The 115343-nt window shown below is 69.5% G+C and carries 86 protein-coding genes, 1 pseudogene and 1 riboswitch (2 of these 88 cut by a window edge); of the genes and pseudogenes, 39 read left to right on the forward strand and 48 right to left on the reverse strand.

The window, feature by feature from the left end; genetic code table 11:
- Positions 1–79, reverse strand: the 5' end (the start) of a protein-coding gene (locus JI739_RS14940; RefSeq protein ID WP_201684721.1) for an NAD(P)H-dependent flavin oxidoreductase. It extends 971 nt beyond the left edge of the window; 79 of the gene's 1050 nt are visible here — the first part of the coding sequence; it begins with the start codon at positions 77–79; its stop codon lies off the left edge, out of view.
- 60 nt (positions 80–139) lie between these two features.
- Between JI739_RS14940 and JI739_RS14945 the strand changes: the two genes are divergently transcribed.
- Positions 140–457 (forward strand): hypothetical protein, encoded by a 318-nt coding sequence (locus JI739_RS14945; protein ID WP_201684722.1) that lies wholly within the window; start codon positions 140–142, stop codon positions 455–457.
- On the opposite strand, the gene JI739_RS14950 is transcribed toward JI739_RS14945, so the two are convergent.
- On the reverse strand, positions 458–1366 hold the full coding sequence (locus JI739_RS14950) for a LysR family transcriptional regulator (protein WP_201684723.1): 909 nt from the start codon (positions 1364–1366) through the stop codon (positions 458–460). It abuts the gene before it with no gap.
- A 109-nt stretch (positions 1367–1475) separates the two neighbouring features.
- On the opposite strand from JI739_RS14950, the gene JI739_RS14955 reads away from it, so the two are divergent.
- Together JI739_RS14955 and JI739_RS14960 are read left to right on the forward strand one after the other, a co-directional pair.
- A complete protein-coding gene (locus JI739_RS14955) occupies positions 1476–2465 on the forward strand; it encodes a Bug family tripartite tricarboxylate transporter substrate binding protein (RefSeq protein WP_201684724.1) in 990 nt (329 codons plus the stop codon).
- Between the two features lie 7 nt (positions 2466–2472).
- Positions 2473–4062, forward strand: a complete 1590-nt coding sequence (locus JI739_RS14960; RefSeq protein ID WP_201684725.1) for a sulfatase family protein — start codon at positions 2473–2475, stop codon at positions 4060–4062.
- A 91-nt stretch (positions 4063–4153) separates the two neighbouring features.
- Here the strand turns inward: JI739_RS14960 and JI739_RS14965 are convergent, their stop codons facing one another.
- Positions 4154–4852: a Crp/Fnr family transcriptional regulator gene (locus JI739_RS14965; protein ID WP_201684726.1), complete on the reverse strand. Its 699-nt coding sequence runs from the start codon at positions 4850–4852 to the stop codon at positions 4154–4156.
- Between JI739_RS14965 and JI739_RS14970 the strand changes: the two genes are divergently transcribed.
- Positions 4831–6525, forward strand: coding sequence for an adenylate/guanylate cyclase domain-containing protein (locus tag JI739_RS14970; protein ID WP_201684727.1), 1695 nt, complete (start codon positions 4831–4833; stop codon positions 6523–6525). The two genes, JI739_RS14965 and JI739_RS14970, sit on opposite strands and share 22 nt — an antisense overlap.
- On the opposite strand, the gene JI739_RS14975 is transcribed toward JI739_RS14970, so the two are convergent.
- A complete protein-coding gene (locus tag JI739_RS14975) occupies positions 6494–7345 on the reverse strand; it encodes a hypothetical protein (protein ID WP_201684728.1) in 852 nt (283 codons plus the stop codon). The genes JI739_RS14970 and JI739_RS14975 overlap by 32 nt on opposite strands.
- Positions 7346–7363: 18 nt before the next feature.
- A complete protein-coding gene (locus tag JI739_RS14980) occupies positions 7364–7960 on the reverse strand; it encodes a YceI family protein (RefSeq protein WP_201684729.1) in 597 nt (198 codons plus the stop codon).
- Positions 7961–8105: 145 nt separating this feature from the next.
- Between JI739_RS14980 and JI739_RS14985 the strand changes: the two genes are divergently transcribed.
- From JI739_RS14985 to gorA, 4 genes are read left to right on the forward strand one after another with little or no spacing between them, the layout of a single operon-like run.
- A complete protein-coding gene (locus JI739_RS14985) occupies positions 8106–9998 on the forward strand; it encodes a TOL_0244 family TonB-dependent receptor (RefSeq protein WP_201684730.1) in 1893 nt (630 codons plus the stop codon).
- 19 nt (positions 9999–10017) lie between these two features.
- The gene (locus JI739_RS14990) at positions 10018–10578 is read left to right on the forward strand and encodes a TOL_0243 family YfiR-like periplasmic protein (protein ID WP_201684731.1); all 561 of its coding nucleotides are present in this window, start codon (positions 10018–10020) and stop codon (positions 10576–10578) included.
- Positions 10575–12026 carry a sensor histidine kinase, YfiR-like protein-associated gene (locus JI739_RS14995; RefSeq protein ID WP_201684732.1) on the forward strand — a complete coding sequence of 484 codons (1452 nt, stop codon included), beginning with the start codon at positions 10575–10577 and terminating at the stop codon, positions 12024–12026. The genes JI739_RS14990 and JI739_RS14995 overlap by 4 nt, the downstream gene beginning before the upstream one ends.
- Before the next feature lie 37 nt (positions 12027–12063).
- Positions 12064–13476 (forward strand): glutathione-disulfide reductase, encoded by a 1413-nt coding sequence (gorA, locus tag JI739_RS15000; protein WP_201684733.1) that lies wholly within the window; start codon positions 12064–12066, stop codon positions 13474–13476.
- Between the two features lie 61 nt (positions 13477–13537).
- Here the strand turns inward: gorA and JI739_RS15005 are convergent, their stop codons facing one another.
- Together JI739_RS15005 and glmS are read right to left on the reverse strand one after the other, a co-directional pair.
- On the reverse strand, positions 13538–14665 hold the full coding sequence (locus tag JI739_RS15005) for a Fic family protein (RefSeq protein WP_201684734.1): 1128 nt from the start codon (positions 14663–14665) through the stop codon (positions 13538–13540).
- A 303-nt stretch (positions 14666–14968) separates the two neighbouring features.
- The gene (gene glmS / locus JI739_RS15010; protein ID WP_201684735.1) at positions 14969–16843 is read right to left on the reverse strand and encodes a glutamine--fructose-6-phosphate transaminase (isomerizing); all 1875 of its coding nucleotides are present in this window, start codon (positions 16841–16843) and stop codon (positions 14969–14971) included.
- A gap of 117 nt (positions 16844–16960) precedes the next feature.
- Here glmS and JI739_RS15015 point away from each other — a divergent pair, with 117 nt between their 5' ends.
- Positions 16961–17464, forward strand: a complete 504-nt coding sequence (locus JI739_RS15015) for an Lrp/AsnC family transcriptional regulator (RefSeq protein ID WP_201684736.1) — start codon at positions 16961–16963, stop codon at positions 17462–17464.
- A 5-nt stretch (positions 17465–17469) separates the two neighbouring features.
- Here JI739_RS15015 and glmU read toward each other — a convergent pair whose 3' ends face one another.
- Complete coding sequence (gene glmU / locus JI739_RS15020; RefSeq protein WP_201684737.1) at positions 17470–18867, reverse strand: bifunctional UDP-N-acetylglucosamine diphosphorylase/glucosamine-1-phosphate N-acetyltransferase GlmU; 1398 nt, start codon at positions 18865–18867, stop codon at positions 17470–17472.
- A gap of 61 nt (positions 18868–18928) precedes the next feature.
- On the opposite strand from glmU, the gene JI739_RS15025 reads away from it, so the two are divergent.
- Together JI739_RS15025 and JI739_RS15030 are read left to right on the forward strand one after the other, a co-directional pair.
- A complete protein-coding gene (locus tag JI739_RS15025) occupies positions 18929–19762 on the forward strand; it encodes a DUF6279 family lipoprotein (RefSeq protein WP_236589662.1) in 834 nt (277 codons plus the stop codon).
- Positions 19759–20910 (forward strand): MFS transporter, encoded by a 1152-nt coding sequence (locus JI739_RS15030; protein WP_201684739.1) that lies wholly within the window; start codon positions 19759–19761, stop codon positions 20908–20910. The genes JI739_RS15025 and JI739_RS15030 overlap by 4 nt, the downstream gene beginning before the upstream one ends.
- Positions 20911–21074: 164 nt before the next feature.
- On the opposite strand, the gene JI739_RS15035 is transcribed toward JI739_RS15030, so the two are convergent.
- The 5 genes from JI739_RS15035 to JI739_RS15055 all read right to left on the reverse strand — a co-directional run bounded on the left by JI739_RS15035 (position 21075) and on the right by JI739_RS15055 (position 29948).
- Positions 21075–22064, reverse strand: a complete 990-nt coding sequence (locus JI739_RS15035) for an MBL fold metallo-hydrolase (RefSeq protein ID WP_201684740.1) — start codon at positions 22062–22064, stop codon at positions 21075–21077.
- Positions 22065–22265: 201 nt separating this feature from the next.
- Positions 22266–23936 carry a phosphoethanolamine transferase gene (locus JI739_RS15040; RefSeq protein ID WP_201684741.1) on the reverse strand — a complete coding sequence of 557 codons (1671 nt, stop codon included), beginning with the start codon at positions 23934–23936 and terminating at the stop codon, positions 22266–22268.
- Between the two features lie 271 nt (positions 23937–24207).
- On the reverse strand, positions 24208–27360 hold the full coding sequence (locus JI739_RS15045) for an efflux RND transporter permease subunit (RefSeq protein ID WP_201684742.1): 3153 nt from the start codon (positions 27358–27360) through the stop codon (positions 24208–24210).
- The gene (locus JI739_RS15050) at positions 27357–28568 is read right to left on the reverse strand and encodes an efflux RND transporter periplasmic adaptor subunit (protein WP_201684743.1); all 1212 of its coding nucleotides are present in this window, start codon (positions 28566–28568) and stop codon (positions 27357–27359) included. Before JI739_RS15050 ends, JI739_RS15045 begins: the two co-directional genes overlap by 4 nt.
- 24 nt (positions 28569–28592) lie before the next feature.
- Entirely contained in the window at positions 28593–29948 is a 1356-nt protein-coding gene (locus tag JI739_RS15055) for a TolC family protein (protein ID WP_236589664.1), read from the reverse strand.
- 70 nt (positions 29949–30018) lie between these two features.
- On the opposite strand from JI739_RS15055, the gene JI739_RS15060 reads away from it, so the two are divergent.
- Together JI739_RS15060 and JI739_RS15065 are read left to right on the forward strand one after the other, a co-directional pair.
- Positions 30019–30672: a response regulator transcription factor gene (locus tag JI739_RS15060; RefSeq protein ID WP_201684744.1), complete on the forward strand. Its 654-nt coding sequence runs from the start codon at positions 30019–30021 to the stop codon at positions 30670–30672.
- Complete coding sequence (locus tag JI739_RS15065; protein ID WP_201684745.1) at positions 30669–31955, forward strand: sensor histidine kinase; 1287 nt, start codon at positions 30669–30671, stop codon at positions 31953–31955. Before JI739_RS15060 ends, JI739_RS15065 begins: the two co-directional genes overlap by 4 nt.
- A gap of 33 nt (positions 31956–31988) precedes the next feature.
- On the opposite strand, the gene JI739_RS15070 is transcribed toward JI739_RS15065, so the two are convergent.
- From JI739_RS15070 to ttcA, 4 genes are read right to left on the reverse strand one after another with little or no spacing between them, the layout of a single operon-like run.
- Positions 31989–33158 carry a DSD1 family PLP-dependent enzyme gene (locus tag JI739_RS15070; RefSeq protein WP_201684746.1) on the reverse strand — a complete coding sequence of 390 codons (1170 nt, stop codon included), beginning with the start codon at positions 33156–33158 and terminating at the stop codon, positions 31989–31991.
- Positions 33142–33783, reverse strand: a complete 642-nt coding sequence (locus JI739_RS15075; RefSeq protein ID WP_201684747.1) for a histidine phosphatase family protein — start codon at positions 33781–33783, stop codon at positions 33142–33144. The genes JI739_RS15070 and JI739_RS15075 overlap by 17 nt, the downstream gene beginning before the upstream one ends.
- A 37-nt stretch (positions 33784–33820) precedes the next feature.
- Positions 33821–34444, reverse strand: coding sequence for a DUF4136 domain-containing protein (locus tag JI739_RS15080; RefSeq protein ID WP_201684748.1), 624 nt, complete (start codon positions 34442–34444; stop codon positions 33821–33823).
- A 44-nt stretch (positions 34445–34488) separates the two neighbouring features.
- On the reverse strand, positions 34489–35406 hold the full coding sequence (gene ttcA / locus JI739_RS15085; RefSeq protein WP_201684749.1) for a tRNA 2-thiocytidine(32) synthetase TtcA: 918 nt from the start codon (positions 35404–35406) through the stop codon (positions 34489–34491).
- Positions 35407–35493: 87 nt separating this feature from the next.
- Between ttcA and JI739_RS15090 the strand changes: the two genes are divergently transcribed.
- The 7 genes from JI739_RS15090 (at position 35494) to JI739_RS15120 (ending at position 44327) form a co-directional block, all read left to right on the forward strand.
- The gene (locus tag JI739_RS15090) at positions 35494–38958 is read left to right on the forward strand and encodes a response regulator (RefSeq protein ID WP_201684750.1); all 3465 of its coding nucleotides are present in this window, start codon (positions 35494–35496) and stop codon (positions 38956–38958) included.
- A gap of 168 nt (positions 38959–39126) precedes the next feature.
- The gene (locus JI739_RS15095; protein WP_201684751.1) at positions 39127–39954 is read left to right on the forward strand and encodes a CheR family methyltransferase; all 828 of its coding nucleotides are present in this window, start codon (positions 39127–39129) and stop codon (positions 39952–39954) included.
- Positions 39951–40544 carry a chemotaxis protein CheB gene (locus JI739_RS15100; RefSeq protein WP_201684752.1) on the forward strand — a complete coding sequence of 198 codons (594 nt, stop codon included), beginning with the start codon at positions 39951–39953 and terminating at the stop codon, positions 40542–40544. The genes JI739_RS15095 and JI739_RS15100 overlap by 4 nt, the downstream gene beginning before the upstream one ends.
- A gap of 17 nt (positions 40545–40561) precedes the next feature.
- Entirely contained in the window at positions 40562–41683 is a 1122-nt protein-coding gene (locus JI739_RS15105; protein ID WP_354003734.1) for a hybrid sensor histidine kinase/response regulator, read from the forward strand.
- Between the two features lie 5 nt (positions 41684–41688).
- A complete protein-coding gene (locus JI739_RS15110; protein WP_201684754.1) occupies positions 41689–42486 on the forward strand; it encodes a sensor histidine kinase in 798 nt (265 codons plus the stop codon).
- Positions 42483–43928 carry an RAD55 family ATPase gene (locus JI739_RS15115; RefSeq protein WP_201684755.1) on the forward strand — a complete coding sequence of 482 codons (1446 nt, stop codon included), beginning with the start codon at positions 42483–42485 and terminating at the stop codon, positions 43926–43928. The genes JI739_RS15110 and JI739_RS15115 overlap by 4 nt, the downstream gene beginning before the upstream one ends.
- Positions 43929–43946: 18 nt before the next feature.
- Positions 43947–44327: a response regulator gene (locus tag JI739_RS15120; RefSeq protein ID WP_201684756.1), complete on the forward strand. Its 381-nt coding sequence runs from the start codon at positions 43947–43949 to the stop codon at positions 44325–44327.
- Positions 44328–44389: 62 nt separating this feature from the next.
- Here JI739_RS15120 and JI739_RS15125 read toward each other — a convergent pair whose 3' ends face one another.
- Together JI739_RS15125 and JI739_RS15130 are read right to left on the reverse strand one after the other, a co-directional pair.
- Entirely contained in the window at positions 44390–44761 is a 372-nt protein-coding gene (locus JI739_RS15125) for a dihydroneopterin aldolase (RefSeq protein WP_201684757.1), read from the reverse strand.
- Entirely contained in the window at positions 44762–45523 is a 762-nt protein-coding gene (locus JI739_RS15130; RefSeq protein WP_201684758.1) for an SDR family oxidoreductase, read from the reverse strand.
- On the opposite strand from JI739_RS15130, the gene JI739_RS15135 reads away from it, so the two are divergent.
- From JI739_RS15135 to JI739_RS15145, 3 genes are read left to right on the forward strand one after another with little or no spacing between them, the layout of a single operon-like run.
- Complete coding sequence (locus JI739_RS15135) at positions 45522–46649, forward strand: class I SAM-dependent methyltransferase (RefSeq protein ID WP_201684759.1); 1128 nt, start codon at positions 45522–45524, stop codon at positions 46647–46649. The genes JI739_RS15130 and JI739_RS15135 overlap by 2 nt on opposite strands.
- A 4-nt stretch (positions 46650–46653) precedes the next feature.
- Positions 46654–46848, forward strand: a complete 195-nt coding sequence (locus tag JI739_RS15140) for a DUF2905 domain-containing protein (RefSeq protein ID WP_201684760.1) — start codon at positions 46654–46656, stop codon at positions 46846–46848.
- 12 nt (positions 46849–46860) lie between these two features.
- Positions 46861–47787 (forward strand): ROK family protein, encoded by a 927-nt coding sequence (locus tag JI739_RS15145; protein ID WP_201684761.1) that lies wholly within the window; start codon positions 46861–46863, stop codon positions 47785–47787.
- 854 nt (positions 47788–48641) lie between these two features.
- Here JI739_RS15145 and JI739_RS24710 read toward each other — a convergent pair.
- The 4 genes from JI739_RS24710 to JI739_RS15165 all read right to left on the reverse strand — a co-directional run bounded on the left by JI739_RS24710 (position 48642) and on the right by JI739_RS15165 (position 62400).
- Positions 48642–58550: a two-partner secretion domain-containing protein gene (locus tag JI739_RS24710; protein WP_201684762.1), complete on the reverse strand. Its 9909-nt coding sequence runs from the start codon at positions 58548–58550 to the stop codon at positions 48642–48644.
- 149 nt (positions 58551–58699) lie between these two features.
- A complete protein-coding gene (locus JI739_RS15155; protein WP_201684763.1) occupies positions 58700–59860 on the reverse strand; it encodes a tRNA nucleotidyltransferase/poly(A) polymerase-related protein in 1161 nt (386 codons plus the stop codon).
- Between the two features lie 41 nt (positions 59861–59901).
- Positions 59902–60402, reverse strand: a complete 501-nt coding sequence (locus JI739_RS15160) for an MgtC/SapB family protein (protein WP_201684764.1) — start codon at positions 60400–60402, stop codon at positions 59902–59904.
- 9 nt (positions 60403–60411) lie between these two features.
- Positions 60412–62400 carry a lytic transglycosylase domain-containing protein gene (locus tag JI739_RS15165; protein ID WP_201684765.1) on the reverse strand — a complete coding sequence of 663 codons (1989 nt, stop codon included), beginning with the start codon at positions 62398–62400 and terminating at the stop codon, positions 60412–60414.
- Between the two features lie 10 nt (positions 62401–62410).
- On the opposite strand from JI739_RS15165, the gene JI739_RS15170 reads away from it, so the two are divergent.
- Entirely contained in the window at positions 62411–63025 is a 615-nt protein-coding gene (locus tag JI739_RS15170) for a 5-formyltetrahydrofolate cyclo-ligase (RefSeq protein WP_201684766.1), read from the forward strand.
- 30 nt (positions 63026–63055) lie between these two features.
- Here the strand turns inward: JI739_RS15170 and JI739_RS15175 are convergent, their stop codons facing one another.
- The 6 genes from JI739_RS15175 to ruvA all read right to left on the reverse strand — a co-directional run bounded on the left by JI739_RS15175 (position 63056) and on the right by ruvA (position 69494).
- Positions 63056–63742, reverse strand: coding sequence for an ABC transporter ATP-binding protein (locus JI739_RS15175; RefSeq protein WP_201684767.1), 687 nt, complete (start codon positions 63740–63742; stop codon positions 63056–63058).
- Entirely contained in the window at positions 63739–64965 is a 1227-nt protein-coding gene (locus tag JI739_RS15180; protein WP_201684768.1) for an ABC transporter permease, read from the reverse strand. The genes JI739_RS15175 and JI739_RS15180 overlap by 4 nt, the downstream gene beginning before the upstream one ends.
- 3 nt (positions 64966–64968) lie before the next feature.
- A complete protein-coding gene (locus tag JI739_RS15185) occupies positions 64969–66252 on the reverse strand; it encodes an efflux RND transporter periplasmic adaptor subunit (RefSeq protein WP_201684769.1) in 1284 nt (427 codons plus the stop codon).
- Between the two features lie 7 nt (positions 66253–66259).
- Complete coding sequence (gene ruvB, locus JI739_RS15190) at positions 66260–67318, reverse strand: Holliday junction branch migration DNA helicase RuvB (RefSeq protein ID WP_201684770.1); 1059 nt, start codon at positions 67316–67318, stop codon at positions 66260–66262.
- A gap of 3 nt (positions 67319–67321) precedes the next feature.
- Positions 67322–68830, reverse strand: coding sequence for a trypsin-like peptidase domain-containing protein (locus tag JI739_RS15195; protein WP_201684771.1), 1509 nt, complete (start codon positions 68828–68830; stop codon positions 67322–67324).
- A gap of 88 nt (positions 68831–68918) precedes the next feature.
- Complete coding sequence (gene ruvA / locus JI739_RS15200; protein ID WP_201684772.1) at positions 68919–69494, reverse strand: Holliday junction branch migration protein RuvA; 576 nt, start codon at positions 69492–69494, stop codon at positions 68919–68921.
- Between the two features lie 26 nt (positions 69495–69520).
- On the opposite strand from ruvA, the gene JI739_RS15205 reads away from it, so the two are divergent.
- The gene (locus JI739_RS15205) at positions 69521–70480 is read left to right on the forward strand and encodes a PhoH family protein (protein ID WP_201684773.1); all 960 of its coding nucleotides are present in this window, start codon (positions 69521–69523) and stop codon (positions 70478–70480) included.
- Complete coding sequence (gene ybeY, locus JI739_RS15210; RefSeq protein WP_201684774.1) at positions 70477–70929, forward strand: rRNA maturation RNase YbeY; 453 nt, start codon at positions 70477–70479, stop codon at positions 70927–70929. Before JI739_RS15205 ends, ybeY begins: the two co-directional genes overlap by 4 nt.
- Here ybeY and dtd read toward each other — a convergent pair.
- Genes dtd through tyrS form a run of 3 tightly spaced genes read right to left on the reverse strand, consistent with a single transcriptional unit; the run spans position 70923 to position 73547 of the window.
- Entirely contained in the window at positions 70923–71363 is a 441-nt protein-coding gene (gene dtd / locus JI739_RS15215) for a D-aminoacyl-tRNA deacylase (RefSeq protein WP_201684775.1), read from the reverse strand. The two genes, ybeY and dtd, sit on opposite strands and share 7 nt — an antisense overlap.
- On the reverse strand, positions 71363–72301 hold the full coding sequence (locus tag JI739_RS15220; RefSeq protein WP_201684776.1) for a cation diffusion facilitator family transporter: 939 nt from the start codon (positions 72299–72301) through the stop codon (positions 71363–71365). Before JI739_RS15220 ends, dtd begins: the two co-directional genes overlap by 1 nt.
- A gap of 10 nt (positions 72302–72311) precedes the next feature.
- A complete protein-coding gene (gene tyrS / locus JI739_RS15225) occupies positions 72312–73547 on the reverse strand; it encodes a tyrosine--tRNA ligase (RefSeq protein WP_201684777.1) in 1236 nt (411 codons plus the stop codon).
- Between the two features lie 177 nt (positions 73548–73724).
- Between tyrS and JI739_RS15230 the strand changes: the two genes are divergently transcribed.
- Complete coding sequence (locus JI739_RS15230; protein WP_236589667.1) at positions 73725–75086, forward strand: M23 family metallopeptidase; 1362 nt, start codon at positions 73725–73727, stop codon at positions 75084–75086.
- 21 nt (positions 75087–75107) lie between these two features.
- Entirely contained in the window at positions 75108–76217 is a 1110-nt protein-coding gene (locus JI739_RS15235) for an anhydro-N-acetylmuramic acid kinase (RefSeq protein ID WP_201684778.1), read from the forward strand.
- Between the two features lie 12 nt (positions 76218–76229).
- On the opposite strand, the gene erpA is transcribed toward JI739_RS15235, so the two are convergent.
- The 4 genes from erpA to rplM all read right to left on the reverse strand — a co-directional run bounded on the left by erpA (position 76230) and on the right by rplM (position 78049).
- On the reverse strand, positions 76230–76595 hold the full coding sequence (gene erpA, locus JI739_RS15240) for an iron-sulfur cluster insertion protein ErpA (RefSeq protein ID WP_201684779.1): 366 nt from the start codon (positions 76593–76595) through the stop codon (positions 76230–76232).
- A 57-nt stretch (positions 76596–76652) separates the two neighbouring features.
- Entirely contained in the window at positions 76653–77048 is a 396-nt protein-coding gene (locus JI739_RS15245) for a bactofilin family protein (protein ID WP_201684780.1), read from the reverse strand.
- A 131-nt stretch (positions 77049–77179) separates the two neighbouring features.
- A complete protein-coding gene (rpsI, locus tag JI739_RS15250) occupies positions 77180–77572 on the reverse strand; it encodes a 30S ribosomal protein S9 (protein WP_201684781.1) in 393 nt (130 codons plus the stop codon).
- Between the two features lie 9 nt (positions 77573–77581).
- Positions 77582–78049, reverse strand: a complete 468-nt coding sequence (gene rplM / locus JI739_RS15255; protein ID WP_201684782.1) for a 50S ribosomal protein L13 — start codon at positions 78047–78049, stop codon at positions 77582–77584.
- Between the two features lie 174 nt (positions 78050–78223).
- Here rplM and JI739_RS15260 point away from each other — a divergent pair, with 174 nt between their 5' ends.
- Both JI739_RS15260 and JI739_RS15265 read left to right on the forward strand, forming a co-directional pair.
- Positions 78224–79114 carry a 23S rRNA (adenine(2030)-N(6))-methyltransferase RlmJ gene (locus tag JI739_RS15260; protein ID WP_201684783.1) on the forward strand — a complete coding sequence of 297 codons (891 nt, stop codon included), beginning with the start codon at positions 78224–78226 and terminating at the stop codon, positions 79112–79114.
- A 118-nt stretch (positions 79115–79232) separates the two neighbouring features.
- Positions 79233–81146 (forward strand): MFS transporter, encoded by a 1914-nt coding sequence (locus JI739_RS15265; protein WP_201684784.1) that lies wholly within the window; start codon positions 79233–79235, stop codon positions 81144–81146.
- A gap of 16 nt (positions 81147–81162) precedes the next feature.
- On the opposite strand, the gene JI739_RS15270 is transcribed toward JI739_RS15265, so the two are convergent.
- Genes JI739_RS15270 through ahcY form a run of 4 tightly spaced genes read right to left on the reverse strand, consistent with a single transcriptional unit; the run spans position 81163 to position 84655 of the window.
- Entirely contained in the window at positions 81163–81624 is a 462-nt protein-coding gene (locus tag JI739_RS15270; RefSeq protein ID WP_201684785.1) for a septal ring lytic transglycosylase RlpA family protein, read from the reverse strand.
- Positions 81624–82481 carry a methylenetetrahydrofolate reductase [NAD(P)H] gene (gene metF / locus JI739_RS15275; RefSeq protein WP_201684856.1) on the reverse strand — a complete coding sequence of 286 codons (858 nt, stop codon included), beginning with the start codon at positions 82479–82481 and terminating at the stop codon, positions 81624–81626. Before metF ends, JI739_RS15270 begins: the two co-directional genes overlap by 1 nt.
- On the reverse strand, positions 82462–83211 hold the full coding sequence (locus JI739_RS15280) for a TlyA family RNA methyltransferase (RefSeq protein ID WP_201684786.1): 750 nt from the start codon (positions 83209–83211) through the stop codon (positions 82462–82464). Before JI739_RS15280 ends, metF begins: the two co-directional genes overlap by 20 nt.
- A gap of 7 nt (positions 83212–83218) precedes the next feature.
- A complete protein-coding gene (gene ahcY / locus JI739_RS15285) occupies positions 83219–84655 on the reverse strand; it encodes an adenosylhomocysteinase (RefSeq protein WP_201684787.1) in 1437 nt (478 codons plus the stop codon).
- A gap of 65 nt (positions 84656–84720) precedes the next feature.
- A riboswitch (S-adenosyl-L-homocysteine riboswitch) is annotated at positions 84721–84790 on the reverse strand.
- A gap of 55 nt (positions 84791–84845) precedes the next feature.
- On the opposite strand from ahcY, the gene JI739_RS15290 reads away from it, so the two are divergent.
- On the forward strand, positions 84846–85922 hold the full coding sequence (locus JI739_RS15290; protein ID WP_201684788.1) for an ATP-dependent DNA ligase: 1077 nt from the start codon (positions 84846–84848) through the stop codon (positions 85920–85922).
- Here JI739_RS15290 and ligD read toward each other — a convergent pair.
- The 5 genes and pseudogenes from ligD to JI739_RS15315 all read right to left on the reverse strand — a co-directional run bounded on the left by ligD (position 85912) and on the right by JI739_RS15315 (position 91651).
- The gene (gene ligD, locus JI739_RS15295; RefSeq protein ID WP_201684789.1) at positions 85912–86937 is read right to left on the reverse strand and encodes a non-homologous end-joining DNA ligase; all 1026 of its coding nucleotides are present in this window, start codon (positions 86935–86937) and stop codon (positions 85912–85914) included. The genes JI739_RS15290 and ligD overlap by 11 nt on opposite strands.
- Before the next feature lie 9 nt (positions 86938–86946).
- The gene (locus tag JI739_RS24500; RefSeq protein WP_236589748.1) at positions 86947–87501 is read right to left on the reverse strand and encodes a DUF4166 domain-containing protein; all 555 of its coding nucleotides are present in this window, start codon (positions 87499–87501) and stop codon (positions 86947–86949) included.
- A gap of 42 nt (positions 87502–87543) precedes the next feature.
- A pseudogene (locus JI739_RS24505) lies at positions 87544–88635 on the reverse strand (saccharopine dehydrogenase family protein); the annotation flags it as partial.
- A 425-nt stretch (positions 88636–89060) separates the two neighbouring features.
- Positions 89061–89912, reverse strand: a complete 852-nt coding sequence (locus JI739_RS15305; RefSeq protein WP_236589669.1) for a hypothetical protein — start codon at positions 89910–89912, stop codon at positions 89061–89063.
- A gap of 782 nt (positions 89913–90694) precedes the next feature.
- On the reverse strand, positions 90695–91651 hold the full coding sequence (locus JI739_RS15315; protein ID WP_201684793.1) for an IS1595 family transposase: 957 nt from the start codon (positions 91649–91651) through the stop codon (positions 90695–90697).
- A gap of 218 nt (positions 91652–91869) precedes the next feature.
- On the opposite strand from JI739_RS15315, the gene JI739_RS15320 reads away from it, so the two are divergent.
- The 6 genes from JI739_RS15320 to JI739_RS15385 all read left to right on the forward strand — a co-directional run bounded on the left by JI739_RS15320 (position 91870) and on the right by JI739_RS15385 (position 103056).
- Entirely contained in the window at positions 91870–92436 is a 567-nt protein-coding gene (locus tag JI739_RS15320) for a hypothetical protein (protein ID WP_201684794.1), read from the forward strand.
- A 169-nt stretch (positions 92437–92605) separates the two neighbouring features.
- Positions 92606–93160, forward strand: coding sequence for a hypothetical protein (locus JI739_RS15325; RefSeq protein WP_201684795.1), 555 nt, complete (start codon positions 92606–92608; stop codon positions 93158–93160).
- A 10-nt stretch (positions 93161–93170) separates the two neighbouring features.
- Positions 93171–99152 (forward strand): calcium-binding protein, encoded by a 5982-nt coding sequence (locus JI739_RS24510; RefSeq protein ID WP_236589670.1) that lies wholly within the window; start codon positions 93171–93173, stop codon positions 99150–99152.
- 122 nt (positions 99153–99274) lie between these two features.
- Positions 99275–100906: a peptide chain release factor 3 gene (locus JI739_RS15375; RefSeq protein ID WP_201684796.1), complete on the forward strand. Its 1632-nt coding sequence runs from the start codon at positions 99275–99277 to the stop codon at positions 100904–100906.
- A gap of 103 nt (positions 100907–101009) precedes the next feature.
- Entirely contained in the window at positions 101010–102212 is a 1203-nt protein-coding gene (locus JI739_RS15380) for a S41 family peptidase (RefSeq protein ID WP_201684797.1), read from the forward strand.
- A 43-nt stretch (positions 102213–102255) separates the two neighbouring features.
- Positions 102256–103056 carry an HAD family hydrolase gene (locus JI739_RS15385; protein WP_201684798.1) on the forward strand — a complete coding sequence of 267 codons (801 nt, stop codon included), beginning with the start codon at positions 102256–102258 and terminating at the stop codon, positions 103054–103056.
- Here the strand turns inward: JI739_RS15385 and JI739_RS15390 are convergent.
- Together JI739_RS15390 and JI739_RS15395 are read right to left on the reverse strand one after the other, a co-directional pair.
- Positions 103048–103809: a gamma-glutamyl-gamma-aminobutyrate hydrolase family protein gene (locus JI739_RS15390; RefSeq protein WP_201684799.1), complete on the reverse strand. Its 762-nt coding sequence runs from the start codon at positions 103807–103809 to the stop codon at positions 103048–103050. The genes JI739_RS15385 and JI739_RS15390 overlap by 9 nt on opposite strands.
- 52 nt (positions 103810–103861) lie before the next feature.
- On the reverse strand, positions 103862–106375 hold the full coding sequence (locus JI739_RS15395) for a cellulase family glycosylhydrolase (RefSeq protein ID WP_201684800.1): 2514 nt from the start codon (positions 106373–106375) through the stop codon (positions 103862–103864).
- Positions 106376–106531: 156 nt separating this feature from the next.
- Between JI739_RS15395 and JI739_RS15400 the strand changes: the two genes are divergently transcribed.
- Positions 106532–107608 carry a flavodoxin family protein gene (locus JI739_RS15400; RefSeq protein ID WP_201684801.1) on the forward strand — a complete coding sequence of 359 codons (1077 nt, stop codon included), beginning with the start codon at positions 106532–106534 and terminating at the stop codon, positions 107606–107608.
- A 1-nt stretch (position 107609) separates the two neighbouring features.
- Here JI739_RS15400 and uvrA read toward each other — a convergent pair whose 3' ends face one another.
- Entirely contained in the window at positions 107610–113348 is a 5739-nt protein-coding gene (uvrA, locus tag JI739_RS15405) for an excinuclease ABC subunit UvrA (RefSeq protein ID WP_201684802.1), read from the reverse strand.
- Positions 113349–113511: 163 nt separating this feature from the next.
- Here uvrA and JI739_RS15410 point away from each other — a divergent pair, with 163 nt between their 5' ends.
- Positions 113512–115343, forward strand: partial view of an AMP-binding protein gene (locus JI739_RS15410; RefSeq protein WP_201684803.1) — the 5' portion only. The gene runs 4 nt beyond the window's last position; only the first 1832 of its 1836 coding nucleotides appear in the window; it begins with the start codon at positions 113512–113514; the stop codon falls past the right edge of the window.

Below are 115343 nucleotides of genomic sequence, written 5' to 3' on the forward strand. Positions count from 1 at the left end.
GGCGGTGGTCCTGCGCGCCGGCCATGGGAGCCTGGATCAGCGGGGCGGAGAGGCCGAGTCGGTCGAAAAAGGCGGTCATGGCGTGCATCGTAGGACGCTCCGACTTGAAACGGCCGCCCGCGTCCACCATGTGCCGTGCATGAACACCTCATTGAGCGTCAACAAATCCTTGGTCGCTCTGGCCCACATCCTTCAGCGGCTGGAGCACAGCGGCAGGCCGGTGGATGCCGAGCAGTACCGCACCGTGGTCTCGCGGCTCGAGGCCGAACTGAAGGCCGCACCGCCCGACGCGCTGGAGCCGCTGCTGCGCGCCATGCCCTCGGTGGCCGAGCTGTACGAGAACCTGCAGTACGTGCACGCGGGCTTGTGCCGCTCGCCGCTGGAAGCCGGTCTGAATGCCGAGCTGGAGGCGCGGCGCCTGATCGACGTGGCCCGCAGGCCCGCCCGACCCACTTGATCAGTCGATGCGCTGGCCGGCATCCGCCGCGTCGAGCGCCGCCAGCAGTCGGTCGAGTCCCGCCGCCGTGGCGGCCGCGTGCCGGAACAGGCAAACCTCGTAGTGCGGCAATCCCTCGGCCACCGGAATGGCGACGAGCCCGATGGCGGCCGCGTCCGGCACCAGGGCCGGGTGCGAGATCACGCCCAACAGGTCGCTGGTCGCGATCAGGCGCAGCAGGATGGCGTAGTCGCCGCACTGCACGGCAATGCGTGGCGGCGGCCACCGCCTGACCCGGAACGCTTCTTCCACCACGTTGCCGGGCGCGCCGGCTGAACTGGCGACCGCCCAATGGGCGCCTGCGATCTCCCCGAGGTGCCGTGCGCCGGCCAGCGGATGCCCGATGCGGGCGTACACCATGGGCCGGCTCACGTACATCACCTGGCGACGGATTCCGCTGGACCTGAAGCCGCGCGGCCGCGGCGCGATGACGAAGTCCAGCTCGCGCATCAGCAGCGCCTGCAGCATCCGGTCGGCCGCGCCGGTGGTGATCGTCAGCAGCGGGGGCGCGGGGAACGTCGCGACTGCGGCGACCAGGGCGGGGCCGTAAAGCAGGCCGGCCGCCGGCGCCATTCCGCCACGGATGGCGGGTACCGGCGGCGATGCAGGCCGATGGGCCTGGCGGGCCGAGCGCCTGACTTCGCTCCAGGCGTCCTGCACGCGGGCGCCGGCCTGGGCCATGGCCAACGCGCGCGCCGTCGGCACGCATCGGCGCCCTTCCCGCTCGAACAGGGGATGCCCCACCTCCCGCGCCAGCGCCGCCAAGGCCTGCGAGATGGCCGGTTGGGACACGCCGGCCTCCTGCGCGGCCTGGCCGAAGCTGCCGGCCCGCAGGACCAGCCGCAGGTACTCGAGCTGGCGGTCATTCATAAGGACGGATTATCGATTGGGGCGCCGCCGGCTTGATGCCCGTGGCGGGGTTGCGAAGAATCAGGCGACACGTCCAACGCTCGCGTCCCTCGATCAACCGGAGACACCCATGTCCATTCGCCCCACCCGCCGCCTGCTGCTCGGCCTGGTCCTGTCCGCCTTCGCCGCCGTACCCGCCACGGCCACCGCGCAGTCCTACCCTGCCAAGCCCGTGAAGATGATGGTCGGCTTCGCGCCCGGCGGCCCGACCGACATCCTGGCGCGGCTGGTGGCCACCGCCATGAGCAAGAGCCTGGGCCAGAACGTGATCGTCGAGAACCGCGCCGGAGCGGCCGGCGCCCTGGCCGCCCAGGCGCTGGCGAAGGCCGAACCCGACGGCTACACCATCCTGTTCGCCGGCGACGGGCAGCTCACGCTGCTGCCGCAGCTCTCGCCGAACGCCGGCTACCAGACCCTGCAGGACATGGCGCCGCTGCGCACCGTGGCCGGCCAGTCCAACGTGCTGATGGCCCACAAGTCCAGCGGCATCGTCGACATGCCGTCGCTGCTGCGCCAGGCCAGGGCCACGCCGCGCACGGTCAGCTACGGCTCGGCGGGCAACGGAACGCCCAGCCACCTGGTCGGCGCGTTGTTCGAGTCCACCGCCGGCATCGAGCTGCTGCATGTGCCCTACAAGGGCGCCGGGCCGGCGATGACCGACCTGCTGGGTGGCACGCTGAAGATCATGTTCGTGGGCATGCCGGTGGCCGTGCAGAACGCCACGCGCGAGCAGCTGGCCCCGATCGCGGTGACGGGGAACAAGCGCTCGCCGCGCCTGCCGCAGGTGCCCACGTTCGGCGAACTCGGCTTCCAGGGGCTGGGCGACGAGGTCGACGTCTGGTGGGCCGTCACGGCGCCGGCAGGCACTCCGCCGCAGGTGCGCAGCCGGCTCGACGCCGCCATCCAGGCGGCCCTGGCCGACGCGACGCTGCGCGAGAGCTTCAACGCCCAGGGCGTCGAGCTGCTGGACCGCGACGCGCAGGCCACGCGCGCGCGCATCGAGAGCGACCAGGCCCGCTGGGGCCGCCTGATCCAGTCCGGCAAGGTGCCGGCGCAGTGACACGGCCATGACGCGTCCGAATTTCCTGGTCTTCCTGACCGACCAGCACCGCGCCGACCACCTCGGCTGCTATGGCAACCCGGTGGTGCGCACGCCGCAGATCGATGAGCTGGCACGCAGCGGCTCGCGCTTCGAGCGCACCTACGTCGCCAACCCGGTGTGCATGCCCAACCGCGGATCGATGATGACCGGCCGCATGCCCTCAGCCCATGGCGCCCGCGGCAACGGCGTGCCGCTGCCGCTGGAGAGCGTGACCTTCGCGGACGTGCTGGCGGGCTCGGGCTGGCGCACCGCCATGATCGGCAAGAGCCACCTGCAGAACATGGAGAACACGCCACCCGCGCTGCCGCCGCAGGCGCCGAGCGGGTTGAAGGCGGTCCCCGGCCTGGACCAGGCCCGCCGCACCCGCATCGACCAGCCCGAGTACCGCCAGGAACTGCGTTCGAGCTGGGCCGACCCGGCCCACCAGCTGCGGCTGCCTTACTACGGTTTCCAAGAGGTGATCCTGTGCAACCACCACGCCGACGAATGCTTCGGCGACTATTCGCGCTGGCTGGCGCGGCACCATCCACAGGTGGCCGACCGGCTGGGCCGCGAGCACGGCTCGCGCGATCCCGCCAAGACCGCGCCCCAGGCGTGGCGCACGCAGCTCGACGAGTTCCAGTACCCCACCCACTACATCGCCGAGCAGAGCCAGGAGTGGCTGCGCCGGCATGCGCGCGACCATGCGGGCGAGCCCTTCGCGCTGCTGTGTTCGTTCCCCGATCCCCACCACCCCTGGACACCGCCCGGCCGCTACTGGGACATGTACGACCCGGACGCGGTGCAGGCCCCGCGCACCGCCCGGTCCGTCGACGGCCAGCCACCGCACGTGGCCTGGCTCTGGCGGGAGCGCCTGGCGGGCCAGGCCCGGCTCGAGTCGCCGCGCTTCTTCGCCGCCAACGAGCGCGAGATCCGCGACATCATCGCGCTCACCTACGGAATGATCACCAACATCGACGACCGCATCGGCGGGGTGATGCAGACGCTGCGTGAGTGCGGCATGGACCGGGACACCGTGGTCATCTTCACCTCCGACCACGGCGACCTGATGGGCGACCACGGGATCATGCTCAAGGGCCCGCTGCACTACCAGGGGCTGATCCGCGTGCCCTTGATCTGGCGCGACCCCGAAGCGCCGGGCGGCCAGGTGCGCGAGGACCTGGCCAGCAGCATGGACCTGGGTCCGTCCATCCTGCGCCGCGCCGGCCTGGCGGCCCCGGATGGCACCCAGGGCGAGGGCCTGTTCGAGCCGTCGGGCGCCACGCGCCCCTCGGGCCGCACCGGCGTGCTGGTCGAGGAGAGCCAGCAGCGGGCCTACCTGGGGTTCGACACCCCCGTGCAGGTGCGCACCCTGGTGACCCGCCGCCACCGCCTGAGCCTGTTCCAGGAAGGCAAGTGGGGCGAGCTGTACGACCTGGAAGACGACCCGCTGGAAGAGCGCAACCTCTGGGACGATCCCGCCCACGCGAGACTGCAGTCGGAACTGCTACAGGAACTGGCGCAGACCATGATCCGGCACGCGGATAGGTGCCCGCGGCCGACGAGTCTGGCTTGAAGCCACAGGCCCCAGGCCAGGGGCTGGGGGCCAGGGACCAGGGGAACAGCCGAACTGCGCCCTTCTCGCCGCAGGCGCCGTTCCCTGACCCCTAGCCCCTGGCCTCCATCGAGCGGCTCTCCAGCCGCTCGATGTCCACCACCTTCATTCCTTTCCCGTCCTTCACCAGCAAACCGGCGCGCACCAGCGCCGACAGCTCGCGCGTGACCTGCTCGCGGTAGGTGCTGACCGCACTGGCCAGGTCGGCGTGGGGCGGGGCCGGGTCGATGCGCCAGCTGCCGTCGGCCTGGCGGCGCGCCAGGCGCAGCAGCTCGCGGCAGATGCGCTGCTGCACACCCAGGGTGCTCAGGTCGAGCACCCGGTCGGTGAGGGAGCGCACCAGCGCCGACAGGCGCAGCAGCACGCGCTCGTTCACCGTCCACTCGGCTTGCAGCAGCTCGCGAAAGCGCGGCTGCGGCAACGACGCGATGAGGCCGGGCTCCAGGCCCACCACGTGCGCCGAGCGCGGCAGGCCGTCCAGGGCCGAGACCTCGCCGTAGCACTCGCCCGCCCGCAGGTCGCGGAAACTGGTCTCGCGCCCGGCGGACGAATAGCTGGTCACGCGCACGCGACCGGCCACGATCAGGTGCAGGTCGTGGTCGGCCGACTCGCGCGTGACCAGCGTCTGCCCCGCCTCATAATGCCGCCACGCGCAGTGGCCGGCGAGTTCATCGAGCCGCTGCGGCGGCAGGCCCTTCAGCAGGCCGATCTGGCGCAACTCCCGGCTGAATGCCTCACTTTCTCTCGACATCGCGTCCGTCCCAATCGCTCACGGCCCGCAGGCTGCGCCTGGCATCCGGGCTGGTTCTGTTCACGTTCGTCACCACGCACCTGCTCAACCACGCGCTGGGCCTGGTGTCGCTGGAGGCCGCCGAAGGGGGACGGCGGGTCTTCCTGGCGTTCTGGCGCAGCGTGCCGATGACCGTGCTGTTCTATGGCGCCTTCCTGGTCCACGTGGGGCTGGCCCTGGCGGCGCTGCACGACCGTCGCACCTTGCGCATGCCTGCGCTCGAAGCCACGCGGCTGGTGATCGGCCTGGCCATCCCGGCGCTGCTGGCGGTGCACTTCACCGGCACCCGCGTGGCGCACGAACTGTACGGGATCGAGGACAGCTACACCCGGGTGGCCGGTGCCATCTGGGGCGGCGGCAACGCGCCGCGGCAACTGGCGCTGGTCACGCTCGCCTGGGTGCACGGCTGCCTGGGCATCCATTTCGTGCTGCGCCATCGCGCGGCCTGGCAACGGGCGCTGCCGGCCGTGCTGTCGGTGGCCGTGCTGCTGCCGGTGCTGGCGGCGCTGGGGTTGGCGACCATGGGTCGGGAAGTGGAAGGCCGGCCGCAGGCGCCCCCGCCGCCGATCACCGCCGAAGCCGCGGCGCCGGCCGCCGAGACCCTGCCGGCCATCACCCAAGGCCTGCTGCTGGCGTTCCATGGCTTGCTGGCGGCGGTGCTGCTGGCGCGCTCGGGGCGCACCCTGGCCGAACGCTGGCGCGGGCGATCGCTGCAGTTGCAATACCCCGGCCGGCGCATCGCGGTGCCCCGGGACTGGTCGGTGCTGGAGGCCAGCCGCGCCCACGGCATCGCGCACCTGTCGCTGTGCGGCGGTCGCGGCCGCTGCTCGACCTGCCGCATCCGCGTGGCGGGCGATCCGGCGCATGTGCCGCCGCCGGCCGAGGCCGAACGCCGCACGCTGGCCCGCATCCGGGCACCGGCCGACGTGCGCCTGGCATGCCAGCTGCGCCCGCTGGGCGACCTGGCCGTGACGCCGCTGCTGCCGGCACGCCACGAGCCCGCGATCGACGACGCCGCCGAGCGCGAGGTGGTGGTGCTGTTCGTGGACCTGCGCGGCTGGAGCACGCTCTCGGAGCAGCACCTGCCCCACGACCTGGCCTATGTGCTGGACCAGTTCTTCGAGACCGTGGCCGTCGCCGTGCGCGCCTCGGGCGGGGTGCCCAACCAGTTCATCGGCGACAGCGTGATGGCCCTGTTCGGGCTGGAAAGCGACCTGGGCAGCGCCTGCAGGCAGGCGTTGGCCGCCGCCGCGGCCGTGGACGAGGCCATGCAGCTGCTGCGGGCTCGGCTGCGCCAGGAGTTCGGCCACGCGCTGGACCACGGGATGGGGTTGCACGCGGGGCAGGCCGCCATCGGCGAGGTGGGTTGGCGCGACACCCGCACCTTCAGCGCCGTGGGTGATGCGGTCAACGTCGCCGCCCGGCTACAGGAACTGTGCAAGTCCTACGCGGTGCGGCTGGTCGTGTCGGCCGAGGTGCTGCAGGCGGCCGGTCACGAAGGCCAGGCCGGCCTGCAGCCGCACGACATCGCCGTGCGCGGCCGCGAGGACCGGCTGCGGGTGTACGCGGTCGATTCGCCCGCGCGGCTCGCGGGCGGCACGCCTAATACCCGCCCGCGTCCTGCGCCGCCTTGACGGCCAGGGCCACGGTGGCCACGACCGGGATCAGCGTCAGCACCGCCGCCGCCAGCGGCGCCGCCGCACCGGCCGGCGGGCGGCGGGTGAGCGCCGCCACCAGCGGTTGAGCCAGCAGGGCCGCGGCCAGCAGCGCGATGTACAGCAGCGGAAAACCGGCATACAGGTGCGCCATGGCCAGCAGCGTGGCCACCAGCAGCACCGCCACGCCGCTGGCGGGCCGCGCCAGGGGCCCCGGCTGCGGCCAGCAGCCCAGGACGGCGCAGGCTGCCAGCGACGCGGCCAGGGCGCCGCTCAGGCGGCCGGCCGACTGGCTGGAGTCCAGCATCAGCGCGAGCCCGGCGCCGCCGGCGACCGCGGCCAGCAGCAGCGGCTGGATGCGCGGACCGGGGCTGGCACGCGCCACCAGGCCCCACAGCACCGCCACGGCCAATGCCACCGCGACAACCGCGCCCAGCGCCTTGGCGACGCCGAAGCTCGCGACCGCCGGCACCACCAGCAGCGCCGCCGCCAGCAGGCCGAGTGCGAGCCGCGCGGTGCGCCGCAGAGTCGGCCGGCGCAGCCGCTCCACCGGAACGGTCAGCAGTGCAGCCGCGGCGGCGATCCAGGGCAGTGCATCGGCGGCCGTGCGCGGCCAGGCGGCCCAGGGGCCCTGCAGCGCCGCGAAGTAGGCGACCAGCAGGCCGGCAGCCAGGGCCACGGCCGCCGCATAGGCCGGAGCGCCCCAGGCCCGCAAGGCCAGCATGACGGCCGCGGCCACGCCGAACGGCAGCAGCGCGCTTTGCCAGATCAGCGGCCAGAGGAAGGTGAAGTCGGGCATGGCGGCCGTGCGATGCGGTTACTGCTTGATGGCTTCGATGTTGATGCGCAGGTCGACGTCGTCGGTGGCAGCGGCGGGCGCGCCGTAATTGATGCCGAAGTCGGTGCGCTTGACGGTGGCGGTGGCGACGTAGCCCACGCGCTGCTCGCCGCGCATGCCCTTGCCGGTGCCCACGTGCCGCAGCTTGAAGGTGACCGGCTTGGTGACGCCGCGCATGGTGAGGTTGCCCGCGAGGGTGCCTTCGCCGGCCGGGTTCAGGTTGACCGCGGTGGAGGTGAAGCTCATGACCGGGAACTGCACGGCGCTGAAGAAGTCGGGGCTCTTCAGGTGCTTGTCCAGGCCTTCGTGGTTGCTGTCCACGCTGTCGGTCTTGATCTCCACTTTCACCCGGCTCTTCTCGGGCACGTCCACCACCAGCTCGCCGGCCATGTCGCGGAAGCGCCCCATGAATCGGCTCACGCCACCGAGGTGACCCACCTCGAAGAAGGCGCCCGAGTGCGCGGGATCGATCTTGTAGGTGCCGGCCGGCGCGGGGGCCGGGGCGGAGGCGAAGGCGCCGGTGGCCAGGGCCAGGGCAGCGGCTGCGACGGTGAGCGGGAACAGGCGACGGTTCATGGGTTCGGTGAGGGTTGGGATGATGAAGAAGGCGCGATGGTAATCAGGGTCCCAGGTGTCGGATGTGCGCAAACGCACATGTCAGCCGCTGGCTCGACTTCGCGGCCGGCCACCGCGCAAGGCTGCGCTTGCGTACCATCGCGCGATGCCGCCCACCCGTATGCCGACCACGATGCTGGCGGCGCTGATCCTGATGGCCGCCGTCCACTCGCCTCCCGCTCATGCCCGCAACAGCGCCAGCGTGGCCGACCTGTCGCTGGAGGAGCTCAGCAACATCATGGTGACTTCGGTGTCGGGCCGCCCGCAGACCCTGCGCAGCGCCGCCGCGTCGATCTACGTGATCACCAGCGACGAGATCCGGCGATCGGCCGCCACCACCTTGCCCGAGGCGCTGCGGCTCGCGCCCAACCTGCACGTGGCCCGGCTCAATGCGGGCCAATGGGCCATCAGCGCCCGTGGCTTCAACACCGCCATCGCCAACAAACTGCTGGTCCTGGTCGACGGCCGCACCATCTACTCGCCGCTCTTCGCCGGCGTGTTCTGGGACTTCCACGACCTGCCGCTGGAAGACATCGAGCGGATCGAGGTGATCTCGGGCCCGGGCGGCACGCTGTGGGGCGCCAACGCGGTGAACGGCATCATCAACGTGGTCACCAGCCCCGCGGCGGCCACCCAGGGCCCGATGGTCAGCGTCACCCGCTCGCACCATGGGGGCCAGCAAACCGCTCGACTGGGTTTTCGCAATGGTCCGGGGCACCTGCGCGTGTACGCCATGGCACTGGACCGCGCCGACACCCGCACGGCCACGGGGCTGTCGCTGGCCGACAGTTCCAGCAAGCAGCAGGCGGGCTTCCGCGGCGACTGGGACCTGGGCGTGCACCAGCTCACGCTGCAGGGCGATGCGTTCACGGGTGGAGCCCTGCCCTCCAACAACACCGCGCCCGACATCTCCGGCGGCAACTTCTCGGCACGCCTGGAAAGCCGCCTGCCCGACGGCTCGCCGCTGCGCGTGCAGCTGTCGCTCGACGAGTACCACCGCGACGACACCAACCTGTTTCGCAACCGCTCGCGCAGCACCGACCTGCAGTTCACCCACGAGCTCGCGCGGCAGGGGCGCCATCAGTGGGTCTGGGGCGGCGGCTACAGGTCGGCCACCGACATCAACGACACCACGGCCCTGGTCACCTTCGACCCGGCCGAGCGCACCCTGGCCTGGTGGAACCTGTTCGTCCAGGACCAGGTCCGCCTGGGCGAGCGCGCCGAACTGACCCTGGGGCTGAAGGCCGAACGCAACAGCTACACCGGCCTGGAATGGCTGCCCACGGCGCGCATCGCCTGGCGGCACCTGGGCGGCGCCACCACCTGGGCCGCCGCCTCGCGGGCGGTGCGGGCCCCCTCCCGCATCGACCGCGAGTTCTATTTCCCCGGGGCGCCGCCGTTCGTCATCGCCGGCGGCCCGCGCTTCGATTCGGAGGTGGCCAAGGTCTACGAAGTGGGCCACCGGGGCGACCTGGGGCGCACCTTGAGCTACGACCTCACCTTGTTCCGCCAGCAGTACAGCGGCCTGCGCGCCGGCACCGCCGCCGTGCCGACCACCGTGGAAAACCTGGTCGAGGGCACGGCCGATGGGCTGGAGGCCTGGGCGCACTGGAACCCCCTCTCGGTCTGGCGCCTGTCGGCGGGCTACACCCGGCTGCACAAGAAGCTTCGCTTCAGCGGCCCCGCGCCGGCCAACGCGGCCAATGGCATCGCCGCCCAGGGCAACGACCCGCGGCACCTCTGGAAGCTGCGCTCGCGGCTGGACATCGGCAGCCGGTACGCGTTTGACCTCGCCCTGCGGCACGTCGGCGCCCTGCCCCAGCCGGCCATCCCGTCCTACACCACGGTCGACGCGCGGCTGGGCTGGGCGGTTTCGCCCAGCCTGGAGCTGTCGCTGCTCGCGCAGAACCTGCTCGATCCAGCGCACCCCGAATTCGAGTCGGCCACCGGCAGCCAGGTGCGCAGGCAACTCTGGCTGCGGGCGGTCTGGCAGCCATGAGCATCCGGAAGGCCCGGCGGTGAAGCGGGTGCTGCGGCTGCGGCGCCTGCGGGCGACATGGCTCGCGCTGCTGCTGGCCCTGGCCACGCTCTGGGTCCAGGCACAGGAGCTCGGCACGGCGCGCGAGCCGGCGGTGAAGGCCGCCTACCTGCTGAACTTCACCGCTTTCGTCGAATGGCCGCCGGCGGCCCTGGACGCCCAGGACGCCTTCGTCATCGGTGTCTACGGCGACGACGCGGTGGCGGCCGAGCTGGAGACGCTGGTCGTGGGCCGCCGGGTCCGCGGGCTGCCCGTCGTCGTCCGGCGCGCGCGCGAGGTGCCCACCGGCGAGCGGGTCCACCTGGCCTACCTGGCCGCCCGGCGCGAGTCGCGCGTGAGCGAGATGACCGCGCGCCTGGCCGGGCCGGTGCTGGTGGTCACCCACCTGAACGATGGCCTGGCCGCCGGCGCGGTGCTGAACTTCGTGCTGGACAACGGCCGGCTGCGCTTCGAGGCGTCGCAGCGGCGGGCCGAGCAGCGTGACCTGCGCCTGAGCTCGCGGCTGCTGGCGCTGGCCGTCACGGTGGAGGGGCGCCCATGAAGCTGATCGCCGGCGCCAACTCGATCCGCGAAAAGATCAGCCGCATCGTGCTGGCGGCCACCCTCGCCAGCCTGCTGGTGGCTGGCGCGGCCCTGGCCGCCTTCGACCTGCTGCGCCAGTACCGGCTGGTGCGCAGCGACCTGTTCACCCAGGCCGAGGTGCTGGCGCTGGCGACCCAGGCCGCCCTGGCCTTCAAGGACCCGAAGGCGGCGGCCGAGTACCTCGGTTCGCTCGGCGGCAAGCCGACCATCACCGCCGCCGCGCTGTACGACATCAACGGCTCGCCCGTGGCGGCCTACCTCGAGCGGGGTGCGTCCGACGGCGTGCCGCAGGCGGCACCGCCGGTCGGCTGGCACTTCGACCTCCATCGCGCCGCGGTCACGCGGCCGGTGCTGCGCGAAGGAGATCCCATCGGCGCCATCTACCTGCAGGCCGAGCACGGGCTGCTGCTCTGGCTGCTCGAGTACCTCGCGGCGTTCGGCGCCGTCATGGTCGCGAGCCTCTACGTGGGCCACGTGTTCTCCAACCGCCTGCAGCGCCGCGTGACCGGACCAATCATGGAGATCAGCGCCGTGGCCCGGCGCATCCTGCGCGGCGACACGCACGCCGTGAGGGCCGAGAAGAAGAGCGACGACGAGGTGGGCGAGCTGGTCGAGGCCTTCAACGCGATGCTGACCGAGCTGGGCGCGCGGGCCGATCGCCTGGAGGAGTCCAACCGGGCCAAGGACCGCTTCCTGGCCACGCTGGCGCACGAGCTGCGCAATCCGCTCGCCCCCATCCGCACCGGCCTGGCCATCCTGTCCAAGGACCCCACCAACGGCCCCAGCTCCCTAAGGGCCCGCCACACCATGGAGCGCCAGCTGGCGCACATGATCCACCTGATCGACGACCTGCTGGACATCGCCCGCGTGAACACCGGCAAGTTCCGGCTGGATCGCCAGCCGGCCAGCCTGCTGGCCGTGGTCGAGGCCGCCGTCGAGTCCTGCCGCCCCGGCATCGAGGCCCGCGGGCAGCAGCTGGACCTGGTGCTGCCGCCCGGGAACGCGACGCTCCACATCGACCCCGTGCGCATGACCCAGGCCCTGGGCAACCTGATCGGCAACGCCAGCAAGTACACGCCCGAGGGCGGCCGCATCCGGGTCGAGGCGGCGGTGGACGCGCAAGGTGTGCGCCTCTCGGTGCGCGACAACGGCATCGGCATTCCGCGCGAGTCGCTGGACCAGGTGTTCGACATCTTCACGCAGGTGAAGTCGGCCGAGCCACGTTCGCAAGGCGGCCTGGGGATCGGGCTGTTCCTGGTGCGCAGCGTGGTCGAACTGCATGATGGGCGGGTCACCGCCAGCAGCGAGGGCGCCGGCTGCGGCGCGGAGTTCCGGGTGGAGCTGCCGCCCTCGCTGGTGCTGCAGGCGCCGCCGGCGGCCGAGCTGGATCGCCGCAGCGCGGCTTGATGCGGCCGCGTCTCACGCTCTTGAAAGGACTTTCGACATGGACGCATTCGATTGCGACTTCTTCGTCATCGGCGGCGGCAGCGGCGGCGTGCGCGCCGCGCGCACGGCCGCGCAGCTCGGTGCCCGGGTGGTGCTGGCGGAGGCGGCCGCGCTGGGCGGCACCTGCGTCAACGTCGGCTGCATTCCCAAGAAGCTCTACAGCTATGCCGCCGAGTTCGCCGACGACTTCGCCGATGCGGCGGGTTTCGGCTGGGAGGTGGGCACGCCGCGCCTGGACTGGGACCGCCTGAAGACCCGGCGGGCCGGCGAGATCACCCGGCTGAACAGCGTCTACGAGCACCTGCTTCGCACGGCCGGCGTGCGCATCGAGCGCGGCTGGGCGCAGTTCACCGGGCCGCAGTCGGTGCAGGTGCAATCGGCCGAAGGCAGCCGCACCTTCCGGGCGCGGCACATCCTCATCGCCACCGGCGGCACGCCCTCCGTGCCCGACTTCCCCGGGCGCGAGCTGGTGCTGACCTCGGACCACATGTTCGACCTCGATCCCTTCCCGCGGCGATTGGTGGTGGTGGGCGGCGGCTACATCGCCTGCGAGTTCGCGTCGATCTTCCAGGGGCTGGGGGCGCAAGTGACCCAGCTCTATCGGGGCGAGCAGGTGCTGCGCGGCTTCGACCACGAGGTGCGCGACTTCGTCGCCCACGAGATGCGCAAGCACGGCGTGGACCTGCGCGTGCATGCGCAGCCGCGCGAGGTGCGGCGCGAGGGCGGCGCGCTGGCCGTGGTGCTGGAAGACGGTGGGGTGCTGCACGCCGACGCCGTGCTCTACGCCACCGGCCGCACGCCCAACACCGAGGGCCTGGGGCTGGAGGCCGCCGGGCTGGCGGTCGACGAGCGCGGCGCCATCGCGATCGATGGGCACTACGCCACGGCCGTGCCCGGCGTTTACGCGGTGGGCGACGTCACGGCGCGCCTGCAACTCACGCCGGTCGCACTGGCCGAAGCCATGGCGGTGGTGGACCGCCTGTTCGGATCGGGCCGGCGCAGCGTGGGCTACGAGCTGGTGCCCACCGCCGTGTTCACGCACCCGAACATCGGCACCGTGGGACTGACCGAGGCCCAGGCGCGCGAGCGGCACGGCGAGGTCGCGGTCTTCCGCAGCGAATTCCGCGCGCTCAAGCACACCTTGTCGGGCAGCAGCGAGCGCACGTTGATGAAGCTGGTGGTGGACTGCGCCACCGACCGCGTGCTGGGCCTGCACATGGTGGGCGCCGAGGCCGGCGAGATCGTGCAGGGCTTCGCGGTGGCCATGGTGGCCGGCGCCACCAAGGCCCAGTTCGACGCGACCATCGGCATCCATCCGACGGCGGCCGAAGAGTTCGTGACCCTGCGCGAGCCGGTGGCGCGCGGGGCGGGCAGCGGTGGTGGGCCGGTGGTGGCGAGTGACGCGGGTTGAAGAAGCCCGCTCCGCCGCCGGGCTCGCTGAAGATTTGTCGAGCCTGGATCAGAGCGTCGCCTCACGCCTCCCCGCCTTCATTCAACACCTGCAAATACGCGTCATACACAAACACCCGATTCCTCCTCTGCCCCGCCAACTCCCGCGCGATCCCGATGTCCACCAGCGCCAGCATCGCCTTGCTCGCGGTCGGGAACGTGATCCCCGTGCTCGCGCCGATCTGCCGCAGGCTGCACATGGGCCGGTGCCGCAGCGCATCCAGCACGCGCAGCACGTTCGCCGCATTGCGCCCGCCTGCCTCCTGCACCTTTTGCATGTCGGCCTGGAACAGGGCCACCAGCCGCCGCGCCGTTTCCACCGCACCCTGCGCGGTCTGCTCCACGCCTTCCAGGAAGAAGTCGACCCACGCCTCCCAGGCGCCACTGGCGCGCACGCCGTCCAGCCGCTCGTAGTACGCCGCGCGGTGCTGCTTGAAGTAGAGACTGAGATAGAGCAGCGGCTGCCTCAGAACGCCGCCGTCGTGCAGCAGCAGCGCGATCAGCAGGCGCCCGAGACGGCCGTTGCCGTCGAGAAAGGGGTGGATGGTCTCGAACTGCACGTGCGCCAGCGCCGCCTTCAGCAGCACGGGCAGCCCGCCACCGTCCTGGCTTCCGTGGATGAACGCTTCCAGCGCGCCCATGCAGCCTTCCACCTCGCCCGGCGGCGGCGGCACGAAGTGGGCGTTGCCCGGGCGCGTGCCGCCGATCCAGTTCTGGCTCCGGCGGAACTCGCCCGGCAGCTTGTCGCTGCCGCGGCCACGCTCCATGAGGCGGGCGTGCATCTCGCGCAGAAGCCGGTTGCACAACGGAAAGCCCTCGCGCAACCGCGCCATGCCATGTTCCAGCGCCGCGACGTAGTTGGAGACTTCCACCACGTCGTCGAAGGGCACGCCCGGCTGCTCGTCCAGCTCGAACAGCAACAGGTCCGACAGCGACGATGGGGTGCCTTCGATCTGCGACGACAGCACGGCCTCAAGCAGCGCGATGCTGTCCAGCCGACCGAGGGCCAGCGTGGCCCGCTCCAGCAGGCCCTGGCGCTCGCCAGTCAGCTGCAGGGGCGGCACGGGCGGCAGCGGCAAGGGCACGAAGGCCCGCACAACTTCGCCGCCGACCACGCTGCTGGCGTGCCGACCCGCAGCCTCACGCCGCATGGGTGACGGTGCCGGGGAGGCTTGAATGAGAAAATCGGCTATTCAACACAGGCCGGCTTTACTTCAATAAAGGAGCCGGACTCAACGGCCGACCTAACAGGCACCCGGCCGCGCCCAAGGACCTGCACTGGGACGCACCCGAGGAGCAGCGGCGCTCCGTGGAAGTGTTGAACTCGACGGAACGACCAGGCCTCACCCCGATCTTCGGCACCACCGTGCCGCCGAGCGGGTTGTCTGGCGCGATCCGCCGCGCGGGTTCGGCAGCCGCGGCTGCGTGCGTTCCGATCGCCTCGCCCCGCCCCCTCACTCCACCGTCACGCTCTTGGCCAGGTTACGCGGCTTGTCCACGTCGGTCCCCCGCGCCACCGCCGTGTGATACGCCAGAAGCTGCAGCGGCACCACGTGCAGCAGCGGGCTGAGCGGCCCGTAGTGTTCGGGCATGCGGATCACGTGGATGCCGTCTTCGCTCTCGATGCGCGAGTCGGCGTCGGCCAGCACGTAGAGCACGCCGCCGCGGGCGCGCACTTCCTGCATGTTGCTCTTGAGCTTTTCCAGCAGCGCGTCGTGGGGGGCCACGGTGACCACCGGCATCTCGCTGGTCACCAGCGCCAGGGGTCCGTGCTTGAGCTCGCCGGCCGCGTAGGCCTCGGCGTGGATGTAGGTGATCTCCTTGAGCTTCAGCGCGCCCTCCAGGGCAATGGGGTAGTGCAGCCCACGCCCGAGGAAGAGCGCGTTCTGCTTGCCGGCGAAGTCGTCGGCCCAGCTGATGATCTGCGGCTCCAGGGCCAGCACCGCCGACAGCGCGGCCGGCAGGTGGCGCATGGCCTTCAGGTGGGCGGCCTCCTGCGATTCGGTCAGCCGGCCCTTGGCCTGGGCCAATGCGAGCGTGAGCAGGAACAGGCCGGCCAGCTGGGTGGTGAAGGCCTTGGTGGATGCCACGCCGATTTCGACACCGGCGCGCGTGAGGTAGGCCAGGCGCGTCTCGCGCACCATGGCCGAGCTGGCGACGTTGCACACGGTGAGGGTGTGGCGCATGCCCAGCGACTGCGCGTGGCGCAGCGCCGCCAGGGTGTCCGCCGTCTCGCCGGACTGGCTGATGGTCACCACCAGCGTATGGGGGTTGGGCACCGATTCGCGATAGCGGTACTCGCTGGCGATCTCCACCTGCGTGGGCACCTTGGCGATGCCCTCCAGCCAGTATTTGGCGGTGCAGCCGCTGTAGTAGCTGGTGCCGCAGGCGAGGATCAGCACCGATTCGATCTGCTTGAACACGTGGTGCGCACCTTCGCCCGCCGGATGGTTGCCCGAGGCTTCGAACAGCTCCGGCACCACCGCCTGGATGCCGTCGAGCGTGTCGGCGATGGCGCGCGGCTGCTCGAAGATTTCCTTTTGCATGTAGTGGCGGTAGGGGCCGAGTTCCGCCGCGCCGCTGTGGGCCTGGACGGTGCGCACCGGCCGATCGGCGCGGTCGCCCTGGCGGTCCACCACCCAATAGCGGCCCAGTTGCAGGTCGACCAGGTCGCCCTCTTCCAGGTAGACGATCTGGTCGGTGACACCGGCCAGGGCCATGGCGTCGCTGGCCAGGTAGTGCTCGCTGCCTTCGGCACCCACGCCCAGCACCAGCGGCGAGCCGGCGCGGGCGCCGACCACGCGGTGCGGCTCGTCGCGGCAGAAGACGGCGATGGCATAGGCGCCGTGCAGGCGCGCGATGGCCGACTGCACCGCCTCGAACAGGTCACCTTCGTAGAGGCTGTCCACCAGGTGGGCGATGACCTCGGTGTCGGTCTGGCTGGCGAAGGCGTATCCCTTGGCCTTGAGCCGGTTGCGCAGCTCTTCGTGGTTTTCGATGATGCCGTTGTGCACCAGGGCGATGCGGCCGGGGCGGCCTTCGGCTTCGTCGCCGCTGCCATGACTGAAGTGCGGATGGGCGTTGTGAACGGCCGGCGCACCGTGGGTGGCCCATCGGGTGTGGGCGATGCCGGTCGTGCCTTCGAGGTGCTCGGTGCTCACCTGCTGCAGCAGCTCGGCCACGCGGGCCGTGCTGCGGGCACGGCGCAGGCCGCCGTTGTGCACCGCGACGCCGCAGGAGTCATACCCGCGGTATTCCAGGCGCTGCAGCCCCTGCACCAGCAGGGGGACGATGTTGCGGTTGGCGACCGCGGCGACGATTCCACACATGAGGGCCTCCCAATGACGGTGGCAACTTTAGGCCCGCACCCAAGAAAGAAAGGTCCATTGTTTAGCCTCGTGTGAAATATAGTTTCTCCACTGCCACCTGATGAGCGGAGATTTCATTTGAACGAGAATTCTGAAACACAATTTCTTGACGCCACGGACTTGCGCCTGCTCGATCTGCTTCAAGAGGATGCGAGCCTGAGCAACCTGGAACTGGCTGCCCGCGCCCATGTGTCACCGCCTACCTGCTTGCGCCGCGTCAAGCGGCTGTGGCAGGCCGGATTCATCGAACGCCAGGTGGCGGTGCTGAGCCCCGATCGACTGGCGCCGCTGCTGGGCCATGGGCTGGAAGCCATCGTCGAGGTGACGCTCGACCGCCAGGGCGCGGAAGCGCTGGAGGCCTTCGAGGGGCGTGTGGTGGCCGACGACGCGGTGCAACAGTGCTACCGCGTCTCGCCGGGCCCTGACTTCGTGCTGCACGTGCGTGCCGCCGACATGCCCGGCTACCTGGCGCTGCAGCAGCGGCTGCTGACCGGCGACGCGAACGTGCGCAACGTCAAGGCTTTCTTCTCGGTCAAGCGGTCGAAATTCGCACCGCGCCTGCCGTTGCAACAGGCGGCCTGAGCGGGCTACTTCTTCTTCTGCGGCCGCTGCCAGCCGCCGATGCTGGCCTGGCGCCCGCGCGCCACCGACAGCGCCTCGGGCGGCGTGTCCTTGGTGATGGTGGAGCCGGCGCCCACGGTGCCGCCGCGCCCCAGTGTGACCGGCGCCACCAGCACGCAGTTGCTGCCCACGTGCACGTCGTCCTCGATCACGGTGCGGTGCTTGTTGGCGCCGTCGTAGTTGGCGGTGATGGAGCCGGCGCCGTAGTTGACGCGCTCGCCCACGGTGGCGTCGCCGAGATACGCCAGGTGGTTGGCCTTGGCGCCGCGCGCCAGGGTGCTGTTCTTGACCTCGACGAAGTTGCCGATGTGCACCTGCGGCCCCAGCCGGGCGCCGGGGCGCAGCCGGGCGAAGGGCCCGATCTCCGCGCCTTCGCCGATCTCGACGCCGGCCCGTTCGCCCTGCACGTGCGTGAAGGGCTGGATGACCGCGCCGGCCTCGATGCGGGCGTTGGCGATGACGCAGTTGGCGCCGACGCGCACGCCCTCGCCCAGCGACACCTCGCCTTCGAAGACGCAGTTGACGTCGATCTCGACGTCGCCGGCGCACTGCAGCCGGCCACGGATGTCGATGCGGGCCGGGTCCATCAGCCGCACGCCCTGCTCCATCAGGGCTTCGGCCCGGCGGCGCTGCAACGCACGCTCCAGCTGCGCCAACTGCAGCGGGCTGTTCACGCCCTCGACCTGCAGCGTGTCGGCGGCCTGCAGCGCCGCCACGGCCACGCCATCGCGAACCGCGAGCTGGACCACGTCGGTCAGGTAGTACTCGCCCTGGGCGTTGTCATTGGTCAGGCGCGAGAGCCAATCGCGCAGCAGGCGGTTGGGTGCGGCCATGAAGCCGGTGTAGACCTCGCCGATCGCCCGCTGGGATTCGCTGGCGTCCTTGTGCTCGACGATGGCGCGCACCGCGTCGCCTTCGCGCACGATGCGGCCGTAGCCGGTGGGGTCGGGCATTCGAACCGTGAGCAGCGCCAGCCGCTCGCCCGCGCAGGTGTCCACCAGGGCGCGCAGCGTGTCGGACTCGATCAACGGCACGTCGCCGTTGAGGACGAGGCAGATGCCGTCGTCGGGCAGCAGGGGCAGCGCCTGCTGCACCGCATGGCCCGTGCCCAGCTGCGGCTCCTGGCGCGCGCTTTCGCAGCCGGCCAGCCCGGCTGCCGCGGCAAACGCGCGAGCGGCCGCCTCGACTTCATCGCCGCCGTGCCCCGTGACCACGATCATTCGCCGCGGACTCAACCCGGCGGCCGAGTCGACCACATGCGCAAGCAAGGCGCGGCCGCCCAATCGATGCAAAACTTTGGGGGTCCTGCTCTTCATGCGCGTGCCTTTTCCGGCCGCCATGATCACCACATCAACTGCTGACATCTCGTTACGCTCGTCTTTCATGACCCATGCATCACCCCTGGGCCGGGGGATTATCGGCGCCATGCTCCTGGCATTGGCGCTGGTCGGCTGCAGTGCGATCAAGCTGGGTTACAGCAACCTGGGCGAGCTGTCGTACTGGTGGCTCGACGGCTACTTCGATTTCGACGACGACCAGGCCAGGCACGTGCGCCAGGAGCTGGCGCGGCTGCACCGCTGGCATCGCCAGGACGAGCTGCCCCATCTGGTGCGCACGCTCGCTCGCATGGAGCAGATGGCCGCCGGCGATGTGACGGCCGAGCAGGTGTGCGGGGTCTTCGACGAGCTGCGGCAGCGGCTGCGCGGCTTGCGCGAGCAGGCCGAACCGGCACTGGTGGCCACGGCCCGCCGGCTCACCCCGGCCAACCTGGCCCAGCTGGCGTCCAAGCACGAGCGCAACAACCGGGAGTGGCGGCGCAAGTGGCTGCGGCTGCCGCCGCACGAGCTGACGCAGCAGCGTGCCAAGCAGTTCCAGGAGCACGCCGAGCGCCTGTACGGCAGCCTGGAGCCGGTGCAGCGGCAGGTGTTGCATGAGCACAAGGCGCGCTCGGTGTTCGATCCGGCCCGCGCGCTGGCCGAGCGCCAGCGCCGCCAGGCCGACCTGCGGCTCACGCTGGAGCAGCTGCAGGCGCCGGAACTCGACGCCGGCCAGGCGCGGGCGCTGCTGGCAGGGCTTCTGGACCGGGCCGAACGCTCGCCGGATGCCGTCTGGGAGCGCCATCAGGAGCAGCTCGTCCGGGAACACTGCGCCGTGTCGGCGCGCATCCACAACGTCGCCAGCCCCGCCCAGCGGGACGCAGCGATCTCGCGGCTGCGAAGCTGGCAGCGGGACCTGATCGAACTGGCAGGGCGCACGTGAGGCGCCGCGAACCTTCGCGCATGGCCGTGGTGTGGCGGCTGGCGCTGGCCACCTCGCTGATGGTCATGTCCTATGGCATGACCGCGCCCCTGCTGGCGGTGCTGCTGCAGCAGCATGGCCACGGCACCACGGTGATCGGCGCCTTCGCCATGCTGCCCTTCCTGATGGTGATGCTGCTGATCCCGCTGGTGCCGCGGCTGCTGGCGCGGTGGGGCGTGCTGCGGGTGTACCGCTGGGGCAGCGCGCTGCAGGTGGTCGCGGCGCTGGGATACGCATTCGGCTCCGACATCTGGGCCTGGTCCGCGGCGGCGGTGGTCGGCGGCATCGGCGTGGCCGGCCTGTGGAATGGCACGGAAGCGCTGCTCGCCAGCGAGGCGCCACCCGACCAGCGGGGGCGCGTGATGGGGCTGTACCAGACCGGCATGGGCGCGGCCTTCGCCATCGGACCCTTCATGCCGGGCCTGCTGGGCCTGGCGGCGCAGCCGCTGCTGGTGCTGGCCGCGTTGCTGGTGACCGTCTGCTGCGCGATGGCCTTCAGCATTCCCGACCATCACCTGGACAAGCCCGCACCCGGGCAGGCCGGCACCTGGCACGCGCTGTGTGCGCTGCCGGGACTGGCTGCGATGGCCTTCATCGGCGGCGTGTTCGAGGCCGGCCTCAGCTCGGTGAGCGCCGCCTACGCGTCCTCATCGGGCCTGGGACTGAGCGCGGCGGCCAGCGTGGCGGGCGCCATCGGCACCGGCAGCTTCCTGTGCCAGTACCCGGCGGGGGTGGCGGCCGACCGGGTGCGGCCCACGCGGGTCTTCACCACGGCCGCCGCCCTGCTGCTGGGCGCGAGCCTGCTGTTCTCGATCGCCGATCGCCAGCCCTGGGTGTTCTGGGTCGCGGGCACGATCTGGGGTGGGGTCGGCGGCGCCCTCTACACCCTGACCATGGTGCAGGTGGCGCACGCCTTCGATGGACGGGCCACCGCCGGCGGCGCCGCCGCCATGATCACCGGCTACACCGCCGGCGGCATGGCCGGTCCGCTGGTCAGCGGCGCGCTCCTGCAATGGAACGGCGCGCCCGGGCTGTCCTTCGGCTTGGCCCTGCTGGCCACCGCAGCCCTGGTCGCCGCCAGACGCCCCATGACCTGGGCCCCCGCCTGATCCTCCCCGCTCACTGCCCAGGCGATGCGCAGCGAGCCGCATCGAGGGGAGTGAGGGACAGCGAGCGTCGCGAGCGGGTCGAGATCGCAGTGAGCATCGCAGCCGTACTTGGGTACGGCGAGAAGCGCCGCTGCGATATCGGCCCGCGCAGCAGCTCGATGCCCTCACTCCTGCAGGGAGGACCACATCTCCTTGTCGCGCTCCGCCGTCCACACGCGCGGATTCTTGATGCCGCGCGCTTCGTCGTAGGCCCGGCTCACGTCGAAGGGCAGGCAGTGCTCGTAGATGAAGACGTGGCCGAAGATCGGGTCCATGCTCTTGCGGGTGTGCGCCATGGTGGCCTTCAGGTCCATGTTGGCGGCGGCCGCTTCCTTGGCGCAGCGGAACAGGGTTTCGACCCAGCGCTTGGTGTAGTCGAGTGCCTTGTCGACGTTGTCGCCGCCCTTCATGGCCTCGCCGCGTCCGGGCACGATGGCCTGCGCGTTCAGCGCCCGCAGCGCCTCGAGCGTGGCCGGCCATTCCTCCAGGTGCGCATCGCCGGTGTAGACGCCGGCCTCGTACTCGACCAGGTCGCCCGAATACAGCACCTTCTCTTCTTCGACCCAGGCGATGGTGTCGCCGCGGGTGTGGCCGTTGCCGGGGTGCCAGATCTGCACGTGGACGCCACCCAGGTCGACGGTGAGCTTGCCGGGTACCTCGCCGCGGTTGGGGTCGCCGCCGCCGATCACCAGCGTGGGCCAGGTCAGGCCCGGCACGCTTTCGGCGTTGCGGAACAGGCGGGGAAAACGGTCCATCTCGGACTGCATGTCTTCCTTGCCGCGCTCGGCGATCAGCTCGGCCGTGCCCTGGCTGGCGATGATCTCCGTGGCGCCTTCGGCGAAGAAGGCACTGGCGCCCAGCACGCGCACCGCGTGGTAGTGCGTGAGCAGCACGTACTTGATGGGCTTGTCGCTGATCTCGCGGATGCGGGCGATCAGGTCACGGGCCATCGCGGGGGTCGCGGTGGCGTCGCTGACCATGATGAACTTCTCGCCGATGATGACGCCCGAATTCGGGTCGCCCTCGGCGGTATAGGCCCAGCAATGGGGGCTCAGCTGCTCGAAGGTGATCTTCTTGTCGGCCAGGTCGGCCTGGCTGGCGAAGGCTTTGGACATCGGGTCTCCTGGTTGGGCGCCGGCGGCGCCACCTGGCCGGATTCTACTTAACGTAATCGATTACGCATTGTTGAATCGGTCATTCCCGTTGCCAGCCGGCGGCCACCTGCGACGTCAGGGTGCCAGCGGACGGCGTTCTTGTACACGAGACCCGGATGCCGGCAGGGTCGCCGCTTGGGGGGCGCCGGCTTAGGATCCGCCTCAGCCAAAGCACGCGAGGTAGGGGTCTCGGTCCCGGCGGTACACCGCCGACCTCACCTGCAGCAAGCCCAGCACCGCATGGAAGAAGTGGTCGTGCGAGACCGGCCGGTCTCGCAGGGACCGCAGGCAGTCCATGCGCATCGCCGACCGCTGCTCAACCTCGGGACTCAGCCAGGTGATCCACGCGACATGCTTTTGGGCATCCGGCGCCATGGCGTAGGGAAGCCCGTGCAGGAACAGGTTGTGCTCACCGAGTGACTCGCCATGGTCGGAGACATAGACCATGGCCGCGTCGTAGTGCTGCCGCCTGCCGTCAAGCCAATCGATGGTCGACGCCAGCACCTGGTCGGTGTAGGCGATGGAGTTGTCGTAGGCATTCACGAGCGCCTCGCGATCGCAGGCCTGCAGGTCGGCACGGGTGCACTCCGGCTGGAATCGCTTGGCTTCAGGTGGGGAACGGCGCGAGTAGGCGGGGCCGTGGCTCCCCATTTGGTGCAGCACCACCACCACCCCCCGGGCCCGCCGCGCTTCGGGCAAGGCCGCGATGTGTTCGTCGAGCCCCTCCAGCAGGACCGCATCCAGGCATTCACCGTCCTTGCAGTGCCGAGGGTGCAGCTCGGCCGAGTTGACGACGTGCGGCACGCGATCGCACACGCCTTTGCAGCCAGACTGGTTGTCGATCCACAGCACCGCCAGGCCGGCGCGCTGCACCACGTCCAGCAGGTTCTCGTACGCACCGGCCGAGCCCACGCCTTCGCGGCCGAGATGCGAGAACATGCAGGGCAGGGACGTGGCCGTGTTGGTGCCGCAGGACCAGGCTTGGCGCCAACTGGCGACGCCTCTTGCGGCCAGCCGCGGCGTCGTGTCCCGCGCGTAGCCGTTCAGCCCGAAGTGATCGCTGCGGGCGGTTTCCCCGACCACCAGCACCAGAAGGGGCGGCCGGGCCCCGGCCACGGCTTGGCGCCGCGCGTCTTCCCCGATCGCCACCCGGGCGCCGCGGTGCAGGAAGGGCTGAGCCGTCGCGACACCGGCGGCGTAGACCATGTTCAGGGGAGTGATGAGATACCGCAGCTGCTTGTGGTTGCGCATCTGCGATGCCAGCGGCTGGAAGCACGCCAGCAGGGACAAAACGACCACGAGCAGGGCCACGGCCACGGCACCAGCATTGCGAGCCACCTGCCGCGGCCAGCGCACGAAGTCGACCGGCGTACGGACCACGAGCCATGCCGGAACCACCCCCAACAGCAACACCCACGCCAACAGCGTTGGACTGGCGAGCGCGGCTGCTTCGCGCAGGTCGGTCTGGACGATGTTGTCCAGCATCGTCGAATCGAAGACCACCCCGTAGGCCTGCATGAAGTGGGCAGCCACCGAAGAGGCCACCAACAGCACCACCAGCAGCGGCTTGAGCGTCCAGCGCCAGCTGAAGACGCTCACGAACGCAAAGACTCCCGCGGAGATCGCCACGGCCAGTCCCCAAGCCAGAATCCACCCGCTTGCCTCGGCGAACACGCCCAGGTACGCGAGCGCGCTCCACAACGGCAGGTTCGGCAGCGCCGCCATCCACAAGGACGCGGCGGCCACCAGCTTCCACGGCGCGACGGTCGCAACTCGTGGGCGGGCGTGGCGCCGCGCGGCGCCTGGCGCGAACGCGACGTGCGCCGGACGCATCGCGACTACCGCCGCGATTTCGACGTGGCGGCGGATTTTTTCCTCTTGGGAGCGGCCTTGCGTTCCTTTTTCTGGGGCGCGCCTCCCGACAGGGACGCGGCGTTGGAGGGGGCGCGGGGTGTCGCAGGCGCGGCCTGGGCAGACGCCCCGAACAGCACGGCCAGGGAAGCAAGGGAGGCAAGGAGCTTGCGCATCAAAATCCTTTGAGGTCGATGTGGCCCTTCACTTGTGGCGGAAGGGCGGGGCCAGAACGGCGCGGGGAAGTCGAGGTTCAGTGCGACGACTCCGACGAAGATGCGGGAGACGCCAGCACGGGCTGCACGGCCGAGCCGGGCAGCACCTCGCCGCTGCGGGCCTTGGCCCGCCGCTCGGCACGGGTGAACCAGGCGGCATAGAGGGCGGGCAGCACCACCAGGGTCAGCAGCGTCGCGGTGATCAGTCCGCCGATCACCACGATGGCCAGCGGGCGCTGGGTCTCCGAGCCGATGTCGCGTGACAGCGCCATCGGCAGCAGGCCCAGCGCTGCCAACAATGCGGTCATCAGCACCGTGCGCAGCCGCTGCACCGAGCCCTGGCGCACCGCGCTGAGCACATCGTGGCCGGAGGCGCGCAACTGGCCGAACACCGACAGCATGACCACGCCATTGAGGACCGCCTGGCCAGACAAGGCGATGAACCCGATCGCGGCGGACACCGACAAGGGAATGCCGGTGAACCACAGGGCCAGGAAGCCGCCGATCAGCGCCAGGGGCACGTTCACCAAGATCATTGCGGCCAGCTGCACCGACTTGAAGGCGTCGAACAGCAACACGAAGATCAGCAGCAGCGAAATCGGCACCACCACCGACAGCCGCTGCATCGCGCGCTCCTGGTTCTCGAACTCGCCGGACCAGGTGAGCGTGTAGGCCGGCGGCATGGCCACGTTGGCGGCGACGCGGGCCTTCATGTCGGCCACCACCGAGCCCATGTCGCGGTCCTTGATGAAGATGCCGATCGCCATGGTGCGGCGCCCGGCCTCGCGCGCGATGTTCATCGCCCCGCTGACTTCACGCACCTGCGCGACGGAGCCCAGGGCCACGGTGCCGCCATCGGGGGTGGACAGCAGCGTCTGCGGCAGTGCGGCGATCACCCGGCGGTCACCCGCCAGTCGAACCGCCACCGAAAACTTGCGCTCGCCCTCCCAGATCTGCGTAGCGGCCTTGCCAGCCAGCGCCGCCTCGACCACGTCCTGGATATCCTGCACGTTCAATCCGACGCGGGCCGCACGGGCGCGGTCGATGTCGATCACCAGTTGCGGCAGCTCGCCCTGGCGGTCGATCTCGGCACGATAGACCCCCTTGACCTGCCGGACCTCGCGCTCGATGGCCTGCGACACGTTGCGCAACTCGTCCAGGTCCTCGCCCGAGACCTTGATCACGATCTGGCCGTCGACCTGCGAAATCGACTCCAGCACGTTGTCGCGGATCGGCTGCGAGAAGGTCGGGCGCATGCCCGGGATCGCGGAGACCGCACGATCCATCTCGTCGATCAACTGCTCGCGCGTGAGGCCCTTGCGCCATTCTTCGGCAGGCTTCATGTCCACGAACACCTCGGCCATGCTGATGGTCTTGGGGTCGGTCCCGTCCTCGGGCTGCCCGGCTTTGGAAACGGTGCTTCGAACCTCCGGAATCTGGACCAGCGCCCGCCTGACCTGCCCCAGCACGCGCGCGGCCTCGTCGTTGGAGATGCTGGCCGGCAAGCGCAGGTTGACCCAGAACGTGCCTTCGTTGAGCTCGGGCAGGAACTCCGAGCCCAATCGCGAGGCCACGCCCACCGCACCGATGAAGGAAGCCACGGCCAACCCGATGACGATCTTTCGGTGCGCCAGCGACCAGTCCAGCACCGGCTCGTAGAAGCGCTTGCAGGCCGCGACCACGCGGTTGTCACCGTGAGGCAGGTTCCGGCGCAACATCCAGTAGGCCAGCAGCGGCACCAGCGTGAGGGACAGGGCCAGCGCGGCGATGAGTGCTGCGGTGACGGACAGCGCCATCGGCTGGAAGATCCGGCCCTCGTGGCGCTGCAGCGCGAAGATCGGGATATGCGCGGCAATGATGATCAGCATCGAGAACAGCGTGGGCCGCCCCACTTCCGCCGCCGCCTGCACGATGACCTCGCGCCGACGCGCGTCCGTCATCTCCTCCTTCCTCACGGCCAGGCGGTGCATGATGTTCTCGATCACGATCACGGCGCCGTCGACGATGATGCCGAAGTCCAGCGCCCCCAGCGATAGCAGGTTGGCCGGCACCCCCATGATCTTCAGTCCGGTGAAGGTCCCCAGCAGCGCCAGCGGAATGATCACCACCACGGCCAGGCTGGCGCGCAGGTTGCCCAGGAACACGTACAGCACCAGCGAGACCAGCAGCGCGCCTTCCACGAGATTGCGGAACACCGTAGAGAGCGTCTTGCCCATGAGCCAGGTGCGGTCGTAGAAGGGGACGATCTTCACGTCCTGCGGCAGGCCTCGTTCGTTGAGCTGTTCGATGCGCTCCTTCACGGCCTTCAGCACGACGCTGGGGTTCTCGCCTTTGCGCATGAGGACGATGCCGGTGACGATGTCGTCGTCCAGGTCCTGCCCCACGGTTCCCAGGCGCGGCACCGCGCCGACCACGACCTTTGCCACGTCCTGTACCAGAATGGGGGTGCCGTCCCGGCTGGCCACTGCGATCCGCCCGATGTCGTCGGGAGACTGCAGCAGGCCGATGCCGCGGATCGCGTACTGCTGCGCCCCCTGCGTCACGTAGCTGCCGCCCGCATTGGCGTTGCCGCGCCCGAGCGCCTCGAGCAGATCCTGGAAGGTCAGCTTCGCCGCGCGCAGCCGGTCCATGTCGGGCTGCACCTCGTACTGCTTGATGAAGCCCCCCATGGCGACCACGTCGGCCACCCCGGGGACCTGGCGCAAAGCGCGTTCGACGGTCCAGTCCTGCAGCGTGCGCAGCTCGGTGGTGGAGCGGCTGTCGCCACGCAGGCGATAGCGCATGATTTCGCCGACCGGCGTGGCGTTGGGCGCGATGTTGGCCTGCACGCCGGGCGGTAGGTCCACTGAACGCAAGCGCTCGTTGACCTGCGCCCGCACCGCCATCACATCGGCTTTCTCGTCGTAGGTCACGACGGTGAAGGACAGGCCGAATTGCGTGTGCGAAAACACCCGGATCGAGTTGGGCAGCCCGGAGAGGGCCACCTCGATGGGCAGGGTCACCTGCTTTTCGACTTCTTCGGCCGCGCGGCCCGGGTAAAGCGCGATCACCGTCACCTGGGTGTCGGTGACGTCGGGGAAGGCTTCCACCGAAAGGTTGCTGAAGGACACCAGCCCCACGAGGGCGAACAGGACCGTCCCCAGCACGATGAATAGCGGCTGATGGACCGCGAAATGAATCAGCCGCTTCAAGGCGTGTCCCCCTGTTTGAGCTTGCCGGCCGAGATGGCTTCAGCCCCTGGCGCCCTGGTTTCACGCGCGGCCTCCTGGGCCTGGGTGTACTGGCGCGACAGCAGCAACAGGTTCTCCGTCACGACCTGCTCGCCGGCTTGCAGGCCCTGAACGATGCCGACCTCCTTGGGGCCTAGCCAACCGGCCTTCACCTCTCGCGGCTCGAACACGCCGGGCGCCGGCTGCACCATGACCCAGTGAGACGTGCCGCGCAGCTGCACGGCGGATGCCGGGACGACCACGGCCTGCCCGGCGGCGCGCTCGATGCGGGCGGTGCCCAGCATCTCGGCCTTGAGGCGGCGCTTCGGGTTGGCCACGATGCCTCGAACCTTGATCGTGCGCGAGGTCGGGTCGATCGCGTCCGCCACCGCCGTGACGATGCCGCGGAAGGTTTCGCCGCCGAGCACGGGCACCACCAGCTGGAATTCGGCGCCCATTCGCAGCGCGTCGACGTCGGTCTCACGCGCGTCGATCTGGACCCAGAGGCTGGTGGGATCACTGATCACGAACAACGGCGGCGCGCTGCCGTCCGCGCGCAGCTCCTGTCCCGGCGTGACATGGCGCTCCATCACCACCCCCGTGAGGCCGGCGACGATCGCCAGGCGCTGGTCGACCCCGCTGCCGCCGCCGTAAAGGCGCGACCGCGCCTGGGCGCGCTGCATCTCGGCCTGGGCGCGGGCGGCTTCGGCCTGCGCCTGCTCCAGTTCCTTGCGGGCGACCACGCCAGCCTCGAACAACTCGGACAGGCGCTGCACCGACTTCTCGTGGTACGCCACGTCCACCCGGGCCTTTGCCGTCTCGGACTGGGCGATTCCGAAATCGGGCGACGCGAGCTGCGCGAGCACCGTGCCTCGCTGCACGGGCTGCCCCACGTCGACCGCGATCCGGTCGACCCGCCCGGCAAGGGCCGGCTGAATGCGCTGGGTGCGGTCCTCGTTCCAGACCAGGCGGGCTGGCAGCTCGATCAGCTGCGGGCGCGCCGCCTGCGCGGCGACCACGTTCAACTGCTTCAGCTGCGGGTGGCCGGGCTCGAAGGAGAGCCGGCTGCCGTCCATCACGGGCGGTGCGGGTGTGGGCGGCACCGCGGCGTGTTTGGCCGGGTCACCGCAGGCAGACAGCAGGACCATCGCGGCGGCGATGGGCAGAAGGCAGGCTCGGCGGGCGTGCATGACGAGTTCCGTTCGAAAAGGGGATCAGGGTTGGGCGGGGCTGGCGCGCAGCTGCCAGCTGGCAAGCGCGCGGGCGTGGTCGGTACGTGCCGCCAGCTGTTCCAGCAACACGGCGCGCAGCGTGCGGCGCGCATCGATCAGATCGACCAAGGGCAGCGCACCACGGCTGTACGCCAGTTCGGCCAGGTCGGCCACGCGTCGCGCCCGCGGCACGATCTCGGCCTCGAAGGCGGCGGCACGGGCACGGGCAGCCTGCAGGTCCTGCGCCAGGCGGGCGGATTCGCCTTGCGCCAGGCGGCGGGTGCGGTCCAGTTCGTCCTGGGCCTGGGCGAGCTGCGCGTGCGCGCGAGCGATCTCGCCTTCGTAGCCATAGTTACCCAGGATGCCGGCCAGTGGCATGGCAAGCCGCACCTCCATCAACGCGCGCGAGGTGCCGGGATAGTGGCTCAGCGAGGTGCCCACGGTGACGTCGTTGCGGCGCAGGGCCTGGGCGCTCTCGACGGCTACCCGGGCGGCTTCCACCTTGCGCTGGGCTGCGCGCACATCGGCCCGCTGGTCCGGGTTGACGCTGGGCAGCGTGTCCGCCTGTCCGGCCTGAGGCCAATCGGCGCGCACCGCCAGGGGCGGCGCGAGCCCGGACAGCTGGGCCAGGGCCAGGCTGGCGCGCTCGCGCTCAGCCTGGGCCGCCAGCCGCTCAGCGATCGCCCGCTGGAATTCGATGTCGGTGCGAACGGCGTCCTGCTGGGAAATGTCCCCCGCACGCTGGCGGCGCTGCGCCGCGGTGCTCAGTTCGCTGGCGCCCCGCTCCAGCGCTTCGAGTTGCGTGATGCGCTCCTGCGCTGACAGCAGCTCGTAGAAGGCCTGCACCGCCGCCAGCTGCTGCTGCAGGGCGACCTCGGACGCTTCCCACGCGGCAGCCTCGGAGACGTACTCGGCCGAGCGCACCCGCAGGGCGCGCTTGTTGCCGCGCTCCAGGGTCCAGTCAAAACCGAGCTCCTTGTCGATGCGCTTGCCGCCCAGCGGCGAACCGGGACCGATGCCGTTGTTCAGGTCGATCGATCCGGCCTTGGCGCTGAACACGGGCGTGGGAGCGCGGTCGGCGGCCAGGACATCGGCTCGCGCAGCGGCCTGCAGGCGCCGCGCGATCGAGACCTGGATGTTGTCGCGAGCCGCCTGCAGCACCGCCGGCAGGCCGAGGGTGGGCGTGGCGGCGCCAACAGGTGCCTGCGGCACGACGGAGGCGGGCAGGGGTTGAGACATCCCCGGGCCGGCGAACAGGCACAGCAGCGACAGTGCGGCGAGGCCGCGAATGCAAGCAGGGGCATGGGAGCCGCGCGCTGCCAGGGGCAGGCGCGGCGATCGGGACGACAATTCGGACATCTAGCGGCATTGCAGCGTCTCCACCTGAAGCGAGCCTGAAGCTGCCGCGCCTTGGCCACAACCACCCGACATGCGACTGCTGCTGCTGGAAGACGACGACATCCTGGGAGAGGGCCTGCGTGACTTCCTGCGGAGCGAGGGTCACCGCGTGGACTGGTGCTGCGACCTGGCGCACACGCAAGCCCTGCGCGACGAGCCGCTCGATGCCCTCTTGGTCGACTGGCAGCTGCCCGACGGCTCGGGCATCGACTGGCTGCGCGCCCGCCGCGCGCGCGGGGATGCCACGCCGGCCATCGTGCTGACGGCGCGGGACCGATTGCGGGACCGCATCGAAGGCCTTGACGGCGGGGCGGACGACTACCTCGTCAAGCCTTTCGCGCCCGAGGAGCTGCTCGCGCGGCTGCGCGCCGTGATGCGGCGCACCGCCGGAGCGGCGACGGACCGCCTGCGTCTCGGCGAGGTCGAGCTGGACTTGGCCGCGCGAACCGCCAGCTTGGCTGGCGAGGCCGTGCCCCTCACCGCCCGCGAGTGGGCGCTGCTGGAGGCCCTCGCGCGGCGAGCCGGTCGGATCGTCGGCAAGCAGGACCTGGAGCGGCTGGTGCTCGGATTCGAAGCCGAGATCGCCAGCAACGCGCTCGAAGTCCATGTCTCCGCGCTGCGCCGCAAACTGGGCCGGTCCCTGATCGAGACTGTGCGCGGCCTGGGCTACCGACTGGTGCCATGAGGAGCACCCCGTCGATTCGGGCGCGGCTATCGAGGACTTTGCTGGCCTGGTCCATCCTGTGGATGGCCGCCGTGTCGGGCGCTGTATGGCTGGCCGTTCAGCATGAAATCGACGAGCAGTTGGACGACCGGTTGGAGGCGGCCGCGGACATGCTCGGTGCGGTGATCCGGCGGGTGCCGATCGAGGGCTGGCGGGCCGCGGCCGAGGTGCCCGTGTCCGCGGAAGTCGACATTCCCTTCGATTGGCAGCTGATCGATTCGGCCGGGCACCTGGTCCTGCGCTCGGCCCTGGCGCCCATGGAGCCCTTTCAGGCAGTGGCGCGGTTCGGGCTGGGCAGCGCCGGAGGGTGGCGGATCTTCGGCCGGATGCTCGACAGCGGGCACATCCTCTACGTGGCCCACGAGCGTCGCGAACGCCGCGAAGCCCAGTTGGAAGTGGCGCTGAGCGCATCCCTGGCCGCACTCGCGATGGCGCTGGTGGGGCATGTGTGGCTGCGGGCGCGCTTTTGGCAGGAACTGCGGCCGCTGCAGGCCCTGTCGGAGCGGCTGGCGGCGCACGACCCCGCCGAAGGGCCGCTGCGGCTCGGCCCGGCGCAACGGTCCGAGCTGGAGCCGCTGCAGCACGCGCTCGACGTGCTGTCCGAGCGACTGGCCGACCGGATACGGCGGGAGGCCGGATTCAGCGCGCACGCGGCACATGCCATGCGCACACCACTGGCCGGCATTGACGCGCAGATCAGCATCGCCTTGCGGGAGGCCCCGACGACGCTGCAGCCGCGGCTGCAGCGTGTCCGCGATGCCGCCCAGCGCCTGCAGCACGTGGTCGCCGCCCTGCTCGGGCTGTTCAGGACCGATGGCGGCCCCCGTCGGGTGAGTTTGGAGCTCGACGACCTGGTGGCCTCGCTTCCGGGCACCTCTTTGGCCGTCGAGGTGCGGCGGCCCGCGCGTATCGAGGCTGACGCCGACCTGTTGACGGCAGCCTTGATCAACCTGATCGACAACGCCCAACGCCACGGTGCGCGCAGCGTGATGGTGAGCGTGCCGCGACCGCAGGTTCTGCGCGTGGACGACGATGGTCACGGCCTCGAGCCGGCACAACGCGAGAACCTCGAACGCGCCCTGGCCGAGGAGGACTACGAGGCAATGCCTGGGCTCGGGCTGGTGCTGGCGGACGTGGTGGCACGGGTGCACGGAGGCGACGTGGCGCTGCCGGTGACCGGCAGCGGCTTCAGCGTCGAGATGAGGCTGGCCGCGCCTGGCGACGAGGCCGTTCCCGGCGCCTGAGACTTCCGGGCCGCCCAGGGCCTGCCGCCGCCCTCATGTGCTGGCTCCCCGTGCGTCGACCCGCAGGATGCGGTCGATGCGGCCCTCGGCCAGGCCGCCGCTGACCGCGACCAGGTGGTCGTGCAGGTTGACCGTCGGGTCGCAGTGGCCCGGTATCAGCCACAGGTGTTCGCCCAGCGCCGGCAGCCGGGGCCCTACCAGGATGCCGTGCTCGTCGCCGCCGTTGCGAAAGCTCAGGCCGCCCGGCTGCCGTGCAGCGAGCACCGTGGGCATGCCCGAATCGATGCTGTGGCTCTTGTGGCCGGCATCGCAGACCGCGTGGGTGGCGGCCACGCTGATGACCTGCGTGCGCACGAACAACGCCTGCTCGAACAAGGGCTGGGCCGGGTCGCGCTCGTTGGCCGCGTAGTCGGCATCCATGAACAGGAACGAGCCGGCCTGCACCTCACCGAAGGCGCCGCTGGCCGCCTCGCACACGAGCGTGCCGGTGCCGGCGCCGGTGACCAGCGGCACCGGCACGCCCTCGGCCTCGATCAGTTTGCGGGCCACCTGCACCTTCTGCACCACCGCGGCGATCGCCTCGCGCCGCTCGAGCGCCGCTCGCAGGTGCTGGGCGCCCCCGTGGTACGCCTGCAGGCCGGCGAAGCGCAGGGGCGCATGGCGCCGGATCTCGTGCACCAGGGCGACCGCACGCGGCCCGGGCGGCAGGCCGCAGCGGCCCTGCCCGACGTCGATCTCCACGAACACGTCGATCACCGCGGGCACGCCGCCCGCCGCCCGCGCCTGGTTCATGGCCTGGGCCAGGCGGTGCACGCCCTCGCCGCTGTCCACCGCGATCGACAGGCGCCCGCCCTCGGCCGCGAGTCGGTGCGCGAGCGCCGCCACCCGCGCCAGCTTGACCGGCGCGATGACCTGGTTGGTGATGTAGATGTCGTGCACGCCGCCAGCGGCCATCACCTCGGCCTCGGCCGTCTTCTGCACGCACACGCCGCAGGCGCCGGCCTGCATCTGCAGCCGCGCCAGCGCCGAGCTCTTGTGCATCTTGGCGTGCGGGCGCCAGCGGATGCCGTGCTTGCGCGCGAACTCGGCCATGCGGTTGAGGTTGCGGTGCATGGCATCGAGGTCGACCACCGCGGCCGGCGTGTCGATCTCGGCGACGCCGCGGCCCACCAGCTTCTTCAGCCGTTCATACGGTGTTCTCATCGGTGGCTTCGCGTTCCAGGTGTTGTGTGTCGGACCAGCCCACCACCGCCAGCTGCCCGCGCGACCAGAGCAGGCGATTGATGGCGCCGTTCTGCAGTTGCCAGGTGCGCGGCGTGTCCACCGCCTGGCCCGTGGCCAGGCGATACAGCGCGTCCAGCACGCCGCCGTGCGCGACCAGCACGATCAGCTCGCCGAGATGGCGCGAGGCCAGCTGGTCGACCGTGCCGCGCACGCGCTCGCGCAGCGCCAGCAGCGATTCGCCGCCCTCGGGTGGGGTCCAGTCGGGGATGCGGCGCCGCCAGTGCAGGGCCTGCTCGGGCCAGGCAGCCTCGATGTCCTTGAAGGTCTTGCCCTCGAACGACCCGAAGCGTCGCTCGCGCAGGCCGGCTTCGGCGACCACCGGGGCGCCTGCGGCCCGGGCGATGGCTTCGGCGGTGTGCCAGGCGCGCATCAGGTCGCTGGCGTAGATGCAGGCGACGGGATCGGCGGCCAGCGCGCGTCCGACGCGTTCGGCCTGCCACCAGCCGGTGTCGTTGAGCGCGATGTCCAGCTGGCCCTGGATGCGCGCGTCCACGTTCCAGGCGGTTTCGCCGTGCCGAACGGCAATGATGCGCGTCGCTTCCATGGGGCGCGATTCTAAGAAGGACGCACCGACAGGACTGTCAGCGCGAGCCGCCGACCTGCAGGTCGACTCGGCGGGGTCCCGGCGGCGGATTCGGGAAACCCTGGAGCGCCGCCTGGAACAGGGCCGGGTACGCGACCGCGTCGTCGAGCCACGGCCCTTCGTTGACGGCGCGCGTTTCGTAGACCACCTGGTTGTTCGACAGGTCACGCATCAGCACGCGCACCTCGCGTCGGTACCAGGGCGACTCGGCACGCGGCCAGAAGGGAGAGCCGAAGCCCAGGCCGACTGCGCCGCCACCCCGGCGTGCTCCGAGGCCCACGCCCCAGCCCCAGCCCCAGCCAGGGTCCCAGGGATCGGCCCACGGCGAGCGCATGCGCTGCAGGCCAGCCTCGACCTGGACCGAGTAGCGCGGCGAGGCGTCGTCCCGCCGCAGGCCCGCCTGGAACAGCGCCGGGTCGGCCATGGCCTCCAGCGCCGATTGCGCCGGTCCGCGCTGCGAGGGCAGCCACTCGAACCGATAGGTGGGATTGGCCGGCAGGGCCGTGAGCGCCGAGAAGGACTGGACCGAGTTGTCCATGCGGTAGCCGGTGGCGCAACCGGCCAGCAACGCGGCGGCGGCGATCAGCAAACCGCCGGTCCAGCGCATCCAGGATCGTGTCATGCAGGCTCCCTTGTTGCCGCGGCGCTGGCCCGTGGCCCGGCGCCTCAGAGACTCACGATCTGCAGGCCCGGGGCGGCCGGGGATGCGGGGAACTCCGGCGGATCGAAGGCCTTGTCACCGTCCTCGCTGGGGACGCCCGTGGCTTGCAGACCTTTGAAATCGTAGTGTGCGGTGTCGGCCAGATGCGAAGGCACGACATTTTGTAAGGCCGAGAACATGTTCTCCAGCCGCCCCGGGTGCTTTCGCTCCCACTCCTGGAGCATGGCCGCGACCTGCTTGCGCTGCAGGTTTTCCTGGCTGCCGCACAACGTGCAAGGAATGATGGGGAATTGCCGGTGGGCGGCCCAGCGCACCAGGTCTTTTTCGGCCACGTAGGCCAGCGGCCGGATCACGATGTGGCGACCATCGTCGCTCACCAGCTTGGGCGGCATGCCCTTGAGCTTGCCGCCGAAGAACATGTTGAGGAACAGCGTCTGCAGGATGTCGTCGCGGTGGTGGCCCAGGGCGATCTTGGTGGCGCCCAGCTCGCCGGCCACGCGATAGAGGATGCCGCGGCGCAGGCGCGAGCACAGGCTGCACATCGTCTTGCCCTCGGGGATCTTGTCCTTGACGATGGAGTAGGTGTCCTGGTTCTCGATGTGGAACGGCACGCCGATGCGACCGAGGTATTCGGGCAGCACATGCGCCGGAAATCCAGGCTGCTTCTGGTCGAGGTTCACGGCCACGATGTCGAAACGCACCGGCGCCCGCTGCTGCATCTTCAGCAGGATGTCCAGCATCGCGTAGCTGTCCTTGCCGCCGGACAGGCAGCACATCACCTTGTCGCCTTCTTCCACCATGCGGTAGTCGGCGATCGCCTGGCCCATCAGGCGGCACAGGCGCTTTTCCAGTTTGTGCGTTTCACGCTCGATCCGGCCGGGTCGGCCAGGGGTTTCGGGGGGTTCGATCCAGACGGCGCTCATGGGCCGGATTGTCTCACCCGGCCTTGTCTTGTCATCTGATGAGCCATGTTTGCGGCACACTCGCCGGTTGCTCAGCCGGACCCTGCCATGACGACGCCGAACGACCCCCGAACCTTCCGACGCATCCTCGTGCGAAACGTCGCGCTGCCCCTGGCGCTGGGTCTCGCCAGCGCCATCGTGTTCATCGCCCTGGTGCTGTACCTGGTGAACACGCTGGAGGCGGTCGAGACCACGGACGAGGCGATCAACCGCGCATACGCCGCCAAGATCCGCGACCTGGAGATGGAGGCCAGCCTGCGCGGCTACCTGATCGCCGGTGATCCGCGCTTCCTCGAACCCTTCGAGAACGCCGTTTCCTCAGGCAACGCGGAGCGCGAACAGCTGCGCCACCTGATGCTCCGTCGTCCCGAGCAACAGGACCGCCTGCGCCGCATCAACGATCTGCAGGAGCGCTGGTTACGCTTTGCGCAGCAGCAGATCGAGCTCAAGCGCTTCGATCGCAACTACAGCCCTGGCGAGCGGCTGGAGGAAGGCCGGCAGTTGCGGCAGGCCGTGCGTTCGGAGTTCCGGCAGTTGATCGCGCAAGAGCAGCGCATCCGGCAGGAACAGGTGGCGCTGGCCAATCGCAATGCGGTCATCGGGGTCATCCTGTTCGTGCTGCTCATGCTCAGCGTGGGCTTGGCCATGGCCTGGCGCGGCTGGCGCGACCTGACCCAGCTCTCCACCCTGTACGACGCCGCCTTCGAGGAGCAGCGCCGGCAGGCCGAGATGCTGCAGGCGCAGGCCTGGCTGCGCGACGGCCAGTCGCAGCTGGGCGAGCGGCTGGCCGGCGAGCAGGCGCTCGGCGGCGTCGCCCATGGCGCGCTCGAGTTCCTGTCCCGCTACCTCGGCATGGCCGCCGGCGCCCTGTACGTCCCTGATTCGGGCGGCATGCTGCGGGCCGGCACGTGGGGCTGGTCCCCCGAGGCCGAGGGGGCCGGCTCGCACCTGCCCGCCGACCGCAGCCTGGTGGGGGAATGCGCCACCGAGCGGCGCGTCATCGCGCTCGATTCGGTGCCGCCGGATTACCTGCGGGTGAATTCGGGCCTGGGCCACTCCACGGCGCAGTCGGTCCTGCTCGCCCCCGTGCTGCACGAAGGACAACTGCACGGGGTGATCGAGCTGGGCCTGCTGCGTGCGCTGCAGCCGCGCGACGTCGAACTGGTGCAGGCGATCGGCAGCCACCTGGGCGCGTCGATCCAGGCCGCCCAGAACCGCCGCCGCCTGCAGGACATGCTGGCCGAGACGCAGCAGCTCAACGAAGAACTGCAGGTCCAGCAGGAGGAGCTTCGCACCAGCAACGAGGAGCTGGAGGAGCATGCCCAGGCACTGAAGGAATCGCAGGCCAGCCTGGAGAACCAGCAGGCCGAGCTGGAGCAGACCAACCTGCAGCTGTCCGAGCAGACCGAGAAGCTGGAACACCAGCGCGACGAGCTGCGCCGTGCGCAGTCGCAGCTTCAGGCGCGAGCCGAGGAGCTGCAGCGTGCCAGCCGCTACAAGTCGGAGTTCCTGGCCAACATGTCGCACGAGTTGCGCACGCCGCTGAACAGCGCGCTGATCCTGGCGCGGCTGCTGGCGGACAACCCGCAGGGCAACCTGAGCGAGGAGCAGGTCCGGTTCGCCGAATCGATCCACGATTCCGGCAACGACCTGCTGGCGCTGATCAACGACGTGCTGGATATCGCCAAGGTGGAAGCGGGCAAGCTGGAGATCCGCCCCGAGGTCAGCGTCCTGCGCGGGCTGGTCGAAGGACTGCGCAACCAGTTCGAGCCGCTCACCGAACGCAAGGGCCTGCGCTTCGAGCTGAACATGGCGCCGGACGTCCCCGGCACCTTGTTCACCGATTCGCAGCGGCTGGAGCAGATCCTGAAGAACCTGCTGTCGAATGCCGTCAAATTCACCGACCAGGGCAGTGTCGAGCTGTCGGTGCGGCGCGAGGGCGAGCAGGTGCTCTTCGCCGTGCGCGACAGCGGCATCGGCATCGATCCCTCGCAGCACGAGCTGATCTTCGAGGCCTTCCGCCAGGCCGACGGCACGGAGAGCCGACGCTTCGGTGGCACGGGCCTGGGCCTGTCGATCTCCCGCGACCTGGCGGGCTTGCTGGGCGGCACGCTGGGCGTGGACAGCGTGCCGGGCCAGGGCAGCACCTTCACCCTGTCGCTGCCGCTGCAGTACCAGGGCCCGGCCGAATCCCCGCCCCCCGCTTCCGCGGCACATCCGGCGGCGCCGACCACACCCCCCGCGGCCGCCCCGGCGTCGCCGGCCGTGCCTGCCTCGCCCGTGCCGCAGCCGGCCCCGGCCTTTCCAGACGATCGGGCCGATCCGCCCGGGACACGTCGCACGGTGCTGGTGATCGAAGACGACGAGGCCTTCGCCCGCATCCTGTTCGACCTGGCCCACGAGCTGGGTTACCGGTGCCTGGTGTCGCACCACGCGGAGGCCGGCATGCAGCTGGCCATGGAGCAGCAGCCGCAGGCGGTGCTGCTGGACCTGCGCCTGCCCGATGGCAGCGGGCTGTCGCTGCTGCAACGCCTGAAGGACGAGCCGCGCACGCGACACATCCCGGTGCACGTGGTGTCGGCCGAGGACCGGGCCGAGACCGCGCTGCAGATGGGCGCGATCGGCTACGCGGTCAAGCCCGCCACTCGCGCGCAGCTGCGCGACATCTTCGAGCGACTGGAGACGAAGCTGAGCCAGAAGGTCAAGCGCGTGCTGCTGGTCGAGGACGATCCGCGCCAACGCGAGAGCGTGTCCCACCTGATCGGCGACGACGGCGTGGAGATCACGGCGGTGGCCGAAGGCAGCCAAGCGCTGCAGGCCCTGACCCACTCCGTGTTCGATTGCATGATCATCGACCTGAAGCTGCCCGACATGAGCGGACAGCAGCTCCTCGAGCGCATGGCATCCGGCGAAAGCCGCTCCTTCCCGCCGGTGATCGTCTACACCGGCCGCGATCTCGACCGCGAAGAAGAAGCGCAGCTGATGCGCTATTCGCGCTCCATCATCATCAAGGGCGCTCGCTCGCCCGAGCGGCTGCTCGACGAGGTGACGCTGTTCCTGCACCAGGTGGAGGCCGACCTGTCGAGCGAACGGCAGACGATGCTGCGTGCCGCGCGCAGCCGTGACCGCGCGTTCGAAGGCCGACGTATCCTCGTGGTGGACGACGACGTGCGCAACATCTTCGCCCTGACCAGCGCGCTGGAGCACAAGGGCGCACGGGTGGAGGTGGCGCGCAACGGCGTGGAGGCCCTGCAGCAGCTGGGGCGCCCGGACACCGCGTTCGACCTCGTGCTGATGGACATCATGATGCCGGAGATGGATGGCTACACCGCGATGCGCGAGATCCGCCGGAATTCGCGCTGGCAAAAGCTGCCGATCATCGCGATCACGGCCAAGGCCATGCGCGACGACCAGGAAAAATGCCTGGCGGCCGGGGCGAGCGACTACCTGGCCAAGCCGATCGAACTCGAGCGTCTGTTCTCATTGATTCGCGTGTGGATGCGGAAGATATGACCCCCCCGAAGCGGCCTTCGGCCGCCTCCCCCCAGGGGGCGCAACCAGCGGCCCGGCGAAGCCGGTTCCGCGGTAGCCGCTGGAGCGGGCAGCGCCTTGCGGCGGCTGCCCTGGCGGGTCACGCGCGCCGGCTGCCTGGTGTGGCTGCCGCTTGCATCGGGGAGGGGCATGACGCTGGTTGACATCGAGGTGCGGCTGCTGGTGGAGGCGATCTACCTGCGCTGGGGGCACGACTTTCGGGACTACTCGATCGCCTCGCTGCGGCGGCGGGTCGAGCACGCGCGCGAGCAGATGGGGGCACCGAGCATCACGGCGCTGCAGGAGCGGATGCTGCGCGATCCCGAGGCCTTCCAGCAGTTGCTGCAGCACCTCACCGTGCCGGTCAGCGAGATGTTTCGCGATCCGCCGTACTTCCTGGCGCTGCGCGAACAGGTGGCGCCGGTGTTGCGCACCTATCCGTCGATCAAGGTCTGGGTGGCTGGCTGCAGCACCGGCGAAGAGGCCTATTCGCTGGCCATCCTGCTGCGCGAGGAAGGCCTGCTGCCGCGCACCATGCTGTACGCGACCGACATCAACACCGCCTCGCTGGAGCGCGCCCGCAAGGGCATCTACCGGCTCGATTCGCTGCAACTGTTCACCCACAACTACCAGCGCGCGGGCGGCAAGGAAAGCTTTTCCAACTACTACACCGCGCATTACGGCAACGCCGTGCTCGACCGCGAGCTGCGCGAGAGCATCACGTTCGCCGACCACAGCCTGGCCACTGACAGCGTGTTCGCCGAGACGCACCTGGTGTCCTGCCGCAATGTGCTGATCTATTTCAACCGCAAGCTGCAGGACCGCGCGCTCGGGCTGTTCCACGAGTCGCTCACGCACCGCGGCTTCCTGGGGCTGGGATCGAAGGAGACGCTCGAGTTCTCGGCCTGGGGCTCCAGGTTCGAGCCCGTCGCCCGGCGCGAACGCATCTATCGCAAGCTCAAGGAGGCCGGCTCATGAACGCCACGCCATCCACGCCGCCCGGCGGGCTGCAGGCGCTGGCCATCGGCGCGTCGGCCGGGGGCATCGATGCCCTCATGGTCATCCTGGCCTCCCTGCCAGCCGAGACCCGCGTGCCCATCGTGGTGGTGCTGCACCTGCCGGCCGGCCACGACAGCCAACTGGCCGAGATCTTCGGGGCCCGGCTCCCCCTGCAATCCTGCGAGGCCCAGCCGGGCGAGCCGCTCCTACCGGGCCACCTGTACTTCGCGCCGGCGGATTACCACCTGCTGATCGAGCCCGACGGAACGTTCTCGCTCAGTTGCGAGCCGCCGGTCCACTTTTCGCGGCCCTCCATCGACCTGCTGTTCGAGTCGGGCGCCGAGGCCTTCGGTGAACGCTTCGCCGCCCTGGTGCTGACAGGCGCCAACGAAGACGGCGCGCGCGGCCTGGCCCGGGTGCGCGAGTGCGGCGGCCTGGCCCTGGTGCAAGATCCGGCCGAGGCGGCGCACGCCGCCATGCCTCGCGCGGCGCTCGTTCGGGCCGGCGCCGACCAGGTGCTCACGCTGGCCGAACTGCACGACCTCCTGCCCAAGCTGATCTGCCCATGAGTCCTCCTCCGCCACCCGTGAAGATCCTCCTGGTCGACGACCTGGAGGGCAACCTCATCGCCCTGCGGGCGCTGCTGCGCGCCGACGGCCGCGAGGTGTTCTGCGCACGCTCGGGCGAGGAAGCCCTGTCGCTCATGCTCGAGCACGAGTTCGCCCTGGCCATGCTGGACGTCCAGATGCCGGTCATGAACGGCTTCGAGCTGGCCGAGCTGATGCGCGGCACCGAGCGCACGCGCCACATCCCCATCGTGTTCGTGACCGCGGCCGGCCGTGAGCTGAACCACTCCTTCCGCGGCTACGAGAGCGGCGCCGTTGATTTCCTCTACAAACCCCTGGACGCGCACATGGTGCGCAGCAAGGTCGCGGTCTTCGTGGACCTGTTCCGGCAGCGCCAGGCCCTGCAGCACGCGCATGAGGAACTGCAGCGCGCGGTGCGCATGCGCGACGACTTCATGTCCATGGTGTCGCACGAGATGCGCAACCCGCTCAACACGCTGTACCTGCAGGTGCAGCTGCGCAAGCGGATGATCGACGGCGGCAAGCCGCCCGAGCTGGGCACGCTGCGCACGATGACCGAGAGCGACGAGCGGCAGATCCGCAGCATGATCCGCCTGCTCGACGACATCCTGGATGCCTCGCGCATCCGCACCGGCCGCCTTGCCATCGCGCCCGCGCGCATGGATCTGGCCGCCCTGGTGCGCCGCATCGTCGATGCGATGGCCGAGCAGGCCCGCACCACCGGCACGGTGCTGGGGCTGGACGCCCCGCCGCAGCTGTGGATGTACGGGGACGAAGTGCGTCTGGAGCAGGTGGTCACCAACCTGCTGACCAACGCGCTGCGCTATGGCGGCGGCAAGCCCGTGCAGGTGAGCGTGCGCGAGCAGGCCGGCCAGGGCGTGGTGTCGGTGTGCGACAACGGCCCGGGCATCGCCCCGGCCGACCAGGAGCGCGTCTTCGGCCAGTTCGAACGATCGGCCTCGGCCGGGGCGGTGCAGGGCCTGGGTCTTGGCCTGTTCATTTGCCAGCAGCTGGTACAGGCGCATGGCGGCCGCATCTCGCTGCACAGCGAACCGGGCCAGGGCGCCGAATTCACGGTCCGGCTGCCCCTGGGCAGCGCTGGTGCAGCTGGTGCACACTGACGGCTTTGCCCCCCCTGATGCCGCACGACGCACCCCCTTGTCCTGAAGCCGAGCCGTGCGCCCGGCTGCGGGAGGCTCGTGAGGCGCTGCGTGCGCGCGACGACTTCCTCTCCACGGCCGCGCACGAGCTGCGCTCGCCGCTGAACGCCCTGGGCCTGCAGCTGACCTTGCTGGAGCGCCTCGCGGTGGCGGGCGATCCGCGCCTGCTCGACGAGATCGAACGCGCCCGCCGCAACGTGAGCCGCTACGTCCGCCGGGCCACCATGCTGCTCGACGTGAGCCGCATCAACAGCGGACAGGTGCAAGTGCATCGCCTGCCGCTGAAAGTGGGTGACGTGGTGAATGCGGTGATGGACACGCACGCCGACGAAGCCCGGTTCCACCACGTCCGGCTCAGCTCCCGCGTCGACGACGATGCCGACCTGGTGGGCTGCTGGGATCCGCAGATGGTCGAGCAGATGGTCTCCAACCTGGTGTCCAACGCCCTGCGCTACGGCGCGGGTTCACCGGTCGTGGTGAGCGCCGGCTTGCAGGCGCCGGACCGGGCGTTCTTTCGCGTGACCGACGGCGGCCCGGGCATTCCCGAAGCCGAGCGAGCCCGCATGTTCCAGCGATTCGAGCGGGCTGTCTCCCAGAGCGGCCATCGCAGCGGCTTCGGCCTGGGCTTGTGGATCGTCGCCCAGCTGGCCGCGGCCCACCACGGGAGCGTGATGGTGGACGAGGCGCCCGGCGGCGGCTGCGCCACCACCATCGTGCTGCCGCTCCAGCCCCCGGAGCACCCTTCCACAGGAGAATCCAAGTGAACAGCTCGTCCGCGCCCGACCAGCGCATGGCGCTCCTGGAGCGCGTTTCCACCGGCCTCGCAGGCCTCGACGAAGTGACGGGCGGCGGCTTCCTGAAGGCTGGCGTCTACATCTTCCAGGGGGCGCCGGGCGCCGGCAAGACCATCCTGGCCAACCACATCGCCTACCGGCACGCCGCGGCCGGCGGGCATGTGGTGTACGTCACCCTCCTGGCCGAATCCCACGCGCGGCTGCTGCAGCACATGGAGTCGTTCGCGTTCTTCGACGCCGAGGCCGTGCCCGAGGGGGTGTACTACGTCAGCGCCTTCAATGCGCTGCGCAACGAGGGACTCCCCGGCGTGCTGAAGCTCCTGCATTCGGAGATGCGCATGCACCGGGCCAGCATGCTGGTGCTGGACGGCCTGGTGATGGCCGCCAGCGCGGCCGACTGCGACGAGGCGCTGAAGCTGTTCGTGAGCGAGATCCAGGCGCACTCCTCGCTCAGCGGCTACACCACGTTGATGCTGACCAGCGACGACGCCGACCACCCCGTGTCGCCCGAGCAGACCATGGTCGACGGCATCCTGCTGCTGCGCGAGCGCGCGCACGGGCCCCGCCGCGAGCGCAACCTCGAAGTGGTGAAGTTCCGCGGCAGCCGCACCTTGCGCGGCAACCACATCTTCCAGATCACGCCCGAAGGCATCGTGGTGTACCCCCGGCTGGAGGCGGCGCGCCGGCAGTCGCCCGGCGCAGTGATGTCCACACACGGGGTGTCCACCGGCGTCGCCGGCATCGATGCGATGCTGGACATCGGCGGCTATGCGCGCAACAGCGTGGTGGTGCTGGCCGGCCCCTCGGGCAGCGGCAAGACCACGCTGGCCCTGCATTTCATGGCGTGCTCCCGGCCCGCTGAAAAAGGCGTCTGGTTCAGCTTCTACGAGTCGCCCGAACTGCTGCGGGGGATCGGGCAGCGGCTGGGCGTCGATCCCGCAGGGGTGCTGTCCTCGAAAGACGTTCGCATCGTCTGGCAGTCCCTGGGGGAAAACCACCTGGACGAGCTGGCCGCTCGGCTGCTGCGCGCCGTGGCCGACAAGGACGCCCGCCGGGTCGTCATCGACGGCATGGGAGCCTTCCTGAGCATGCCGGGGTTCGCCGAGCGCGGCCCCGGCTTCCTGGCCGCGCTCGCCAACGAATTGCGCCTGCTGGGGGCCACCACCGTCATCACCATGGAGGAGCAGCCGGGCGTGCAGTTCGCACCGCCTCCCGTGCAGATCACCACCTTGTCCGCTGTTGCCGACACGATGATCCGCATGCGGCTGGTCGAACAATCGACCCTGCGGCGCTTCTTCTGGCTGGGCAAGTCACGCATGATCCGCGCCGACCTGCGCGTGCGCGAACTGGTGCTGGGCAAGAACGGGCTGGCCGTATCCGACGAGGCGGTGGAACTGCCACGCGGCAGCTGAGACCGGGTGGAGGTACCCGTGAATCCGGTCCGAGTTCTCCTGGTGGATGACGAGCTCTCCAGCGCCGAGGTGCTGGGGCTGATCCTGAGCCGCGAAGGCTATGAGGTGACGATGGCCGCCGACGGCCAGCAGGCGCTCTTGCGCCTGCGCGACACGCGGCCGGACCTGGTCATCACCGACTTCATGATGCCGGTGTTGAACGGCGCCGAACTGGTGAACGCCCTGCGCAAGCTGCCCGAACACGCCCACACCCCCGTCTTGCTGATGAGCGGCGCCCCCGAGGCCGCCCTGCGCGCCTACCAGGTCGACTACCAGGCCTTCATGCGCAAGCCGTTCGAGCTGGACGCGTTCCTGGCGACGGTGGCCCGGCTGGCCGCGCAAGCGCGGCCAGCTTCCTAGGGGTCAGGGGCTGGCGGCCGGGGGACACGCGCGCCGGAAGCACTCCCCGGACCCTGGATCCCTCAGGCCCACTGGCCGGTTTCGACGCGGATCGCCACCTCGCAGTCGTCGAAGATTTCGAGCTTGGCGATCTGCACGCGCACGCCGATGACACCGGGCAGCTGCATCAGGCGATGGGCCAGCTTGCCGATGAGGCTCTCGAGCAGGTTCACGTGCTCGGCGGTGCACTCGTCGATGATGATGGTGCGCACCTTGCGGTAGTCGAGCACGTGCAGGATGTCGTCGTCGTGCGGCAGCAGGGGCTGGGTGCCCAGGTTCAGCTCGGCATCGACTCGGATCGGCTGGGGCGCGTTCCGTTCGTGCGCCAGGATGCCCAGGTTCGCGTCGAAACGCAGCCCGGTGAGGGTGAGGATCTGGGTGCCGGCCTTGGTCATCTACATCAGCGAGAAGTCGCGGTCGAACTTCATGAGGTGCTGGCCGCCGTCGACCAGCAGCGTGGTGCCGGTGAGGGCGGCGTTTTCCAGGGCGAACCGCACCGCCGAGACCACGTCCGCCGGGGTGGACGAGCGGCCCAGGGGCGACAGGCGGTGCAGCTGCTCGAACTTTTCGTCGGACAGCATGTGACTCGTGAGGGTAAGACCCGGGGCCACGCCCACCACCCGCAACACCGGCGCCAGGGCCATGGCCAGCGCCGTGGTGGCGGTCTTCAACGCCGCCTTCGACAAGGTGTAGCTCAGGAAATCGGGGTTGGGGTTCCAGAGCTTCTGGTCCAGCAGGTTGACCACCGCGCCTTGCGCCTGGCGGCCCTGCAGGTGCCGGTGCAACTCACGCGCCAGCAGCACCGGCGCACCGGTATTGGCGGCCAGGTGCGCCTGCAGGCCGGCATAGGTGAAGCTCGCCGCGTCGTCGTGCTCGAACAGCGACGCGTTGTTGACCAAGGCGTCGAGTTGCCCGAAGTGGCCGCAGACCTGCCCGACCAGGGCGGCGGTGGCCGCCTCGTCGGCGAGATCGGCCTGGAAGGCCTCGCAGCGGGCGCCCGGGCAGGCGGAATTGTTGCAATCGGCAACCGTCTGCAGCGCCTCGGCGGCCGAGCCGCGGTAATGCACCGCCACCTGCCAACCCGCCGTCGCCAACCCCAGCGCGATTTCGCGTCCGAGCCGACGCGCGGCGCCGGTGACCAGGACGACAGGGGGCATGCGAGGGTCCACAGAGAAGAGAATCGGCCGGGTGACTTCCGACAAGACCCGCAGTGTAACGAGCGCCCTCCTGGCGCTGCTTCGCGCCACCATCGAACGCTCGGGCGGCTGGCTGCCCTTCGACCGCTTCATGGCCCAGGCGCTCTACGCCCCCGGCCTGGGCTACTACGCCAACGCCTCGCGCAAGTTCGGCCACCTGCCGGCTTCCGGCAGCGACTTCGTGACCGCGCCCGAGATGAGCCCGCTGTTCGGCCAGACGCTGGCCGCGGCGGTGTCCGACGCGCTGGACGCCACCGGCTGCGACGAGGTGTGGGAGTTCGGCGCCGGTTCCGGCGCGCTGGCCGAGCAACTGCTGCAGGCCCTGCCGCGCGTGCGCCGCTACACCATCGTCGAAGTCTCCAGCGTGCTGCGCCAGAGGCAGCGTGAGCGGCTGGCTCCGCACGCCGCCCGCGTCGACTGGGCCGCGCAGTTGCCGGAGCAGATGCGCGGCGTGGTGCTCGGCAACGAGGTGCTGGACGCCATGCCGGTCAAGCTGCTCGCGCGCATGGACTCGGTGTGGCACGAGCGCGGCGTGTGCTGGCAGGGCGAACGGCTGGCCTGGTCGGACCGGCCGACCGAGCTTCGCCCGCCCGTGGAGATCACCGGCTCGCACGACTACCTCACCGAAATTCACCTGCAGGCTGAAGCCTTCGTGCGCACGCTCGCCGACCGGCTGGTGCAGGGTGCGGCCTTCTTCATCGACTACGGGTTCCCTGAGTCCGAGTACTACCACCCGCAGCGCCACATGGGCACGCTGATGTGCCACCAGGCGCATCGGGCCGACACCGATCCGCTGGCCGACGTCGGCGCCAAGGACATCACCGCGCACGTGAACTTCACCGGCCTGGCGCTGGCCGCGCAGGAGGCGGGCCTCGGGGTCTTGGGCTATACCAGCCAGGGGCGCTTCCTGCTGAACTGCGGGCTTCTCGACAAGCTGCAACACGCCGGTGTGCGCGAACGGGCCGATGCCCAGCGCCTGTTCGCCGAGCACGAAATGGGCGAGCTCTTCAAGGTGATCGGCTTGCGCAAGGGCCCGTTCTGGGACGCTGTCGGGTTCGGCTCCGGCGACCGGACTTCTACACTGTGACCCCATGATCCGCTGGCTTCTCGTCGTCTTCCTCGCGCTGATGCTGTTCAGCTGGCTCACCCCGCTGCTGCATCGGCTGGGCCTGGGGCGGCTGCCCGGCGACATGCGCTTCCGGCTCTTCGGACGCGAGTGGTTCATCCCGCTCACCACCACCATCATCCTCAGCCTCATCGCGGCCGGCATCGGTCGCCTGCTGTAACGCCCTCCTCATATGCGAGCCTGCATCGACATCGGCGGAACCAAGGTCTCGGTCAGCCTCAACGACGCCGCCCGCCCGCGCGAGCTGCTGGCCCGGCGGCACGAGCCCACCGCCGTGACGGGCACCCCCGATGCGGTGGCTTTGCAATGCATTCGCATGGTCGACCAGGCCTGTGCCGAACTGGGAGTCGACCCGATCGTGGTGCAACACGCGGCGGTCGCGGCCCCGGGACCTTTCGTGCTCGGCGGCGGCCTCACCGAATTGGCCACTCCCAACATCTGCGGCGGCCTGCCGGGCTCGGGCCGCCAACTGCCCAACGACTGGCGCACCGCTCTGCTCGAGGCCCCGCTCCTGCGCCGCTTCGCGCGGGTGCGGGTCGAGAACGACGCGGTCGCCGCCCTTGAAGCCGAACGGCGTTGGGGTGCGCTTCAGGGCGCGGACCACTGCGCCTACGTGACCTGGAGCACCGGCGTCGGCTGCGGCCTGTGCGTGGGCGGGCGCGTGCTGCGCGGAAAGCACGGCAACGCCGGCCACCTGGGCCACACCTTCGCCACGGACGACTCGACGGCCGTGTGCGGCTGCGGCAACGTGGGCGACATCGAGGCGCTGGCAGCGGGCAACGCCATCGCGCGCCGCTTCGGCATGCCAGCGGCCGAACTGTTCGCCGCAGCGCGACGCGGTGAGGTCCCCGCGCTGTCCATCGTCGATGAGATCAGCCGCGTCGTGGGCCGCGCGCTCTACAACATCACGGCCCTGCTGGACCTGCAGCGCATCAGCCTCGGCGGCGGCGTGTTCCTGCACAACCACGACCTGCTGCTGCCCAGGTTGCAGGCGGAGGTGCGGGGGCGGCTGCCAACGTTGACGCAGGGGTGCGAGTTGGTGGTGGCGGGGCTGGGGGATCGGGTGGGGGATTACGCGGCGGTGGCGTTGTTGGATTGAAGGGCTGCTAGGCGCGCAGCCTTAAGCCATCCACAACCATTGCGTTCCGGAACAGCGGGCGCAGCGAAGTGCCAATTACTTCAACTTGAAAAGGTTCGTTCGTACAGTCGCAGTCTGGCTTCCAGACAGTCCGGTAGCCACGTTAATATTACCCCTCACCATGTATCTGGTGTTCGGCTCGAAGTTAAAGTCATTGATGCGAAATTTGCACATAACAACTCCGGTACCGAGATCCGATCTGGTAGTGTGGCAATAGGAGATTGAGTGGACCCCAGGGCTGAGTGCAATGGCTTGGTACCCGGTAGGTAGCTGTCCTCCTTTTGCGCCGGGCAGGTCCACGTCGTCCACCTGAAATGCGATCAATCGATCCCGAAAAGTGACAAACATTTCCACCCGAGAACCGGATTGGAAATACACCTCGGATGCTCCTTCAGTCGTGGGGTTTCCGGTCAGGTTCAGCAGCCGCGTTTGACCAGGAATGACAGGCTCATCGTAATCAGCACCAAGCGGGTTCGTTGTACTTGCGCACCCGGCAAATACGAGGCCAAACAATCCCCCCATGATCAAGACGTTTATTGATCTCTTATTCATTAATCCTCCTAAAAAATCCATATGGATCTTCCGTAGCACGTATTGGCCTCACTCAAGCATTTCGATCTTCTCAATGTCTGTCCAATCCGGCACGCGATGGAGTGACTTCACATGCGCGTCAAACGTTGTTCCGGCTCGATCAGATACTTCTTGGTCTTCTTGCCATACCGCATCGCACTCAAAACACAGCAGAAAGAAGTGCTGCGGAGCATTGCGCAGCCGGACTCGCCAGACAGCATCTTGCTGACAAAAAGGGCAAAGCTTCATTTTGGGAAAGCAGTGATAAGTTGGGTTGTTCCGTCGCGGACCACGATCTGAACAGAAGTCTGACCTGATGTTCCGATGGAGCGTCCCATATTGACAACCCAAACTCGGTTGCCGTTAGCCTGTAGCGTACCTGGCCCAACTCGGGCAGCCCAAGCTTCGTCGACCAATCCAAGCACCTGATCTCGGCTCACGTTGAAGACAGAGTGGACGGGCTTTGAGGAATTAGGTGCTGCGTGGTCGAGCACGTGCAGCACCCGATTCCCATGAGCCGACCCTGGGCTGTAAACGAGCCCTTCAGGGGACATCCATGCACGCGTAGTCTTGTCGTAGGTAAGCGGAGTCCCTTTTGCGGCAGCAACACCTGGCGCTATAGGGGCTGCCGTTGCACTAGCACCTGCCGACCCTGCGCCCTCCGCCGCGACCTTGTTGCCGACGGCTGCTACGCCCACGCGAACCGCCGTACCCACGTTCAGCGCAGCCTCGGCCCACCCCGCCGCTTCCGGCGACATGCCCAGCCCCTGCAGCCCTTCATTCAGGAAGGTCGCCTCGGGATTGCCAGATACAAGTTGCCTGGCCCCTGCGTACGCCGCGTCAACGCTCATGCCAACCACGGCAGCCGTCGCCACGCAGCCAACGACCGTGGCGCAACTTGCCGGGGCCGTTGCGGCAGCGGCCGCGACAGTTGCGCCACCTAGCACCGCCTGACCCGCACCAATCGCGCGGGTGCCGATCTGGTATGTGTTGTTCAGCTGCTTGCCTGCATCGATGGCGAGATCGCCACGCGTGTAGCCGAACATTCCGGGCTGATCGGCCAGCTGGCTTCGCTCGCCCGCAAAGTCTTCGCGGGAGCCAAGGTCGGCCAGTTGCCGCAGCTGTTGGTAGGTTTCACTGGTCTCGCGGTATTCGGCATAGCAGCGGACGAGCGCGCAGGCCGCAGCAGTTAAACGCGCTTCCTTTTCCGCATCCTTGCCTGCCAGTTGCTTGATGCGGTCCTTTTCGGCTTGATGCAATTGCCGATTGTTCAGATCCACCGCCACACCAGCAGCCGCACCGGGCACGTTTCCACCGCCGGCCAAGCCACCGATCGCAACGGCCAGGCCGCCCGTGACCGCCTGCGCCGCAACACGCGCGCCGCCCTCGGACGCCCCCGAATCGCGCAGCGCGCTTTGGATGTCTTTCTGCAGCCCTTCGAGCAGCGGTGCCGCGTACGCGGTTGCCGCAGCACCCGCCGCACCGGCCGGACCCCCAACAGCTGCACCGAGCGTGGCATGCAGGGCGACGCGGCGAACGCCGCCTTCTGCCCATTCACTGGCTTGTTGCTCCAACTCCTGCTTGCGCTGCGGATCGGTCTCGTTTGCTGCCTGCGCGCGCAGCTTGTCCTCTTGCGCGGTGGCATAGGTGCCGATGGCCTTGGCCCCTTGCTGCCCCGCAACCTGCGTGATGGTGCGCTGCGCGTCGATCTCCTTTTGCACCTGCTGCGCATCGAACACCGGCGCGAGGCCGCTCTCGGCATCTCCCGTGCGCGCGTCCTTGTCGCCGGCGATGCCGCTGATGCCTGCCCTCGTGACGCTGTTCGCACTGCCCGATACAGAGCCGAAGCCGGCGCCGCCGCCGCGCAGGCCCGCGCTGGTTGCCGGCGCGTCTCCCTTGGCTTCCTGCCCCACGGCACCCGACACGCTCCCGCCGACGCTGCTGCCCCTAAAGCTCGCGCTGTTCTGTATGTCCACCAGCTCCGGCGCCTCGCCCTCGAAGCGGTTGCGCCCCTCCTGCACGGCTTTTTCCGAGCTGGTGATGGCCGCGCCGACCATGCGGGTCTTGCCGCCGACCTCCATGTCGAAGCCACCGTCACCCGTGCGGATCGCCGTCTGCTCCTTGACGCTGGCGAATTCGCTGTCGATCTTGCTGCGCGAGGCACTGCCGCTGCCGCCGCCGCCCGCCCCGAAGGTGGCGCTGCCGCCGGCGGTCTGGCTGCGGCTGCTGTACTGGGCGGTGTCCTGCAGGCTTTCCATGTGCAGGTCGCCGGCCACGCGGCCTTTGAACTCAGGCGCCTTGATCACCGCGCCCTTCATGGTGAGGTCGCCGCCGGTGTGCACGTCCACGCCCAGGTCGGACTGCACGTGGGTGTTGGTCCAGGTTTTCTCGCTGCTGTCGCTGTGACCTTTGCCCGCGCTGGCGGCGACGGTGACGCCGAAGCCGGTGCCGCCCGAGCCGACCGTGTAGCCGACGCCGACGCTGGCGCTGGAGCTGCGGTGGCTGGTGTGCTCCTCGCCGCTGTTGCTGGCGGCCAGGAAGTTCACATCGCCCTCGGCGTAGAACCCCGCCCGGCCCTGGCCGGCGCTGATGGTGCTGCCCTGGACGGTGATGCTCGAGTCCTTGCCGGCGCCGGTGGCCTGCAGGCGAACGCCTTTGCCTGCCTCGAAGCTGGAGCCGGCGGCGCGCTGCTCCTGCCGATCGCTTTTGCTTTCGCTGCTGCTGGTGCCGATGCTGAGGCTGACCGTCACGTTGGCGGCGGCGGCCGGGTTCTTGGCGGCCTGGGCCGCGGTGTTGCCCACGGTCAGGGCGGCACTGGCGGCGGCCAGTGCCTGCATGCGGCCGCTCTGGGTGTCGCCGGCGGCCCGCGCCACCTGGTCGAGCGTGCGTGCGGCATCGATCAGCCCGCCGCTGACGCCCACGCTCAGGCCCGATTGGCGGTGTCGCTGCTCCTCGGTGGTGGCGGTGCTTTCCCGGGCCTCCTGCACGAGGATCCGGCGGCCCATGGCATCGACGGCGCCCTGGGGCGTCTGCACGCGGCTGCCGGTGACGGTGAGGTCGCCCGACTGGGCGTGCATGCGCAGGTCGCCTTTCAGGCTGCCGACGGTGCTGCCCGAGGCGCTGGCGTGGCTCTCGGTGTGTGCGCTCTCCTGCTGCTGGGTGCCGACGGAGATGCTGCCGGCAGCGCCCCAGCCCGAGCGGCGGTGCAGCTCGGAGCTTTGGCTGCTGTGGCGGTCGGTGGCGGCGTCGAGGGTGATCTGGCCGCCCAGGAGGGTGACGTCACCCTCGCCCACGACCTGGCTGCCGGTGATGTGCAGGTGGCCCGAGGCGAGCTTGCCGTCGGCGCCCACCTGGCCGGCCTGCAGGTGCACGGTGGCGCCCTCCAGGGAGCTGCCGTGGTTCATGGTCGACTGGCCCTGGCTGCTGCTGGCGTGGCGCTGGCTGGAGAAGGTGGCGCGGCTTTGGCTTTGCCGCTCGTGCAGCTGGCTGTTCTCGGTTTGCAGCGTGGTCGCGTGCAGGTCGCCGCCGGCGGTGGCGGTGAGCGCGCCGCGTTCGGCGGTGAGCTGGGCGCCGGCGAAGGTGGTGTTGCCTTTCGAGTAGGTGGTGAGCGAGCCGCCGGCGCTGAGCTGGCCGCCGGTGAGGGCCTGCTCGCGGGTGGACAGGCGCTCGCGGCCGCCTTCGCTGGCGCCTTGCCGGTCGGTGTCGAGCGTCTCGATGGCCGCGCGCACGTCGAGGGTGTCGGCATCGAGCAGCAGCTTGTCTTGCGCGCGCAGGTTGCTGCCGGTGATCTGCAGCTTGCCGTCGGTGCTCAGGGTGATGTTCTGCCCGGCGAGCTGCGTGCCCTGGTGCTGGCTGGCCTGTTGCCGGTAGTAGCCGCCGTGCGCCAGGGGTACGTCCAGCGCATAGCCGGTGGCCACCGTGTCGACGGTGAGGGCGCCGCCGGCATGGGCGTGGAGGTCCTGCGTGGCCTGCACGGAGGCGCCTTGCAGGTGCAGGTTGTTCTCGGCGTTGAAGCCGAGGTGGGCGCCGGTGATGGTGGCGATGCGGTCGACGTTGGTGGAGCGGCCGGTGCTGGTGCCGTGGGGGCCGGCGACCTGGGTTTCGGTGGTCTGGGTGGTGGTGCGGGCAATGATGTCGCGCGCGTTGAGGCTGACCCGGCTGTTGGCGCCCTGGCCGTGGACGGCGCCGCCGGCGATGTCCAAGGTCTCGTCGGCGTCCAGCTGCACGTTGCGCCCGGCCACGGTGCCGCTGTTCGTGAGGTTGCGCGCCTGCAGGTGGGCCAGGCCGTCGTGGGCGACGAGGGTGCCGCTGTTGGTGAGGTCGCCGGTGGTGCGCAGGTCGATGCGGCTGCCGGCGATGAGGGCGCCGGTGGGGGCGAGGTCGCCGTCGATGGGGCGGCGCAGGTAGACGATGGGGACGAGCGCGGTGGTGGTGCTGCCATCGGGCAGGCGCACTTCGCGCGGCTCGAGCCAGACGATGTCGGTGGTGAGCAGGGCCATCTGCTCGGCCGAGAGGGCGACGCCGGGGGTGAGCTGGTATTGCTGGGCGAAGAGGTGGCCGGCATCGAGCAGGGCCAGGTATTCGGCTTCGGTGTCCTGGTAGCCGGCCAGGAAGCGCCGGCCGGTGAGCGCGAGGATCTGGTCGTCCACCAGGCGCTGCTCGGCGAAGCCGTCGCCGTAGCGCTGCAGTTGCAGGCCGGGGTCTATGGTGAGGCGGTCGGTGCTGGAGAGGTAAGTCTGGCCGCCCAGGAAGTCGGTGTCGGTTTGCACCAGGGGCTGGCTGGGGCCGCGCTCGATGCGGTAGAGGCGGTTGGCCGGGGCGGCGACGGCGAAGCTGGCGCTGGCGGTGGTGTAGCCCTGGGCCTTGGGGGGTGCCGGCGGGGCACGGGGGGCGGCGCGGGAGGCGTGGCCTTGCTGGTGTTGCTGCGCGTGAGGCAAGGCGGTGGCGGCCAGGCTGACGCGGGTTTGCTCGATGGCTTCCTTCAGGCCCTGGCGCAGAGCGGTGGCGAGGACGCTGCCGCGAAGCGGACCATCAGCTGCCGTGGTGTCCGCGCCCTGGCGATCGGCGGCCAGGGCCTGTAGCGGCTGGGCGGCCAGGGCGTTGCGCGGGACGACGGCGGGGGCGGCGCGCGACAGTGCGGGGGCCGAGGGCGCTGCGCTGGCATCGAGCGGCTGGTTGAGCGTGTCGAGCGCGAAGGTGTCGTGCTTTGGCACGGACCAGGGCTGCGGCGTCTGTGTCACGCGCTCGAAGCTTTCTTTCCAGCCACCGTGGTGCTTTTGAGAGCTGAAGGAGCTGCTGCCCAGCTCCAGCGTGTCGCGGGTGCCTTGGGCGGCCAGATTGTTGGGCGCCTCGCCCAGTACCGGGGCGCCAGCCACGATGGAGCTGTCTTCGTTCACGCCGCCAGCCAGGGTGACGGTGCCGGTGGCACGCACCCGGCCGGGCTGGGTGGCGGTGACGACGGTTTCGGTGACCTGGCGTTCGGTCAGGTGGGTCTGGTGCCAGTCGGAGACGTAGCGGCTGTCGAGGTCGGCGTTGAAGGCTGCGATGGCCTCGTCCAGTTTGTAGGCTTGCTGCTGCAGCTGTTCGTGGTACGAGGCCAGGGCTTGCAGGGCTTCGGTGCAGGCGGGGCTGTTGGAGGCCTCGCACTGCGACCCAAGCGGCTGCGGCGCCTGCGGCAGGGTGACCTCAAGCCGCGACCAGATCGGATCCTGCAGGTCGTAGTTCATCGTGCACTGGTAGGACGTCGAGTCGTCGCCGCCGCCCATGTCGCAGTGGAAAGCCGGGCTCAGGTGCATCAACCCCAGCTCGGCGGGGTACTTGCTGCCGGGCAGCACGTAGCGGCCGGCCTCGAAGGGCACGAGCGGGAGCTCGCCGAGCGCGTAACGCTCGTTGCGGGAGCTGGGTTGGATGTAGACCTTGTCGATGCTTTCGGTGCGGGTGCGTTGCTCGGTCACGAGGCCCGCGTTGCGGTTGTTCAGGGGCGCAGTGAAGACGATGTTTCGCTGCGCCTCCAGGCCGGCGCCGATGTTGTCCACGGGCCCGCGCAGGGTGAGGTCGCGGCCGCTGTAGACCAGGGCCTGGCCGGTGTTGCGCAGGCGACCGGTGATGTGCACGTCGCCCACGCGGCTGGCGATGACGGCCCGGGGCTCGTTGTCGACATCGGCGGTGATGGCCACGTCGTGGCCGTAGATGCGGCCGCGGTTGCGCAGCTGCCTAGCCACCAGTTGGGTGGTGCCATTCGTGGCGTTGATCAGGCCCTCGTTGACGAGATCGCCATCGACCTTGACGGTGGTCCGCTTGCCGCTGACCACGCCCTGGGCTTCGTTGGTGAAGGCCTGGGCAGCGATGGTCAGGGCGTTGCCCGCGCTCAGGTGCGCCTGGTTGGTGAGCTGGCCGGTGGTCGTGAAGGTGAAGTCGCCGCCGGCGGCGATGTCGCTGCGCTGGGTGTGGTCGCCTTGCAGGTCGAGGTCGATGTCGCCTTGCGAGGCGATGGTGCCGTGGCCGCTGATGGTGGCGAGCTTGGCGGACAGGGTGTCGGTGGCGTCGAGGCGACCCGCGTCGTTGTGCAGCGAGCGGCCTCGCACACTCAGCTTCGCGGCTGCGAGCTGGCCGCCCGCGTTGTCGATGGCGTCGCCGAGGTGCAAGTCAGCCCGGCCACCGGCGAGCAGGGCGCCTGCCTGGTTGTGCAGGCTGTTGGAGGTCAGGTGGAGGTGGCGCCCGGCGAGCAGGCCAGACTTCAGCTCCTTCGGGGAGTCGCCGCCCGTGCCCCCGCGTGTGCCGGCGTTGTTCACAGTCTGGGCGTCGATGATGTGCAGGTCGCGCCCGGCAAACACCACGCTGTTCGGGCCACTGTTGTCCAGGATGGGCGTGCGCAGGTGCACGTCCTGGTTGCCCAGGATGGCGCCGCCTCGGTTGTCGATGCGGGTGGTGGCCTTGAGTTCGTTGCCGTTCAGGCCCAGCAGCGTGCCCTGGCGGTTGTCGATGTGGGTGGCCGTGGCCTTGAGCGTGCCGCGCGCGCCGATGGCGCCGGTTTCGTTGTCGAGTTCGCCGGCCGTGAGGTCGATGTCCCCCTTGCTGACGATGCCGCGGTGGCTGCCACTTTGCTTGTTGCGCAGCGTCTGGCCCTGGGTGTCGATGCGCACGCCGCCCATGCCGGCTTCGATTACGCCGGCGGTGTTGTCGAGGCCGGGGCCGGTGAGGTCGACCGAGTGGCGGCCGGAGATGACGCCTTCGGTGTTGGTGGTCGCGCCGCGCAGGGTGACGGTGTTGGCTGCGAGCACACCCTCATGGTTGTCGATCGTCTTGGCCGTGGCCGTGAGCGCGCTCTTTGCGCTGACGGTGCCGCCCTGGTTGTGCAGCTCGCCGGCTTTGAGGTCGATGTCGCCGGCGCTGTAGATGCCGGCCTTGTCGCCGCTGTTGGCGTTGCGCAGTTCCTTGCCCTGCGTGTCGATGCGCATGCCACCCGCGCCGGCTTCGATGGTGCCGGCGGTGTTGTCCAGCCCGGGTCCCGTGAGGTCGACTGAGTGGCGCCCGAAGATGATGCCTTCGGTGTTGGTGATCTGACCACGTAGATCGACGGTGTTGCCGGCGAGAACGCCGGTGTGGTTGTCGATCGTCTCGACCGTGGCCGTGAGCGCGCCCTTCGCGCTGACGGTGCCGCCCTGGTTGTGCAGCTCGCCGGCTTTGAGGTCGATGGCGCCTTCGCTGTAGATGCCGGCCTTGTCGCCGCTCTGTGCATTGCGCAGCGTTTGAGCGTCGATGCGCACGCCGCCCGCGCCGGCTTCGATCACGCCGGCCGTGTTGTCCACGTTCGGCCCCTTGAGGTCCACCGACTGTGTGCCGGAGATGACGCCTTCTGTGTTGGTGATGGTGCCGCGCAGGTCGACGGTGTGGGCGGCGAGCACGCCCTGGCGGTTGTCGATGTGCCGGGCATCTGCCACCAGCTGCTCGGTGGCCACGACCTGGCCTTCGACGTTGCTCCACTGGCCGTCGCCCAGCTCGACGCGCACCCGTTGGGCCGCGACCTTGGCGCCTTCGGTGTTCAGCCCGCTGGCCTGCACCTGCAGCTCACCGCCCACCGAGGCGGTGGCGCCGCGCAGGTCGGCCGAGCGCGCCTGCACCGAGAGCTGGCCGCCGGCGAAGAACTCGCCATCCTTGGACAGCAGCTGGCCCGCGGTGTGCAGGTGCATGTCACCCTGCGCCTGAAGCAGGCCGCGTGCGTTGTCGATCTTGTCCGCCGCCTGGACGTGCAGTGATCCATCGCTGATCACCGCACCGCCTGCGTTGTGCAGCTCGCCCACCTGCAGGCTGAGGTTGGTGCGGGAGAAGACCTGGCCGTCGGTGTTGTTCAGGAAGGCCATGGGCGAGAGGTCGGCGCGCGCGGCGCCGATGGTTCCGCCGCTGTTGTTCACGCCGCCCGGCGTGCGCAGCTGCAGGCCACCATCGGTCCACAGCTCGCCGCCGGTGTTGTCCAGCGCCTGGCCACGCAGGTCGAGCGCGGCGGCGTCTTCGCTGCGCGCCAGCAGCTGGCCGCCGCGGTTGTCCAGCTGGCCGCCGCGCGCATCGAGCTGCAGGCGCTGCGCGGACAGGTGCGAGCCGGCGGTGGAGACACCCTCGCCCTCCAGGCGCAAGAGGCCGTCCGATTGCGCCGAGCTGGCGGTGAAGCCCACCGCGCCCTGTGCCGCGATGTCCACCTGCGCGCCCGCGAGCCGGCTGCGCTCGACGTTCGCGGCGCCCTCGCTGCGCAGGACCACGGCTGCCGCCGAGAGCACCTGGCTGTCCGTCATCTGCAGCGACTCGGCCGCGATGCTCACGCCTTGGTTGGCCTGCAGGGTCTGCCCGCTCAGTTGCAGTTGCGCGCCTCCGATGTGCAGCGCGCCAGTGGCGCGCATCTCGCCGCCTTGGCTCGGCGCCGTGTCGATGCGCGAGGCCTGCAACTGCAGGTCGCCTGCCGAGTGGATCAGGCCCGAGTTGCGCAGGCCGCCTGGCAGCGCCAGCACCAGCGGGACGGCCGAGAGCTGCGCGACGACACCGCTGTTGTCCAGCGAGGGCGTGCGCAGTTGCAGCGAGGGCGCGATCAACTCGCCGCTGTTGGCCAGGCCGCCGCCGGCCGTGAGGTGCGCCACGGCACCCGCTTGCGTGTCGCCCGTGAGTTGCACCCGCCCGGGGCTGGACAGGCGCAGGTTGCCCGCCGCCTGCGTGTGGCGCAGCGTGAGCTGGCCATCGGCCGAGAGCACCAGGTCACCCTGCAGCGTGGACAGCCGCCCGGTGCTGTTGACGCCCAGGCCCTTGTCGGTGGCGACCAGGCGGATCTGCCCGGCGTGCATGCCGCCGGCGTCCTTGATGTCCACCGCGAACTGCGGCGCCGCGCCGCTGCCCGGGCGCCCCTGGTGCTGCAGGCTGTCGTAGAGCACCTCGTTGGCGCCGATGAGCGCCTGCAGTTGCGGGGTGAAGACTTCGCCGCGCAGCAGCAGGCCGCGCGCGAGCAGGTCGAGTTGCTGCAGCGCCGTGCCGTCCAGCCCCTGCGGGCCGACTTCGATGGTGCCCTGGCGCACGTCGAGCGCGCGCAGGCTGCCGTCGGGTGCGAAGAGCGGTGTGCCGGTGCCCAGCGTGGCGCGCGAGGTGTGGATGAAGCCGCAACCATCGCAGCTGATGCCGTTGGGGTTGGCGATGACGACGTTGGCCCGGTGGCCGCCGACTTCGATGACGCCGCGCAGGTGGCTGGCGTGGGTGCTGGTGACTTCGTTGAGGATGACCTGCGCCGGCGTGCCACCCAGCAGCGGGTTGGCCCCGACCCGGCCGCCCAGCTGGGTGGGCGTGGCGACCACGCTGTTGTTGAGGATCAGGCCGGGGGGCGCGACGTTGAAGTGCTCGTAGCTGTTGCGGCTGACGCCGCCGCGCGTGGGCGGCGCGATCAGGACCATGGGCACGCCGTTGGTCGCCGAGGTGACCACCGGCCGCTGGCTGGCCGGCGCAGAGGTCGAGGCGGCCAGCTGCGCGTAGGCCGGCGCGGCCGACATCAGGGTCTGGGCGATGAAGAAGGCAGTGAAGAACCGGGCCAGGCGACGCAGGCGGGGCGTGTGCGGATGGACCTGCGAACTCGAGGGCGACGGGCACGCAAGAGCGGGCGCGCGGACAGCGTCGTGACGGATCAAAGGTGGCCTCCCTGGCAAGCCGTGCCGCCTGCGGCCGGAGGAGCCGTCTAGGCGGGTTGGCTTATTTGTAGGCCGAAGATACTAACTGGAGGGTCGCGGACTGTCCAGCCAAGTTTGCTGCCGAGCAGTCGCTGAAGGGGGTGTGCCCTCTAGGACGAACCATTCCCCAGCCGGGCGGCGACGGCGTCGACCCGGGCCTGGTGCACCCACTCGCCGACCCCCCGTCCCTGCACGCCTGCGGCTTGCGCGCGTGCCGCAATCCGCGCCGTGTCCACCGAACGTGCTGCCTCCAGCGCGGCCAGCAGGCGGGGCCGCTGCGGATAGGGGGCGTCCTGCATGCCGGGCAGGCTGCGCGCCTCGCACTCGCAAACCAGCAGCACATCGACGAAGCGCTGCGGTTTGCGCAAGGCGTCGCAGCGCTCCAGCAGGGCCACGAGCTCGGCTGGGCCGGCACTGGCGCTGTCCTGGATCGAGGCCTGCTCACGCGCCAGCACCTCGGCGAGGTCGCGGCATTCGGTGGGCACGCGCAGGCGCTCGGCCATCGGCCGCGGGGGCCCGGCCTGCAGGGTGAGGCAGGCGAAGCGAACGGGCAGCGGAGCCGCCAGCCGCGCCGACAGATCCAGCCGGCGAAGCAGGCGGGACCCAAGGTCGTCTCCCGCGGCTTGCCCGACACCCCAGAGCCGGTCCACCTCGGGCAGCAGCCGGGCCATGGCGCCGCAGGCGCGCAGCACCTCCAGCATGCGCGAGGGCCGGCTCTCCATCAGGCCGCGCGCCAGCTCCTGCCAGACGCGCTCGGGCACCAGCGCATCGACCTCGCCATCGGCCACCATGCCGCGCATCAGCGACAGGGTCTCGGGCGCGATGGAGAAGTCGTGGAACCGGGCGGCCAGTCGGGCCAGGCGCAGGATGCGGACCGGGTCTTCGCGGAAGGCTTCGGTCACATGGCGCAGCACGCGGGCCCTGAGGTCACGCTGCCCGTGGTAGGGGTCGATCAGGCGGCCGTCCGGGGCGCGTGCGATGGCATTGATGGTGAGATCGCGACGCGCCAGGTCTTCTTCCAGCGTGACTTCGGGCGTCGCCTGGAACGCGAACCCGTGGTAGCCGCGCGCGGTCTTGCGCTCGGTTCGGGCCAGTGCATGCTCTTCGCGGGTGTCCGGGTGCAGGAAGACCGGAAAGTCCTTGCCCACCGGCAGGTAGCCGGCGGCCATCATCTGCTCGGGGGTGGCACCCACCACCACCCAGTCGCGGTCGTTGACAGGCAGGCCCAACAGCGCATCGCGCACGGCGCCGCCGACTTCGTAGATCTGCATCGGGGCAGTGTAGCGGCGGCCCCCGCGGCGGCTGCCGCGCCTCAGTCGTTGCTGCGAGCGTCCGGCCCCGCCAGCCACTGCTTGACCGGCCCCTCCAGCCGCAACACGCCCAGGGCCAGCACCGTGGCGATGATGGCGAGCACCTCGTGCCCCAGGCCGGCCGCCAGCCCGATGGCCGTGGTCATCCACAAACCGGCTGCGGTGGTGAGACCGCGCACGTGCTCCGAGCGCGCCGACTTGAGAATGGCGCCACCGCACAGGAACCCGATGCCGGCGGCGACGCCCTGGATCACGCGCGAGATCGGCTCGCTGTCGAAATCGGCCTTGATCGCGAGCAGCACGAACATGGCCGACCCCATCGCCACCAGGATGTGCGTGCGAAGGCCCGCGAACTTGTTCGCGCGCTCGCGCTCGATGCCGAGCAGCGCACCCAGGAGGGCGGCGACCAGGAGGCGCACGATGACCTGCGCAAGTTCCTCGACTTCGCGCAGGTCGGAGAACTCGACGAGGATGGCGTGGCTGATCCGGCTCCAGAGATCCATGCCGTCGCCTCAGGGCAGGTCGCCGCTGGGCTCGGGGCGACGCTGGTCGCGCGGACCGACCGTGCCCAGGCGGGACTTGAGCGACTGCGGCTGGCCGCTCAGCAACGCGGCATAGAGCGTGGTGTTGGCCAGCACCTTCTTGACGTAGTCCCGGGTCTCGTGGAAGGGCACGGTTTCGGCCCACGCGGCGGCGTCCATGACCGGGCCGTTGCGCCAGTTGCGGGGCCGGTTGGGGCCGGCGTTGTAGGCCGCCGCGGCCATGGGCATGGATCCTTCGAAGTCGTCCAGCACCAGCTTGAGGTAGCCGGTGCCGATGGCGATGTTGGTGTCACGGTCGTTGATCTGCGACGGCGTGAAGCCGGTCATGCCGAGCTTGCGGGCGGTCCAGCGGGCGGTGGCGGGCATCACCTGCATCAGGCCCGAGGCACCGACATGGGATTGCGCGTTCATGATGAAGCGGCTTTCCTGCCGGATCAGGCCGTACACGTAGGCCGGATCGAGGTCGATGTCGCGGCTGCGCTTGACCACCGCGTCGCGGAACGGGGTGGGGAAGCGCTGGCGCACGTCGAACTCGCCCCGGGTGCGTTCGCTGGTGTTGATACAGCGGTCCCAGACTTCGCGCTCGCAGGCCAGGTCGGCGGCGGCCAGCAGTTCGCGGTCGCCCATGCCGCCGGGCGCGTGCAGGTTGGTGGCGTAGTTCCATTCGCGCACGCCTTCGCTGCGCAGGCCCAGGCCGATGGCATGCAGGCCCCGTTGCAGCGACGGGTTGGCGCGGGCCGCGGCGCGTTCCTCGGGCGTGAGCGGGGTCGGCAGCGACGGCACCGCGATGGGCTGGCCCAGTTCTTCCAGGGCCAGTTGCTCGTAGAAGCCGCGCGCAGACGCGATCGACTGCAGCAGCACGCGGGCCTCGGCGTGGTCGTCGTCACGGCGGCCGGCCAGCAGGGCCCGGGCCCGCCAGTAGGTCCAGGTCGCATCGCGTTGCGCCTGCGGGCTCATGGCATCGATGGCGGTGAGCAGCATCTTCCACTGCGGCCCCTTGGCGCCGCGCAGCGCGGCACGGGCCTTCCAGGCCAGTGCGTCGTCGCCGAGGTGGCTGGCCCGCTCGACCCGCGCGAAGTGGGACAGCGAATCCGGCAACAGCCGCTGCGCCGCCTGCTTGCCCATCAAGCCCCACAACCAGTCGCGCTCCTCCTGCGTGAGCATGGGCGACCACTTGGTGTCCAGGGCGTGGGCCGCGGCGTCGAGGTCGGTGGAGGCCCAGCGGATCAGCGCGAGCACGACCAGTTCCTTGCGCGTGCGCGAGGCCGCGACGATCTGTGCCGACAACCACCGGGCGGGGTTGGCGTGCAGCTGGTTCACCACCGCGAGCATCTCGGGCGCGACGATCTCCACCGCGGACTGGACGGCGCGCAGCCGGTTCATTTCCATGGCCACGCGGGCGCGCTGCCACACGTCGAGGGGCGCGAGGCGCACCGGCGCGCGCTGTTCGCTGAACAGGCTGCGTGCGGCCAAGCTGCAGGCGTCCTCGGCATCGCGCTGGCGCATCCACAAGCGCTTGACCTCCTCGGCCAGGGCCGGCGTCGCGCCTTCGCGCAGCTGCTGCACCAGGAGCGCGTAGCAGCGCACCTGGCTGTCGTCGTTCATGCGAAAGCGCGGGTGTTCGTCGGCGAAGGTGGACCAGTCGCGCCGCTCACCCAGGAGCAGCAACCAATCGTTGCGAAGCCGGTCTTCCTGGTAGGTGCCGGCGTAGCGTGTGAGGAATTCCCGCACTTCCTGCGGGGAGGCGGTGTCGAGGCGGGCTCGCAGCTCCCAGTAGGCGGCCCAGGGTTCGAGCGCGTGCCCCTTGGCGGCGGGCAGCAGCTGCGTCAGTTTGACCCGGTTGTTCTGCCGGAAGGCCTGGTTCATCTCGAGGATGATCTCGTCGCCAGGCCGGACCTGGGCCTGCACCGAGCACGCGAGGACGGCCGTGATCAGTGTCAGAATCGATCGCAACTTCATCAGCGGGATTATGGACAAGTCGCCATCCAAAACAGCCCTGCGCCAGCGCCTGCTGCAAGAGCGCATGGAGTTGCCGGACCGTGTGTCGCGCGTGGACAACCTGCAGCGCGTGATGCGCATCTGGCTGGTCGGCCGGTCCGACACCGTGATCGGCGCGTACTGGCCGATCAAGGGCGAGTTCGATCCCCTGCCGGCCCTTCACCGGTGGAAGGAAGACGGTGAACTGCTGGACCAGCCGCAGCGCCGTCGCATCGGCCTGCCGGTGGTGGACAAGGTGCACCGCACGCTGCGCTTCCATGCCTGGTACCCCGGCTGCCCGATGGAGGAGGACGCCTACCGCATCCCCAAGCCGCGCGACACCGAGGTGATCGTCCCCACGCTGTTGTTCGTGCCTTGCCTGGGCTATGGAGCGGGCGGCTACCGCCTGGGCTACGGCGGCGGCTTCTACGACCGCACGCTGGCCGAACTGCAGCCGCGCCCGTTCACCGTGGGGCTGGGCTTCACCAACGGCTTCGTGGCGGACCTCGAACCCGAGCCGCACGACCTGCCGCTGGACGCGATCCTCAACGACAACGGCGTGGCCTGGCAGCGCACGGGCGGGGCCGCGCCGGGGCCGCGGTACTAGGGCCGAGGGGCGGGCCCGCGCTTTTGCCCTTCAGTCCCGCGTCACTCGCCCATCCACCAGTTCGATCAGCCGGTCGCAGCGCGCGGCCAGGCGCGGGTCGTGGGTGACCACCACGAAGGCCGTGCCGCGCTCGGCATGGATGCGACGCAGCAACGCGAACACCTCGTCCGAGCTGGCGGTGTCCAGGTTTCCGGTGGGCTCGTCGGCGAGCACCAGCGCCGGCTGCAGCACCAGCGCGCGGGCGATGGCCACGCGCTGCTGCATGCCGCCCGAGAGTTCGGCTGGACGCTTGCGGGTGGCCGCCGACAGCCCCACGGCGTCGAGCAGCTCCAGCGCGCGGCGGCGCGTCGCCTCGTCCACCCGCCCCTGGGCGGCGAGCGCCGGCAGAGTGACGTTCTCCAGCGCATCGAACGCCGGCAGCAGGTGGTGGAACTGGAACACGAAGCCCAGCGTGCGGCGGCGGCGCAAGGTGAGCTCGTCGTCCGACAGCCCGACCACCTCCTGGCCCTGCAGCTTGTAGCTGCCGGAGGTCATGCGCTCCAGCAGGCCGATGATGTTCAGCAGCGTGCTCTTGCCTGAGCCGGAGGGGCCGATCAGCGCCGCGAAGTCGCTGGGATCGAGCCGCAGGTCCAGCCCGTGCAGCACCTCGGCCTCGCTGGGCTGGCCGATGTTGTAGCGCTTGCGCACATCGGCGAGTTCGACGACGGGGGTGGTCACAGCCGGATCGCCTGCGCCGGGTCCATGCGGGCGGCGCGGCGCGCGGGCACGATGGCCGCCAGGACGCCGCAGACGATGGCGATGGCGGCGACGGGCCACGCGGTCTGCAGCTGCAGCGTGATCGCGAACAGCGGCAGCCCGTCGGAGCCGCGCACGAACCGGGTGAAGGCCGCGATCATCGCCACCGCCAGCAGCAGCCCGCTGGCCGATCCGGCCGCCGCCACCAAAGCGCCCTGCACCAGGAACACCCGCAGCACCTGGCCACGGGTGGCGCCCATCGCGCGCAGGATGCCGATCTCGCGCCGCTTCTGCACCACCGAGACCACCAGCACGCTGGCGATGCCGAGCACCACGACCACCAGCACCACCGCCCGGATCAGCAGGGTGCTGATCGACTGCGCGTTCAGCGCCGAGACCAGCTGCGCGTTGCTTTCCTGCCAGCTCTCCACCCGGAACGGCAACTGCCGCTTCAGCCGGTCGGCCACCTGCTGCGCCGCCCAGACATCGTGCAACGCGAGATCGATGCCGGTGGCGCCGCCGGGCAGCCCGAGCAGGTTCTGCGCCGTGCGCAGGGGCACGATCACCGTGCGCCGGTTCAGGTCGCGAACGCCCAGGTCGACCAGCGCGCTGACCCGGACCGACTCGGCGGCCAGCGTGGTCTGCACCAGCAGCCGGTCGCCGACCCGCAGGCCGAGATCGGCGGCCAGCTCACGCCCGACGATGGCTTCTCCGGGGTCCAGCCGGGCGGTGCCTGCCAGGACCTTCTGGCGCAAGCCGACGATGCGGTCGTAGCGATCGAGCTCGACCCCGGTGAGGGCGATCGCCTGGCTGGCTTCGCCGCGCAGGGCCAGGCCGCTGCCGGCGACCAGGGGCGATACCGCCGCCACCGTCGGGTCGGCCTCCAGCACCGGCACCAGCGCCTGCCAGTTGGATAGCGACCGCAGGCGCTGGGCCCGGGGCTGCGCCTGCGGCAGGGAGGTCACGCCCGCCTCGGGCGCCGCCGCCGGGGTGACCACCTCCTGCGGCGTGCGCACGGTGACATGCGCCTGGGCGCCCAGCGTTCGCGAGAGGGTGTTGGCCTGCAGGCCGCTGACCAGCGCCGCGATGTAGGCCACCACGGCCACGCCGGCTGCGACCCCGACGACGATCAGCACGGTCTGCATGCGCCCTTCGCGCAGGAAACGCACCGCCACGCGCCATTCGAAGCCGAGTAGCCCGCGCATGCGTCAACGGCCCATCGAGTTGCTGAGGGCCGCCGCGGCGCCGCCGCCGGGTGATTCGGGCAGCGCGTCGTTACCGGGCTGCCAGGGCACGGGTTCGGCGTGCACACGGCGGCCGGGCGCCGGCGCCGGCCCCATCAGGACGAGGTCGCCGGCGGACAGGCCATCCAGCACCTCGGCCGCGTCCAGGGTGCGCAGCCCCAGGCGCAACTTGCGCGCCTGCACCCGTCCGTCCCGGGCGACCCAGGCGGTGTCGGCGCCGCGCAGGGCCGCCAGCGGCATGACCAGGGCCTGCTCGCGGCGGCCGGTTTCGACTTCGACCGAGACGGTGAGGTCCTCGCGCAGGAAAGGGGGTGGGTCGGGCGGCAGGGACAGCTTGACCTCGATGGCACCGCGCTGGGCGTCCACCGACGGCGCCAGGCTGCTCACGCGCGCCGGGAAGCGCTGGCCGGGAAAGGCGTCGGCCACGGCCGTTGCCGTCTGGCCCACCCGCAGCTGCTCGAGGAAGCGTTCATCGACCAGCGCCACCAGCTGGCGCGGCCCTTCCAGCGCCAGCACCAGCAGGGCGCGCCCTGGCTGCACGATCTGGCCCGGCTCTACCTGCCTCCGCAGCACCCGGCCGGCGGTCGGCGCCAGCACCCGGGTCTGCGCCAGCCGGGCCTGGGCCGCCTGGACAGCGGCCCGGGCCAGCTCGAGCTGCGCCTGCGCCTGGGCGGTGTCGGTGCCGCGGTCGGCGGCGGCGCCGGCCTGCGCTCGCGCGGCATCGAGCTGGGCGGCAGCCACAGCGACGGCTCGGCGGGCATCGTCCAGCCTCGCCTCCGAGACGAAGCCCTGGGCCACCAGTTGTTCGTTGCGGGCCCACTCGGCGCGGGCATTGCGCCACTGCGCCTCGGCCTGAGCGACGGCGGCCTGCAGCGCCTGGCGGCCGGTGCTGCGCAGGCCGGCCAGCCGGGCCGCGGCCTGCCGCTCGGAGGCCTGCGCCTGCGCCAGCGCCGCCCGGAGTTCGGGTTGTTCGAGCTGGACCAGCAATTGGCCGGCCTCGACGCGGTCGCCTTCCCGCACCCGCACGGCTTCGACCCGCCCGGTGACCGTGGCGCCCAGCTCGACGCGCGAATCGGTGGCGACGCGGGCGGTGAACTGCAGCGTTCGCACCAGGGGTGCGGATTGCACGCGCACCGCCGACGCCGGCTGCGGCCGCAGCGACGACCAGGCCCAGGCGCCGGCCAGGGCCAGCAGCACCGCGGCCGCGATCCAGAGGCGGGGGCGTTGGAGCCAGCTGGCGGATGGCATCCGCCGCTCAGGGTTCGAAGAGGCCGCCCGCCACCTGGGGCGGGGTCAGGCCCAGGTGGCGCCAGGCGGCCTGGGTGGCGATGCGCCCCCGCGGGGTGCGCTGCAGGTAGCCCTGCTGGATCAGGTACGGCTCGATCACGTCTTCGATGGTGCCGGCCTCCTCACCGATGCTGGCCGCGATGTTGTCCAGGCCGACCGGGCCGCCGTCGAAACGGTGGATGACGGCTTCGAGCAGCTTGCGGTCCATCAGGTCGAATCCTTGCGGGTCGACATCGAGCATGGTCAGCGCCTTCTGGGCGATGTCCTGCGTGATGCGGCCATCGCCCTTGACCTCGGCATAGTCGCGCACCCGGCGCAGCAGCCGGTTGGCGATGCGCGGCGTGCCGCGTGAACGGCGGGCGATCTCCATGCCGCCGGCCTCGTCCATGGGCACCGTGAGCAGCCCGGCGCTGCGCTGGACGATGCGGGCCAGTTCGTCCGGCGTGTAGAACTCCAGCCGGGCGACGATGCCGAAGCGGTCGCGCAGCGGGTTGGTGAGCATGCCGGCGCGCGTGGTGGCCCCGACCAGGGTGAACGGTTGCAGGTCGAGCTTGATCGACCGGGCGGCCGGCCCCTCGCCGATCATGATGTCGATCTGGTAGTCCTCCAGCGCCGGGTAGAGGATCTCCTCGACCACCGGCGACAGGCGGTGGATCTCGTCGATGAAGAGGACGTCGTTGCGCTCGAGGTTGGTGAGCAGCGCAGCCAGGTCGCGCGGCTTCTCCAGGACCGGGCCGGAGGTCTGGCGCAGATTCACGCCGAGCTCCTGCGCGATGATGTGCGAGAGCGTGGTCTTGCCCAAGCCGGGCGGGCCGAAGAGCAGCACGTGGTCGAGCGCCTCGCCGCGCCGGCGCGCGGCGCCGATGAAGATCTCGAGCTGTTCGCGGGTCTTGGCCTGGCCGACGTACTCCTGCAGCAGCTTGGGCCGCAGCGCCCGCTCCAGCGCCTCCTCGGCCGGCGAGGCCGGGGCCGCGGACACCATGCGGCGGGCCGGCTGCGGGGCGAAGTCGTCGGTCTGGATGCTCATGGCTCAGCGAGCGCCCGGGACGTCACCGAGATAGCGATAGAGCGCCTCGCGATACGGAATATCGAGCCGGCCGTAGTAGTCGGCCTCGGCCGGAGCCCTGCAGCTGGCCCGGCCGGCGTAGAGATGGCCATGCACATAGTCGCGGGTGCCGATGCGATGGAACAGGGCCGAGCCACTGCTGCCGGACTCCGTGGTGCCGATGCTCCAGATGACGCGCGCGAACTCCAGGCCCGCCAGGTCGCAACTGGGCTCATCCGCGGCGGTGCAGCCGACATATCGGCTGATGGACCCCAGGCTCACCTTCAGCAGGTCACCCACCGGATGATGCAGGCCGGCCACGGCGGAGCCGGCATTCGGGGCGGTGAGCACCGACCCGGCGAACTGCACGCCCGCGGGCGGGCGCGCGGCCAGCCGCAGGAATGCGGTATCGGTGCGGCTGGACTGGTACAGCAGTTCGGCACCACCCTCCAGGCGCACGCTGGACCTGCTGAGCAGTCCGCTGTTGCAGGAGGACGACCGGTAGAACCAGTAGGTGACGAGGCTGGAGGCAGCGGCCTGGTCACCGATGCAATGCCGGGCGGAGAGGAACCAGGGGGTGCCGCTCACGGCCGTATCCGCCATCAACGTGCCGGTGCACAGGAAGGAGCTGCCTTCGCTGACGAACACCATGCGTGCCACCGAGCGGGATTCGTCCAGGTATTCGCTGCGGCACATGGCGTCGACGTTGCAGGTATCTGCCCTGCCGTTCTTGAGGAAGACATCATCGCCGCGGAGCAGGTCGACCCAGAGGTGCGACAGGAGCGGTACCGACAGCTCGACCTGGCTGGCTTCGGCCCCGGGCGGCAGGATGACGTCCAGTCGCGCCTGCGGGCCGCTCACGGGGGGCAGCCAGAACATGTGACCCGCGGCGCCGGCCCGACGATCCCGGGCCAGCGAGTCGAGCACCTGGGCACCGCTGAACTCCGCCACGTCCGCGCCGTCGGCGCCCGAAACCCGGACCAGCGCCCCGGCGGGCAGCCGCCCGACGTTCAGTCCCAGCCGCACCGACGCGGCGCCTTCGGAGCGGAAGCTCGCCGCACCGGCGATGCGGCCCTCAGCGGTGCGCTGCCAGCCCAACAGGCGGGTGGTCGCGGCGGCCGTGGAACTGGCGGGCAGTTCGCGCGCGGCGCCCACCTGGCGCCGGGTGTTGTTCGCGTGGCCCAGGCCGGCGGATTTCAGCGCGGCATCCATCGCGGCTGGCGGCAGCGGGGCCAGCCGCACCAGCGGTGCCGTCGGCGAACCCGCCGGCCGCGGCGCGGCCACGGGCACGGCCGCCGACTTGGCGGCCAGGACCGCGTCGTCATACGGCTCGATTCGCGGCGGTGAGTTGGTCGAGCCACCGGTGGCGGGTCCGTTGGTGGGGCCGACCGGTGTTTCAGCCGGATCGCTGGGCGTGCCATCGCCACCGCCACAGGCGATCAAGCCGGTCGACAGCAGCACGGCCAGGGTGAAGGCTTGAAGCTGGCGCCTCATCGAGTTCCCTTTTATTTGCGTTCAGATCGGCTGATTGTGGCCGGCAAAGCGCGTCTCCGCCGGCTCCGGAAGAGCCGGGTGCATCGGCCTACTTCGCCAGTGCGCGCAAAGCGGCCTTGATGCCTTCGCCCACCCCGATGCCGGGCGGCAGCGGCTTGAGCGCGGCGGTGGCCTCGCGCTCGCTGTAGCCCAGCGCCAGCAGCGCCTGCAGGATGTCGGCCTGTTCGTCCGTGGCCGCGCCACCCGGCAGCGGACCCAGGTCGGCACCGATCTTCCCCTTGAGTTCGAGCAGCAGGCGCTCGGCTGTTTTCTTGCCGATGCCCGGCACCTTGGTCAGCCGGCCGGCATCCTGGGCCGTGACGGCCTGCGCAATGTCGGCCACGCTCATGCCGGAGAGGATGGACAACGCCGTGCGAGGCCCGACACCGGAGATGCGGATCAACTGGCGGAAGGCCTCTCGCTCGCTGGCGCTCCCGAAGCCATAGAGCACCTGGGCGTCTTCACGCACGACGAAATGGGTGAGGAGCGAGACGCGCTCCCCCAGGCCCGGCAGGTTGTAGAACGTGCTCATGGGCACATCGACCTCGTAGCCGACGCCGTGGCACTCCAGCAGCACCTGCGGCGGGTTCTTGTCGGCCAGCGTTCCCGTCAATTTGCCTATCATGCGTGTCCTCCCATGGAATTATCAGCTTGATCCTCAGGCACACTTTTTCGCCGCCCAACAACACGCGGCTGGCCCATCTCTGCGGCCCCACCGACGAACACCTGCGAACCATCGAGTTGGCCTTGCAGGTGTCCATTGCCCATCGCAGCGAACAGTTCAAGATCGAGGGGCCCAAGCCGCGTGCCGAGCGCGCCCTCGAGGTGCTGCAAGCGCTGTACGAGATCGCCGCGCGTCCGATTCCGGCCGAGACCGTGCAGCTGATGCTCACCGCGGAGCAGAGCATCGAGCAGGCCGAGGACGGTTCGCTGGTGTTGCACACGCGGCGCAGCGACCTGAAGGCGCGCACGCCCAACCAGGGCGTGTACCTGGACAACATCGCCAACCACGACATCACCTTCGGCATCGGCCCGGCGGGCACCGGCAAGACCTACCTCGCCGTGGCCTGCGCGGTGGACGCGCTCGAACGCAGCAGCGTGCAGCGCATCGTGCTGACGCGACCCGCGGTGGAGGCCGGCGAGAAGCTCGGGTTCCTCCCAGGTGACCTGTCGCAGAAGGTCGACCCCTATCTGCGGCCGCTTTATGACGCGCTCTATGACTTGATGGGCTTCGAGCGGGTGACCAAGGCCTTCGAGCGCAATGCACTCGAAATCGCGCCGCTGGCCTTCATGCGCGGACGCACGCTGAACAACGCCTTCGTCATCCTGGACGAGGCGCAGAACACCACCCCCGAGCAGATGAAGATGTTCCTCACCCGCATCGGCTTCGGCAGCAAGTGCGTGGTGACGGGCGACATCAGCCAGATCGACCTGCCGCGCGGCCAGCTCTCCGGGCTGGTGGAGGCCGAGCGCATCCTCAGGCGGGTCAAGGGCATCGCCCATACGCATTTCACCAGTGCCGACGTGGTGCGCCATCCGCTGGTGGCGCGCATCGTCGACGCCTACGACAAGGCGCGCAAGAAGGAGCCGGTCGAACCGGCCCCGGCATGAGCACCAGCCCAGTCGCGCTGAGCCTTCAATTCGGTCGGTTTCCCGGTGTGGATGCGCACCGCGCGTTGCTGCGGCGCGATCGCGTGCGCCGGTGGCTGGCCCACGCCATGCAGGGCCCGGCCGAGGTGGCGGTGCGCATCGTCGGCGAGGACGAAGGGCAGGCGCTGAACCGGCAGTTCCGCGGCAAGGACTACCCGACCAACGTACTCACCTTCGACTACGCGAGCGAGCCGGTGGTGGCCTGCGACCTGGTGCTGTGCGGCCCGGTGGTCGCGCGCGAGGCCGCCGCCCAGCGCAAGACACTGGAGGAGCACTACGCGCATTTGCTGGTGCACGGCGCACTGCACGCCCAGGGCTGGGACCACGAGACGAACGAGCGCGAAGCGGCCGAGATGGAAAACCTGGAGATCCTGCTGCTTGGAGCGCTGGGCTACCCCAACCCCTATTGAATGCGCAGCGGGATGGTGACGGGGCCGTCGTTCACCAGCTGGACCTGCATGTGCGCGCCGAACTCGCCGCAGGCCACCTCCGCATGGATCTTCCGCGCCTGCGCCAGCAGGTACTCGTAGAGGGCGCGACCGAGATCGGGTGGCGCAGCCTGGGTGAAGCTGGGGCGGTTGCCGCCCGAGGTATCGGCAGCCAGGGTGAATTGACTCACCAGCAGCAGACCGCCGCCGGTGTCCTGCAGGCTGCGGTTCATGCGGCCTTGTTCATCGCCAAAGATGCGCAGCTTGAGCAGCCTGGCCAGCAGGCGATCGGCGTGGTGCGGGGTGTCCGCGGGTTCGGCGCACACGAGCACGAGCAGCCCCGCGCCGATCTCGCCGACGGTGCGGTCGTCCACCCGCACGCGCGCCTCGCTCACGCGTTGGACCAGCGCCAGCATCAGCGGCCTTCCCCCGGCCGGTCCGGCACGGCGACGGGCGCATGCGCCTCGACATCGTCCGGCAGCAGCTGGATGGTGGCGCGCAGGCCCGGTACCGCGTCGATCAGCGCGCGCTCGACCTCGTTGCGCAGCTCGGCCGCCCGCCCCAGGGTCCAGTGGGCGGGCACGTGCATGTGCAGGTCGACGAAACGCCGCTGGCCGGCCTTGCGGGTGGCGACGTGGTCGAAGCGGATGGGCAATTGCGAGAACCGCGCAAGCGTGCGCTGGATCTGCGACTGCACCTCCTCTTCGAGCGCCTGGTCCATCAGCCCATGCGACGAGCGCCGCAGCAGCGAAAAGCCTTCACGCAGGATGTTCAGGGCGACGCCGATCGCCACCAGCGGATCGAGCCACAGCCACCCGGTGAGCCAGGCCGCGCCGACGCCCACCACGACCCCGGCGGAGGTCCAGACATCGGTGATGAGGTGGCGACCATCCGCCTCCAGCGCGATCGATCGATGCCGGCGCGCCACGTCGAGCATGACCCAGGCCAGCAGGCCATTGAATGCCGAGCTGATCACCGACAGCCCCAGCCCCCAATCCAGCCGCTGCAGGGGCTGCGGCTCCAGCATGCGCGAGGCCCCCGCCCAGATGATCGCCAGCGCCGCCAGCAGGATCAGCAGGCCCTCGAACCCCGAAGAGAAGTACTCGGCCTTGTGGTGTCCATAAGGATGCTCCAAATCGGGCGGCCGCGCGGCGAGGGTGACCATGGTCAGCGCGAACATGGCGCTGCCGAGGTTGACCAGCGACTCCAGCGCATCGGACAGCAGCCCCACCGAGTCGGTCAGCCACCAGGCCAGGGTCTTGAGCGTGATGGTCAGCAGCGCGACCGCGATCGAAGCCGACAGCAGGTGGCGCGGCGTGAGCCGCTCGATCCATGGCGCGGGCGCAGCCGCCATCAGACGGTCATCAGCCGATCGTGACCCGCGCGAACTTGCGCTTGCCCACCTGCACCACGTAGGTGCCCGATGGCAGTTTCAGTGCCTTGTCGCTGACCAGTCCCTGGTCGATGCGGACGCCGCCGCCGTCGATCAGGCGGTTGGCCTCGGAGGTCGAGGGCGCCAGGCCGGACTGCTTGAGCAGCTGGCCCACGAGGATGGGCGCGCCGGCCAGGGTGACTTCCGGAATCTGCTCCGGCACGCCGCCGCGGCTGCGGTTGACGAAATCGTGCTCGGCCGCGTCGGCCGCGCCGGCCCCGTGGAAGCGCGCGGTGATCTCCCGCGCCAGCAGAACCTTGGCATCGCGCGGGTTGCGCCCGCCTTCGACTTCGCCTCGCAGCCTGGCAATTTCCGCCTCGCTGCGGAAGCTCAGCAGAGGCCACCAGCGCCACATGAGGTCGTCGGAGATCGACATCACCTTGGCGAACATGGTGTTGGGTTCTTCGGTGACGCCGATGTAGTTGCCCTTGCTCTTGGACATCTTCTCGACCCCGTCCAGCCCTTCGAGCAGCGGCATGGTCAGCACGCACTGCGGCTCCTGCCCCCACTCCTGCTGCAAGTGTCGCCCCATCAGCAGGTTGAACTTCTGGTCGGTGCCGCCCAGCTCGAGGTCGCTCTTCAGGGCCACCGAGTCGTAGCCCTGCATCAGCGGGTACAGGAATTCGTGCACCGAAATGCTGCGGCCATCGGTGAAGCGGCGGTGGAAGTCGTCGCGCTCCATCATGCGGGCGACCGTGTACCTGGAGGCCAACTGGATCATCCCGCGCGCGCCGAGCGCATCGCACCACTCGCTGTTGTATCGGATCTCGGTTCGGGCTGGATCGAGCACCAGGCTCGCCTGGCGGTAGTAGGTCTCGGCGTTGGACTTGATCTGCTCGGCCGTGAGCGGCGGCCGTGTGGTGTTGCGCCCCGAGGGGTCCCCGATCATGGAGGTGAAGTCACCGATCAGGAAGATCACCTGGTGGCCCAGGTCTTGCAACTGGCGCATCTTGTTGAGCACCACCGTGTGACCGAGGTGGATGTCGGGCGCCGTGGGATCCAGCCCCAGCTTGATGCGCAGCGGCACCCCGGTGTGGGCACTGCGAGCGAGCTTTTGCAGCCAGTCATCCTGCGGCAGCAGCTCCTCGCAGCCGCGCAGCGTGACCGCCATGGCTTCGCGCACATCCTGCGTCACGGCGAAGCTCTTGGTTACAACTGCTTGATTCATATGAAATTTTTCGCAATAGCTCAGCCGGGCGTGTGGCTATACTCTCGCGAGTTTTTTGGGAAGGCCGATTCTAGTTGCGCCCTCTCGGTGCACCCTGATCGGCCGCTCGCGCGGACATCCAGCCGGCATGCCGACTGCAGGACACAACAAGAGACACCCGCAAGCTAAGGACCCAGATTGAAAAGAAACGGATTACTGGCCAGCGGCGACGCCCTCCTCGCGCAGGCTGCCGGCCTGTTGCAACGCTACCCTCGCCACGTCACGGGCCTGATTGCGGCCTTGCTGCTGGGCGGCGGCGGCGGCGCGTTCGCGGTGGCCTCCTTCGGCCCTGATCCGGCGGACCTGCCCGTCCGCCAGGTGGTCGAATCCGTGAACACCCTCCCGATCGACCAGCAGATCGAGGCGCTCGAGTCGCACGCCCTGCGGCTGTTCCGCTCCGACACCCTGCGAGCCACCGACACGGTCGACACGCTGCTGGCGCGCCTCGGACTGCACGACACGGCTGCCGCCATCTTTCTTCGCAACGATCCGTTGTTCCGCACCCAGGTGCTGCGCCGGCCCGGCCGCATGGTCACTGCCGAGGGCAGTGCCGACCACCGCCTTGAAAAGCTCACCGCCCGCTGGGCGTCGGAGACCGCGGGCCAGTTCCACCGGCTGGTCATCGAGCGCAACCCCGACGGGCACCTGCTCAGCCGGGTCGAAACAGGCCAGCTGGTCGCGTCTGCCCGCCTGGGCAGCGGCGTCATCCGCAGTTCGCTATTCGCAGCCGTGGACGACGCGCAGATTCCGGAGGAAGTCGCCGTGCAGGTGGCCGACATCCTGGGCAGCCGGGTCGACTTCCACCGCGGGCTGCGCAAGGGCGACTCGTTCAACATCGTCTACGAGGTGCTGGTGGCCGATGGCGAACCGCTGCGCACCGGCCGGGTGCTGTCCGTGGAATTCGACAACAACGGCAAGCATCACACGGCCATGTGGTTCCGCGAAGCCGGCAAGAAAGGCGCCTACTACGCGCTGGACGGCACCAGCCTGCAAAGTGCCTACCTGGCCTCGCCGATGGAGTTCTCGCGCGTCACCAGCGGGTTCTCCATGCGCTTCCACCCGATCCTGAAGCAATGGCGCGCCCACCTGGGCACCGACTACGGCGCGCCCACCGGCACGCCGGTGCGGGTGGTGGGCGACGGGGTGGTCGAGTTCGCGGGCTGGCAGAACGGCTTCGGCAACGTGGTCATCGTTCGCCACAACGCCAGCGACACGACCCTGTATGCACACCTCAGCCGCATGGACGTGCGCAAGGGCCATTCGGTCACGCAGGGGCAGCGCATCGGCGCCGTAGGCGCCACCGGCTGGGCCACCGGGCCCCATCTGCATTACGAGTTCCGCATCAACGGCCAGCACCAGGACCCGGTGCTGGTGGCGCGCAAGAGCGAGGGCGTGAAGCTGTCGGCCGAGGCGCTGCCAGCCTTCCGCAGCGCCGCGACGGCGATGCGGCTCAAGCTCGATGCCGCGGCACGGGTGGCCGAAGTCGCCTCCATCGAGTAAGGGCGCGCCAGCGCGGTTTCGGTGCCGGACCTCTACATCGGCCTGATGTCGGGCACGTCGCTCGACGGTGTGGACGGCGTACTCGTCGAGTTCACGGCCGGCTCGCTGCGGGTCCTCGAGCATGCGAGCGTCGATTTCGACTCTCCCCTTAGAGCCGAACTGCTCGCGCTAAACACCTCGGGCCCCGACGAACTGCACCGTGCCGGGTTGGCGGGCAATGCCCTGATGCGGCTGTACGCTGGATGCGTCAGACAGCTCCTCGACCTTGCCGGGCTGGAGGCAGCGGCCATCCGCGCCATCGGTGCTCACGGTCAGACGGTGCGACATCGGCCGCAGTGCTTCGATGGCACTGGCTACACCTGGCAACTGGCCCAGCCTGCCCTGCTGGCCGAGCTCAGCGGCATCGACGTGGTGGCCGACTTCCGCAGCCGTGACGTGGCCGCCGGTGGCCAGGGCGCGCCGCTCGCGCCGTTCTTCCACCGCGCTTGGCTCGGAGCGCCCGATCAGGTGCTGGGGGTGCTGAACCTCGGCGGCATCTCCAACCTGAGCCTGCTGCGCGCCGACGGCAGCCAGCTCGGATTCGACTGCGGTCCCGCAAACGCCCTGATGGACGGCTGGTGCGAGCGACACCGCGGGCAGCCCTACGACGCCCAAGGGCAGTGGGCCGCTGCCGGCCACGTACTCGCGCCCTTGCTGCGTGAACTGCTGGCCGAGCCGTTCTTCGCGGCGCCGCCACCCAAGAGCACGGGTCGCGACCTGTTCAACCTCGATTGGCTGCACGCGAAGCTGGACCACTTGCCGCCGGCAGAGCCTGTCGACGTTCAGGCCACGTTGGCCGAACTGACCGCGCAGTCATGTGCCCGGGAGGTGCATCGGCACCAGCCCGATCTCGGCGAACTGGTGGTGTGCGGTGGCGGGGCGCTCAACACCCACTTGTTGCGGCGCCTCAGCGCCGCATTGCCGGCGACCCGGGTGGTTTCCAGCGCCGAGCGGGGCTTGCCGCCGACGCAGGTGGAAGCCGTCGCGTTCGCCTGGCTGGCGCAGCGCTGCATCGAACGCGACGCACTGCCCCTGCAAAGCACAACGGGCGCCAGAGGCGCCCGTGTATTGGGTGGGGTGTATCCGGCCTGAGAACGGAAGGGGTCAGACCGTGAAACTGGAGCCACAACCACAGGTGGTGGTGGCGTTCGGGTTCTTGATGACGAACTGCGCGCCCTGCAGGTCTTCCTTGTAGTCGATCTCGGCGCCCACCAGGTACTGGTAGCTCATGGCATCGATCAACAGGGCGACGCCGTTCTTGCTCATCACGGTGTCGTCGTCGTTGACGATCTCGTCGAAGGTGAATCCGTACTGAAAGCCAGAGCACCCGCCGCCCTGCACGAACACGCGCAGCTTCAGGTCGGGGTTGCCCTCTTCGGCAATGAGATCCGCCACCTTGGCCGCGGCGCTGTCGGTAAACAGCAGCGGGGCGGGCATCTCGGTCGGGGTGGTCTCGGCGACTTCGCTCATCTGATCTTCCTTGCTAGCGGACCGGCGATGTTAGGCCATGCGGAAGGTCCGTCGGCTTCAAGCGTTGTTTGCTGCCAATTTGAGTAAGGGCTTTTCCTCAGCGGGCGGAAGATGCCTCAGCTGCCCGGTGAGCACCGCGCCTTGGTGGATCTCCAGCGAGCCATAGCTCACGTCCCCTTCGACCCGCGCCCTCGGCTGCAACTCCAGCAGTTCGGTGGCGTGGACCGGGCCCCTGACCGTGCCATTGACGATCACATGGTCGGCGACGATCTCGCCATCAACGATCGCGGTTTCGGAGACGACCAACAGGCTGGGCTGCTCAGCCATGCCACGGATGTCTCCCACGACCTCTCCGTCGATACGCAGGCCTTCGTTGAACAGCAGGTGCCCTTCAATGCGGCAACCTTGAGCCAGCAGGCTCTTGATGGGCGGTTGTGCCTTCTTGCCAAACATGCAGGGCTCCTGAGTACGCGGGAAGCTCTTGTACCACGGCCGAGCCAGCGCTTGTGTCGGATAAAACCGAGCCAGAAAGCACAAGGCCGCCAGAGCGAGCTCGGCGGCCTCGTGGCAGGGAAGGCAGGCGCTTAGCGCTTGCTGAACTGCTTGCGCCGGCGGGCGGAGTGCAGGCCCACCTTCTTACGCTCGACCTCGCGGGCATCGCGGGTGACGAACCCGGCGGCCGACAGTGCGGGCTTCAGGGTGGCGTCCCAGTCGATCAGCGCACGGGTGATGCCGTGGCGGGTCGCGCCAGCCTGGCCGGATTCACCGCCGCCGTGTACGTTGACCTGGATGTCGAAGGTCTCGACATGGTTGGTCAGCACCAGCGGTTGCTTGGCGATCATGATCGAGGTCTGGCGGCCGAAGAACTGCTCGATGTCCTTGCCGTTGACCGTGATCTTGCCGCTGCCTTTTTTCAGAAACACGCGCGCGACGCTGCTTTTGCGACGGCCCGTGCCGTTGTTCCAATCACCAATCATCTCGATTCCTTAGGGCTTGGCCTGGGACTGGGCCGTGGCGGGGGCCAGGTCCAGGGTCTTGGGCTGCTGAGCGGTGTGCGGGTGGTTGGGACCGGCGTACACCTTGAGCTTCTTGATCATGGCGTAGCCCAGCGGGCCCTTGGGCAGCATGCCCTTGACGGCCTTCTCCAGCGCGCGGCCGGGATGCTTGGCCTGCAGGTCGCGGAAGTTGGTCTCGTAAATGCCACCGGGAAAGCCGGAGTGGCGGTAGTACTTCTTGTTGAGCTCTTTCGTGCCGGTGACACGGAGCTTCTCGGCATTGATGACGACGATGTAGTCGCCGGTATCGACGTGAGGCGTGTAAATGGCCTTGTGCTTGCCGCGCAAACGGGCTGCTGCTTCGCTGGCAACACGCCCGAGCACCAGATCGGTGGCGTCAATCACAAACCACTCGTGCTCCACGTCAGCGGGCTTGGCGCTGAACGTTTTGAAGGTCATGAGTTTTCCTGCGGGGAAGTGGTTTGGCGGGCTCTTTTCCACGGTCGGTGTCTCTCTGCTGGAGACCTCTTAGGTGGGGTTTGGGTATCTGCCGCGGAGCCACAAGGCGCTGCAGAACCGGCGATTATACGAAGCCGGCCGCCTGGACCGCAGCTGCGGGTTTACCATGGCCGCATGTTCAGTTACCGACACGCCTTCCACGCCGGCAACCATGCCGACGTGCTCAAGCACCTGGTGCTGATCGCCACCGTCAAGTACCTCACCCAGAAGCCGGCGGCCCTGATGGTGGTCGACACGCATGCCGGGGCCGGACTGTACCGGCTCGATGACGACTTCGTCGCGGCATCGGGCGAGGCGAACGACGGCATCCTGAAGCTGGCCGCCCATGTGCCGGCCGATGCCTCGCCCCTGATCTCCGATTACCTCGAGCTGGTGCGTGCCATCAACCGCGGCGGCGGCCTGCGCCTGTACCCGGGCTCGCCCTTCGTCGTCCAGCACCTGTTGCGACAGGAGGCGCGGGACCGCCTCAAGTTGTTCGAAATGCACCCCACCGACAGCAAGGCCCTGGCCGCTCACGTGGCGCAGCTGGAGGCGGGACGGCAAGTCAGCGTGGCGCGGCAGGACGGCTTCGAGGCGCTCAAGTCATTGCTGCCGCCGCCCTCGCGCCGCGGGCTGGTACTGATCGATCCCAGCTATGAAATCAAGAGCGATTACGGACGTGTGGTCGCCTGCCTGCAGGACGCTTTGAAGCGGTTCGCCACCGGCACCTATGCGGTGTGGTATCCGATCATTCCCCGGCCCGAGGCGCACGAGCTGCCGCGGCGGCTGAAGACCATCGCCAACCAGGCGCACAAGCCCTGGCTGCACGCCACGCTTGCGATCGGCCAGGCCGATGTTCCGCAGGAGCCCGGCCAGGAACGGCGCCCGGGCCTGACCGCCAGCGGCATCTTCATCTTCAACCCGCCCCACACACTCAAACCTGCCCTGGCCCAGGCCTTGCCGCAGCTGGTCCAGGTACTGGGGCGCGGTCGCGGCCAAGGGCACGCACTGGAATCTGGCGGCTGAAGGACAACGGCCCGAACAAGAGTCCGAAGGCGTACTCCGGACCGCAAGCTTGACGTCGGGCGTAGCCCTATTGGCTACAGTCCGGAACCCCGCGCACCCACCGGGAGGAGCCCACGTCATGTCCAACCAGTTCTCGCTGCTGCACCAGCGCCGCTTCGCCCCCTTCTTCTGGACGCAGTTCTGCGGTGCCGCCAACGACAACCTCTTCAAGTTCGCCTTCACTGTGCTGGTGACCTACCAGCTTCAGCTGAGCTGGCTACCGCCGGAGCTTGCGGGCCTGGCAATCGGCGCCGTTTTCATCCTGCCCTTCATCCTGCTGTCCGCCACGAGTGGGCAACTGGCCGACAAGTACGAGAAGGCGGCCCTGATGCGTGGCGTGAAGTGGCTCGAGCTGGCCATCATGGTCGCGGCCGCCTGGGGCTTCCAGGCGGCCCATGCTCCCTTGCTGCTGGCGTGCGTGTTTTTGATGGGGCTGCATTCGACCCTGTTCGGCCCGGTGAAGTACGCCTACCTGCCGCAGCACCTCAATGAGCGCGAGCTGACCGGCGGCAATGGGCTGGTGGAGATGGGCACCTTTGTGGCCATCCTGCTGGGCAACGTCGCCGGTGGACTGCTGGTGGCCATGCCTGGCATGGGGCGCGGCTCGGTGGGGGCGGCGTGCCTGGGGCTGGCGGTGCTCGGGCTGGTGGCCAGCTACCGCATCCCGCGATCGGAGCCGGTCGACCCTCATCTGGAAATTCGGCTGAACCCGTTTACCGAAACCTGGCGCAACCTGCAGCTCGCGCACGAGCAGATCGTGGTCTTTCGGTCGGTGCTGGGGATCAGCTGGATGTGGTTCTTCGGCGCCGTGTTCCTTAGCCAGTTCCCTGCATTCGCCAAGGAGGTCCTGCACGGCGACGCTGGCGTCGCGTCGCTGCTGCTGGCGACGTTTTCCGTCGGCGTCGCTGCAGGAGCCCTGATGTGCGAGGCCCTCAGCCGACGTCATGTGGAGATCGGCCTGGTGCCGCTCGGCGCCATCGGCATGACGGTCTTCGCGGTGGACCTGTACCTGGTTTCGAGTGCGCTGCCGCCATCGGCCGGCGCCTGGTCACCGGCGAGCTTCCTCACTCAGTGGGCGCACTGGCGCGTGCTGGTCGACCTGGCCGGCGTGTCCTTGTGCGCGGGCCTGTACAGCGTGCCGATGTACGCGCTGATCCAGCTGCGCTCCAAGCCCACGCACCGGGCCCGCATCGTCGCCGCCAACAACATCCTGAATGCGCTATTCATCATCGCAAGCGCCCTGGCCTGCGCCGGGCTGCTGGCCGCAGGCGTGTCCATCCCGGGTGTGTTCCTGGCCGTTGCGATCGCCAACGCGGTGGTCGCGGTCTACATCTTCCTGCTGGTGCCCGAGTACCTGCTGCGCTTCGTGGCCTGGGTGTTGACGCACCTGGTGTATCGCTTCCGGATCGACGGCGAGGATCGCATCCCCGTGGCCGGCCCCGCCCTGCTCGTGTGCAACCACGTGAGCTTCGTCGACGCCATCGTGCTGATGGCCGCCAGCCCGCGGCCGATCACCTTCATCATGGACCACCGCATCTTCCGCACCCCGGTGCTGGGACGGCTGTTCCGGCTGGCCCGCGCAATCCCGATCGCACCACGGCGCGAAGACCCGTGCGTCTACGACGCCGCCTTCGAGCGCGCCGCTGACGCGCTCTCACAGGGCGAGCTGGTGGCCATCTTCCCCGAGGGCGCGATCACCCGTGACGGCGAACTGCAGCCGTTCCGGCCGGGCGTGGTCAAGATCCTGGAGCGCGCAAGCGTGCGCGGCGTGCATCCGCCCGTCATTCCCATGGCACTGGTCAACCTGTGGGGCTCCTACTTCAGCCGGGTCGAACAGCGGGGCGGCCGACCTGCGGCAATGGTGCGACCGTTCCGGCGCGGCATCTTCAACCCAATCCGCCTGCGGGTGGGCACACCCGTCGAGCAACACGCCGCGGAACCCGCGCTCCTGCAATCGCAGGTGGCCGACCTGCTCGCGGGCGCTGGCGCCTGAGCCGCATTCGTGAAGCTCAGGGACGCGGATCCGCGCTGCGCTCCGCCGCGTCGGCGATGCGGATCTCCACCGGCTTGGTGCCACGGCCCAACAGGCCGAGCTTCTGGGCAGCGGCGCGACTGAGATCGATGACGCGGCGGCCGCTGAACGGTCCCCGGTCGTTGATGCGCACGGTCACCGTGCGGCCGTTGACCAGGCTGCGCACTTCCACCAGCGTGCCGAACGGCAGCCAGGGGTGCGCAGCCGTCAAATCGTGCATGTCGAAGGGCTCGCCGCTGGCCGTGCGCTTGCCCTGGAATGCCGCGCCGTACCACGAGGCGAGGCCCTGCCCGAGCTGGCGCAGGCCGGTCCTGACGCCCTTGGGCGTGGCCGGAGCGGCCGTGGAATGGGGCGGGTCGGCCACCGGCAGCTCCTGCGCTGCGGCCATGGCGCAACCCGCCAGGGCCCCACACAGCAGCAGCGCGGCGACGCCGCGCATCAGCCGGCCCCCAGCTGGCTGCACACGGCGAGGGTGGCCTGGGCCTGGTTCATCGTGTAGAAGTGCAGGCCCGGCGCACCGCCCCGGCGCAGCTGCTCGCACAGCGCCGAGACCACCTCGATCCCGAAGGACCTGATGGACGCGGTGTCGTCGCCGAAACTTTGCAGCCGCAGCCGAATCCAGCGCGGGATCTCGGCGCCGCAGCTGTCCGAAAACCGCATGAGCTGGGTCGAACTCGTGATGGGCATGATCCCCGGCACGATGGGCGCCTGCACGCCCAACCGACGCAACTCATCCACGTAGCGGAAGTACGCGTCCGCATTGAAGAAGTACTGCGTGATGCCGGCATCCGCGCCGGCCTCCATCTTGGCGACGAAGGCCTCGATGTCCGCGCGCGGCGAGCGTGCCTGCGGATGCATCTCGGGATACGCCGCCACCTCGATCTGGAAATGCCGCCCGGTCTCGGCGCGGATGAAGGCGACCAGCTCGCTGGCATAGCGGAACTCGCCGCCGATGCCGTAGCCGCTGGGCAGGTCGCCGCGCAAGGCCACGATGCGCCGCACGCCGGCTTGCCGGTAGGCGGCCAGCCGCTCACGGATGCTGTCGCGGCTTTGCCCGATGCACGACAGGTGCGGCGCGGCCGCCACCTCCTCGGCCATGATCTCGGTCACCGCCTGCAGCGTGCCGTCCTGCGTGGAGCCGCCGGCGCCGAACGTGACCGAGCAGAACTCGGGCCGCAGCGCATAGAGCTGCTGCCGCGCCTGGCGCAGCTTGGCCGCGCCTTCGGGCGTCTTGGGCGGAAAGAACTCGAGGCTGATGGGAAGCAAGCTCTTCTCCTCAGGAGCCCTTGCGGGCATGGATGAAAAATTCACGGTTGCCGTCGCCGCCAGCGATCGGGCTATCGTGCCAGCCCATCACCTGCAAGCCAAGCCCGGCACACGCATCGCGCAGGCGCTGCTCCACCACCGGGTACAGGGTCGCGTCGCGCACGATGCCGCCCTTGCCCAGCTGGCCGGGCTGCAACTCGAACTGCGGCTTGGCCAGCAGCAGCAGGTCGCCATCGGCGGCCAGCCACGGCACCAGCGCCGGCAGCACCAGGGTCAGCGAGATGAACGACAGGTCACCCACCACCCGCTCGAAAGGCCGCGCCTCGTCGCCGAGCCGAGCGGCATCGAGCTCACGCGCGTTGACCCGTTCGATGCACACCACCCGCGGGTCCGCACGCAGATCCGGATGCAATTGACCATGTCCGACGTCCACCCCCACCACCCGCGCGGCGCCGTGCCGCAGCAGGCAGTCGGTGAAGCCGCCGGTGGACTGGCCCACATCGAGGCAGCGCCGGCCGGCCGGATCGATGCCACTGGCCCGCAACGCCGCCTGCAGCTTGAGGCCGCCGCGCGACACGTAGCGGGTTTCGGCATCGTCGACCAGTTCGATGGCGGCATCCACCGGCAGCTCGTCGCCGTTCTTGCCGACGGCACGCCAGTCACCGGCGGCACGCCAGCGCACGCCGGCCGCGATCAGCCGCTGCGCCTGTGAACGGGACGCCGCAAGGCCGCGTTCGACGAGGAGCTGGTCGGCCCGCATGTCCGCATCAGTAGCGGTAGGTGTCCGGCTTGTAGGGGCCCTGCTTGGGCACGCCCAGGTAGCCGGCCTGCTCGTCGGACAGCTCGGTCAGCATGGCGCCCAGCTTCTTGAGCTGCAGCCGCGCCACCTTCTCGTCGAGGTGCTTGGGCAGGGTGTAGACCTTGCCCACGTCGTAGCTGTCGGCGTGCGCGAACAGCTCGATCTGCGCGATGGTCTGGTTGGCGAAGCTCGACGACATCACGTAGCTGGGATGGCCGGTGCCGCAGCCCAGGTTCACCAGGCGGCCCTTGGCCAGCAGGATGATGCGCTTGCCGTCCGGGAAGATCACGTGGTCGACCTGGGGCTTGATCTCTTCCCACTCGTACCTCTCGATCGCGGCGACGTCGATCTCGTTGTCGAAGTGGCCGATGTTGCAGACGATGGCCTGGTCCTTCATGCGGGCCATGTGGTCATGCGTGATCACGTCCTTGTTGCCGGTGGCGGTCACGAAGATGTCGGCCTTGTCGGCGGCGTAGTCCATCGTCACCACGCGATAGCCTTCCATCGCGGCCTGCAGCGCGCAGATGGGATCGACCTCGGTCACCCACACCTGCGCCGACAGTGCGCGCAGGGCCTGGGCGCTGCCCTTGCCCACGTCGCCGTAGCCGGCCACCAGCGCCACCTTGCCGGCGATCATCACGTCGGTCGCCCGCTTAATGCCATCGACCAGCGACTCGCGGCAGCCGTATAGGTTGTCGAACTTGCTCTTGGTGACCGAGTCGTTCACGTTGATGGCGCGGAACATCAGCTCGCCGCGCGAGGACATCTGCTTGAGGCGGTTGACGCCGGTGGTGGTCTCCTCGGTCACGCCGATGATCTGGGCGCTCTTGCGGCTGTACCAGGTGGGGTCTTCGGCCAGCTTCTTGCGAATGGAAGCGAACAGGATGCGCTCTTCTTCGCTGTGGCCGTTGCCGGCGACCAGGGATGCGTCCTTCTCGGCGCGCTTGCCCAGGTGCATCAGCAGCGTGGCGTCGCCGCCGTCGTCCAGGATCATGTTCGGGCCTTCGCCGTCGGCGCCCTTGGGGCCGAAGTCGAAGATGCGGTGGGTGTAGTCCCAGTAGTCGGCCAGCGACTCGCCCTTGATCGCGAACACCGGGGTGCCGCTGGCGGCGATGGCGGCGGCGGCATGGTCCTGGGTCGAGAAGATGTTGCACGAGGCCCAGCGCACCTGGGCGCCCAGCGCCTGCAGCGTCTCGATCAGAACGGCCGTCTGGATGGTCATGTGCAGCGAGCCCGTGATGCGCGCGCCCTTGAGCGGCTGGCTCTTGGCGAACTCGTCGCGGATCGCCATGAGGCCGGGCATCTCGGTCTCGGCGATGCGGATTTCCTTGCGGCCCCAGTCGGCGAGGTTCAGGTCGGCGATGGCGCAATCGCCCGTCGCGGCGGGCTTGAGGACAGCGTTCATGGATGCTCCAGAAACAGGTTGTTTGGTTCAACCACTGCTGCTCTGGGGGCTCACCACACAGGAACAGTGGGTGAGCGTCGTTGCGGATGGAATCCGAGCCTCGCACTGATGAGTGCTGCAACGCTCCTCGGATGGACGCGGATTATAGGGAACGCGCCCACCGCCGCGTTTGGGTGCGATACAAAGGCCCATGGCCGAAACCACCCTCTTCGAACGCCCCATCGAACCCATGCTCGCCAAGATCGCCGAGCAATTGCCCGAGGGCGAAGGCGTGGTCTACGAGCCCAAATGGGACGGCTTTCGCGCCATCGTCTTCCGCGGCAACGACGGCGTGCGGCTGCAGAGCCGTGACCTCAAGCCCTTGAACCGCTACTTCCCCGAGCTCGAGAAAGTGCTGGAAGAGCAGCTGCCCAGGGGCTGCATCCTCGACGGCGAGATCGTGGTGGCCGGGCCGAACGGGCTCGACTTCGACGCGCTGCAACAGCGGGTGCATCCCGCCGCCTCGCGCGTGGCCAGGCTGGCCCGCGAAACACCGGCGGCTTTCGTCGCCTTCGACCTGCTGGCCGCCGGCGGCCGCAGCACCATGGAGCTGCCGCAGCGCGAGCGCCGCGTGCGGCTGGAGCGGCTGCTGGGCCAGGCCAGGCCGCCGCTTCACCTCACGCCCATCACCACGGACGCGGCGCAGGCGCGCGACTGGCTGCAGCGCTTCGAGGGCGCCGGCCTCGACGGCGTGATCGCCAAGCCCGCGGATGCGTCCTACCAGCCCGCCAAGCGCACCATGTTCAAGATCAAGCACGCGCGCAGCGCCGACTGCGTGGTGGCGGGCTTCCGCTTCTACAAGGAGACCCGCGACGCGGTCGGCTCGCTGCTGCTGGGCCTGCATGACGAGGCCGGCCAGCTGCAGCACGTGGGCATCACGTCGTCGTTCACCATGGACAAGCGCCGCCAGCTGCTGGAAGAGCTTGCGCCGCTGCGGGAGGACGCCATGCAGGATCACCCGTGGCGCGACTGGGCCGAAGCCAGCGCGGGCGATGCCGACCGCATGCCCGGCGCCAAGAGCCGCTGGAGCGGCGGCAAGGACCTCGGCTGGGAGCCGCTGCGGCCCGAGCGCGTGTGCGAAGTGAAGTACGACCACCTGCAGGGCAAGCGCTTCCGCCACGCCACCACCTTCCTGCGCTGGCGCCCCGACAAACCGCCGGCCGACTGCCGCTACGACCAGCTCGAGGTGACCACGCCCCTCGAGCTGGCGCAGGTGTTCAAGGCTTAGGCTTCCTGCGCACCGACGGCGGTGCCCGGGGCGGCTCGCCCTCCTGCTTGCGGTAGTGCGGCGGCCAGGGTGCATCGCCCTGACCCGCCGCTTCGTGCCGCGCCGACAACTCCAGCAGCGGCGCCAGCGAGCACACCGCCTCGTCGATGCCGTCGTGCAGGTCGCCTCGCTCAGCGAAGCGCGCCGGCATGGTTCGCAGGGTGAAGTCGGCCGGGTCGCAGTCGGCCAGCTCGTCCCAACCCACGGGCGCCGACACCCGCGCGTCCGGCCGCGGCCGCACCGAGTAGGCCGAGGCCACCGTGCGGTCCTTGGCGTTCTGGTTGTAGTCGAGAAACACCCCGTGCCGCTCCTCCTTCCACCAGGCGCTGGTGGCCAGCTTCGGTGCGCGCCGCTCCACTTCACGCGCCAGCGCCAGCGCCGCGCGCCGCACCTCGTCGAAGCCCCAGCGCCGCTCGATGCGGGCGATCACGTGCACCCCGCGCGAGCCCGAGGTCTTGGGCCAGCCGATGATCCGCAGCTCGTCCAGCAACTCGCGCACCACCGCGGCCACCTGCACGATCTGCGGCCACTCCACGCCCGGGGTCGGATCCAGGTCGATGCGCAACTCGTCGGGGTGGTCCAGGTCGTCCAGCCGCACCGGATGCGGGTGCAGCTCGATGCAGTTGAGGTTGGCCATCCAGGCCAGCGTGGCCGCGTTGCAGGGCACCACCTCCTCGGCCGTGCGGCCCGACGGGAAGCGCAGCGTGGTGGCACAGACCCACTCGGGCCGGTTCGCCGGCGCCCGCTTCTGGTAGAACGACCCGCCCTCCAGCCCCTCGGGGTATCGCTTCATCACGCAGGGCCGGTTGCCGGCGCCGCGCAAGGCGCCATCGGCCACGGCCAGGTAGTAATTGACGAGGTCGAGCTTGGTGACACCCGCCGCCGGGAACATGAGCTTGCCGGGGCTGGTGATGCGTACCTCGTGGTCACCCGCCCGCACGGTCACGGCGTCGGCGGGGCGGGAGGAGGCGGCCATGCCGCGAGACTACTGGAGGACGCCGGCGCTGGGGGCTGAAATCCGCGGGTCCGCGGCAGGGGCGACGATGGTCTGCCGCGGCAGGTCCACCCACCCCCGGCAACCGGCGATCTCACCGATGAGTGGAAGCTCCGCGCGCAGCTCGAACTGCAGTCGGCCTTCACCACCGCGTTCCCGCGCGACAAGGCGAGGCCACAGCCATGTCGGCCATGGCAGCCCCCACACCCGGATCGAGTCAAGCACCATCACCAGGTCGCCCAGCTCCTCGCGGAGCGCGAAGACGAGTCGGATCGGCCCCAGTGTCTCGGCTACGCCTCGCGCATGCGGACGCAGGCTGGAGCGCAGGCGGCCGCGCGGAAACTGCCGGGTCCAGACCTGCTCGTCGCGTGAGTGGCGCAGATGGACGCGCAACGGCCCGCCGCGGGTCGGGATCCGCAGCCCATGGGCCAGCAGCGCACGCAGCAGGCCGCTCGGCGCTTCGACGCGCCCGATCAGATCGATGCTGCCGTGCAGTTCGTGGAAGGCCCGCACGCTCGGATGGAGCTTTCGCCAGCCGCCCGCCATCGCCTGCTCGAACAGCTCGGGCAGCGCAGCGACACCGGCTTCGATGGACAGCCCCCGCGCCTGCGCCAGGATCTCGGCACTGGACAGCTCGCCCAGGCAGGGGCGAGCCCCTGGCGCCAGGACCTGGGCCGCTGCCAGCCGCGCCACGAGGGCTGCGGCAGCCAGCGTGGGCACCGACGGACCGTGGCCCTCGCGTGCGACCAGCATCCACTCCCGCACCACGGGGCGCTGCCGGTGGTCATGGCCCTCGACCCGTACATGCATCGCTCCCGCGTCGCTGCCCCAGGGCAGGAGCCATTCGGACATGCGCTTCAGCGCCGGTGCGTACCGGTCCCAGCCGGCCACCCAGCCGCGCCGCACCAGCCAGCCCATCACATTCATGGCGCGGTGCAGCAGTGGCAGTTCCAGCCCGGCACCGAAGCGCACCTGCGGCCGGCCGGGGTAACGCCCGGGCAGCAGGGCCAGGTCGGGCACGTCGCAGGGCGACAGCAGGCGCGTGCCCACGGGGGCGGGGTAGGCCTGGCGCCAGTGCCCGCACCAGCCGTACACGCCGGCCTGTCCGGCCACCGCCAGCGGGCGGCCGCAGTAACCCAGGACGGCCCGCAACGTGGACAGGCCGCGCTGCGTGCGGTTGCCGGGGCTGATGCCGACGTCGATGCGATCGATCTCACGCAGCCCTTGCGCCAGTTCGTCGGCCACCGCGGACGACAGCGCCGGCACCGAGCTGGCCCCGGAGATCACCGCTACGCCGGCGAGGCGCGCGGCCGCGTCCAGCACGCCGATCCCGGTGACGAAATCGCGCCCGTCCGCGAGATCGATGTAGTGCGCGCCGGCGGCGATGCAGGCCTGCGCCACCCGATAGTCCTGCCCCTGGAACGGCCCGACCGTGTGGACCACGACATCGGGCCTGGCATCGGCCAGCCGGCACGCCAGGTCGGGCGCGTCGATGTCGAGCGTCAGCGCAGCGAGCGAACCGGCCGCCCGCGCCCCCAGCTCGGCGACCAGCGCCGTGCCGCGTTCGGCCGAGCGGCCGGCAACGACCACCTCCAGCCCGGGCTGGAGGATGAGCCGTTCCACCAGCAGGCGACCGAAGAACCCATGCCCGCCCAGCGCCATGACCCGAATTGTTTTCATCGGCGGCAGTGTATGCAACCAAAGGCCTCACGACGCCCTGCGGCGCTTCGCACGTCCCTCGTGCAAACGACACCCGCTTCCCCGCAGCGGGTCCGACACAGCGGGTGAAGCAACCTGCAGTTCCAAGCTTTCCGACCCCCGCCTGGTCGCGGGCAGACCTTGAAACCGCTGAACCCGGTCTGACAACCCTGGGTGGTACAGGGCGCTGCCGCTTTCGGTCGGCAGCACGGCGTTCTGCGCCGGACGCGGCCTTCTCAAGGATGAGTTAGGTGCCGGCAAGACAGACCTTCCGCGCGCACGCCTCCGTAGACGCAATACGTAAGACTGAAGTATGTACGTGACAAACTAGCTTTGGTTTAAGCCGGTCGCGTACCGTCGCGCGCATGGACGCGACCGGCTACAGCTACCAAGAGAATCAGCCGCTTCTAGGCCGGGGAGGCAGAAGCCTCGGCCGCGATCAAGTCAACGACCTCACGAATGAGCTGCAGGCACTGAGACGCCGTTGGGAACAGCGGCTCACCCGCGAAGACTTCAAGGCCCTCGGCGAAAGTTATCTCAGCGGTCGCCTTTCCCTTGTTTGTCACTTTGAGGTCGGTGCCGCTGGCGAAGCTAGCCAGGGCGATCCGAGAGCCGGTGGGGACTTCAACAGTCGCGCTCCTCATTCCGTGCTTGCCTTGAGCATCGACCGCGTCCAGCCCGGTGACCTTGACATAGGGGATGCTCGGAACAATCAGGTTGTGCTTGTCGATGTTGTCGAGCTGGCGGACCTCCCATACACGGAAGTCCCCTCCACGGTACGGCTTCACTGTTTCCGTCAGCAGGCGCTGAATCCATGGAACGGCTTCGACTATGCGTCGGTTCGTGTTGGGGGGCTTTCCGGGCCTTGGGGCCATGAAGGATTGGTGGAGCGCCTCCCGCGTTTCGTGGGATGGGAAGGTTACTCGCGCCGTCGCCTTGCCAGCAGCGCGCATCAGCCCGCTCATGACGTAATCCAGAGCCGCGCTGAGGTTGTGAAAGCCGTCCCCCACGGACAGGATCAGCGGTGCATAGACGGGATTGACCTCAAAGGTGATGAACTGATTTCCAGTCTCCGGATCACGATCTACCCTGAGTTCGTGGAAGTCGGATTCAAGGTACCTCTGCCACCACGCTTGCGCTTGTCGAAAGTGCTGGTCGGCCCACTGGACTTTTAGTCTGGCTTGCGTGAAAGCGTCAGCGAGAATCGCTTGATCCAAGGACTCAGACATGACGAAGGTTCCCCCCAGCAAGCCGAACAAGGATGCGCCATCGCCTCAGTTTGATGACGTGCTCAAGCGCATGCTGTCATCGCCGCCGAAGCAGCACAAGGGTAAGAAACCAGACGAGGCTAAGAAGGCACCACACAAGTAAGGCGGGGGCTGGGGGCATGCTTTACTGCACCGCAGCAACATAGGGTTCGTGTGCCTTGCTCTGTCTACTGCCTTGTGGAAGGATGGGGCAGAGAGACAAGTCAGGTATGGCAGCAAGAACCTACAAGAAGCCGGGAAAACCTCCTACAGGTCACACATGCAAGTGCCGAGCGGACATCAACGACAACATCCCGCAGAATGCTCATAAGGAGCCTAGGTACGCATTCGGGGAAGCGTCAGCGATGACTTGCGACGAGGCGATCAGGGCAGCAAAAAAGGATGCGGCCCACAATTTGGGCGCACAGGCGAAACACACAGCTTGCAAGTGCAATCCAGAGTGCTGAGAGGAACCAACGATGCGCGACGTAAATGGCAAACCGCTAATTGATGGAGCGTCAGTTCGGCTGATCCGGGCTCCTGCGGAATTGCTGCGCGGTCTCCCTCTGGAAGACCAAGAGGCAATCAGGTGGGCAACGAACGAAGTCGCCATGCGCCTCGTTGGAGCCGATGACTACGGCAATGTCGAACTGGAGTTCAAAGACCCCAGCGGAACTCGCCACTGGATATTCGTGCAGCCAACGTGCGTTGCTGCCACCTAAGAGCCGGCCCGGAGTTTGCAAAAGCCCGCCTATGGCGGGTTTTTGTTTTTTAGTAGACGCTCCAACAGGCTCTCAAACGTTGGCTTGGGTGGGCTGCCCACCAATCCGCCGATAGGTCAGGCGCTTGCCTGCGATGGCCTTGAGCGCTGCTTGCTGGCGGTCCACGTCGCTCCAGCCCTGCGACAGTCGGGTGTTCCAGCGGAAATCGAACTCATGGCAGTAGCGCTGGAGGTGCTTCTCGCTCACAGCGTGGAAGGTGCCGATCAGGCCGCGCTTGAGCAGCGAGAAGGACGCCTCAACGGTGTTCGTGGTCACGTCGCCGCGCGCGTATTCGCCCTGGCCGTGGCTGACCGTTTCGTGTGAGGCGAAGCCCTTCGCGGCCGGGATGTACCACTTGGCCTCATCGGTCATCAGACGAGCTGCCGGATGGACTTGAGCCTTGAGGACAGCGCCCAGCGTGGCACCGTTGACTTTTGCGACGTGGAAGGAGCGCTTCTGGCCGTCGCGCTCGACCAGGGACACGACCATCATCTTGTGACGGAAGCCCCCACGGACGGGCATCTTCTCGCCCTCGTCGTTCGTGGCCGTGCCCCAGAACGTTTCGTCGGCTTCCACGATGCCAGATGAGCCGGGACCGCCTAGCAGGGTCGCGTTGTCGCCGGTCATGGCCTCGCGAATGCGATGGCACATGAACCATGCCGTCTTGTAGGTCACGCCCAGCATGCGCTCAACCTGCTTGGCGCTGATGCCCTTCTTGCTGGCGCACATCAGATGCACGGCTTGGAGCCAGAGGTTCAGTGGCACCTTGGAACGCTCAAAGACGGTGCCCACGGTGACGGTGAACTGCTCATAGCAGTCGGCGCACTTGTAGAGGCCAGGGCGGTACTGCTTGCCCTTGAGAACGAGGTGCTTGCCGAGCGATCCGCAATGCGGGCAGACCGGGCCGTGCGGCCAGCGCAGAGCCTCAAGGTACTCGCGGGCCTTGTCTACGTCTTGGAACTGCGGCTGGTTGAGGATCGCTTCGGCCATGGTCGTTCTCCAGTAGGAGAACTATGCGCCTCGCACATAGGGTTTGTCAAGTACATACTTGCGACGTAAGAACTATCGTCTGCAACAAACGACTATATTTCGGTGCGCCGATGCCGCATGCCCCGGACCTTTGGGGGCCAGATCAGCAGCCCACAGCAGCGAGGCACCCCCAGAAGGCGCAATCACCCCCGCCATACAGAACCTATCGATCCCGGCCCATGGACTCACCCACCTACAACGAGCCCCCGCTAGTCCGGGTCTGCCTTGGTCATGCCGGCCTCGTGGCCATTCTCGGCATGTTGCTGCCTGGGGGAGAGTCCTTGGGATGGCTCCACGCAATCGTCTGGCCAGCCGCCGAATTGATTCCGAATGCGGTCCGAATGACGGCGCTAGCGCCGGACCCGATATTCGCTCAAACATTGATCGGGATCTCGCTCTGGATCGCAATCTTCATCTTGGCTTTTCATGTCACGGTCATGAGAACCTGGGGGTATCACACCAAGGCTTTTCGACGTCAAAGCTATCGGCTATTGGCGATGGGATACGTCTGGTCCATTGCAGCGCTATTCATTGCCGTCTTCTGGTGGCTACCCTACCTGACATCCATCGGCACAGGGCGCACCCATTTTCTGGTCAGGCTTGCAACGTCCAACTCGTTCGGGGTAGCAACGGCCATGAATCAATTGCTTATCAGCATGCCTCTGTTTTGCTTACTACTCGTGTGGTTCATCCACACGTGCACGACGACTCACCACACGCAACACCGCTCGAAACGGATTGAATAAGTTCGCCGAACGGTCGCCAGCAGCAAGCCTACGAGTAGCACGGTGGGTCTTCGGCCCCCACGCGAACGATGCCAGCGTGGCCAACGCAACGTCTGGATCGCCCGCTTGCCGGATGGCCGGTCGAAAGTAATTCCGCCGCTGAAACCCTGCTTAACCGATCTATTTATCGATGAGCTCGCCTACCTATAAAGAACCCCCACTTGGGCGGGTCTACCTGGGTCACTCCATCGTCGTGGCGCTTCTCGGGGGATTACTACCTACCGGGGATTCACTTAGCTGGCTTCATTCAATTGTCTGGCCAGCGGCCCAACTAATACCGAATGCAGTGCTACTGACTGAGCGAGCACCGGACCCTATCTTTGCCCAGACACTGATAGGAATCTCGCTCTGGATCGCGATTGGCATCCTTGCCTTTCATGTTGCGGTCATGCGAAAGTGGGGGTATCACACAAAAACCTTTAGCCGCCCGAGCCATAAATTCTTTGCGCTGTGCTGCTGGTGGGCAATCGTATCGCTGCTTCTCTCGATTGCATGGTTCCTGCCACTAGTCGAACCAATCAGCCAAGGGCGCGCCTACTACCTCATCCGGTCTGCAACGTCCGGCCCGTTCGGCGTGGCAACTGCAATGAATCAACTGCTGGTGAGTATGCCGTTGTTTCTTGTATTGCTTTTGTGGTTGGGCCATGCATGCACAACCATTCGTTATTTAACACAATCCAATTGAAGGGAGTGACATGACTACAGAGAAGACCGGGCCTCATCAAACCTTTGAGCAGTCAGCCGAGCTGTCGGACAACTTGGCCGAATGGTCCGCCAGTTTCGGCATCGGCGCGTTCGAGGCCATAGAGGATGGCACTCGTAGTGCCGCCGAACAATTAGCGATCATTCGATCTAAATACCAATCCGCCATTTCTTCTGCGATTGCCTTCAGAAACGCGGCCGCCGCATCCTCGGACGTAATCGGTGAGGGTATATGGCGCCAAGCTGCGGACCGGATGGCTCAAACCGCGTTCGAATTGGCGGACGAGTCCCGATCGGTGGCTACGCGACTTACTGCGTTTCAGGTCGTTGTGAATGAGGGTTTACCGCGGGCCGCCGCTCGGTTCGCAGGTCCGACGTTCGACATCTACGCCATCGGAAAAGCGATCGCCGACGGCGACGGCGACAAGGCGGGCGAGGCCGTGCTGTCCATTGCACTCGGGGCCGGGATGGGCGCTGTTGTTGTCGCAGTTTCGCCGTTCCTTGGCTTGAGCGTGGTCCTCACTGTCATCGCGGGGGGCGCTGGCGCCTTGCTTGCCGGAGCCGCCGCCCCATACATCCACCCCCACACCACCAAACCCGTCTTCGACTGGCTGGGCTCCTACCTCCCCGACGGCCTCTGGAGTTCCCTCGAATCCGCCACCTTCGGTGCCGGCGCAGCCCGTCTCGACCCCTACGCGGCGGTCCACACCTCCATGCTCCTGCACCGCATCGACAACAGCATCCAGCTGGCCGATCTGGGCAGCCTGTTCGACCGCGCCGGTTCGGCTCGCGACGGCCGCGAAACCGTCGCACTCCTCAACGCCCTCGGCCGCGTCTTCGCCCCCGACACACCGGCCCTGGCCAACGACGCCACCGACCCGCAACTCATCGCCTACGCCGGTCGCATCGCAGCCATCACCGACCGCATGCCCGGTGGCATTCGCCTCTTGCAGAACCCACCCACAGCCGCCGACGCCCGCAACGACTTCGGCGCCCTGCTATCCCTGCAGCTGGGCCTACCCCTCTCCATTCGCCTCACCGATCCGTCCGCCACGTCCCCCGCCGCCTTGCAGCTCTACACCCTGCACCGCACCGACTACGAACGCTGGCTGTCCGACCGCAACGCGCTGGCGCAAGGCAAGCCTGCCGAATCCCTGCACTTCAGCGACGCCTACCTGCAGGCCCGCGCCGAGTTCGCCCATGCACTCGGTCGAGCCGCCACCGAAGAAGTCGCATCACTCGACGGCACCCGCACCGTCCGCAACCTGCGCACCGCCAGCAACCTCGCCTTCGACGACCGCGCCAGCGCACAACAGGTGCAGGTCCTGGGCACCACGCCGATGGCTCCGGCATCGCGCACGGTCTTCGGAACCCTGGGGAACGACAGCCAGCTGACCGGAAGAGAAGCGGCCGATCGACTGTTCGGACGCGACGGCAATGACGCCCTCAGCGGACTGGGCGGCGACGACTGGCTCGAAGGCGGCGCAGACAACGACACCCTCGACGGTGGCCTCGGCAACGACACCTTGCTCGGAGGGCTCGGCCACGACAGCTACCACTTCAACGGTGCCTGGGGCCGCGACACCTTGAGCGACGCTGATGGCCTGGGGCAGCTCTTCTTCGACAGCGCCAGCCTGGGGCTACTCGAACCGACGGGCCAGCGCAACGTCTGGATCGCCCGCTTGCCGCTGGACCGGTCGGTCACGCTCACCCTGCAAAGTGATTCGCGCTCGTCCACCGGTTCGCGCCTGCTGGTGGCTCGTGGCGCCAACCTGATCACCATCGACCACTTCGATGTGCAGCGCGCGCGTAGCGAAGAGGGCTACCTGGGAATCCAGCTGCCTGCGGGTCAGCAACTGCACCTGGTCCCCGGGACCGCTGGCGCAAACCCCTTTCGCACGCAGCCAGGGCTGCAACCGGACACCTCGGCCGAGTCTGTCCTGCCGGCAGGAGGCGGCCGGCACTTCACCGTGTACCTCCGCGTACCTGCCCAGGAGGGCGATCACCTGGTGCTCGATGTCGGTCCCCTGGCCGCCCAGCTGCAGCTGGTCATGGACGAACTCGAGGCACCGGCCCAGGGCGCCCGCATCGGGCTGCATGCGGGACAAACGGAGGTGGTGTTCGCGCTGGTGTCCTCGAGTGCCCTTGAAGCGGAAGCGCTGGGCAGCATGCGCGTGCAGTATGTCCCCGATGCTGGTGCCCATGGCGGGACATCCGGGGCAGCGGGAACACCGGGCGACGCCCCCATCAGCAATGCCGTCACGCTGGTGCTGCAGGAAGCCGGCCGCGCCGAGGCGGTGCTCCAGGGCGATTTCCTGGCCGTCACCACCGTCCATCAAGGCGATCCGCTGACACGCAGCGGCCATGGCGGCGGACGGACTGTCACAGTGGCGACGAATCAGCCCCGCTTCGTGATTGGCCCAGACGGCAATCTGATCGCCGGCGGCGACACGCTGGTCACCGACAACGTGCTCTTCGGCGGCGCCGATTCGGACACCCTTGACGGCGGGCTGGGCATGGACCTGCTCGCGGGCGGCGGCGGCGACGATCACCTCAGCGGGGGCGAGGGCGATGACCTGATCGCGGGGGGCTCCGGCAGCGACACGATTCTTGGCGGCGCCGGCAACGACTACATCGCCAGCGCAGGCAACGTGCGATCCAGTTCGCAGCAGTTCGGACCGGCCGACCGTGATTGGTCCGCCTGGGGGCGACCTGCCGGATCCGAAGTGGTGGTGGCGGGGCCTACCTGGGGCGTGTACGGTCTGCCGTCCGGCCCCGAGGGGGGACAGGGCGCGAGCTTCTGGCAATCGATCAGCGAAGTGGTTCGCGACACCCGGCAACAGGACGTCATCGATGCGGGTGCTGGCGATGACCACGTCATCGCCAGCTGGGGAAACGACCGGGTCCAGGGCGGCGATGGCGACGATGAGATCACCGGCCTGGCAGGCAGTGACGTGCTCGAAGGTGGCCCGGGCGACGACCGCCTCGAAGGTGATGGCGCCGGCCAATCGGGCCTGCTCAACTCGGCCCCGGTGGAGCTCCATGGAGACGACTTTCTCGATGGTGGCGAAGGCCGGGACCGCCTCGTGGGCCACGGCGGTGACGACGCCCTGTATGGCGGTTCCGGCGACGACCGCCTGGACGGCGATTCCGACCTGTCTTCCAATGACCCGGACTTCGTCCCCTTGGCCTATCACGGCCGGGACTATCTGGACGGAGGCACTGGGGCCGATGAGCTACTGGGAGGCGCTGGCGACGACGTGATGCGGGGCGGCGAAGGAGACGATGTGCTGATCGGTGACCTGCTTCTTTCAGATCTCGCCGGGTCCGCCCTGACCGATCCGGCCGCGTGGGGGAACGACGAGATGGACGGCGGCGACGGAAACGACTTCCTGGAGGGCGGGGGCGGCGCCGACTGGTTGTCGGGGGGCGCTGGCGACGATTTCCTGCGAGGAGATGTCACGGCCTCGGAGCTGAGCGCGCAGGCCGTGAACAGCCCGGTGCTCTGGGGCGACGACGTCCTCGACGGGGGCGACGGCAACGATGAGTTGGTCGGCGGCGGCGGAGCCGATGCGCTATGGGGTGGCGCGGGCAACGACTGGCTGTGGGGCGACGAACCGGACGATTCCCTGCCCACTTCCCTGCAGGGACCGGACTTCCTGGACGGCGGCGCCGGGAACGACGTGCTACGCGGCGGCGGTGGTGATGATCTGATGCTCGGCGGCGACGGTAACGACTGGCTGTATGGTGAAGCCGGCGACGACGTGCTGGAAGGCGGCCAAGGCAATGATCGCCTGTTCGGCGGCGACGGCGACGACCTCCTGGATGGCGGCGGTGGTGTCGATGTCCTGGTCGGCGGCGCCGGGGACGACACCTATCGCATCGATGCCGGCGCACGCGGTGGTCTGACTCGCATCATCGACACCGAAGGGCACAACCGCCTGGTGCTTCCGTTCACGCCGGACGCTATTGCTGTTGGAGCGGCCGGTGAGTTCGGATGGATGCCGCTTCCGTCCGACATCGCCCCCGCAAGCCTGGAGCTGCACACGCTCGATGGGCGGCACCATCTGCTGATTGACGGGGGCCTGCGCGGCGACAGCATCACCGAGGTCGAAATGGCCGATGGCACGCGCTTGAACCTGCATCAATGGCTGGGTCGGGTGATGGACCACCCGATCCAGCTGGGTCATGGCGCGAACGCGGTGACCCTGGGCGGACGGGGGGACGACTGGATCGAAGCCACGACGACCGGCAGCGAGATCGCTGGCGCAAGAGGTGACGACGTCCTGAGCCTGTCCGTCGACGAGGTCAAGATCTGGTTCGAGCCCGGTGATGGTCTCGATTCCGTCAGGGACGATGACGGCAAGCGCGCCATCGTCGTCCTGGGCGAAGGCATCAGCCGGGAGGATGTCCGCCTCCAGCCCGGCCCGGCCGGAACCGACCGCCTGCTGCTCGTACTTGGGAGCCCCGTCGACGACAGGTCGGAAGGCCTGCTCCTCCCATACAGCACCCGGTACCAGACGGGCCAGGACGCATTGATCGCGGAGCTGCGCTTCAGAGATGGCAGCCGCATCGCTTGGGAACAACTGGTGGCCACCGCTTTTCCGGTGCAAAGGCCGCTCGGCGTGGTGCTGACCGGCGGGGACGGGGCCGATTCGCTCGATGGCACGCCGGGTGACGACCAACTGGACGGTGGACGAGGCGCCGACCGGATGGCCGGCATGGACGGTGACGATGTCTACCGCGTCGACCACGCGCGTGACCGCATCGTCGAGATGCTGGACGGGGGATGGGACCGCGTCGAAAGCGCCGTGAGCTACACCTTGCCCCAGCACGTGGAAGAACTCACCGCGCCGGGCACGGCCAACCTGCGCCTCACGGGCAACGCGCTGGACAACGTACTGACCGGCAATCCCGGTGCCAACAGACTCGATGGCGCGGCAGGTGCCGACCGCATGGATGGCGGCGCCGGCAATGACGTCTACGAGGTCGATGATGCGGGCGATGTGGTGGTCGAACGGCTCGACGAAGGCACCGACACCGTGCGGGCGAGCGTGAGCCACACCCTGGCCGAGCACGTCGAGCGCCTGACGCTCATGGGCGATCAGGCGCTCGACGGCACGGGTAACGATCTGGCCAACCTGCTGGCGGGCAACAACGCTGCCAACACCTTGCATGGGCTGGGCGGCAAGGACAAGCTGCGAGGACTGGGCGGTGATGACACGCTGTGGGGCGGCGCAGGCGACGACCGGCTGGACGGGGGAGCCGGCGCCGATGCCATGGCCGGTGGCCCGGGGAACGACAGCTACTACGTCGATGACGCCGGTGACACCGTCTCCGAAGCCGGCGGCGATGGGTTGGACACGGTGTATGCCAGCGTCGATTTCACGCTGCCCGCCGAGGTCGAGCGACTGCGAGCATGGAACACCAGCGCCGGCCTCACCCTGGGCGGGAATGAGCTGGACAACGTCTTGACCGGCGGCGGCGGCGACGATTCGCTCCTGGGCGGCGCCGGCAACGACTCGCTCAACGGCGGAAGCGGCAACGACACGCTCGACGGTGGCGCGGGCGCCGACAAGCTCAACGGTGGCCTGGGCGCAGACACGTACCACTTCGGACGGGGCTCAGGTACCGACGTGGTGAGGGACCACGACGACACGCCGGGTGTCATCGACACGATCCAGTTGGACGCCGACGTGTTGAGCGACCAGCTCTGGTTTCGTCAAAGAGGCAACCACCTGGAACTCTCCATCCTGGGCACCGAAGACAAGATGACCGTCGCCAACTGGTACCTCGACGGGTCGTACCGAGTGGAAGTGATTCGCGCCGGTGATGGCAACGCGCTCTTCGAATCCCAGGTACAGAACCTTGTGCAGGCCATGGCGTCCTTCGCGCCCCCACCGCCGGGGCAGGCGACGTTCACGCCGCTTCAGCAGGCCGCGCTCGCGCCTTTGCTGGCAGCCAACTGGCAGTAGCCCGGCAATCCCCGGCCGCCGTGCGGGCGTGTGTCCCTTGGCACAATACGGGCCCTTGCCGACCCGCTCAGGCCGCCGGGCACTTCGCCCCGAACTGTCGGCCCCCGCCCCGGAGCCCTCCCTTGTCGTCCTCATCCCTAGCCGCCGAAACCCGGCGCCGGCGTACCTTCGCCATCATTTCGCACCCCGACGCGGGCAAGACCACGCTGACGGAAAAGCTGCTGCTGTTCTCCGGCGCGATCCAGATCGCCGGCAGCGTCAAGGCGCGAAAGGCCTCGCGCCACGCCACCTCCGACTGGATGGAGATCGAGAAGCAGCGCGGCATCTCGGTGGCGTCCTCGGTCATGCAGATGCTGTACCGCAACCATGTGATCAACCTGCTGGACACGCCCGGCCACAAGGACTTCTCCGAGGACACCTACCGCGTGCTCACGGCCGTCGATTCGGCCCTGATGGTGATCGACGCGGCCAACGGCGTGGAGGCGCAGACCCGCCGCCTGATCGAGGTCTGCCGCCAGCGCGACACGCCCATCATCACCTTCGTCAACAAGATGGACCGCGAGGTGCGCGAGCCGCTGGACATCCTGGACGAGGTCGAGCGCGAGCTGGGCATGCCCTGCGTGCCCATGACCTGGCCGGTGGGCAAGGGCAAGCTCTTCGGCGGCATCGTCAACCTGCGGCGCGGCAACATGACCGTGTTCGAGTCCGGCAGCGAACGCCGGCCGCAGGACTTCGAGACCATCCCGCTGGCCGACACCGCGACCCTGCAGGCGCGCTTCGGCGGCGAATGGGACGCCGCCGCCGAGAGCATGGAGCTGGCCACCGGTGCGTCGCCCGAGTGGGACCACGCCGCCTTTCTGGCAGGCCGGCAGACGCCGGTGTTCTTCGGCTCGGGCGTCAACAACTTCGGCGTGATGGAAGTGCTGGACGCGCTGGTCGACCTCGCCCCGGCCCCGCAGCCGCGCAAGAGCTCGCTGGTGGTGAACCGCCAGCCCGTCGAGAAGGTCATCGAGCCGCAGGACCCGGCCTTCTCCGGCGTGGTGTTCAAGGTGCAGGCCAACATGGACGCCAACCACCGCGACCGCATCGCCTTCGTGCGCATGGCCTCGGGCCGCTACACGCCGGGCATGAAGCTCAAGGTGCAGCGCACCGGCAAGGAGCTGCGCCCCACCTCGGTGGTCACCTTCCTGTCGCAGCGGCGCGAGGCGGTGGACGAGGCCTATGCCGGCGACATCATCGGCTTCACCACCCACGGCGGCGTGCAACTGGGCGACACCATCACCGACGGCGCCAACCTGCAGTTCACCGGCCTGCCCTTTTTCGCGCCCGAGCTGTTCATGACCGTGCTGCTGAAGAACCCGCTTCGCACCAAGCAGTTGCAGCAGGGGCTGGCGCAACTCGGCGAGGAAGGCGCGATCCAGGTGTTCCGCCCCGAAGCCGGGGGCGCCATGCTGCTCGGGGCTGTCGGCCAGCTGCAGTTCGAAGTGGTGCAGCACCGGCTGCTGGGCGAGTACGACGCCGACATCCGGCTCGAGGGCTGCAGCTACACCGGTGCCCGCTGGATCACCGCCGATACCCCGGCCGAGCTGCGCGCCTTCACCGATGCCTATCCACAACGCATGGCGCGGGACGCCGCCAACGCGCTGGCCTTCCTGTGCACCTCGCCCTACGACGTGCGGTTGGCGCAGGAGCGTTTTCCCAGGATCCACTTCCACCTGTTGCGTGAACACGCCGGCCTGACGCTCCAGGATTGAGAAGAAATCGCTCTCGGCGGCTGGGCATGGCCTGGCGGAACCATTCAGCTCAACCGTAAGCAGCTCATCAGTTTGATAATGCGCAGCTCATCTGGAGCTTCGCATGTCGTCCTTCGCCTTGTCCGCTTGCCTGCGCCGCGTGATGGTGGCCGCTTGCCTGGTCCTTCTCGGGGCCTGCGGCGGTGGTGGCGGCGGCAGCGCGGTCATGTCCAGCCGGTCGACCGAGCAGTCGACCTCCACCAGCTCGGCCCCCGCGCCATCGAGTGACGTCGCCGGCCTGTGCACGCTGGCCGGCGAACAGGCCTTCGCCCGCAGCCATCTAAACGAGGTCTACCTCTGGTCGGACCGCATTCCCGAGGTCGATCCCACCGCGCACACCACCCTGGCCTCGTACTTCGACGCGTTGGTGCTGCGCAGCCCCGACGCCAATGGCCGGCCGGTCGACCGGTTCAGCAGCGTGCTCTCGAGCGCCGACGCCGATGCCCTGCTCTCGTCCAGCAGCCAGCCGCTGGCGGGCCTGGTCGCCGCGCCCACCACCGCCGTGCCGATCGTCTCCACCCTCACCACGGGCGGCCATCGGCAGGTGGGTTACCTGCTGTTCAACCGCCATGGCCGCGGTGCACAGGACGCGCTGATCACGGCCTTCCAGGCCCTGCGCGACCACCAGGTGCGGGACCTGGTGCTGGACCTGCGGCACAACCCCGGCGGCTACCTCTACATCGCGCAGGCGGCGGCATCCATGATCGCCGGCCCGCGCCAGGACGGGCAGGTGTTCGAGCAGCTGCGCTACAACCAGCGCCTGAGCGCCCAGGGCGCCGGCATGACCCTGCGCTTCGGCTCGACGGTGCAAAGGGCCGAGTCGGTTTACCCGGTGGGACACCCCCTGCCCCAGCTGGACCTGCCCCGGGTCTACGTGCTGGCCACCGGCCTGACCTGCTCGGCCAGCGAATCCATCGTGAATGGCCTGCGCGGCGTCGGCATCGAGGTCGTGCTGGTGGGCGACACCACCTGCGGCAAGCCCTATGGGTTCCAGCGCAAGGACAACTGCGGCACGGCCTACTTCGCCATCCAGTTCCAGGGCGTGAATGCCCAGGGCTTCGGCGACTACGCAACCGGCTTCACGCCCACCTGCCCGGTGGCCGAGGACCCGTGGGCGCCGCTGGGCGACGCGCGCGAACCGCTGCTGGCGGCCGCGCTGCACCACATCGACACCGGCGCCTGCCCGGCCGCCAAGGGTGGCGGGCGGACGATGGGCAAGCGCCAGGACGCCGCCGCCGGCCTGCTCGGCCGCTTGCTGGCGCCCTGAAGCCACCGACCGGCCAGGCCAACGGCCCCAGAATGGCGCCGCCATGCTGCCCTTGTCCCACTGGCCGCGCGCGGCCCGCCGCCACCTCGCCGGTGTCCTGACCGACATCGACGACACGCTCACCACCGAGGGCGCGATCACGCCCGATGCCCTGGCCGCGCTCGGTGAGCTCAAGCGCGCCGGGCTGCACGTCATCGCGATCACCGGGCGGCCGGTCGGCTGGAGCGAGCCCTTCGCCACGGCCTGGCCGCTCGATGCCATCGTGGCCGAGAACGGCGCGGTGGCGCTGGTGCGCGACGCCGACGGTCGGCTTCTCAAGCACTACCAGCAGGACGCGGCCACGCGCGCGCGCCAGTTCGGTCGGCTGCAGCAGGTCGCCGGGCGAATCGTGGCCGCTGTCCCCGGCGCCCGGCTCGCCCGCGACAGCGCCGGGCGCGAGACCGACATCGCCATCGACCACAGCGAGTTCACCCGCCTGCCGGACGAGCGCGTGCGCGAGGTGGTGGCCCTCATGCAGGCCGAGGGACTCACGGCCACGGTGAGCTCCATCCACGTCAACGGCTGGTACGGCAGCCATGACAAGCTGGCCGGGGCGCGCTGGATCGTGCGCACCCTGCTCGGGCGCGACCTGGACGAGGAGATCGACCGCTGGGCCTTCGTGGGCGATTCGACCAACGACGCCTGCATGTTCGAGCGATTCCCGCACAGCATCGGCGTCGCCAACATCGCCCGCTTCGCCGACCAGCTGGTTCACCGCCCGCGCTACGTCACGGGCGCCGAGCGCGGCGCGGGCTTCGCCGAGGTGGCGCGGGCCGTGCTCGACGGGCGCGACCCTTCAGGCTGAGGACTTGCGCCTGGCGCAGCGCTCGCGGCAGGCCCGGGCAAAGGCCTCGAAGGTGCGGGCGTAGAAGGGCGTGGTCGCATGGCGCCACTCGGGGTGCCACTGCACGCCGTAGGCGAAGCTGGCGCTGCCTTGCACCCGCACCGCCTCCACCAGGCCATCGGGCGCGAAGGCCTCGGCCACCAGCCCCGTGCCCAGGCGATTGATGCCCTGGCCGTGCAGCGAGTTGACCTGCGCGGTGGTGCCGCCGGCCCAATCCTCCAGCGCGCTGCCGGCCTCGATCCGGATCTCGTGCCGGTGGCCGAACTGCACCTCCAGCGGCTCGTCCTCGGGCTCGCGGTGGTCCAGCAGCCCCTCCTGCGCATGCACCTGCTGGTGCAGCGTGCCGCCCAGCGCGACGTTGATCTCCTGCAGGCCCCGGCAGACCCCGAACAGCGGCACCGCCGAGTCGATGGCGGCGCGCACCAGCCGCATGGTCAGCGCGTCCCGCCGGGGATCGAGCAGGTCCGTGGGCAGCGCGGTGCCGCCGTAGTGGGTGGCCTCGACGTTGGAGGGCGAGCCGGTCAGCAGCACGCCATCGACCAGCGGCAGCAGCGCATCGACGTCGCCGGCCCCCGCCAGCGGGAACAGCACCGGCTGCAGGTCCATCTCGGCCACCGCTTCGGCATACCGATCGGCCAGCACGATGTAGCCGCCGGGATCGGACAAATCGAGGTTGCGATGACAGGCCGGCAGCCAGACCAGGGGCTTGTGCATGCCACGATCTTGCCGCAGGGGTCGGCCGCTGTGGGGCGGCCGTTCGCAGCCGTTACCCGCGCGGCAGGCCGGCCGAAGCCAGCAGGTGGCGCTCCAGCACCGCGAGTTCGGCATCGCTGGGGCTGCCGCGGCCGGTCGCCAGCCCATGCACCCGGCCGCCGAATCCCGGCCGCGGCTCCAGTTGCAGCAGGCCCCAGCCGATCCGCAGGAACTCGAAGGGCGCCACCTCCAGCCGAGCCGAGGCGCTGCCGACCGGGGCCGAATCGACCCGCAGCACCTGCGCCCCCGGCGCCTGCCGCAGCGACCAGACGGTGGCTTGCCCGGGCGGCTGCGGCCCGGCGAGCGTGACGCCCGCGCCGCCCGGGCCGCGCCACTGGGCCTGGGCGCGTCCGCCGGCCAGCGCCAGGCTGGCGTGCCATGCGCCGCGAGCGCTCGACGCCTCGAACACCACGCCGTCCCGCGTGCCCGGCGGCGCGCTCAGCACGGCGACCACGAAGTGCGGATCGGCCAGGCCATAAGGCTGCACGTTCACGGGTCGCGGGTAGGTGGACGAGGGGACGAGCTTGCGGCACCACAGCCCACTGCACCCCGGGTCGGCGCCATCGGCGCCGGCCCTGCCCGCAACGATCCGCCACACCGGCGGCCGCCAGGGCCCCATGTCCGGCCCATCCTGGTTCAGGGTGTTGACCATCTCCATCGGGCTGCCCACGCGCGAGCCGAAGCCCGAGTCGGCAACCGCGCGCACCGGGTCGCCGTCGTCCGCCGGACGGCCCTGGACCCCGTCGGTCCAGGCGTCGGCCAGGTTCCACAGGCTGGCGTCGTAGCGCGCCAGGATGGCCATCGCCGCGTCGGCCAGGCTCTCCGCGGCATGGGCCACCGGATCGACCAGGCCGTACACCCTGCGCGGGGGCGGCAGCTGTGCCGCGCCTTCGTAGCTCAGGATGGCCACCTGGCCGGGTTCGGGCGTGAACTCGTAGCTGTCCCGGCCATTGGCGCCGGCCGGGATCAGCAAAGCCGTCTTGCTGAAGCGCCCGCCGCTGTCGGATCGCACCCGCAGCGGCAACGGGCTGGCCAGGTGGCCGCGCGCGTGGACCGTGATCGTCACCGGGCCCGATGCCGATCCCCCCGGCCCGTCGTCGAACAGCACCGCCTGCCCGATCCCGGCGATCGCCTTCAGCATGCCGCCCACCAGCGGCTCCTGCGTGCGGTGCTGGTGCCAGGCCGGTACATGGTTGATGCCGGCGTGGCGCGCAGCCCAGTGGCTGCCGCCGATCCAGGTCTGGATCTCGATGCCGTGCCGCCAGGTGTGCTCGGCCATGCGTCGGAAGGCCTCGTGGAAGCGGGGATCGTCGACCGGCATGCCGGTCTCGCACAGCGCCAGCCGGGTGCCGTGCCGGCTGGCCCAGTCGGTCGCGATGCGCATGCGGCGCAGGCCCGTGTCCATGCTCATGGGCACCGGCCCCTCGCCGGCGGTGAAGCCCTTGGCCAGCTCCAGGTCCCAGTCGAAGCCATTGCCGTTGTTGAAGGCGTCCACGTAGGCGTGCACCTCGTAGATGAGGTTCTCCACCCCCGCCAGCGGCCAGGCCGGGTTGTGCTCGGGCCCGATGTTCATGGCCCCGCCCCAGGAGTTGCCGGACAGGTAGATCGGCCCCGCGGGGTCGATCGCGCGGATGGCGCCGATCACGGCCTGCGCGAAGGTCGGCCAGATCATCAGGTCCTGCCCCACGCTCTCGGTGTCGCTGGAGTCGGTCACCTCGCCCACGCGTGGCATGTCGTGCGGCTCGTTCATCAGCCCGTAGCCGCCGAAGCCGGGGTGGTCCTTCCAGCGCCGGGCGGCGCGGCTCCAGACATCGGCGAAGGCCGCCGGACGCAGCGTCGCCCCGGGCGCGGTCGCGAAGATGCGGGTGAAGACCTGCGCGGGATCGTCCGTCCAGGCATACAGGGCCGGGGGCTCGGCCGCCCGCAGGCCGATCACCGAGCCGTCCGGCTGGAAGCGGAAGTCCTTGTAGCGGCAGTAGTTGTGCAGGTCGAGGATGCAGCGGGCGCCCACGGCCGCGTGGGCGTCGAAGACGCGATCGATGAAGCGGGCGTAGCGCTCGTCGAACGCGCCCGGTTCGCCGATGAGCGAGCGGGCCCGCGCGTCGGCCACGGTGTCCACCAGCATCGGCTGCAGCATCTCCCACTGGATGGGCAGGCGGTTGCGGCCGAAGCGGTTCATCGCCATCTCGCGCACCAGCGCCACGCGCGGCACCGTGAAGTCGATGTTGTGGCGCGTGCGCGGGCTGGAGCGCAGGCCGCCCAGCGCCCATTCCATGCCGGAGAAGTTGGTCCCCATCGCCACGCCCGGCGGAACCGGTGGCGGCGGCGGTTCCGCCGGCGTGGGCGCCGGTGCCGGGGCGGGAGGCGCGGGCGCGGCATCGGTGACCGGTGGCGGCGGCGCACCCGGCGGCGGCGGCGCCACGCCGACCACCGCCGGCGCCTCGCCGCCACCGCCACCACCACCACAGCCGAGCAGCGAGAGCACCGCGGCCGAGACCGCCCCCTGGTTGAACTGCCTGCGTCGCATCGCATGCCCCCTCGCTCGGCCCAGTTTGCGCGCAGCGTCCGTACCCGGCTGTAAGAAAGCCGCCGCCAGCCGTAACCGGGAAGGCTGTTACAGCGACGCCACGGCGCACCGCCGTCCGGCATACGCTGCGACCTCCCTCCACCGCCCAGGACTCCCATGGCCGATCCCGACGTCCGCAAGGGGCAGGCGCCGCCGGCGCACAGCCGCGACGACTTCCGCCAGCGCTTCCGCGCCCGCTTCTTCGACCCTGCTTTCCGAAACGAAGACGCGGCCATCGACCGCCTGGAGGAAATCGCCTGGCAGGGCTACTGCCAGGCCCGCAAATCCCCGGTGACCCGACCGGCCGGTCCCGGGTTCGCCGATCCCCGATTCGAGCTGTCGGTGCAATGGCTGGACACGCGCGAGCGGCTGATCGCCGCGCAGCGGCGCTGGGAGGACGCGGCCACCCCCAGCCGGGTGCTGGTGATCAACGGCGCCACCCGCAACGACGGCACCTGCCCCGGCGAAATGTCCAAGAGCTTCCGGCTGGCGCAGATCGCCTGCGAAACCTTGTCCGCGCAGGCGCTGGAGACCGACCTGCTGGACCTGAGCCGGCTGGCGTCCGACTACGACCGCCACATCCACCCCTGCAAGGGCTGCGTGTCCACCGCCATGCCGCTGTGCCACTGGCCCTGCAGCTGCTATCCCAATCACGAGCTGTCGCAGGTCAACGACTGGATGGCCGAGATCTACGAGCGCTGGGTCTCGGCGCATGGCGTGCTGCTGGTCACGCCGACCCACTGGTACACCTCGTCCAGCCCGGTCAAGCTGATGATGGACCGGCTGGTCTGTGCCGACGGCGGCAACCCGGACCCCACCCGCACCAGCGGCAAGGACCCGGCCAGGGCCAAGCAGGTGGAACTCGACGGCTGGGACTACCCGCAACACCTGGCGGGCCGGGCCTACGGCGTGGTGGTGCACGGCGACGTGGCCGGCATCGAGGGCAACCGCCGCGCGCTGTGCGACTGGCTCGACTGGATGGGCCTGGTCGGTGCCGGCCCCACCGCACGGCTGGACCGGTTCATCGGCTACTACGAGCCCTACGCCACCAGCCACGCCACGCTGGACCGCGACCAGGCCGTGCAGGACGAGGTGCGCAACGCCGCCACCGCGCTGGCCCAGGCCGTGGGTCAGCTGCGGGCCGGCACCCTCAGCGTGCCGGGCAAGGGCCTGCCGCGGCCCCGGCCGAAATAGCTCAGCGCGCCAGCACCGGCGCGAGCGCCACGCCGGTGTGGGTGCCCTGCGCGACCACCTCCTCGGGTGACGCCGAGGCGACCACGCGGCCGCCGCCGTGGCCGCCCTCGGGGCCCAGGTCCACGATCCAGTCGGCCTCGGCGATCAGGTCGAGGTCGTGCTCGATCACCAGCACGCTGTGGCCGCCGTCCACCAGCCGGTGCAGCACGCGGATGAGCTTTTCCACGTCGGCCATGTGCAGGCCCACGGTCGGTTCGTCCAGCACGTAGAGCGTGTGCGGCGGCTTCTGGCCGCGGCGGGTGATGTCGTCACGCACCTTGCTCAGCTCGGTGACCAGCTTGATGCGCTGGGCCTCGCCGCCCGACAGCGTGGGCGAGGGCTGGCCCAGCGTGAGGTAGCCCAGGCCCACGTCCTTGAGCAACTGCAGCGGGTGCGAGATGACCGGCATGGAGGCGAAGAAGGCCACCGCGTCGTCCACCTCCATGCGCAGCACGTCGCCGATGCTCTTGCCGCGCCAGGTGACGGCCAGCGTCTCGGGGTTGAAGCGGGCGCCGTGGCAGGACTCGCAGGGCACCTTCACGTCGGGCAGGAAGCTCATGGCGATGGTGCGCACGCCCTGCCCTTCGCAGGTCGGGCAGCGGCCCTCGCCGGTGTTGAAGGAGAAGCGCCCCGGCCCGTAGCCGCGGGCCTTGGCCTCCAGGGTGTCGGCGAACAGTTTCCGGATGGTGTCCCAGAAGCCGATGTACGTGGCCGGGCAGGAGCGCGGGGTCTTGCCGATGGGCGTCTGGTCCACCTCCAGCACGCGGTCGACCACCTGGTAGCCGTCCAGCCCGGCGCAGCCGACCCAGGCCGGGCGCTTGCCGGCCTCGTCGGCTTCGCGGCCGGCGCGGGTGCTGCGCTGCTGCACCGCCAGCTGCACGTTGTGCAGCAGCACGTCGCGCGCCAGCGTGGACTTGCCCGAGCCCGACACGCCGGTGATGGCCACCAGCCGCCGCAGCGGCACGTCGACGTTCACCGACTGCAGGTTGTGCAGCGTGGCGCCGCGCAACTGCAGCAGGCCCTCCTCGCCGGTGACCGGGCGGCGCGGCTTGACCGGGTGGCGCATGGCGTGGAGCAGGTAGCGGCCGGTGAGCGATTCGGCGTCGGCCGTGACCTGCGCCACCGAGCCCTCGGCCACCACGCGGCCGCCGCGCACGCCGGCGCCGGGCCCGATGTCGATGATGTGGTCGGCGCGGCGGATGGTGTCCTCGTCGTGCTCCACCACCACCAGCGTGTTGCCCTTGTCGCCCAGCTTGTGCAGGGCATCGAGCAGGATCCGGTTGTCGCGCGCGTGCAGCCCGATGGTGGGCTCGTCCAGCACGTAGCACACGCCCTGCAGGTTGGAGCCGAGCTGGGCCGCCAGCCGGATGCGCTGGGCCTCGCCGCCCGAGAGCGTGGGCGCGCCGCGATCGAGCGTGAGGTAGCCCAGGCCCACTTCCTCCAGGAACTCCAGGCGGCTGCGGATTTCGGGGATCAGGTCGCGGGCGATGCCCTGCTCGCGCTCGCTCAGCTGCCCCGCCACCTGCAAGCCCTCGATCCAGCGGCGCACGTCCACCACCGACAGCGCGGCGATGTCGGAGATGCCGACGCCGGCGAAGCGCACCGCCCGGGCCTGCGCGTTCAGGCGGGTGCCGTGGCAGCTCGTGCAGGGCGCGTCGGCCACGTCCTCGACCTCGGGTTCGGCGAAGGTCTGCTCGCGGCCCTTGTGGTCCTCGGCCAGCACGGTGTCGTCGAAGGCGCGGCGCTGGTCGCGCGTCAGCTGCACGCCGGTGCCCACGCAGTCGGGGCACCAGCCGTGCTTGCTGTTGTAGGAGAACAGGCGCGGGTCCAGCTCGGGGTACGAGGTGCTGCAGACCGGGCAGGCGCGGCGGGTGGAGAACACCTCGACGGCACCGATGTGGTCGTGCCGGGCCGACGACATGGCCTCCCGCAACCCGTCCAGCGGCGCCAGCACGTGCAGCACGCCCTTGCCATGCTCCAGCGCCACCTCCAGGTGCTGGCGCAGCAACGCTTCGTTTTCCGGCGTCACGTCCAAATCGCACACCGGCAACTCGATGGTGTGCTCCTTGAAGCGGTCGATGCGCGGGAAGCCGGTGGTGGGCAGGAAGTGGCCGTCCACCCGCAGGTGGGTGTAGCGGCGGGCGCGGGCCCAGTCGGCCAGCTCGGTGTAGACGCCCTTGCGGTTGACCACCAGCGGCGCCAGCAGGCCGATGTGCTGGCCGCGGTAGCGCCGCATGATCAGCGCCGCGATGCTGTCCGGCGTCTGCGGCCGCACCTCGGCGCCTTCCTTCACGCAGTGCTGCACGCCCAGCTTGACGTACAGCAGGCGCAGGAAGTGCCAGACCTCGGTGGTGGTGCCCACGGTGGACTTGCGGCCCCCGCGCGAGAGCCGCTGCTCGATGGCCACGGTGGGCGGGATGCCGTAGACCGCGTCGACCTCGGGCCGGCCGGCCGGCTGCACGATGCTGCGGGCGTAGGCGTTGAGCGATTCGAGGTAGCGGCGCTGGCCCTCGTTGAACAGGATGTCGAAGGCGAGCGTGGACTTGCCCGACCCCGAGACGCCGGTGATCACGCTGAAGCGGTTGTGCGGGATGCGCACCGACATCGACTTCAGGTTGTGCTCGCGGGCGTTGACGATCTCGATGGCCGCAGGCGCATCGTCCATCGATGGCCGCTTGCGGGCCGCGCGCTCCCAGCGCGGCTGCGCCTCCGAGACGCCGATGGCACCGTCGTACTCGCGCAGGGCGCGGGCGGTGTGCGAGTGGGCGTGCTTCTTCACTTCCTCGGGCGGGCCTTCGGCCACCAGCAGGCCGCCGGCGTCGCCGCCCTCCGGGCCCAGGTCGACCAGCCAGTCGGCCGCCCGGATCACGTCGAGGTTGTGCTCGATGACGATCAGCGAATGGCCCGCCTCCAGCAGCTTGCGCAGCGCGCGCATGAGCTTGGCGATGTCGTCGAAATGCAGCCCGGTGGTGGGCTCGTCGAAGAGGAACAGGGTGCCGCGGGTGGCGCGCGGCTGGCTGTTGCGGCGCCGCGCGGCCTCGGACAGGAAGCCGGCCAGCTTGAGTCGCTGAGACTCGCCGCCCGACAGGGTGGGCACCGGTTGGCCCAGCTTCACGTATTCCAGGCCCACGTCGATGATGGGCTGCACAGAGCGGATGACATCGCGGTCCTGCGCGAACAGCTGCGCGGCCTCGCTGACGGTGAGTTCCAGCACATCGGCCACGTTCAGCACGCGCGGGCGCGGCTCGCCGATGGCCTGGCGCTCGATGGTCACCTCCAGGATCTCGGGCCGGTAGCGCCGGCCATCGCAGTCGGGGCAGCGCAGGTAGACGTCCGACAGGAACTGCATCTCCACGTGCTCGAAGCCCGAACCGCCACAGGTGGGGCAGCGACCGTCGCCACTGTTGAAGCTGAACTTGGAGGCGGTGTAGCCGCGCTGCCTGGCGAGCGGCGAGATGGCGAACAGCTCGCGGATGCAGTCCCAGGCGCCGACGTAGCTCACCGGGTTGGAGCGCGCGGTCTTGCCGATGGGGGACTGGTCCACGTACACCACGTCGCCCAGGTGATCGGCGCCCAGCAGGCGGTCGTGCCGGCCCGGCGTCTCGGTGGCCTTGCCGAACTGCCGCAACAGCGCCGGCGCGAGGATGTCCTGCACCAGAGTGGACTTGCCCGAGCCCGACACGCCGGTGACGCACACCAGCCGCTGCAGCGGAAATTCCACCGTCACGTTCTGCAGGTTGTGCTCGCTCGCGCCTTCCAGGATCAGCCGCGGCGTGGCGTCGGTCACCGCGCGCTTCAGGCCCATGCCGACCTGCTTGCGTCCGCCCAGGTAGGCGCCGGTGAGGGTGTCGGCATGGCGCAGGTCGCTGGTGGAGCCGTCGAACACGATCTCCCCGCCGCGCTCGCCGGGCGCCGGGCCCATGTCGATGATGCGGTCGGCCGCCAGCATCACGGCCGGGTCGTGCTCGACCACCACCAGGGTGTTGCCGGCATCACGCAGCCGCATCATGGCCTCGGTGATGCGGTGGATGTCACGCGGGTGCAGGCCGATGCTGGGCTCGTCCAGCACGAACAGCGTGTTCACCAGCGAGGTGCCGAGCGCGGTGGTGAGGTTGATGCGCTGGACCTCCCCACCCGACAGCGTGCGGCTCTGGCGATCGAGCGTGAGGTAGCCGATGCCCACCTCGCACAGATAGCGCAGGCGGGTGCCGATCTCGTCGTACAGGAGCTTGAGGGCCTGGGTCTCGCCGGCAGCGCCGACGTCGGCCAACCGGTGCGCGGCCAGGCTCTCCGCGCCCGAGGCGACCAGCCGGTTGAAGAAGGTCCGCAGCCGGTCGATCGGCAGCAGCATCAAGTCGTGCAGGGACAGCCCAGGCAGCGCCTCCAGCTGCTCGCGGGTCCAGTCCACGCCCACCGGCAGTTCCCGCAGCGAGGGCGCCAGCACGGCATCGGCATCGGCCTTGCTGCCCAGGCGCCACAGCAGCGATTCAGTCTTGAGGCGGGCACCGCCGCAGGCCGGGCACGGGGTGTAGCTGCGGTACTTGGACAGCAGCACCCGGATGTGCATCTTGTAGGCCTTGCTTTCCAGGTACTGGAAAAAGCGCCGGATGCCGTACCACTGCTTGTTCCAGTTGCCCTCCTTGAAGCTGGGCGTGCCCTCGATCACCCAGCCACGCTGCTCGGCGGTGAGCTTGTTCCAGGGCGTGTCGCGCGGGATGCCGGCGCTCTCGGCGTGCCGCATCAGGTCGTCCTGGCACTCCGACCAGGCCGGCGTCTGGATCGGCCGGATCGCGCCGGCCCGCAGCGTGAGCTTTTCGTCCGGGACGACCAGCCCCCAGTCGACCCCGATCACCCGGCCGAAGCCGCGGCAGGTCTCGCAGGCGCCGACCGCCGAGTTGAACGAGAACATCGAGGGGATGGGATCGGCGTAGCGGATGTCGCTGTCCGGGCAATGCAGGCCGGTCGAAAAGCGCCAGATCTCCTGGCCGTCCTCCGACACCTGCGCATAGACGGCCAGCCGCCCTGCTCCGCGCTTGAGGCCGACCTCGATGGCCTCGATGGCACGCACCTTCTCCACGCCCTGGATGCGGAAGCGGTCGGCCACCACGTGCAGCACCTTGCGCGGGCCGGTGGGGGTGGCGATCTCGTGCACCGACTGCACCCGGGTGAAACCGCTGGCCGCCAGCCACTGGTCGGTCTGCTCGGCGCTGGTGTCGGCCGGCAGTTCCACCGGGAAGGTGACCACCAGCCGCGGATCGCCCTGGCGGGTGCGCGCCATCAGCTCGGCATGGATGCTCTCGGGCGTGTCGTGCCGCACGCGCAGGGCCAGCCTGCGGTCGAACAGTTCGGCGGCCCGGGCGAACAGCAGCTTGAGGTGGTCGTTGATCTCGGTCATCGTGCCCACCGTGGAGCGCGAGGAGCGCACCGGGTTGGTCTGGTCGATGGCGATGGCCGGCGGCACCCCTTCGATGCGGTCCACGGCCGGCTTGTCCATGCGGTCCAGGAACTGGCGCGCGTAGGCCGAGAAGGTCTCGACATACCGCCGCTGGCCCTCGGCATAGAGGGTGTCGAACACCAGGCTGGACTTGCCCGAGCCGCTGGGCCCGGTGACCACGGTCAGCTCGCCCGTGCGCAGGTCGAGGTCGAGGTTCTTGAGGTTGTGCTGCCTGGCGCCGCGGATGCGGATCAGTCCCTGGGTCATGGGGGGGGAGGAAGGTGGGGAAGAGGGGGAAGGGGCGGACATTCTAGGGATGAGCCCCGGCCGGCGCCGGCAGCGCGGTCACCCAGCCATCAAACACCTAGGGATAACCCTGTCCCCATCCCGGCGGACAGACACGCGGACCGCGCTCTCTTAGGCTCGCGGCATGACGCCCATCGCCATCCAGGACCCCGCCGACATCGCCCGCCTGTCGGCCCAGCCGTACGAGCAGTACCAGCCCTTCGACAACGTGCTGCAGGCGCTGGAGCAGTCGGCGCGCGAGCACGCCGGCCGGCGTGCCCTCACCTACATCGAATCGCCGGACCCGGCGCAGCCGGCGCGCAGCTGGACCTACGCCGAGTTCACCGCCGATGTCCGCCGGGCCGCCAACCTGTTCCGCCGCCTGGCCGGCGAGCGGGCGCCGCGCGTGGCCATGCTGCTGCCCAACATCCCGCAGGCCTGGTTCACGCTGCTGGGCGCCGAGACGGCCGGCATCCTGTGCCCCATCAACTACCTGCTGGGCGCGGATCACGTAGCCGAACTGGTGGAGGCGACGGGGGCGAGCGTTTTGGTGGCGCTGGGGCCCCACGCCGAGCTGGATATCTGGTCGCGCGTGGCGGCCGTGCGGGCACGCTGCCCGCAGTTGCAGGTGCTGGCGGTGGGCGCACCGGCCGGCGAGACCGACTTCGACGCCGCCCTGGCGGCCGAGCCCGGGGACCGGCTGCAGTTCGACAACCTGGCGCGGCGCGACACCGTCGCCGCCCTGTTCCACACCGGCGGCACCACCGGCCGGCCCAAGCTGGCGCAGCATGCGCACGGCAACCAGCTGCACGTGTCGACGGGCGCGGCCCAGATGTATGGCATGGGGCCGCAGGACGTGATGCTCAACGGCTTTCCGCTGTTCCACGTCGCCGGCTCCTTCGTCTACGGCCTGTCCACGCTGATGGCCGGCGCCGAGCTGGTGCTGCCCACCCTGCTGGGCATGCGCAACAAGGGCTTCGTCGACCGCTACTGGGAGTTCGTGCACCAGCACGGCATCACCTTGCTGGCGGGCGTGCCGACCATCATGTCCACGCTCATGGGCAGCTCGCCCAGCCGCGAACAGACGCGCGTGGCGCGGGCCATGCTCACCGGCGGCTCGCCGCTGCCCGACGAGCTGGCGGAGGATTTCGAGCGCCGCTTCGAGCTGCCGGTGCGCAACATCCTGGGCATGACCGAGTGCGCCGGGGTCATTTCCATCGAGCCCGTGGCCGGCCCGCGCGTGCGCGGCTCCTGCGGACTGCCGCTGCCCTTCACCCGTGTCTGCGCCATCGACGGCGAGGGCCGGGAGCTGCCGGCCGGCCAGACCGGCGTGCTCAAGGTGCGCGGTCCCAACGTGGGGCCGGGCTACACCGAAGCCGAACGCAACCCCGGCACCTTCGAGGACGGCTGGCTGATCACCGGCGACATCGGCCACGTGGACGAGGCCGGCCGGGTGTTCATCACCGGCCGGGCCAAGGACGTGATCGTTCGCAGCGGCCACAACATCGACCCGCGCCTGATCGAGGACGCGCTCATGCGCCACCCGGCGGTGCTGATGGCCGCGGCGGTGGGCGAGCCCGACGAGTACGCCGGCGAGCTGCCGGTGGCCTACGTGGTGCTCAAACCCGGCGAACAGGCCGACCCCGTCGAGCTGGCCGCGTTCTCGCGGCAGCACATCCCGGAGCGTCCGGCCTATCCCAAGCGGGTGGAGCTGATCGAGGCGCTGCCGCTGACGGCCGTGGGCAAGGTGTTCAAGCCGGCGCTGCGGCTGTCGGCGATCCGCCATGCCCTGGCAGACCGCCTGGGCCGCGCCGGCCTGGACGGGCGGGTCGGCGTGGACGTGATCGAGGCCGGATCGGTGACCGAGGTGGTGTTCAGCGCGGCGGCTGGCGAGCAGGCGGGCGAGCTCGAAGCCTCGCTGCGCCGGCTGATGACGCCCTTCGCCCTGCGCTGGCGGCTGGATCAGGGGGTGTCGTC

This window comes from Ramlibacter aurantiacus (genome assembly GCF_016722895.1).
Taxonomy (GTDB): domain Bacteria; phylum Pseudomonadota; class Gammaproteobacteria; order Burkholderiales; family Burkholderiaceae_C; genus Ramlibacter; species Ramlibacter aurantiacus.

Bases quoted from the DNA above. Each gene is read 5' to 3' on its own strand.
- JI739_RS14945 (WP_201684722.1), top strand. From the start codon at position 140: ATGAACACCTCATTGAGCGTCAACAAATCCTTGGTCGCTCTGGCCCAC.
- JI739_RS14950 (WP_201684723.1), bottom strand. From the start codon at position 1,366: ATGAATGACCGCCAGCTCGAGTACCTGCGGCTGGTCCTGCGGGCCGGC.
- JI739_RS14955 (WP_201684724.1), top strand. From the start codon at position 1,476: ATGTCCATTCGCCCCACCCGCCGCCTGCTGCTCGGCCTGGTCCTGTCC.
- JI739_RS14960 (WP_201684725.1), top strand. From the start codon at position 2,473: ATGACGCGTCCGAATTTCCTGGTCTTCCTGACCGACCAGCACCGCGCC.
- JI739_RS14970 (WP_201684727.1), top strand. From the start codon at position 4,831: ATGCCTCACTTTCTCTCGACATCGCGTCCGTCCCAATCGCTCACGGCC.
- JI739_RS14965 (WP_201684726.1), bottom strand. From the start codon at position 4,852: ATGTCGAGAGAAAGTGAGGCATTCAGCCGGGAGTTGCGCCAGATCGGC.
- JI739_RS14975 (WP_201684728.1), bottom strand. From the start codon at position 7,345: ATGCCCGACTTCACCTTCCTCTGGCCGCTGATCTGGCAAAGCGCGCTG.
- JI739_RS14980 (WP_201684729.1), bottom strand. From the start codon at position 7,960: ATGAACCGTCGCCTGTTCCCGCTCACCGTCGCAGCCGCTGCCCTGGCC.
- JI739_RS14985 (WP_201684730.1), top strand. From the start codon at position 8,106: ATGCCGCCCACCCGTATGCCGACCACGATGCTGGCGGCGCTGATCCTG.
- JI739_RS14995 (WP_201684732.1), top strand. From the start codon at position 10,575: ATGAAGCTGATCGCCGGCGCCAACTCGATCCGCGAAAAGATCAGCCGC.
- gorA (WP_201684733.1), top strand. From the start codon at position 12,064: ATGGACGCATTCGATTGCGACTTCTTCGTCATCGGCGGCGGCAGCGGC.
- JI739_RS15005 (WP_201684734.1), bottom strand. From the start codon at position 14,665: ATGCGGCGTGAGGCTGCGGGTCGGCACGCCAGCAGCGTGGTCGGCGGC.
- glmS (WP_201684735.1), bottom strand. From the start codon at position 16,843: ATGTGTGGAATCGTCGCCGCGGTCGCCAACCGCAACATCGTCCCCCTG.
- glmU (WP_201684737.1), bottom strand. From the start codon at position 18,867: ATGTCAGCAGTTGATGTGGTGATCATGGCGGCCGGAAAAGGCACGCGC.
- JI739_RS15025 (WP_236589662.1), top strand. From the start codon at position 18,929: ATGCTCCTGGCATTGGCGCTGGTCGGCTGCAGTGCGATCAAGCTGGGT.
- JI739_RS15035 (WP_201684740.1), bottom strand. From the start codon at position 22,064: ATGTCCAAAGCCTTCGCCAGCCAGGCCGACCTGGCCGACAAGAAGATC.
- JI739_RS15040 (WP_201684741.1), bottom strand. From the start codon at position 23,936: ATGCGTCCGGCGCACGTCGCGTTCGCGCCAGGCGCCGCGCGGCGCCAC.
- JI739_RS15050 (WP_201684743.1), bottom strand. From the start codon at position 28,568: ATGCACGCCCGCCGAGCCTGCCTTCTGCCCATCGCCGCCGCGATGGTC.
- JI739_RS15055 (WP_236589664.1), bottom strand. From the start codon at position 29,948: ATGTCCGAATTGTCGTCCCGATCGCCGCGCCTGCCCCTGGCAGCGCGC.
- JI739_RS15060 (WP_201684744.1), top strand. From the start codon at position 30,019: ATGCGACTGCTGCTGCTGGAAGACGACGACATCCTGGGAGAGGGCCTG.
- JI739_RS15065 (WP_201684745.1), top strand. From the start codon at position 30,669: ATGAGGAGCACCCCGTCGATTCGGGCGCGGCTATCGAGGACTTTGCTG.
- JI739_RS15070 (WP_201684746.1), bottom strand. From the start codon at position 33,158: ATGAGAACACCGTATGAACGGCTGAAGAAGCTGGTGGGCCGCGGCGTC.
- JI739_RS15075 (WP_201684747.1), bottom strand. From the start codon at position 33,783: ATGGAAGCGACGCGCATCATTGCCGTTCGGCACGGCGAAACCGCCTGG.
- JI739_RS15080 (WP_201684748.1), bottom strand. From the start codon at position 34,444: ATGACACGATCCTGGATGCGCTGGACCGGCGGTTTGCTGATCGCCGCC.
- ttcA (WP_201684749.1), bottom strand. From the start codon at position 35,406: ATGAGCGCCGTCTGGATCGAACCCCCCGAAACCCCTGGCCGACCCGGC.
- JI739_RS15090 (WP_201684750.1), top strand. From the start codon at position 35,494: ATGACGACGCCGAACGACCCCCGAACCTTCCGACGCATCCTCGTGCGA.
- JI739_RS15095 (WP_201684751.1), top strand. From the start codon at position 39,127: ATGACGCTGGTTGACATCGAGGTGCGGCTGCTGGTGGAGGCGATCTAC.
- JI739_RS15100 (WP_201684752.1), top strand. From the start codon at position 39,951: ATGAACGCCACGCCATCCACGCCGCCCGGCGGGCTGCAGGCGCTGGCC.
- JI739_RS15125 (WP_201684757.1), bottom strand. From the start codon at position 44,761: ATGACCAAGGCCGGCACCCAGATCCTCACCCTCACCGGGCTGCGTTTC.
- JI739_RS15135 (WP_201684759.1), top strand. From the start codon at position 45,522: ATGCGAGGGTCCACAGAGAAGAGAATCGGCCGGGTGACTTCCGACAAG.
- JI739_RS15130 (WP_201684758.1), bottom strand. From the start codon at position 45,523: ATGCCCCCTGTCGTCCTGGTCACCGGCGCCGCGCGTCGGCTCGGACGC.
- JI739_RS15140 (WP_201684760.1), top strand. From the start codon at position 46,654: ATGATCCGCTGGCTTCTCGTCGTCTTCCTCGCGCTGATGCTGTTCAGC.
- JI739_RS15145 (WP_201684761.1), top strand. From the start codon at position 46,861: ATGCGAGCCTGCATCGACATCGGCGGAACCAAGGTCTCGGTCAGCCTC.
- JI739_RS15155 (WP_201684763.1), bottom strand. From the start codon at position 59,860: ATGCAGATCTACGAAGTCGGCGGCGCCGTGCGCGATGCGCTGTTGGGC.
- JI739_RS15160 (WP_201684764.1), bottom strand. From the start codon at position 60,402: ATGGATCTCTGGAGCCGGATCAGCCACGCCATCCTCGTCGAGTTCTCC.
- JI739_RS15165 (WP_201684765.1), bottom strand. From the start codon at position 62,400: ATGAAGTTGCGATCGATTCTGACACTGATCACGGCCGTCCTCGCGTGC.
- JI739_RS15170 (WP_201684766.1), top strand. From the start codon at position 62,411: ATGGACAAGTCGCCATCCAAAACAGCCCTGCGCCAGCGCCTGCTGCAA.
- JI739_RS15180 (WP_201684768.1), bottom strand. From the start codon at position 64,965: ATGCGCGGGCTACTCGGCTTCGAATGGCGCGTGGCGGTGCGTTTCCTG.
- JI739_RS15185 (WP_201684769.1), bottom strand. From the start codon at position 66,252: ATGCCATCCGCCAGCTGGCTCCAACGCCCCCGCCTCTGGATCGCGGCC.
- ruvB (WP_201684770.1), bottom strand. From the start codon at position 67,318: ATGAGCATCCAGACCGACGACTTCGCCCCGCAGCCGGCCCGCCGCATG.
- JI739_RS15195 (WP_201684771.1), bottom strand. From the start codon at position 68,830: ATGAGGCGCCAGCTTCAAGCCTTCACCCTGGCCGTGCTGCTGTCGACC.
- ruvA (WP_201684772.1), bottom strand. From the start codon at position 69,494: ATGATAGGCAAATTGACGGGAACGCTGGCCGACAAGAACCCGCCGCAG.
- ybeY (WP_201684774.1), top strand. From the start codon at position 70,477: ATGAGCACCAGCCCAGTCGCGCTGAGCCTTCAATTCGGTCGGTTTCCC.
- dtd (WP_201684775.1), bottom strand. From the start codon at position 71,363: ATGCTGGCGCTGGTCCAACGCGTGAGCGAGGCGCGCGTGCGGGTGGAC.
- JI739_RS15220 (WP_201684776.1), bottom strand. From the start codon at position 72,301: ATGGCGGCTGCGCCCGCGCCATGGATCGAGCGGCTCACGCCGCGCCAC.
- tyrS (WP_201684777.1), bottom strand. From the start codon at position 73,547: ATGAATCAAGCAGTTGTAACCAAGAGCTTCGCCGTGACGCAGGATGTG.
- erpA (WP_201684779.1), bottom strand. From the start codon at position 76,595: ATGAGCGAAGTCGCCGAGACCACCCCGACCGAGATGCCCGCCCCGCTG.
- JI739_RS15245 (WP_201684780.1), bottom strand. From the start codon at position 77,048: ATGTTTGGCAAGAAGGCACAACCGCCCATCAAGAGCCTGCTGGCTCAA.
- rpsI (WP_201684781.1), bottom strand. From the start codon at position 77,572: ATGATTGGTGATTGGAACAACGGCACGGGCCGTCGCAAAAGCAGCGTC.
- rplM (WP_201684782.1), bottom strand. From the start codon at position 78,049: ATGACCTTCAAAACGTTCAGCGCCAAGCCCGCTGACGTGGAGCACGAG.
- JI739_RS15260 (WP_201684783.1), top strand. From the start codon at position 78,224: ATGTTCAGTTACCGACACGCCTTCCACGCCGGCAACCATGCCGACGTG.
- JI739_RS15265 (WP_201684784.1), top strand. From the start codon at position 79,233: ATGTCCAACCAGTTCTCGCTGCTGCACCAGCGCCGCTTCGCCCCCTTC.
- JI739_RS15270 (WP_201684785.1), bottom strand. From the start codon at position 81,624: ATGCGCGGCGTCGCCGCGCTGCTGCTGTGTGGGGCCCTGGCGGGTTGC.
- metF (WP_201684856.1), bottom strand. From the start codon at position 82,481: ATGCCCGCAAGGGCTCCTGAGGAGAAGAGCTTGCTTCCCATCAGCCTC.
- JI739_RS15280 (WP_201684786.1), bottom strand. From the start codon at position 83,211: ATGCGGGCCGACCAGCTCCTCGTCGAACGCGGCCTTGCGGCGTCCCGT.
- ahcY (WP_201684787.1), bottom strand. From the start codon at position 84,655: ATGAACGCTGTCCTCAAGCCCGCCGCGACGGGCGATTGCGCCATCGCC.
- JI739_RS15290 (WP_201684788.1), top strand. From the start codon at position 84,846: ATGGCCGAAACCACCCTCTTCGAACGCCCCATCGAACCCATGCTCGCC.
- ligD (WP_201684789.1), bottom strand. From the start codon at position 86,937: ATGGCCGCCTCCTCCCGCCCCGCCGACGCCGTGACCGTGCGGGCGGGT.
- JI739_RS24500 (WP_236589748.1), bottom strand. From the start codon at position 87,501: ATGGCGGGCGGCTGGCGAAAGCTCCATCCGAGCGTGCGGGCCTTCCAC.
- JI739_RS15315 (WP_201684793.1), bottom strand. From the start codon at position 91,651: ATGGCCGAAGCGATCCTCAACCAGCCGCAGTTCCAAGACGTAGACAAG.
- JI739_RS15320 (WP_201684794.1), top strand. From the start codon at position 91,870: ATGGACTCACCCACCTACAACGAGCCCCCGCTAGTCCGGGTCTGCCTT.
- JI739_RS15325 (WP_201684795.1), top strand. From the start codon at position 92,606: ATGAGCTCGCCTACCTATAAAGAACCCCCACTTGGGCGGGTCTACCTG.
- JI739_RS24510 (WP_236589670.1), top strand. From the start codon at position 93,171: ATGACTACAGAGAAGACCGGGCCTCATCAAACCTTTGAGCAGTCAGCC.
- JI739_RS15380 (WP_201684797.1), top strand. From the start codon at position 101,010: ATGTCGTCCTTCGCCTTGTCCGCTTGCCTGCGCCGCGTGATGGTGGCC.
- JI739_RS15385 (WP_201684798.1), top strand. From the start codon at position 102,256: ATGCTGCCCTTGTCCCACTGGCCGCGCGCGGCCCGCCGCCACCTCGCC.
- JI739_RS15390 (WP_201684799.1), bottom strand. From the start codon at position 103,809: ATGCACAAGCCCCTGGTCTGGCTGCCGGCCTGTCATCGCAACCTCGAT.
- JI739_RS15395 (WP_201684800.1), bottom strand. From the start codon at position 106,375: ATGCGACGCAGGCAGTTCAACCAGGGGGCGGTCTCGGCCGCGGTGCTC.
- JI739_RS15400 (WP_201684801.1), top strand. From the start codon at position 106,532: ATGGCCGATCCCGACGTCCGCAAGGGGCAGGCGCCGCCGGCGCACAGC.
- uvrA (WP_201684802.1), bottom strand. From the start codon at position 113,348: ATGACCCAGGGACTGATCCGCATCCGCGGCGCCAGGCAGCACAACCTC.